Genomic DNA, 115,343 nt, shown 5'->3' on the forward strand with positions numbered 1-115,343 from the left:
CTGTACCAGAAACATCGTGGTGATCTCTTCCTAAAATCACTTCGCCGATTTCTCCATTTTTGATCGCATTATTAAAAGCTTCCGCAATTTTCATTCTGCCCTCTGCATCGGCGTAGAGAATTCTCGCCTGAGAACCAACTACCAAATTATTTTCTTGTGCGCCTTTTATCCAAGTAATATTATCTTGCATTTGTTGCTGAATTTCTGCTGGAGAATTTTTCATAATTTCCTCTAAAACTTTACATGCCAATTGATCCGTTTTTTCTAAATCTTCTGGTTTTCCGCTTGCACAAACCCAACGAAACGGACCGAAACCAAAATCAAAACACATCGGTCCCATAATATCTTGCACATAACTTGGGTATTTAAACTCTCTTCCCAAAGTGGGATTTTTTGCTAAAATATCCGCTCCCGCTCTACTCGCTTCTAATAAAAAAGCATTTCCATAATCGAAAAAATAAGTGCCTTTTGAAGTGTGTTTGTTGATTGCTTTTGCGTGTCTTCTCAAGCTTTCATAAACTTTTTCTTGAAAAAGTTCTGGGTTTTCAGCCATCATTTTATTAGAATCTTCGAAAGAAATTCCGACCGGATAATAACCACCGGCAAAAGGATTGTGAAGTGATGTTTGATCGGAACCAATATCAATTTTAATATTTTCCTTGTCAAATTTTTCCCAAACTTTCACTACATTTCCAAGATATGCGAGCGAAACAGTTTCCTGATTTTCCTGCGCTTTTTTTACTCTAGAAACCAATTGATCTAAATCTTCATGGATTTCATCCACCCATTTTTGTTCGTGACGAATCTTTGCGATTTTCGGATTGACTTCCGAAATCACTGTGATGCAACCTGCAATATTTCCTGCTTTTGGTTGTGCGCCGCTCATTCCGCCCAATCCGGATGTAACAAAAAGTCCAGCTTTTGGTGATTTCTTTATTTTTCTAAATGCGTTTAAAACCGTAATTGTTGTTCCGTGAACAATTCCTTGAGGACCGATGTACATATAACTTCCCGCCGTCATTTGTCCGTATTGCGAAACTCCAAGTGCATTAAATTTTTCCCAATCGTCTGGTTTGGAATAATTTGGAATAACCATTCCGTTCGTCACGACAACTCGCGGTGAATCTTTCGAGGACGGAAATAATCCCATCGGATGACCAGAATACATGGTTAAAGTTTGTTCATCCGTCATTTCAGACAAATATTTCATTGTCAAAAGATATTGCGCCCAATTTTGGAAAACCGCGCCATTTCCACCATAAGTAATAAGTTCGTGTGGATGTTGCGCAACTGCATAGTCCAAATTGTTTTGAATCATAAGCATAATTGCTTTTGCTTGTAAAGATTTTCCAGGATATTCAGAAATTGGTCTCGCTTTCATTTCATAATCTGGGCGAAAACGGTACATATAAATTCTACCAAAATCTTCTAATTCTTGTTGAAATTCAGGTAATAATTCTGTATGGAATTTGGGTTCAAAATAGCGCAAAGCATTTTTTAAGGCAAGTTTTTTTTCTTCTTTATCGAGAATATCTTTTCGCTTTGGTGCGTGGTTTATTTGAGTATTGTAAGGTTTTATTTTTGGTAATTCTGACGGAATTCCTTTTTTAATTTGTTCTTGGAAAGTCATTGTTGAAAATTTGAAATTCTTTTGGCTTAAAGATATTCAATTAAAAAAAGATTACCAAAAATTTCAATTTTTTCTGGCAGATTTTACAAATTGAACAAATTTTTTTAATCAACACTCTACCTCAATTTAATTTAATAGTAAACAAAACTCCATTTAATTCCATCAAAAAATAAAAAACCCGAGCTTTTTAGCCCGGATTGAAATGGAAATCCTGTTATTGCGAGCTGCGGTCAATTTCTAATCAACGGATTGCTTTTGTTTTGCTCGCAATGACAGATTGTAATGGAAAGCCGGAACAATTTCCAAGAAAACTGAAACCGATTTGCTTCAAATTTTAAGAAATTAAATCTTCATTAATTTCTTCATGGTTGTCATTATTATCGCTTGTACTATAATAATTATTTTCTTCATCTTCAGAACCCACTTCTTCTTGCGCATTATCCAATTCAGAACCAGGAACATCCAAATTTTCTTCCATATTATCGTTCAAATCTTCATTTTCTTCAAGCGTACCATTTGGATCAATGGAAGTATGTGTTTCTTGATTGAAGATATCTTCAGATTTCGGATAATTTATTTTTTTTAAATTTTCGTTTTGCTCTTTGAGATTATTTTCAGTATTCATAATATAATTTTTAAGATTTATAACAAATCTTTTGCCACAAATTATTCTCACAATTTGAGACAAATTCAAACAAATAAAGATTATAATTTCAAAAAAATAGCATTTATAAAATTTTTGTAGATTATAGTTAATCATTTTAAAATTTTATTTGATATTTGTAGTTAATTTTAAAATATGACAAAAACGAACGCTTACATAAAAGGAACGGGATCTTATTTACCACCAAAAATTTTAAAAAATGATTTTTTCGAAGCTGTAGGTTCTTCTGATGAATGGATTTTTAAAAATTTAGGAATTAAAGAAAGAAGAATTGCAGTAGGCGAAGTAACAAGTGATTTGGCTTATAAAGCAGGTTTAAAGGCTTTAGAAGGAACAAATGTGAAACCAGAAAATATTGATTTAATTATTGTCGCCACTTCTACTCCCGACAGACAAGCGCCTTCTACGGCGTGTTTTGTACAAGAAAAGATGGGTGCTTTTCAAGCAGTGGCTTTTGATATTTCGGCCGTTTGTTCTGGTGGACTTTATGGAATTGCAATTGCGTGCCAATTTGTACAAACTGGAATGTATAAAAATGTTTTGGTAATTGGAGCGGATACTTTTTCCACGATTACTGATTGGGAAAGAAAAGATTCTGTATTTTTCGGCGACGGAGCAGGTGCAATTTTAATCTCCGCAACTAGCGAAGATAAAGGTTTCTTTGATTTTAAATTACACGCAGATGGACGTGGAAAATTACATTTTAATATTCCTGCAGGTGGTTGCGAAATTCCTGCATCAGTAGAAACTTTAAAAAACAGACAGCATTTTTTCCAAATGAATGGAAAGGAAGTTTACAACACCGCGACAAAAGTTTTACCCGAGGTAATTACAGAAATTCTAGGAGCAAATCATTTAACTTCAGACAATGTTGATTGGGTAATTCCGCACCAACCAAGTATTAGAATTTTACAGGAAACTGCAAGAAAAGTTAATATTCCCTTCGAAAAAGTAATGACAAATATGGATAAATATGCAAATACTTCGGGCGGAACAATCCCAATTGTTTTAGATGAAACCTTCAAAAGCGGAAAAATAAAACCTGGAAATCTATTACTTTTTGCAGCCGTAGGTTCTGGTTGGACTTGGGGAACGGCGCTTTATAAAGCGTAAAGTTGTTCAGTTGTTCAGTTGTCCAGAAATTATTAAAAAAACTTTTTACTTTTTACTTTATATTTTTTACTTTTTACTTTAAAATTATGCTTTCAAATCAAACTTTTTTAATCACTGGAATTGCAGATGAAAATTCATTAGCTATGAAAATAGCAGAAAAAGTGCTGCAAAATAATGGAAACGTTGTTTGCACTGGACTTGGCGTCACACCATTTCACAAAAATTTATCTGAAAAAGCAAAGGATTTTTTAAATAAAAATTATGCAGATTTTGATAATGCAGTGAAAAAAGTTTTAGGAAATAATGTTTATACCACACCTTTAGATGTTACTTTGCCTAAAAGTTTACAGTTTTTAGCACATGATTTAAAAGAAAAAAATATTCCTATTAATGGTTTTTTACACGCCATTGCAATGGATAAAACAATCAGAAATAAATCTGTAAAACCAATGTTGGAAGTTACTGCAGAAGAATTTAATGACACTATGAATGTTTCTGCATTTTCATTGATTTCACTTTGCCACGCTTTATTGGATAATGGCGTTCTCCAAAACGGCGCTTCAATTGTGTCTTTAAGTTATATCGCTGCAGAAAAAGTTTCATTTTTTCCATATATTAATATGAGTATTGCAAAAGCAGCATTAGAAAGATTAACGATTGAAATGGCTTATGAATTGGGAAATAAATACGGAATCAGAGCAAATGCTTTGAGATTTTCACCTTATATGGGAAGTAAAGCAGGAAATGCGACGTTGAAAGACGAAGATGTTGCAAGAGCTCATCGATTAAGTCCGCTTGGAAATGCTTTGCCAGAAGATTTAGCGCATGAAGTGGTTCATCTTTTCCGTAAAGAAACTAGAATTACAGGTGAAATTCGGCATGTTGATGGAGGTTTTCATATTATGGGATAAAATCAAAATTTTAAATTCTAAATTTTAGATTTGAATTAAATTCCATCTTTAAAGATTTGTATCACCTAACATTGGTACGAATTTATAAATTCCAAATTCTTCTTTTTGAATTTTATTTTCTGAAATTTTTGTAAATCTGTATAAAATTTGCTCATCAGTTTTTCCTAAAGGAATGACCATTTTCCCGCCGATTTTTAGTTGATGTAATAATTCTTGTGGTAAATTTTCTGCACCACAAGTCACTAAAATTTTATCAAAAGGTGCAAAAGTTGGAAGTCCCAAGAAACCATCACCAAAACTTTGAAATTTCGGACGACAATTTAATTCCTTAAATTTCTTTTTAGAATAATCAAATAAATCTTTTTGTCTTTCAATAGTAAAAACCACAGCGTGCATTTTCATTAAAACCATTGTTTGATAACCGCAACCAGTTCCGATTTCCAAGACTTTTTCGTCTTTATTAATTTCTAAAAGTTCGGTTTGTTCGGCAACTGTTGATGGATGCGAAATTGTTTGTTGCGCAGCGATGGGAAATGCGCGGTCTTCATAGGCAAATTCTTCAAAGATACTTTGTATAAATAAATGTCGCGGCACATCATTCATTGCTTTTAAAACATTTTCATCTGAAATCCCGATTTTCTCCCGAAGATATTCTACTAAAAATTTTCGTTTGCCTTTATGTACAAAAGAATCCGTCATATTACAAAAATAGCAATTTTAGATGGAAGTTGGAAGATGGAAAATGGAAAATGAACTTGTAAAACTTCCAACTTCACTCTTCTTTCTTCCATCACTTTTATTATCTTTACAAAACTTAAAAAATTAAAATTTTATGTTGAAAGCAGGTTTAGTTGGTGCAGGACATTTGGGAAAAATTCATTTAAAACTTCTTAATCAATCTGAAAAATATAATTTAATTGGTTTTCACGATAAAGATGTGGAAAATGGTAAAAAATTAGAAGCAGAATTTGGCTATAAATATTTTGAAAATTTCGATGAATTATTATCACAAATTGAAATGCTTGATATTGTAACTCCGACTTTATACCATTACGATTTTGCAATGAAAGCAATAAAAAATAGAATTCCATTTTTTATCGAAAAACCTGTGACACAAAATTTAAAGGAAGCAGAGGAAATTCTTTTTAAATGTAGAGAATTTGGAATTAAAGCCCAGGTTGGACATGTTGAAAGATACAATCCCGCTTTCATTGGGTCAAAAGATTACATTAAAAACCCGATGTTTATTGAGATCCACCGCTTGGCTGAATTTAATCCGCGAGGAACTGATGTTTCTGTGGTTCTGGATTTAATGATTCACGATTTGGATATTTTATTGAGTTTGGTAAAATCTAAAGTAAAAGAAATTCATGCTTCAGGCGTTTCTGTGGTTTCAAAATCTCCGGATATTTGTAATGCGAGAATTGAGTTTGAAAATGGTTGCGTTGCAAATTTAACGACTTCCAGAATTTCTATGAAAGCGATGCGAAAATCTAGGTTTTTTCAGAAAGACGCTTATATTTCTGTTGATTTTCTTGAGAAAAAATCTGAAGTCATTCGTATGAAAGAAGCACCAGAAAATCCGTCTGATTTTGATATGATTATTGAAAATGCGGAAGGCGAAAAAAACCAGATTATTTTTGAATATCCGCCGATTACTCCGAACAATGCTATTTTAGATGAACTCGAAAGTTTTGCAGATTCTATCACAGAAAATAAAAATGTAGAAGTTTCTTTGGAAGATGGAACGGAGGCTTTGAAAGTGGCTTTGGAAATTGTGAAGATGATTAGTTAGAATTTCAAACAAATGAAAAAACGTTTTTCAAATTTAAATGTATTTTTAGTTATAATTCTAGCTTTACAACTTACCTTCTGTATTTTCAGATTGTATTATGAGTTTTTAAGCATTCAGATTTGGTTTAATCTTTCTAAAAATAATCCAGTAGAATTTCAAGAAATAAAGTTTTCATATTTAAGGATTATTTTAAATTTCATTTTTCCATTTATTTTATGTCTTTTTGGAATTTTTGGTTTTGTTCTAATTTTAAAACAAAAGAAATTTGGCTTTCTTTTGAGTTTCTTATTTTGGCTTTCTTTTTTAATATTTTCTTTAACTTTTTTAAATTCAGAAATGCATTTAAAAAATATTGAATATGTTTATCTTATATTTATTAACGTAGCAATTGCGAGTGCCACTATTTATTTAGGCAAGAAAACAAAACATCTATTTTTTAAAACTGATATATGAAAAACATTATTATCTTATTTCTCTTTTTTTTCTCCTCTTCATGCAAAGAAAAAAAATCAAATATTCAAAATAAATCCGATTTAAAAACCGAAATCCAAAATATTATTAAAGGTAAAAACGCAACAGTTGCCGTTTCTGTCTTAAGTTTTGAAAAAGCATTTTCTTTTGATATTAATGGTGATAAGCATTTACCGATGCAAAGTGTCTTCAAATTTCATATTGCTTTGGCAGTTTTAAATTTAGTTGATGAAGGAAAATTAAATTTAAAACAAAAAATATTCATTAAAAAAGCGGATCTTTTAGAAAATACCTGGAGCCCAATTCGCGAGAAATATCCAAGTGGAAATGTAGAATTAACTTTAGCGGAAATTATAAAATACACCGTTGCACAAAGCGATAATAATGGTTGCGATATTCTACTAAAATTAATTGGCGGCACAAAAACCGTTCAGGATTTTATGAATTCTAAAGGCGTAAAAGATTTTCAAATAAAATTTAATGAAGAAGAGATGCATCAAGATTGGAACGCACAATATGAAAATTATAGTTCTACGGATTCGATTGTAAAACTTTTAAAAGAATTTTACGACAATAAAATTATTTCCAAATCTTCTACGGATTTCCTGATGAAAATTATGATTGAAACAACAACCGGGAAAAATAAATTGAAAGGAAGTTTGCCTAAAAATACTCTGCTTGCACACAAAACTGGTTCTTCTGGCAAAAATGATTTGGGCTTAACTGGCGCAGAAAATGATATGGGAATTGTAACTTTGCCAAATGGAAATCATTACGCAATCTGTGTTTTTGTGAGTAATTCCACAGAAGATCAAAAAACAAACGAAGAAATAATTGCAGAAATTTCTAAACTAACTTTTGATTATTTAAATAAAAATTAAAAAAAATATAAATAAAATAATTATGATAAAGAACATCGTTGTAATCGGCGCTGGAACAATGGGAAACGGGATTGCACATACTTTTGCACAGAAAAATTTTAAAGTCACTTTGGTTGATGTAAAACCTGGAAACATTGAAAAAGGAATTGAAACCATTGCTAAAAATCTTGACAGAATGCTTGCAAAAGAAAAAATTTCTGAAGATGAAAAAAATCAAACTTTAGCAAATATTTCAAAATCAACAAACTTATCTGAAGTAGCAAAAAGTGCTGATTTAATTGTAGAAGCAGCGACAGAAAATCTAGATTTAAAACTGAAAATTTTCACACAGATGAATGAATTTGCTCCAGAAAATTGCATTCTGGCGACGAATACTTCTTCCATTTCTATTACAAAAATTGCAGCAGCAACTTCTCGTCCAGATAAAGTAATCGGAATGCACTTTATGAATCCAGTTCCAGTTATGAAATTAGTAGAGATCATCAAAGGTTATTCTACTTCCCAACAAACTTTTGAGTCTATTTTTGAAATGTCAAAAACTTTAGGAAAAGTTCCCGTTGAAGTGAATGATTATCCAGGTTTTGTGGCAAACAGAATTCTGATGCCTATGATAAACGAAGCCATAGAAACGCTTTATAACGGCGTTGCCGGTGTTGAAGAAATTGATACCGTGATGAAATTGGGAATGGCGCATCCAATGGGACCTTTGCAATTGGCAGATTTTATTGGACTTGATGTTTGTCTTGCAATTTTAAATGTTATGTATGACGGTTTTAAAAATCCAAAATATGCACCAAATCCACTTTTAGTAAATATGGTAATGGCGGGCAAAAAAGGCGTGAAATCTGGAGAAGGTTTTTATGATTATTCTGAAAGTAAAAAAGCAGAAAAAGTGGCGAAAATGTTTCTTAAATAAAATTCATGAAAGAATTTTTTAATAGAGAAAGAATTAGAAAAAGTAAAAAAAGTCAGTATATTATTTACTGTATTTTATTTTTAATACTTTTTATTCCCAATTTTTTCACGCTACTTTATGCGGGTGATTTGCATGGTAATCTTAAAATGAGTTTATCTTATTTAATATTATCTTTATTTGTTTGGTTATTACCACTTCTTTTCTTGAATGTGAAAAACTATTTTAGATTAGGACTATTTTTTTTCTTATTTGCGCCTCTCGAGATTGGATTTGTAAAAGTAACCGGCGTTCCTATAAATATTGGTTTAATGGAGTCTATTTTAAACACGAATTTTTTAGAAGCCAAAGAGCAAATATTCTCAAACTTACCTACTTTATATTTTTTAATTTTAATATTAATTTTCTATTGTTATTTATTAACTTTTGTAAATGAAAACAGTTTAAAAAGAAAATGGAAAATAGCACTATTCTCTATTTTTCTATTTCTAAATGTTACTTTATACTATAATATGTTTTCATTATTACCAAATTATCTTTCTTTTAGGGATAAATTAATAGATTCTTTTAATAACACCACAAAAAAATACGAAAAGGTTTTTCCAGCAAATGTTGTTTTAAATACAATTTACGCAATCAATTCAAATATAAAAAATAAAAATTTTGCTAAAGAAATTGAAAATTTTAGTTTCAATGCGAAACAGAAATCTATTAATTCCGAAAATGAAATTTATATTTTAGTGATTGGCGAAAGTGCAAGACGACATAACTTTCATCTCTATGGATATCCTAGAGAAACCACTCCAGAGTTAGAAAAAATAAAAAATCTAATTCCTTTTACAAACGTAAATAGTACTGCAACACTCACTTTATTGTCTGTTCCACAGATTATTACCAGAGCAAATCCTGAAAATTTTGATCTACAATTTAAAGAAAAAACTATTTTAGATATTTTTCATGAAGCCAATTATTATACCGCTTGGATTGGAACACAGTCCCTCTCAACACCAGTTATAAAAAGATTAGAGAGGGTTTGTAATTATAATTATGTGCTAAAAATGGACACAAGTTCCGGGAATTTTTATGATGGTGATATTTTAAAAAATATTCAAAAAGTGATTGATGAGAAAAGCAATAAAAAGAAATTTATAATCATTCATTCTTTAGGAAGCCATTTCCGATATTCAAATAGATATCCTTCAAATTTTGAAAAATTTAAACCAAATATTAGTAAGTCTGGTTACAGCAATATTGGCTTAGAATATAAAAAAGAACTTATTAATTCTTACGACAATTCTATATTTTACACAGATTATTTCTTGTCATCCATTATTAAAAAAGTTCAAAAAGCAAATGCAGTAAGTGGTTTAATTTATCTTTCAGATCACGGTGAAAATTTATATGATGATAATAAAAATTTCTCACACGGAAGTGAAAAACCACCAAAATTTGAATATAAAATACCTTATTTAGTTTGGTTTTCTGAAAAATATAAGGATTTGTATCCAAATAAAGTTGAAGCTTTAAAAAAAAATAAGGATAAAAAAGCTTCTTCTATTGCTACTTTTTATTCTTTATCAGATATGGCAAATATAAGTTATAAACATTCTGAAGAGGAAATAAATAAGAGTATTTTTAACTTAAATTATAAAGAACCCATAAAAAGAAAAATTTTAAATAGTAAAAAAGAAGTAATTACTGTAGAATAATAGTTCTAAAGAAAATCACCATTCATAAAGAATTTCTTATCTTTGAGCCGAAATTAAAATTTTAAAAAATGAAATTACCAAAGTTTTTATTAGCGGATAATTCCGATATGCCGGAAGATTTATTTGTGGTACACACAGAATATCCAAGATTTATTTTAAATGTTGAAGAAGAAGAGGTTGAATGGTTTGATGATTTGGAAGGCGACGACGAAGAAACAATGGCAGATGAAGCAACTAAAGTTGTAGAACAAGCCTTTAAATGGTGTGATGAAGAATTAGCAAAATATGACGAAGAAGACGAAGATTAATTTTTATTCTAAATAAAATTACAAAATAAAAGAACTCAGAAATGGGTTCTTTTTTTTGTTTAATATTTAAATAATTCATAAAAAGATTAAGAAAAAAGATTGAGCTCAAGAAAAAAATTATAATTTAGTGCAAAAATTAATTTACAATGAAAAAATACAGTTCGGTTTTTGTCCTCTTTATCTTCATTTTATCATTTTCACAAGGAGCAAAAACAGCAAAATCCAATTATGTACAAGAACATTACACTAAAAAAGAATTGTACATTACTATGCGAGACGGGGTGAAACTATTTACATCTATTTACACACCAAAAGATATTTCTAAAAATAAAAAATATCCAATTTTAATGCAGAGAACTTGTTACAGCGTTGCTCCTTACGGAGAAAATACCTTTAAAACTTCTTTAGGTCCAAATAAATATTTAATGAATGATGAATATATTTTTGTTTATCAAGATGTTCGTGGAAGGTATATGAGTGAAGGAACTTTCACCAATATGACACCACAAGTTGAACATAAAACCAAACAAAATGTGGATGAAAGTACCGATACTTATGATACTGTAGATTGGATGGTAAAAAACCTTCCAAATAACAATGGAAAAGTGGGACAATATGGAACTTCTTATCCAGGTTTTTACACTGCAGTTGGACTTTTAGCGCATCATCCAGCTTTGGTTGCGTCTTCTCCACAAGCTCCCATTTCTAATTTTTGGAATGATGATTTTCTTCATAACGGTAGATTTTTATTAGGATATTTTAGAACTTTTCCAGTATTTGGAATTCAAAAAACTGCTCCAACTCCAAACGCATGGTTTGCAGATTCTATGATTCCCAAATATTCTGATGATGGTTTAAAATTCTATCAAGATATGGGCGTTTTAAAAGATGGAGTTGATAAATATTATAAAAATAATTTCTTCATGCAAGAAATTATGGATCATCCAAACTATGATGATTACTGGCAAAAAAGAAATTTATTACCACATCTAAAAGATGTTAATCAAGCGGTTTTAGTTGTCGGTGGTTGGTTTGATGCAGAAGATTTATCGGGTCCGTTAAACATTTACAAAACCATCCAAAAAACTTCACCAAAAGCAAAAAGTACCATTGTAATGGGACCATTTTCTCATGGCGCATGGGGAAGAGAAACTGGAAAAGCGTATCACAATGATATTTATTTCGGAGACAGTATTGCAACTTATTATCAAAAAAATCTTGAAACTAAATTTTTCTCCCATTATTTAAAAGGAAATTCCAAAGAAGATTCTGGAATTCCAGAAGCGGTGATGTTTGATACAGGTGCAAAAAAATGGCGCGAATTTGCAGAATATCCTCCAAAAAATGCTGAGAAAAAAGATTTCTATTTTGTAGATAATAAAATCGAAATGCAACCTTCTCAAACTTTTACCGAATATTACAGTGATCCAAATAAACCTGTTGTTAGTTCAGAAAATTTAAAAGATTTCAATGGTTTTACACCAAGAAATTATATGAGTGAAGACCAAAGATTTGCAGACATGCGACCAGATGTTGCGACTTTTACTACCGATGTTTTAACAGAAGACATCACATTTGGTGGAGAATTATTAGCAAAATTAAATATTTCTTCCACTTCCACAGACGCCGATTTTATTGTGAAGTTAATAGATATTTATCCTGAAAATGAGCCAGAAAATCCGGACAAACCAAATGTAATTTTACAAAATTATCACCAAATGGTAAGAAGTGAAATTATGCCTGCAAGATTCAGAAATTCTATTGAAAAACCTGAAGCTTTAGTTCCAAACCAAAAAACAATCGTTAATGTAAAACTTCAAGATGTAATGCACACTTTCAAAAAAGGGCACAAAATACAAGTGCAAATTGAAAGCACTTGGTTTCCTTTGTTTGTGGTAAATCCACAGAAATTTATTCCAAATGTGAATTTAGCGACAAAGGCAGATTACACGAAAGCGTTTATTAAAATTTATGGCGATAGTAAATTGGAAGCGGACGTTTTGAAATAGTTGCCAATTGTCAATTGATAGTTCTCAATTGAAAAATTATAAAATAAAAAGTGCAGAAAGATCTTCTGCACTTTTTTATTAAACGTTTTAAAATCTTAAATTTAAACCTACATTTTATTAAATCTCAAAAGCAGTAAATCTCCTTTATACAATTCTAAAACATTATCTTTTACCACGTATTTTGTAGTTTCACTCAGTAATTTTAAATAATTGGTTTCAACTTCCATGTGTTGACACATTTTTCTGGTAGAACCAATGTTTTTTACACTGAAATTTCCTACAGTTGGATCTAAATTAACCTCATTAGAAAAATAATTATTGCAACCTGCATTTCCTGTAACATTTCCTGCTTTGATTAACAAAGTTGGTGTAATATCATTTATTGTTTCTGCTAATTTCCAGCTGGAATCATTTATTGAAGCTTGACTTGTACTCGATTTAGATTTTAAACCATTGATTGAAGAGCAAGATGCAAGCAAAAAAATGCCGCAAAAAGCGAGGATTATATTTTTCATAATTTTTATTTTTAGTATTTAAAATTAATTATCGAAGTTCCGCATTAAACTCAGATTTAAAAGATTTAATCAAAACATTCATCACTTCAGAAATGTCTTTTTCTTCCAAGGTTTTTTCTTCATTTAATAACTCGAAACTTAAAGCGTAAGATTTTTTTCCTTCTGGTAAATTTTGTCCTTCATAAACATCAAATAAATTTACGTTTTTTAAAAATTTTGATGGATTCTTTTTTGCCGATGCATAAAGCTCTGCATAAGTAATTTGTTTATCTAACAATAAAGCCAAATCACGACGGATTTTATTAAACTTTGGAATATCTATAAATTTAAAATTGTCTTTAATTCTTAATTGTTCGCAGTTTTCCAATTCTATTTCAGCATAAAAAACTTCTTGATCAACATCTGCATCTTTCAATAATTCAGGTGAAACTTTGCCCAATTTTGCTAAAGTTTTTCCATTAAATTTAAATTCTAAAGCTTCAGAAAATCGGGAATCTTCCAAAGGTAATTCTTCAAATTTAAGTTTCAATTTATCAAGTAAAAGAATAACGTAAGATTTTAAATAATAAAAATTAGTTGCGGATTTTGGCAACATCCAGTTTTCTGAGTGGTTTCTTCCTGTTACCAAAAACGCCAATTGTTTGCGTTCTTCGTATTTCTCTTTTTTGTGGTAAATTTTACCCAATTCAAAGAATTTTAAATCCGCATTTTTTCTATTAATATTATAAGCTGCATTTTCTAAAAGCCCTTCCAAAAGTGATTTCCGCATAAAAGCCAAATCGCTGCTTAAAGGATTTAGTAATTTTACAGCATCGGTTTCATCTTTCACAGAACGCAAAGAATTATTCATTACTTCATTAAAACCTTGACTTTGAAGCGTTCTTGCCCAAGAATTTTCCAGCGCATCTTGATCGTCTAAACTTAAAGTAACAGGTGAAAAAGAAAATTTTTCTGGAATATCAATTCTATTATAACCAAAAATCCGAAGAATTTCTTCTATCACATCTATTTCGCGAGTAACATCGGCTCTGTAAGGCGGAACAGACAATTCTAAACCATCATTTATTTCATTTAAAATTTCAATATCCAAATATTTTAAAATTTCTTTCACTTTTGCACGGTGAATTTTCATTCCTAAAATTTGGTCTAATTTAGAATATCTAAAAAGCAAATAATTATTTTCTATTTTCTCTGGATAAAATTCTAAAATCTCTCCTACTAATTTTCCGTGTGCTATTTCTTCAATCATTTTTATCGCAACCAACAAAGCTTTTCTTGCACTTTTACCATCAATTCCACGTTCAAATCTGAATGAAGCATCGGTATTTAATCCATGAAATTTTGCAGCTTTTCTTATTGCAACTGGATTAAAATAAGCACTTTCTAAAACAATTTTTGTGGTTTCTGCAGAAACGCCAGAATTTTCACCACCAAAAACACCTGCGATACACATTGGATTTTGCTTGCCATCTTTAATCATAATTTCTGCACCATTCAAAGTGCGTTCTACTCCATCTAAAGTTTTAAATTTCGTTCCTTTTGGAGAAGAACCAACTATGATTTTATTTCCTTTAATTTTTGCTGCATCAAATGCGTGCAAAGGTTGTCCAAGTCCGTGAAGAACGTAATTTGTAATATCTACAACGTTATTTATTGGATTTAAACCGATCGCTTTTAATCGGTCTTTTAACCAATTTGGAGATTCGGAAATTTTAATATTTTCAATAACTGCACCTAAATATCTAGGAACTAATTCTGAATTTTCTACTTCAATTTGAAAATTATGACTGCCAGAAATTTCAGGTTCTTCAACTTCTAACTTCTTGAAATCAGATTTCAACTGGTTGCTGGAAAGGAAAGCGTTTAAATCACGAGCAACGCCGTAATGTGACATTGCATCGGTTCTGTTTGGCGTTAAACCAATTTCATAAACTTCGTCCTGCGTGATCTCAAAATATTTTTTAAATAATTCGCCCGTTTTATAATCATTATCTAGAATCATAATTCCGCCATGATCATCGCTTAAGCCTAATTCATCTTCCGCACAGATCATGCCTTCCGAAACTTCACCGCGGATTTTTGCTTTTTTAATTTCAAAGGAATTTCCAGATTTGTCGTACAATTTTGTTCCAACTAAAGCAACTGGAACGGTTTGTCCGGCAGCAACATTTGGCGCTCCACAAACAATTTGCAGGATATTTTCTGCACCAACATCAACGGTGGTAATGTTCAATTTATCAGCATTTGGATGTTTTTCACAGGTCAAAACTTTACCCACAACAATTCCTTCAAGGCTGCCTTTTATATTTTCAAATTTTTCTACACCTTCCACTTCCAGACCAATATCCGTAAGATATTCGCTGATTTTATCTGTATTAAGCTCGGTGCTTATAAAATCTTTAAGCCAATTATTTGAAATTTTCATTTGTGTTTTAGATTTTAGATTTTAGATTTTAGATTTTAGACTAAAAACTAAAAAAAACTTTGTTATATTAAATAAGAAGAGATTTGAGAAAAGTCTCAAATCTCAAATCTATATTTCTCAAATCTTATAATTTCTACATCCCAATTACAGGCATAGAAAGCATTAAAATGTGTTCGTTATCTTCTAAACCATCGACTGGTTCTATAATTCCTGGTCGGTTTGGTTGTGACATTTTCATTGTAATATCGTCAGAATTTAAAACTGAAAGCATTTCCGTTAAAAATTTAGAACTGAAACCGATATTGATATCTTCTCCGTTATAATCACATGGAATTTGCATATCTGCTTTGTTTGCATATTCTGTATCTTCTGCGTGAAGATGTAAAATATTTCCAGATAATTTAAATCTAATTTGATTGGTAGATTTGTTACTCATAATAGATGCTCTTCTAATTGCACTCAACAAAAGATTTCTATTAATTGTCAAAACATTCGGGTTTTCTTTTGGAATTACTGCGGTATAATTTGGATATTTTCCATCGATTAATCTACAAATCCAAATATTATTTCCGAAAGTAAATTTCGCCATATTTTCATTAAAATCTATCGCAACATCTTCATTAGAATTGGCAAGAATATTTTTGAAAATAGACAATGGTTTTTTCGGCATAATGAATTCCATTGCTTCTGCATTTACTAAATCTTCTCTTTTGTAAACCACCAAACGGTGAGAATCTGTAGAAACAAAATTGGTTTCATCTTCTTTAAATTGAAACAAAACACCCGTCATTACTGGACGAAGTGAATCATTACTGGTTGCAAAAAGTGTATTTGCTAAAGCTTCAGATAAAATCCCAGAAGGAATTGTAATACTTTGTGAAGATTCAAATTCTGGAACATCTGGATAATCTTCTGCATTGTCTAAAGCAACAGCAAAATTATCTTTTTCATCTAAAATTTCTAGCAAACTTCCGTTTCCATCTTCTGATTCTTTCACAGAAAGCGTTAAAGGTTGTTCCCCGTAAGTTTTCACAAAATCCTGAAAAATTTTCGCAGGAACCGCAAATTTTCCTTCATCATCAGATTTTACTTCAATTGTAGTAATTAAAGTAGTTTCGCCATCAGAAGCAGTAAGCTTTAAAATATTTTCTTTTAAATCAAAAAGAAAATTTTCTAATATTGGTCTAGATTGGGAGGTTGAAATTACACCACTTACAATTTGTAAAGCTTTCTGTAATTCGCCACTTGCAACAATAAATTTCATTCAAAAATTTTTATATGACGACAAAGATAATGATTTGACTTTAAAAACTCAAAGCCAATTTTGGTTAAATATATTTAGAATGAAAAAGTTATCAACATTAATCATTAATATTTAAATTTTGAGTAGATTTTTCTTTTAAATTTTCTAAATTAATACTAAAAGCCAAATACAAAAAATGAAAATTTCTATTTGAAATCACACCAAATTCTCTTTGCCAAAGATAACCTGAAGAAAGACTTATTTCTTTATTGAATTGATAAGAAAGTCCTGCAAAAAAACGGTTTCTTGCAAAACTAGGTTTCATTGGAATTACAAAGAAAACCTCATCATAAATATTGGCTGAAATGGTTCCTTTTTCTACTTTTTTAGAATTTAAAGGTGCAGAAATATTTAAACGATAACGAAAGCGATTTCTTTTTGAATGTGCGCTTTTCTTCGGTTCATAAAACCAACTCTGCTCGGCGCGGAAACGATTTTCAAATTTGAAAATTCCTGAATTTAAATTAATTACATCTTGCAAAAAAATACGAAATTCTTCTTTAGACAAAGACTTTTCGGTATAATTTACATAACGTCCAATTCCAATTAAAGGTTTGTGATTTTTAGTCAAATTATAACCGATTCCACCTTTCAATTCATAATAATCTGGATAAGAAAAATCTTCAATTCCACGCAACTGAACTTCAGTAAACAGAAAATATTTAGAATTAAACTGATAATTTAAAGAAATAGCATTGTATGAAGAAAGATTTTCTTTTTGCGCTTTAAAAAGAATGAGGAAAAAGACTGCAAAAAAAATCAAAACCTTCCTCATTTTTAATTTTTATTAAAATCAATTTTATAATTCAGCCCGATATGAAACCATCTTCCAGGCATTGGTACAAGACTTGTTTCTGTGTATTTTGAATTGGTTAAATTATTAATTAAAACAAAAACTCCAAAATCTTTGAACTGGTAATTCAGTTTTTCATCTACCAAATTATAACTTCCCAAATTCACTCTTTCGTTGTAACGATAAGTCAGTTCATTGGTGAAATTTTTTAAAAATTTATTTTCTATTTTAAAAATTAATTGGTGTTTTAAATTTTCTAAATCGTACCGTGAAAGTCGAGAATCTGTATCTTTTCTTTCGTTATCCAAATAAGTGTAACCCAAAGTATAAGATTTTAAAAAACCGGAAAATTCCTGTTTCACTTCCACTTCTACTCCTTTCAAAGACACTTTCCCAATATTTCTTGCCGTCCATTTTGAAGTTGGTGAATCTTTTGCCCAATCTATCAAATTATCAGAATCTCTGGTGAAGAAACTTGTTTTGGCTTGGAAATTATTCATTTTAAATTGATAACCAACTTCTGTAGAAATTGCGCTTTCAGGTTTTAAATCTGTATTTCCTTGTTCCGTTCCGCTTGTGTAATATAAATCTGTGAAGGTTGGAACGCGGTGAACTTTTGAAACATTTCCATAGATTTTATGGTGTTCATTAAAAGTGAATCCTGCGTCTAAACCAGGATAAAAAAAGTTACCTTCATTAGAATAATTAGCCCAAGAAATGCCGGGAGAAAGAGCCAATTTATTATTAAATAATGAAAAATGATGTTCAAAGAAAAGCTGTGAAACAAAACGATTTCTATGACCTAAATTATTACTTACTAAAATTTCTTTTCGCAATTCTACACCCAAACCAGTTGTTCCTAAATTTGAATGGTAAGTTGTATTAAATTCTCCACCAATATTATTTCCGATGTGCAAATTTCTATAAACCGAAGGTTTATCTCGAATATAGACATACATATCTTGTCCTCGTCGCCAATAAATATTGGAATTAAAATCCCAATTATTAAAACTTTGATGGTGCGAAATACTTACAATTGAAGCTTGCATTTCTTCATATTGTTCCGTCGCTAAAGGCGATGAATAAAAACCATTTGCACCGAATTTTTTTTCAGAAAAACCCGCTTGTAAACTTAAAGCACCATTTTTTATTTTTAAATTATTTTGATAATAAAAATTATTGATTTTGTAATCGGTATTATGTCTGTAACCATCAGAAGCAGAAGTATGAATTTGGAATAAATTTGAAAATTTTTCTGTTCCAACATTTGCGTTCAAACCAAAATCATAAGTTTTAAAATCACCACCTTCTGCTGAAATTTTTACAGTTTTTCCAGCAATTGGTTTTGTAATAATATTGATTACTCCTGCGTAAGCATTATTTCCAAATCTACTTGCAGCAGGACCTTTAATAATTTCTATTTGTTGAACAGAATCCAAATCAAATGGAATATTTAAAGAATTATGACCGGTTTGACTGTCGTTTAATCTCACTCCATTTACTAAAATTAAAACCTGCTCAAAAGAACTTCCACGAATAGAAACATCCGATTGAACACCATTTGAACCTCTTCTTCGAATATCCAAACCTGTGTTTAATTGCAATAATTCATCAATGCTATTTGCAGGCGAATTTGCAATTTCAGCTTTTGTAATGATGGTAATATTTTCGTTTATTTTTTCTACCGGAAGATTTAAAAATTTTCCTTGCACGAAAACCTCTTTAATTGGTAATTCACTTTGTTGTGAGAAAGCATTTAAGCTAAATGCCATTAAGAAAAAGACACCGATTTTTTTATTCATTTTTTTATTTTAAAATCTTAAACATAATTTAAAACCTCTCCATTAAAGAAAAAAGCTTTATAAAATCGAGCACAAATATAATTAACATATTCTTAAAAAAAAGCGGATTTTTTAATAATTTTATTTTTATTTTTTTATGACTATGTATCATTTTTTTGAAATTGAAATACTAATTAAAATCCTTAATTTTGTAATCTTATGACAACAGAAGAAATTGACATTAAAAAATATATTTTCGTAAAAAATGCGCATCTAAATAATCTTAAACATATTGATGTTCTTTTACCAAAAAATAAACTTATCGTTATTACAGGCGTTTCAGGAAGTGGAAAATCTTCGCTTGCTTTTGACACCATTTACGCCGAAGGACAAAGACGTTACGTGGAAAGTCTCAGTTCTTATGCAAGACAATTTTTAGGAAAATTAGAAAAACCAAAAATTGACGATATTAAAGGTTTGGCGCCATCAATTGCAATTCAGCAGAAAGTGATTTCTTCCAATCCCAGATCTACAGTTGGAACTTCGACTGAAATTTATGACTATGTGAAACTGCTTTTCGCCAGAGTTGGAAGAACTTTTTCACCAAAATCTGGTACGGAAGTTAAAAAAGATTCTGTTTCTGATGTGATTGATTTTATAGAAAATGCTAAAAATAAACCCACTTTTACTTTAAGTTCGCCGTTAATTTTTGAAGTTGATAATTTTAAAGAGCAACTAAAAATATTAAAAATGGCAGGTTTCACGCGTTTGGAAGTTGCCGGAAATGTGGTGGGAATTGAAGATCTTGAAAGTTTCGGTTTTGTACCAGAAAAAGACGCTGTAATTAATTTGGTCATTGACAGATTTTCTTATGATGAAGATGAAAATTTTCTTCAAAGATTAGCAGACTCCATTCAAATGGCATTTTATGAAGGTCGTGGATATTGTTATTTAAAAAACGAAGATAGCGGAAGAACACAAGAATTTTCTAATAAATTTGAATTAGACGATATTGTTTTTAATGAACCAACTGTTCATTTTTTCAGTTTTAATAATCCTTTCGGCGCATGTCCAACTTGTGAAGGTTATGGAAAAGTAATTGGAATTGATGAAGATTTAGTAATTCCAAATAAAAATTTATCCATATTTGAAGACGCCGTTGCTTGTTGGCACGGAGATTCTATGAAAGAATGGAAATTATCTTTCATTAAAAAAAATAAAGATTTCCCTATACATAAACCTTATTTTCAACTTTCAAAAGAACAGAAAAAATTTCTTTGGAAAGGAACTGGCGATAAAAATGAACCTACGATTGATAATTTTTTTCAAATGTTGGAAGGAAATTTATATAAAATTCAATATCGCGTAATGCTTTCCAGATACCGTGGGAAAACACTTTGCCCGACTTGTGAAGGTTACAGATTGCGACCTGAAACGGAATGGGTGAAAATTGATGGACACAATATTCAAAGTTTTATAGAATTGCCTTTAGATGAACTTTTACCATTAGTAAAAAGTTTAAAATTGAATAAACACGATTCTGAAATTGCGAAAAGATTGTTGTACGAAATTACTTCTCGTTTGGAATTTTTGACGAAAGTTGGATTGGGTTATTTAACGATTAATAGAACTTCAAATACGCTTTCTGGTGGAGAATCTCAAAGAATTAATCTCGCAACTTCGCTCGGAAGTTCTTTGGTGGGAAGTATTTATATTTTAGATGAACCTTCAATCGGTTTGCATTCTAAAGACACAGAAAATTTAATTAAAGTTTTAAAAAACCTTCGCGATTTAGGAAATACCGTAATTGTAGTGGAACACGATGAAGACGTAATGAAAGCGGCGGATTATATTATTGATATTGGTCCAGAAGCGGGATATGTTGGTGGAGAATTGGTTTTTTCAGGTGATTACAAAGAAATTATAAAAGCCGATACTTTAACTTCGAAATATTTGACCGGCGAATTAGAAATAAAAGTTCCTGCAAAACGCCGAAAAAGCAAAGAATTTATTAAAATAAAAGGTGCACGCGAAAACAATTTAAAAAATATTAATGTTGATATTCCTTTAGAATGTTTGGTTGTAATTTCGGGTGTTTCGGGGAGTGGGAAATCTACTTTGATGAAGGAAGTTTTAACCAAAGGACTTCAACAACAACTCGGAATGGGCGGTAAAAAAACCGATTATGATTCTATAGAATTTCCACAAAAATTAATTAAAAATATCGAACTCATTGATCAAAATCCGATTGGAAAATCAAGCCGATCAAATCCTGTAACTTATTTAAAAGCTTACGATGATATTCGCGATTTATTTTCTAAACAGAAAATGGCAGCAATGATGAACTTGAAACCAAAACATTTTTCTTTTAATGTAGATGGCGGAAGATGCGATGAATGCAAAGGCGAAGGCGTAATCAACGTTTCGATGCAGTTTATGGCAGATATAGAATTGGAGTGTGAAGTTTGCCACGGCGCGAGATTTAAAAATGAAATTCTCGACATTAAATTTGACGAAAAAAATATCTCGGATATTTTACATTTAACAGTTGATGACGCAATTGATTTTTTCCAAGATAATGATCAGAAAAAAATTGTAACAAAATTAAAACCTTTGCAAGACGTTGGTTTGGGTTATTTGCAACTTGGGCAAAGTTCTTCTACACTTTCTGGCGGCGAAGCACAACGTGTGAAACTCGCCTCGTTTTTAGTGAAAGGAAATACGACCGAAAAAACCTTATTTATTTTTGATGAACCTTCTACTGGATTGCATTTCCATGACATAAATAAATTATTGACATCACTTCAAGCTTTGATAGAATTAGGTCATTCCGTGATTGTAATTGAACATCAACCGGATATCATAAAATCTGCAGATTACATAATAGACATTGGTCCTGGTGCAGGAAAATATGGTGGTGAAATTGTGTTTGCAGGAACGCCGGAAGATTTGGCGAAAGATAAAAATTCTGAAACTGCGCGGTTTGTAGCGGAAAAACTGTAATTTAATTATAAAGTATAAGTTATTAATTATGAATTGTGAATTCAACACTCATACTTTATAACTCCTAATTCTACTCAATTTCACTCGTCAAACTGCGCGATAATAATTTCTGATGCATCGGTTTTAAAATCTCCAAACTGCCAGTTTTTACTTTACATTTTCCTTTATAATGAATGAGTAAAGTGCATTGTTCTGCTTGTTCTAAAGTATGGCCGCAAATTTCTACGAGACAAGAAATGACGTAATCAAACGTGTTTACATCGTCATTATAAACTATTAATTTATTTTCAAAATCGGTTTCTTCCAAAACTGCGATATCTTCATTGTACTCACGTTTTGGATTTTCGTAATCTTTAATATTAAAAGGAGAAAAGTACATTAAATATTGTTATTAATATCTTCTAAAGAAATTTCTTCTTCAGCTTTTGGATCGTAAATTAGTTCAACTAGTTCTATAGATTTATTCTGCATTTTCAAGATTTTAAAATGATAATCATCAATGTCAAATTCTTGATTTTCTTCAGGAATATCACTTAAATGATTCATTATAAATCCTGCTAAAGTATTAAAATCACCTTCTTCATTAAGTTCTTTCGGTAAATATTCATTAATTTCTTCTAAAGGTTGCGTTGCTTGAACCCAATAAACATTGTCTCCAACTTGATCTACAATGGTTTCTTCATCATCTTCTTCATCTTGAATTTCACCAACCAATTCTTCCAAAATATCTTCTAAAGTGATAATTCCTTCTGTTCCACCAAATTCATCAATAATAATTGCTAAATGTTGTTTTTTCTGCTGGAAAATTTTAAGCAAATCTGATATTTTTTTACTTCCTACAACAAAAAATGCTTCTCGCATTAATTCTTTCAAATCATCGTGCGTAAGTTCTCCTTTTCGTTTTACAAATTCACGAATAATTTCTTTAGTATAAAAAATCCCAATAATATTATCTATGGAATGTTCAAAAACCGGAATTCTAGAATAGCCACTTGCCATAATAATTTCCATTATTTCTTCTAAAGAATCTTCAATATCAATACTTAAAATATTTTGCCTCGCCACCATTATTTGTTTTGCAGAATGGTCTGTAAAATCAAAAGCATTTTTAATAATTTCGTAATTTTCTTCCTCTATTTCTCCACCTGCAGCAGATTGTTTTACTAAAAGCTGAAGTTCTTCTGTAGAGTGTATTTCCTGCTCAGAAACGGGATGAATTTTAATTAATTTTAAAACTGAATTCGAAAGAAAATTCATTAACCAAATAAAAGGTCTGAAAATATTATAAAAAATACGAAGTGGCGCTGCAATAAAGAAGGTGGTAGATTCTGATTTTCTAATGGCAATAGATTTCGGAACCAATTCCCCGAAAACAATATGCATTATCGTAATAATCATAAAACTACAAATCACAGAAATGGTGGTGATTGTTGCTTCTGCTAATTCTATATCAAATGTGTGAAAAATATTTAGAAAAACCTGATGAAGTGCGCTTTCACCCACCCAACCTAAAGCTAAAGAAGCCAAAGTAATTCCCAATTGTGTCGCAGAAAGATAAGCGTCAAGGTTTTTAATAATCAACTCGGCTTGTTTTGCCATTTTATTTCCTTCAGCTGCTTTCAACTGAATTTGAGAATATCGAACTTTTACTATTGAGAATTCTGCTGCAACGAAAAAACCATTTAACAGAACTAAAAGAATGGCTATAAGAATTTTGACGAAACTGTCGGGGTCCATTTAAAAATTATAAATAATTAATTGCAAATATACTATTTTTTTTAAAATCAAATTTAAATAATCTTATCAGATTTTAAATTTATAAAGAAAATTAATTACTGATTATTAAGGTTTTATAAAATAAAATATTTAATATTAAACTGTAAATACTTTAATTTTTTCTGTAAATAAAATAAGAAATTAAAAGACAAATATTAACCAAAACCGCAAATGCATTAGATAAAATAATCGGCAATTCATCTTTTAAAAATCCGTACCAAACCCAAAGCGAAAGCCCACAGATTAAAGTAAGAATCATTACAAGAGATAAATCTTCTACATCTTTTTCTTTTAAAACTTTGATGAGTTGTAGCAACATTGCAATAGAAGTAATTCCGCCTGCAATTAAACCTAAAATGTTTTCGTTCATTTTAATTTTTTGGATAAACGAATTTAGGAATTAAGTTTCTATTAAATATAAAAACCTTCACCAAAGCGAAGGTTTTTATTTGTGGTCCCACCTGGGCTCGAACCAGGGACCACCTGATTATGAGTCAGGTGCTCTAACCAACTGAGCTATAGGACCTAAAACGTGAAACTAAATTGTTTCTGTTTTATTGGTGTGCAAATCTAATATTTTTTAGGAAATAATAAAAATTTTTTAGTTTTTTTCTTGGCAAATTTCCACTAATACGCCATTTGTTGATTTTGGATGAAGAAAAACGACGAGTTTATTATCTGCTCCTTCTTTTGGTTCCGTGGAAATAAATTGAAAACCTGCAGTTTGTAATCTTTTAATTTCTTCAAAAATATTTTCTACGCTAAATGCTAAATGATGAACTCCTTCCCTATTTTTATCTAAATATTTAGCAATTGTACTTTCAGAATTTGTAGCTTCTAAAAGCTCGAGTTTACTTTCGCCTACTTTATAAAAACTGGTTTTTACAGACTCACTTCCCACAGTTTCTTGTTTATAGTTTTCTTTTCCCAATAATTTCGAAAATAAATCATCAGAAACTTCTAAAGATTTTACAGCAATACCGATATGTTCTAATTTCACAATTGTTGAGTTTTTATTTGATGTTTTTTTGAAATGGTTTAAAAAGTTTTCTTCACTGCATTCACTTTTGCCTTTTTTACTTTTACTTTTTACTTCAAATTATCTCCACAAATTTAGTAAATTTGCAGCATTATGGAAAGCAACAGACAAAGAAAGATAGCGCAAATTTTACAAGAAGATTTCGCTGAATTGTTTAGAAAACAAGCTTCTGAAAGCAAACAAACACTTTTGGTAAGTGTTTCTGATGTTAAAATTTCTGCAGATTTGGGTGTAGCAAAAATATATATCAGTATTTTTCCCGCAGAAAATAGAAAAGCTGTGATGAAAGAAATTGAAGAAAACAAAGCCACTTATAGAAATTTTGTTGGTCAAAAAATGGGAAAACAGGTTCGCATTATTCCACAACTTTCTTTTTTCTTAGACACTTCAATGGATGATGTAGAAGCGATTGAGCGTGAACTGAAAGGTGAAGGCGACAATCCAATTTTATAAATTATTTTGAAAAACACTGCTTTTTACATAGCATCGAGATATTTGCTGTCGAAAAAAGGCAGTACTGCGGTAACTTTTATTACTTGGCTTTCCGCGTGCGCAATGATGGTTGCAGTAGCATCAATGTTTATTATTATTTCTGTTTTTTCTGGTCTAGAACTTTTAAATCAAGATTTAATTTCAAATCTTCACGCAGATCTTACAATAACAAGTAAAGTGGGGAAAACCTTACCTGATGTACCAAGTTTAACAAAAAAATTAAAAGCCAATCAAAACATTGCTCATTTCTCTAAAGTGATAGATGAAAAAGTCTATATCGATTTTAATGATGTCGGTGAAATTGGTTATTTACGCGGTGTAGATTCTGCATATACATTCGTAAATCCAATAAATAAAAGTATTTTCTACGGAACTTATCCAAGCTTTAAATACAGTAATGAAGTTTTAATGGAAAACGAACTGAATAATCGTTTAGGAATTCCCGTTGGTTCCAACAATAGTACTGCCACACTTTTAATGCCAAAACCTGGAGTGGGAATGATTAGCAAAGAAGCGGATATTTTTAATAAAAAAGATGTTTATGTTACTGGAATTTTTCCTGGGAATGATCAACTAAATAATTATATTATTTCTCCATTAGAATTAGCGCAACAACTTTTAAATTTGCCAAAAACCTCTGCCTATAGCATTGTGATTAAATTAAAAAATCCTGCAAATGCCGATTTAATCAAAAGTGAACTTCAAAATTCTTTGGGAAAAGATATTATTATTAAAACTCAAAAAGAAGAAAATGCTGCTTTTTGGAAAATGATTAATACTGAAAAATTTTTTATTTATTTAATATTTGCACTCGTCATTTTCATCACTACTTTCAATTTAGCAGGTGCAATTATTATTCTACAATTAGATAAAAAAGAACAAGCAAAATCATTAATTTCTTTAGGTTTTCCATTAAAAAGTTTACGAATGGTTTATTTTTATACAGGGTTTTTAATCGTTTTATTTGGAATAATTGCAGGTTTAATTCTGGGAACTTTGGTTTCTTATTTACAAATAGAAACTGGACTTTTTAAAGCCAGTGCAACTCTCCCTTTTCCGGTAAAAATAGTGGGTGAAAATTATTTTATCGTCACATTAATTGCAGCGTTCTTCGGTATTCTCGTTTCTTTTATTTTTTCAAAGATTAATAAAAAAAATATTAATAATACTTAAAAAAGTTGATTTTCATTTTCAATTATTTTTTCTTTTTCGAAGACAAAACTGCTCAAATGTTAAATGTTATAATTAAATAACTCCAATTCATATTTAATTTTTAACTTTATCGCCCAAAAAAAATATTCAATAAATGAAAAAATTATTTACTTTATTTTCTCTTACTATCTTATTAAGTTTTGTTACAGCACAAGTCCCAGCTGGCTATTATGATGGAACAACAGGATTAACAGGCGCTGCTCTTAAAACAAAATTAAGCCAAATTATTACTAACGGAGCGAAAGATAATGGTTACGGTGGGCTTTATAATGGTTATCCTACAACAGATGTTGATCATTATTATGAAAATGACGGTTCTGTTTTAGATATGTATTCTGAAAATCCCAAAGGATCTGATCCTTATAATTTTCAACACGGACAGAAAAAATGTGGAAATTACAGCCAAGAAGGAGACTGTTATAATAGAGAACACGTGGTGCCACAAAGTTTGTTTAATTCTGCTTCTCCTATGGTTTCAGATATAAATTTTATAAGACCAACTGACGGCAAAGTAAATGGAATGCGTAGTAATTATCCGTATGGTGCAGTAACAAACCCGTCCTTTACTTCAAAAAACGGAACTAAAGTTGGACCAAGTTCTTCTCCAAATTATACAGGAACAGTTTGTGAACCAATTGATGAATTTAAAGGAGATATTGCAAGAATGATTTTTTATTTCGTAACAAGATATGAATCTAAACTTTCAGGATTTTCTAGTGGAAATATGTTAGGAAATACAACTTATCCAGGTTTAACTTCGTGGGAGAAAGACGTTTTATTAAGTTGGGCAGCTCAAGACCCCGTTTCACCTAGTGAAATAGAAAGAAATAATGCAGCCTATGTTTTTCAAAAAAACAGAAACCCTTTTATTGATCATCCAGAATGGGTTCAACAAATCTGGGGAACACAAGTTGTGGATAATATTGCGCCTTCAACTCCTACAAATTTAGCAGTAACTTCCACAAATACAGCTTCTGTAAATTTAACTTGGACAGCGTCAACAGACAACATTGCAGTTTCTTATTATAAAATTTTCGCAAATGATGTATTCAAAAATAATTCATCTACAAACTCAGCTACAGTTTCAGGACTACATCAAGGAACAAATTATAATTTTTATGTCATAGCAGTAGATGCTGCAGGGAATCTTTCACCTCAAAGTAATGTAGCATCTACAACTACTTTAGTTGATAATGTTGCACCTTCTGCTCCAACCAATTTATCTGTTGTAAATGTTGGAACTAATAATATTTCTTTGCAATGGACTGCCTCAACAGACAATGTTGAAGTGACTTCTTATGATATTTATGCAAATGGAGTTTTGATGGGAACAACAAATACAACTTCAACCAATATCGCAAATTTAGACCCACAAACTTCTTATACTTTATATGTGGTTGCAAAAGATGCAGCTGAAAATGTTTCTTCCCAAAGTAATTCTGTGAATGCAACAACTTTAGCAATAGGAACTAATTGTGGAAACGAAAATTTTGAAACAATTCCTGCAAGTTCTTCCACTTATTCTACCTATAATTGGACAAGTAATGGTATTTCTTGGACTTCAGTAGATTCTAGAACAGATTTAAATATAAATGGAAGAGCAATAACTATACGAAATGGATCTTTAACGGCATTATCTGCACCAAATGGAATTGGTGACTTAACTGTTACAACACAGTTAAATTATTCTGGAACTGCAGGTACTTTAAAAATCTTTGTAAATGATAATGATACAGGATTAACAATTCCTTATAGTGCAAGTGTTACAACAACTCAAGTAAAAGGAATAAATATTTCTGGTCCTGTAGATATAAGTTTAGTTAACAGCAGTACATCAAACAGAGTTGCAATTGATGACATGATGTGGACTTGCTATACAACTGTTTCAACTAATGAAGTAGATAAAAACAAAAATAATCTAACAATTTATCCAAATCCTATTAAAAATAAAGAATTAAATGTAAGTGGTGAAAATTTATCAACAATTGAAAATGTCCAAATTTTCGATTTTACTGGAAAACTTGTTCAAACATTAACTAATCCTTTTAAAAATTCTAATAAAATAATTTTAAAAAACTTATCAAAAGGAGTTTACATTTTAAAAGCAGGAACAAAAACCACCAAATTTATTGTAGAATAAATTGAATTTTATCTAAAAAATTATAAAGACCGGTTCTATTATCGGTCTTTTTTTTATTTTTGAAGTATGAATGAAAAACAAGTTTTTGGTTTAATTGGAAAAAATATTTCCTACTCATTTTCTAAAAAATATTTTACAGATAAATTTAGCAAACTTCATTTATCTGAAAATAAATATGAAATTTTTGACCTAAACGAGATTAAAGAAGTTGAAAAATTATTTCAAAATCCAGAAGTAAAAGGTTTAAATGTAACCATTCCTTACAAAGAAAAAATTATAGATTTCTTAGATGAAATAAGTGAAGAAGCCAAAATAATTGGCGCTGTAAATTGTATTAAAATTAAAGACAATAAAAAAATTGGTTTTAACACCGATGCTTTCGGATTTGAAAAAACGCTTTTGCTCCACTTAAAAGATTTCCACAAAAACGCATTAATTTTAGGAAATGGAGGTGCTGCAAAAGCAGTAAAATATGTTTTGAACAAATTTAATATTCCATTTAAAATTATAGCTAGAAATTCTGATTTAAACTTTGAAAATTTATCTAAAGAAATTGTTGAAAATCATCAATTAATAATTCAATGTACACCGGTTGGAACTTTTCCCAATGAAGAAAAGTGTATTAAATTTCCTTTCGAAGGACTTTCAGAAAAGCATTTGGTAATTGATTTAATTTACAATCCAACCTACACAAAATTTTTAATAAATGCAGCTAATTTCAATGCAAAAACTTTAAACGGTTATTATATGTTAGAACAGCAAGCAGAAAAAGCATGGGAAATTTGGAAATCTAACTAGAATTCTTCTACTTTAATGGAAATATTTTAATAAATTTATTTTTTTTTATAAAAACGGTGTTATTTTAACCAAAAAGATTTGCTATGACAACAGAAAATAATATTTCTGACAACAACGAAAAGGATTTAAAACCTCTAAAAGAAAATGAGATTCTGGCTACAGAAAACGAAAATTCTACAACTGAAATTGAATCTTCAGAGAATAGTTCAAAAGTTTCTGAACCAGAATCATTAGTTTCTAAAGAAAACGAAACTGAAAAATTGGAAGCTGAAATTTCAGAAGAAACTGAAACTTTAGAATCGTCAGATTTAAAGAAAATTAGTGACGAAAAGCAGTTTCCAAAAGATGAAGAAATTAAATCTAAAGAAATCGTATCAAATGAAAATGAGAAAAACTCAACAGTTGAAGAAAATGATGAAGATGAAAAATCAAAAAAAGATGAAATAGTTTCTCTCCCAAAACTTTTAGATATGATGGAGAAAATAATCAATTCTAAAGACGGCGAAACACACTATAAAGAATTCAATCATTTAAAAGAAAAAGTTCATACACTTATAAATTCAGAATCTGAAGTTGCGAAAAGAGAATTACCTGAAGATGAGCAAGCAAATTATCATCATCCTATTTCTTCTAGATTTAACGGAATTCTCAATATTTATAGAGAACAACAAAACGAGTATCACAAAAAAATAGAACTTGAGCAAGCTGAAAATTTAAAAAACCGCCAATCCATTATTGATCGTTTAAAAAATTTATACACCAATTCTGAAGTCGGAACAAATCTTTTTAAATCTATTCGAGAAATTAAAGAAGATTGGGGAAATGCGGGACAAGTGGCGAAAAATGAGTTTAAATTATTAAATAATAATTACTTTTTCCATCTCACTCAGTTTTACGAAATGCTCGATATGAACAAAGAGTTTTTAGTGCAAGAATATGAGCATAATCTGGAAAAAAGACAAAATATTATTGCACGTGCGAAAGAACTTTTAGACGAGAAATCTGTACAAAAAGCGCTTAATGAACTTCAATATTTACACAAACTTTGGAAGGAAGAAGCCGTTCCGGTTGCAGAAGAATTCAGAGAAACAACTTGGTTAGAATTCAAGGAATTATCTAATAAAATACATGACAGAAAAACAGAACTTTTTTCACAAATTGATGCAGAACAAGCTGAAAATTTAATTAAAAAGAATGAAATTATTTCTAAAATGAAAGCGCTTGTCTCACCAGAAAAAGAAGGAAATCATAATTATTGGCAACAATCTATTAAGAAAATTGAGGATTTGCGCACAGAATTTTTAAAATTAGGAAGCGTTCCTAAAAAAGAATCAAATCACAATTGGAGTGAATTTAAAGAAATCCTTCGCCAATTTAATTCAAAAAAGAACGATTTCTACAAAGGTTTAAAAAATTCCCAACAAGATAATTTAGATAAAAAACTAAGTCTCATACAGACTGCAACTGATAATATGAATAGTGAAGATTGGGAAACGGCCGTTCCACTTTTTAAAAATTTGCAGAATGAGTGGAAAAAAATCGGGCATGTTCCTAGAAGTCAAGCTGATAAAATTTGGACAGAGTTTCGGGCTGCATGTAATACTTTTTTTGAGAATTTTCGTCAGAAAAATGATGTTGCATCAGACAATTGGAAAGAAAATCTGAAACAGAAAAATCAAATTTTAGCCGAATTAAAAACCATTTCGGATGAAAAAGGTAGTGTAGAAAAAATAGAGGAGTTAAAAAACAACTGGAATAAAGTTGGAAAAGTTCCACGTGAAAATCTAGGAATAAATACAGAATTCAATAAAATTTTAAAAGAAAAATTAAAATTAAATAAAATTAATGAGTTTGATTTAAAAGAAGAAGGTCTTACAGAATCTCAACTTTCTGATAAAGCCAGAAAAATTAAAAACCAAATTTCTGATACTGAATCTGAAATAGTAAAAATGGAAAACAATCTTGGTTTCTTCGCAGATTCTTCTCGAAATAACCCTTTATTAAAGGAAACCTATCTAAAAATTGATGAGAAAAAAGTGCAATTAGAAAGTCTAAAAGCAACTTTACATCAAATTATTAGTGGCGAATAAACTTGATAAAATGAATAAATTTTTAGCGTTTTTCTGTTTAATTATGGGATTGAGTTTAAGCGCTCAAACTGTAAAAGATTTCTTAAATATTCCAGGTCCTTTGGAAATCGATGGAACAGAATTTTTGCTAGATTGGAGCAAACAATCATCTGCAACACTTTATCTTCAACAATATTTACCTCGGGATGAAGAAATATCAAATTTCAATCAGCTCATAAATATTTCCTATTTTGATAAAGATATAGATTTAGATGAGGCAGTTCGGCAAAAAGTAGAAAGTTTCCAAAACCGTGAAAAAACTGATAAATATTCTAAAGTTCAAGTTACAGAAAGTCCAGACGGAACAGAATATATTGTAGATGGAATTTTAACTGAAACACCGAAAACAGGAAGTCCATACGCAGAATACGGAATTTACAGATTTAAAAAAATTACAAATGGCAACAAAAAATATTTTTTAATTTTCTCTTATATCAAAAGAAATTACAGTGATTTGCGTGGCGGTGTAAAATCATTAGAAAAGCAACGTAATAAATTAATGGAACTAATTATTGATTTTCAAATTCCTGCAATTTCACTTGGAGCAAATGCAGCAGAAAAGAAATAAATTCATTTAATATTAAAAAATTAAGAAAAGTTTTTTTGATTATCTATCACATAAAATCTCAAATGATTTTCTCGGACTTTAACTTTTGTTGAACTTTAATTAGTAATTATTCAAGCTTAAAATTCCCAAAATTTTATTTCTTTTCGGTTAAAAAAAATTATGTCAGACGAATTTTACATGCAACGTTGCATAGAATTAGCAAAAAAAGCATTAGGAAAAACTTATCCAAATCCTTTAGTAGGAGCAGTTATTGTTTATAATAAGAAAATTATTGGCGAAGGTTTTCATCATAAAGCAGGAGAAAATCATGCGGAAATTAATGCTATAAATTCTGTAAAAAACAAATCACTTCTCCCCGATTCTACCATTTATGTTTCTTTAGAACCTTGTTCTCATTTTGGAAAAACGCCACCTTGTGCTTTAAAATTAAAAGAAGTTGGTTTTAAAAAAGTCGTAATTGGTGCGATGGATTCTCATGAAAAAGTAAACGGAGAAGGAAAAAAAATTTTAGAAGATTCAGGAATTGAAGTTGTTTCAGGAGTTTTAGAAAAAGAATGTAAAGAATTAAATAAAAGATTCTTCACTTTCCACACCAAAAAAAGACCTTTTATTATTTTAAAATGGGCACAATCTGGCGATGGATTTTTAGATAAAGATTTCCGGCCAACTGCAATCGGAAACAGTTTGAGTAAACAACGCGTTCATCAATCAAGAGCAGATGAACACGCCATTTTAATCGGTACAAATACGGCTTTAAATGATAATCCAAGTTTAACAACCCGTGAAGTAAAAGGCAGAAATCCAATAAGAATTTTGCTTGATTTTAATTTGAAAGTTCCTTCAGATTTTAATATTTTTAATTCTGAAGCAGAAACCATAGTTTTCAATTCTATTAAAGAAGAAACTAATGGAAATATTAAATACATCAAAATTCAGAAAGAAAATTTTCTAAATTATTTGATGGCGAAATTGTATGAATTACAAATTCAATCGGTGATTGTAGAAGGTGGAAGTTTTACTTTACAACAATTTATAAATGAAAATCTTTGGGACGAATGCGTAATTATAAAAAATGAAAATCTCAGTTTAAATAATGGAACTTTAGCGCCAAAATTCTCTGAAATTCCTTTTAAAACAGAAAAGTTGAGAGATAATTTAGTTTTATTTTATCGGAATTTTTGAATTTAATTTCTAATTTAATTACTTTCAGATTTTTGTCATTCCGTAGGAATCTAAACTGTTGAGATTCCTACGGAATGACAAAATTATACTTATTTTTATGAATATTAAATCATTAATTTAATGAGTGTTTTCTCTTTTAAAACCATAAAAAAACCAATAAGTGAAATCCTTTTAAAAGAAAAAGGAAGCAAATTTATTGGCTTTGCAAGTCCAATTTCAAGTGAAGAAGATTTCAAAAATTATTTAGCAGAAATTAAAAAAACACATCCAAAAGCAACGCATCATTGTTACGCTTTTAGAATTGGAATTGACGGAGAAAATCACAGAGCAAATGACGATGGAGAACCAAATGGAAGTGCAGGTTTACCCATTTTCAACCAAATATTAGCAAAAGAATTAACCAATATTTGTGTAGTTGTCGTTCGATATTATGGCGGAACAAAATTGGGCGTTTCAGGTTTGGTAAAAGCCTATAAAAATTGTGCGCAAGAAACTTTAGACTTAGCTGAATTCATTACCAAAGATTTGACAATTTTAATAGAAATTAATTTTAAATTTTCTGTACAAAACAGTATTTTTTCTTTAATTAATAAATATGAAGGAAAAATTTTAGAATTTATAACAGCAGGAAACTGCACCATAAAAGCCGAAATAAAATCTGTGGATTTTGAAAAATTTATAGAGAACTTAGCAGAAATTCATGAAGTTAATTTTGAAATTTTGGAAGATTAAAATAGATTATTTACTTCGTACCGCTCTGAATGACAGCGAAATTGTCATTCTGAACGAAATGCAAAGTAGCGAAATGAATTGAAGAGTCTCTTTAATAAAAAAGACACAGATTCTTCGCTCCACTACGTTTCGCTCAGAATGACAGAAATTATAATTTGAACTTTAGGAATCGTTAATTTCAACTTTAAAAAAGCAAAACTTTTGTAACTTTTGTGGTTAAAAAATTAATTTCTCCTTCCACCATTTAACAGGGAAGCGAAATATAAAAGTTGTGCTAAAGAACCGATTGCTGCAACAACATAAGTTCTCGCCGCCCATTTTAAAGCATCTTTTGCGCCATCTTGTTCTTGTCTCGTTACAGTTCCAGATTTTTCCAGCCAAATTAAAGCACGATTACTCGCATCATATTCTACCGGCAAAGTTATAAATGCAAAAACTGTAGTGATTGCGAAAAGAATTACGCCAATTGTTAGAAGCGTTTTATTTCCACTCGAAGCCATTACTAAAATCCCTGCAATTAAAATAAAATTTAAAAGTTTCGAACTCACATTTACTAAAGGAACCATTGTTGAGCGGAGTTTCAAAGCGGCGTAACCAACTTTATGTTGTACAGCATGACCGCATTCATGAGCTGCAACTGCTGCAGAAGCAGCATTTCTTTGCATATAAACTTCTTCCGAAAGATTTACTGTTTTGTCTAAAGGATTGTAATGATCAGTCAATTGTCCAGGAACAGAAGTAACTTGAACGTCATTAATTCCATTGTCGTGCAACATTTTTTCTGCAATTTCTTTTCCCGACATTCCGTTCTGCAAATGCATTTGAGAATAGAATGCAAACTTAGATTTCAGGCGGTTTTGCACAATGAAACTAATTAAAAAAATCGCACCTAAAATCAAGTAATATCCACTCATTATCTTCTTTTTTTTCAAAATTCAATTTAATTAGAAGTAAAAAGTATGCCAAAACTTTTATTTAAAATATTTAATTTTATCTTTGTTTTTCTTAATAAAATTAAATGTCAATTCTAACTATAATTGAAGTAAACTCCGCAGATTTATTGAAAAAATTCGTAAAATTCCCGATGGAACTTTATATGAATAATTCATGTTTTGTGCCACCATTAATAAATGATGAACTTAAAGTTTGGGATCCAAAACACAACGCTGCTTTTGCTTATTGTGATTCTAAAAAATATTTAGCTTTAAAAGATGGAAGAATTGTAGGAAGAATTGCAGTTATATTTAATAAAAAAGAAGCGGAAGAACTAGGAATATCTAAAATCCGTTTCGGTTGGTTGGATTTCATTGATGACATTGAAGTTTCTAAAGCTTTAATAAATAAAGCGGTAGAATTCGCAAAAGAAAAAAATATTTCAAAAATTGAAGGTCCGATGGGATTTACAAACCTTGATAAATCGGGAATGTTAACAAAGGGTTTTGATAAATTAGCTACAATGATTGGATTGTATAACTTTTCATATTATCCAAAGCATTTGGAAAAATTAGGTTTAGTTAAAGAAAAAGAATGGGTAGAATTTGAAATGAGATTTCCCGAGATTTTATCTGAAAAGGTGGAAAAATTTAGCCGATTGATTAAACAGAAATATAAATTAAATGTTATTCAATTTAAAAGTAAAGAAGACATAAAACCTTTTATAGATCCAATGTTTAAGCTTTTAGATCAAACTTATAATTCTCTTTCAACCTACACGCCAATTACTAAAGAGCAAATTGCAACTTATAAAGAAAAATATTTTCCATTTATAGATAAAAATTATATCATTTGTGTAGAAGATGAAAATCATGATCTTGTGGCTTTCGCTGTCACAATGCCTTCTTACAGCAAAGCTTTACAAAAAGCCAACGGAAAATTGTTTCCTTTCGGATGGTATTATTTACTTCAAGCGAGCAAAAAAAATGATAGTGCCAATTTTTATTTAATTGGAATACAACCAGAATATCAAAGACGTGGTGTAACTGCAATTATTTTTAAAGAAATATATGAACGTTTTACAAAAATGGGAATTACTTATGCGGAAACAAACCCAGAATTAGAAGAAAACAAAAGCGTTCAAGTTTTGTGGCAAGATTATAATCCGGTTAATCATAAGCGCAGAAGAACCTATTCAAAAGAAATTTAAATGAAAAAACAGCTTATCATTTACGGTATTTTAATAATTATTTTTCTAGTTTATAATTTCTTTTTTAAAGTTGCAGATGAAAAAACAAATACCGCAATTAACATTTTAATTGCAAGTATTATTTTTGGGTATATTGCTTATTTGGCTTTTACGATTTTAAAAAAAATGAATCAAAACAAGTAATTTTTAATCATTATAAATTATTTTAATTGTGTTATTAAATTTAACATTTTAGCCTCCAATATTTCATCTTCTCTACTTTATTCATTAAATTTGCAAATTAAGAACCTTGCAAAATGAATTTACCAGAAAATTATATTCCTATTTTAATTCAAGCCGCTGTCGCAATTGGCTTCGTTGCAATCTCAATTCTTGGCGCACATTATTTGGGTCCAAATTTGAAGGGAAAAAATAAAGATAAAAATTTTGAGTGCGGTGTGGAAAATGAAGGCAATGCAAGAACACCATTTTCTGTAAAGTACTTTTTAACCGCTATTTTATTTGTGCTTTTTGACATTGAAATCGTATTTTTTTATCCTTATGCAGTAAATTTTAGAGAATTTGGTTTTGAAGGTTTCATTGCAGTTCTAATGTTTGTAGGTGTTTTCTTTTTGGGCTTTTTTTATGTTTTGAAAAGAGGCGCTTTAGATTGGGACAAATAATTAAAATAACAGAAAATGTCAGATAATAAACCTATTATAAGAACAGACGCGCCCGCTCCTCCAGGACATGCAGGCGAAGGTTTTTTCGCAACTAATTTAAGTAGTCTCGTGGGAATGGCTCGCGCAAATTCACTTTGGCCTCTACCTTTTGCAACATCTTGCTGTGGAATTGAATTTATGGCGATGATGATGCCTACTTATGATTTAGCACGTTTTGGTGGAGAAAGAATGTCTTTTTCTCCGAGACAAGCCGATGTACTTTTAGTTTGTGGAACCATTGCTAAAAAATTAGGCCCAATTTTAAAAGAAGTTTATACCCAAATGGCAGAACCGAAATGGGTAATTGCAGTTGGAGCTTGTGCAAGTTCAGGTGGTATTTTTGACACTTATTCTGTACTTCAAGGAATTGATAAAATAATTCCTGTAGATGTTTATGTTCCCGGTTGTCCACCAAGACCAGAGCAAATTTTAGAAGGATTTATGCAAGTTCAAGCTTTAGCAGAAAGTGAAAGTTCTAGAAGAAGAGATTCTGAAGAATACAAACATTTACTAGAATCTTACGATATAAATTAATGGATATGACGAATGAATTTGTGCTAGAAGCCATTACAAGAGAATTTCCAGAGTCTGTTTTAAACTCATCCGAACCTTATGGATTTTTAACGGTTGAAGTAAAAAAACAAGATATTAAAAAGATAGTTCATTATCTGCAAGAATCAACATTAGGAATTAACTTTCTTACTGATATTTGCGGAATTCATTATCCAGAATTTCAAGAAAAAGAATTAGGTGTGATTTATCATTTGCATAATATGCAAACTAATTTTAGAATTCGTCTTAAAGTATTTATGTCTCGTGAGAAAAACGAAGTCGATAGTTTAACAGAACTTTATTCTGGAGCAAATTGGATGGAACGGGAAACATTTGATTTTTATGGAATTAAATTTAAAGGACATCCAGATCTTAGAGTTATTTTAAATGATCCAGGTTTAGGTTATCATCCGATGTTGAAAGAATATAAATTAGAAGATGGAACCAGAACCGATAAAGATGATAAAATGTTCGGTAGATAAATTGCTTAAAGTTTAAAGCAAATCAAAATTATGAAAGACAACGAATTATCAAATATATTAAATCAGTACGAATCTAAAGAGCAGATTGACGGACAGTTATATACGCTCAATTTAGGTCCAACTCATCCTGCAACACACGGAATTTTTCAAAACATTCTTACAATGGATGGTGAAAGAATTTTGCACGATGAACAAACTGTAGGTTATATTCACCGTGCTTTTGAAAAAATTTCTGAAAGAAGAAATTTCACACAAATCACTACTCTTACAGATAGAATGAACTATTGTTCTGCGCCCATAAATAATATTGGATGGCACATGACAGTAGAAAAACTAATTGGTTGCAAAACGCCGAAACGCGTAGATTATATGAGAATCATAATGATGGAACTCGCAAGAATAACCGATCATTTGGTTTGTAATGGTGTTATTGGTGTAGATTCAGGAGCTTTAACAGGATTTACATACGTTTTCCAAGATCGTGAAAGAATCTATGAAATGTATGAAGAAATTTGTGGCGCGAGAATGACCACAAATATGGGGAGAATTGGTGGTTTTGAAAGAGATTTTAGTCCAAGATTTCACGAGTTAATTAAAGATTTTATTAAAACTTTTCCTAAAAGATTTGGTGAGTTTGTAACCTTAATGGAAAGAAATAGAATTTTTATGGACAGAACCATCGGAGCTGGAGCAATTTCTGCAGAACGTGCTTTAAATTATGGTTTTACAGGTCCCAATTTGCGCGCAACTGGAGTTGATTATGATGTAAGAGTTGCACAACCTTATTCTTCTTATGATGATTTTGATTTTACGATTCCCATCGGAACTGCAGGAGATACTTATGACCGTTTTATGGTTCGTCAACAAGAAGTTTGGGAAAGTTTAAAATTAATAAAAAACGCCTACGAAAATTTACCGGAAGGAAATTTTCATGCAGATGTTCCAAATTTTTATTTGCCAGAAAAAGCAGATGTTTACACTAAAATGGAAGCTTTAATTTACCACTTTAAAATCGTAATGGCAGAAACTGAAATACCGAAAGGTGAAGTTTACCATTGTGTAGAAGGAGGAAATGGAGAATTAGGTTTTTATTTGGTAAGTGATGGCGGAAGAACGCCTTATAGATTGCATTTTAGAAGACCGTGCTTTATTTATTATCAAGCTTATCCCGAAATGGTAACTGGCTCAATGATTTCTGATGCGGTGGTAACTTTAAGTTCGCTGAATGTAATTGCAGGTGAATTAGATGCATAATAAATTTTAATAAAAAAAATTGATAAGATTTTTAGAAAGTGATTTTCATCTAAAATCCAAAATCTAAAATCTAAAATCTTTAAATATGAGCGAAATAGTTTTTAAACCTGAAACTTTAGAGAAAGTTCAGACCATTATAAAAAGATATCCGGAAGGGAAAAGTAAATCTGCTTTAATCCCAGTTTTACATTTAGCACAAACTGAATTAGGAGGTTGGTTAAGCGTTCCTGTGATGGATTATGTTGCAGAAGTTTTAAATCTTCTTCCAATTGAAGTTTATGAAGTCGCAACATTTTACAGTATGTTTAATATGAAACCTGTAGGGAAATACGTGTTGGAAGTTTGCAGAACAGGACCTTGTATGTTAAATGGAAGTGAAAAAATATTAGATCACATTAGAACAACTTTAAATATAAAAGACGGTGAAACGAGTGCAGATGGTTTATTCACATTAAAACCTGCAGAATGTCTCGGTGCATGCGGGTACGCACCAATGATGCAATTAGGCAAATTTTACCATGAACATTTAACAATAGAAAAAGTAGATGAAATTCTCCAACTTTGTAGAGAAGGACAATTGGCTTTAGATTAATAAAATAAAAAATGAGTAAAAAACTTTTACTTAAAGATGCACATATAGAAGGTATTCGCTATTTTGAAACCTACCGAAAACACGGTGGTTATGAAGCAGTTGAAAAAGCGTTCAAAATGACGCCAGAAGAAATTGTGGAAGAAGTAAAAACTTCCGGACTTCGTGGTCGTGGTGGTGCAGGATTTCCTACAGGTTTAAAATGGAGTTTTCTAGCAAAACCAGACGGCATTCCCAGACATTTGGTTGTAAACGCAGATGAATCTGAACCTGGAACTTTCAAAGACCGTTATTTAATGGAATTTTTACCACATCTTTTAATTGAAGGAATGGTAATTTCCTCTTTTGCTTTAGGCGCAAATGATTCTTATATTTATATCCGTGGCGAATATGCTTGGATTACAGATATTTTAGAAGAAGCTATTGATGAGGCTAAAAAAGCAGGATTTTTAGGAAAAAATATTTTAAATTCTGGTTACGATTTAGAAATTTATGTTCATCGTGGAGCGGGAGCTTATATTTGTGGTGAAGAAACTGCACTTTTAGAATCTCTCGAAGGAAAACGTGGAAATCCCAGATTAAAACCACCATTTCCTGCAGTAAAAGGTGCGTGGGAAAGACCAACTGTGGTAAATAATGTTGAAACTATTGCAGCAGTTGTTCCAATTATTAATATTACTGGCGCAGAATATGCGAAAATTGGAGTAGGTAAATCAACTGGGACAAAATTAATTTCTGCTTGTGGAAATATTAATAAACCCGGCGTTTATGAAATTGATATGACCATTTCTGTAAAAGATTTTATTTATTCTGACGAATATTGTGGCGGAATTCCAAATGGAAAAAGATTGAAAGCTTGTATTCCGGGTGGAAGTTCAGTTCCAATTATACCAGCAAATTTATTATTAAAAACAATCAATGGTGAAGATAGAATAATGAATTATGAATCTTTATCAGACGGTGGTTTCGCTACAGGTTCGATGATGGGTTCTGGTGGATTTATAGTTTTAGACGAAGACCAATCTGTAGTAAAACACACGATGACTTTGGCGAGATTCTACAACCACGAAAGTTGCGGACAATGTACTCCATGTAGAGAAGGAACTGGTTGGATGTATCGAATTTTCAAAAAAATATTGAGCGGAGAAGGTGAAATGAAAGATATCGATTTATTGTGGGACGTTCAAAGAAAAATTGAAGGAAATACAATTTGTCCACTTGGTGATGCTGCAGCGTGGCCAGTTGCCGCGGCAATCAGACATTTTAGAGATGAGTTTGAATGGTGGATTGATAATCCCGAAGCAATGACGGGAAATTATGGTTTGGCAAATTATGCAGATCCAATTCCAACACCAGAAATTCAAAATATTAAATAAAGTTGAAAAGTAAAATATTATTTTTAGCAGTAATTTTATTTTCAATTTTAAGTTTGAAAGCACAAACTCAACCTTTTCAGAAAGGGAGTATGATTGTTTTCTTCGGTTGGAATAGAAGTGCATTTACCAATTCTGATATTCATTTTAAAGGAAATGGTTATGATTTTCAATTAAATAATGTAGTTGCACATGATAGACCTTCACCTTTTGGGTGGGATTATGTAAATCCAAAATGGTTTACTGTGGTGCAATATGATGTAAGAATTGGCTATTTTTTAAAAGATAATTTAGCCATAGTTTTAGGAATAGATCACATGAAATATGTAATGGATCAAGATCAAATTGTAGATTTTAATGGAAATATTTCTGATCCAAAATATGCCGCTTATGTACAAAATGGAAAAGTGAATTTAGCCGATGCAAATTTCCTTACTTTTGAGCATACAGATGGACTTAATTATGAAAATTTAGGTTTAGAAAAATATAAAAGTTTAATTAATAAAGAAAAAATAGATTTAGTTTGGTCTTATGGAGCCGGAATCGGCGTTATGTTTCCAAAAAGTAATGTGAAATTATTTGGAAATGAAAGAAGCGACCGTTTTCACGTTGCAGGAATGGGAATCGATTTAAGAAGTAGTCTAAATTTTATTTATAATAAACATTGGATGTTGAGATTAGAAGCAAAAGCGGGATATATAAATATGTGGGATATAAAAACCACATTAAATAATAAACCAGATTATGCGCAACAAGATTTTGTTTTCGGACAAATTCTAGCGGGAGTTGGATATACATTCAGAACGAAGAAAAATTTATAAATCATATTGCCAATTGGCAAAATAAAAAATATGAGCGAAGAAATTAAAAAATTTAAAGTAACCATTGATGGGCAAACTACAGAAGTTGCGCCCGGAACTACAATTATGAATGCCGCACGGCAAATCGGTGGTCGTTCAGTTCCACCTGCAATGTGTTATTATTCTTCTTTGGAAACAAGCGGTGGAAGATGCAGAACTTGTTTAGTAGAAGTGAGCAAAGGCTCTGATAAAGATTCAAGACCAATGCCAAAATTGGTTGCAAGTTGTAGAACTGAAGTGATGGACGGAATGGAAGTGAAAAACTTAACTTCTCCTAAAACACAAGAAGCAAGACACGCCGTTACAGAATTTTTATTAATAAATCACCCTTTAGATTGTCCAATATGTGACCAAGCCGGAGAATGTCATTTGCAAGATTTAAGTTACGAACACGGCGTAGAATCTACAAGAACAGATTTTGAACGCAGAACTTTTGAGCCAGAAGATATCGGTCCTTACATTAAATTAAATATGAACCGTTGCATTTTGTGTGCGCGTTGCGTTTTAGTGGCGAACCAATTAACAGAAGAAAGAGAACATGGCATTTTATTTAGAGGAGAACATGCAGAAATTTCTACTTATTTAAATAAAGCTTTGGAAAATGATTTTATCGGAAACGTAATTGATGTTTGTCCAGTTGGAGCTTTAACTGACAGAACTTCAAGATTTATGAGCCGCGTTTGGTTTACAAAACCGATGGATGCACATTGCGATTGCGATAAATGTTCTGGGAAAGCCGTAGTTTGGTTAAAAGGTGATGAAGTAATTAGAGTGACTGCAAGAAAAGACCAATATGATGAAATCACCAGAGAAGATTATATTTGTAACACTTGTAGATTTGGTAGAAAAAATGCAAAAGATTGGGTAATTGAAGGTCCACGTCACATCGATAGACATTCTGTGATTTCACTAAATCATTATCAAAAACCAACCAATGAATTGCGTTTATTAGACAATCCAGATGCAAAAGAAATAAGTAGAAAAGATGACGCAAAAGAATCTTATTTAATAGAAAATTCTGACGCGAAAGAAATTAGTAAAAAAGACGAAATATAAAAGATGGAGCAATTAACTTTTAAATTAATTCTGGTATTTTGCTTGTTTTTACTTGCATTAACTGTTGCAGCCTATTCCACTTGGGCTGAAAGAAAAGTTGCATCTATAATGCAAGATAGAATTGGACCAAACAGAGCCGGACCTTTCGGTTTATTACAACCAATTGCAGATGGTGGGAAATTTTTCTTTAAAGAAGATTTTACTCCAGCAAATGCTGAGAAATTTTTATTTATAATTGGTCCGTCTTTAGTGATGTTTATTTCATTAATTACAGGTGCAGTAATTCCTTGGGGAAAATCTTTAAATTTTGGTGGAGAAAGTTATTCACTTCAAGTGGCAAATATTGATGTCGGCGTTTTATATTTAATAGGAATGGTTTCCATCGGCGTTTACGGAATCATGATTGGAGGATGGGCTTCAAATAATAAATATTCTTTAATCGGTGCAATTCGTGCTTCTTCTCAGATGATTTCTTATGAACTCGCAATGGGTTTATCTTTACTTGCAATTATTATGATGTCTGGAAGTTTAGATTTAAAAGTAATAACTGAAACACAAGGAACGGGAAAACTTTGGGGCGTAATTCCTTGGGTTTCTGGTTTTAATTGGAATGTTTTTTATCAACCAGTCGCTTTTGTCATTTTTTTTGTTGCAGCAATGGCGGAATGTAACAGACATCCTTTTGATTTAGCAGAATGTGAATCTGAATTAATTAATGGCTATCACACAGAATATTCTTCAATGAAATTGGGACTTTACATGTTCGGAGAATATGTGAATATGTTTATTTCAAATGCATTACTTGTTACTTTATTTTTGGGTGGTTATAATTTCCCAGGAATTCATTGGGTTTCTGTACATTGGGGAGAAAACGCCGCTGGAATTTTATCAATCCTTGCATTTTTATTAAAAACTTTTACAGGAATTTTCATATTTATGTGGGTTCGATGGACTTTACCAAGATTTAGATATGATCAATTAATGCATCTTGGTTGGAAAAAATTTATACCAATTGCATTAGTAAATTTAGTTTTAACAGGTGCGGTAATTTTAGCTTTTGAATATTTTTTTAAATAATTAAAAAGAAAAATTTAAATTAATTTAATATTGGTAAATTGTTACTTCGGTAAAATGTTACACTAAATAAATAAAATGAAACTTACAAATAGGTCAAAAGTTGTCTCAAACAAAAAGATGACACTGCTCGAAAAGATGTATTTTCCGGAGATATTTAAAGGAATGGCGATTACTTTAAAACATGCGGGGAAAACAGTTTTCAGCGGTTCTCAAACCATTCAATATCCAGAGCAAGTGAAACCTCGCGCAAAAGTTTGGCGCGGACTTCACGTTTTAAAACTAGACGAAGAAGGAAGAGAACGTTGCACAGCTTGCGGTTTATGCGCAGTTGCGTGTCCTGCAGAAGCCATTACAATGACGGCCGGAGAAAGAACAAAAGAGCAAAAAGATCTTTACAGAGAAGAAAAATTTGCTGAAGTTTATGAAATCAATATGTTGCGTTGTATTTTCTGTGGGATGTGTGAAGAAGCTTGTCCAAAGTCTGCGATTTATTTAACTGATAGATTGGTAGATGTAGAAACCAACCGTGGTTCCTTTATTTACGGTAAAGATAAATTAGTAGAAACAATGGATGCAAGAATTGATGTTTCAGAGAGACAATCTGAAGAACAAAAAAAATTAGTTTAAAAAAATGGAGCAAATTCTTTTCTTTTTAGTTGCTTTCATCGCGTGTTTAAGCGCGATATATTTCGTGTTTGGTAAAAATCCGCTTTACAGTATTTTATCATTAATTGTTACTTTTTTCTCTATCGCAGGATTATATATATTGCTTAATGCACAGTTTTTAGGCATTGTTCAAATTATAGTTTACGCCGGAGCAATTATGGTTTTATTTCTTTATATTTTAATGATGCTAAATTTAAACGAAGGTGATGAAACTAAAAAACCAGGTTTAGGTAAATACATTGCTGTTTTTTCTGCTGGTATTTTATTCATCGGAATGCTCGGTGCGTACAAAGGAATGACAATGAATCATGTTGCAGGAAGTAATATAAATCCATCCGCAGGTTTAACAAAAGAATTAGGAAGATTATTATTTAACGAATATGTTTTGCCATTTGAACTCGCTTCAATACTCATTTTAGCAGGAATCGTGGGTGCAGTTTTAATTGGTAAAAAAGATATATAAATTATGGGAGAAACCAATACTTTTATACAAAGTGTGCCTTTAGAATATTTTATAATTCTCTGTACATTTTTGTTTTGTTTAGGCGTTTTAGGCGTTTTAGTTCGTAGAAATGCAATTATAATTTTGGGTTGTGTAGAATTAATGTTAAATTCTGTAAATCTTTTATTAGCTTCATTTTCCAGTTATAAAGGCGACGGAAATGGGCAAATTTTGGTATTTTTTATAATGGTAGTTGCAGCGGCGGAAGTTGCAGTTGGTTTAGCAATTATTGCAATGATGTATCGGAATTCCAAATCGGTGGATATTAGTATTTTTAATAAATTAAGAGGTTAAGAAAAGGATGGAAAATTTAGTTTACGCAATCATACTTTTACCTCTCGCAGGTTTTTTAATTAATGGTTTTTTTGGTAAAAAATTACCTAAATTATTCGTGGGGACTTTAGCAACTTTAGTAGTTTTTACTTCATTTGTAATCGCAGTTAAAATATTTTTAGGCTTCGATGAAAATTCGTCGCCCATTATTGTCAAAGCTTTTGAATGGTTTAAAGTGAATGGAATGCAAATTAATTTTGCTTTTCAAATTGACCAATTGTCTTTAATGATGATTATGATTATCACCGGGATTGGTTCTTTAATTCACCTCTACTCCATCGGATATATGAGTCACGATGCTGGTTTTGCAAGATTCTTTTCTTATTTAAATTTATTTATTTTCTCAATGTTACTTTTGGTAATGGGAAATAATTATTTAATTTTATTTATTGGTTGGGAAGGCGTCGGCGTTTGTTCATATTTACTAATTGGATTTTGGTATAAAAATGAAGATTTCGGCAAAGCTGCTCGCAAAGCTTTCATAATGAACAGAATTGGTGATTTGGCTTTATTAGTTGGAGTTTTCGTAATAGCGCAACAAATGAATGCAATTGATTATTTAACGGTTGCGCAAAATGCCAATAAATTCGAACTCAATTCTCCCGTCGTTATTTTCATCACTTTAAGTTTATTTATCGGCGCAATTGGAAAATCTGCACAAATTCCACTTTTCACTTGGCTTCCAGATGCAATGGCGGGTCCAACTCCAGTTTCCGCATTAATTCACGCGGCAACAATGGTTACAGCAGGAATTTATTTGGTAGTAAGAAGTAATTTTCTTTTTTCACTCGCACCATCAACTTTAGATATTATTTTATTTATTGGTTTAACAACTTCTTTAGTCGCAGCGTTTATTGGTTTGCGACAAAATGATATTAAAAAAGTTTTAGCATATTCTACAGTTTCACAACTTGGTTTTATGTTTATCGCTCTTGGAGCGGGAGCTTACACCGTTGCAATGTTTCATTTAATTACACACGCATTTTTCAAAGCACTTTTATTTTTAGGTGCAGGTTCTGTAATTCACGCGATGAGCGACGAACAAGATATGCGTTTTATGGGCGGTTTAAGAAAAAAAATTCCTTTAACTTATATTACATTTTTAATAGGAACTTTAGCAATTTCTGGAATTCCTTTCTTTTCTGGGATGATTTCTAAAGATGAAATTTTAGCTGCAACTTGGAATAAAAGCCCGATTATTTGGTTTTTAACTTTATTCAGCGCAGCTTTAACTGCAGTTTATATGTTTAGATTATTATTCTTAACATTTTTTGGAGAATTTAGAGGAACTGAAGAACAGAAAAAACACATCCACGAAAGTCCTTATTCTATGACAATTCCTTTAATGGTTTTAGCAATATTATCTTTATTTGGTGGACTTTTAAATTTACCACATTTTGTAGGTCATCAATTCTCAGGGAAATTAGATCATTGGTTAAGCCATATTTATTTATTTGATGTGCAACAAGCGGAAATCCCTTTATGGAAAGAATTGTCTTTAATGGCAGTGACTGTTTTGGTCGTTCTTATTATATTATTTATAGTTTACAGAATGTACGTTAAAAACGGAAAAGCAGCCTTGCCAGAAAAACAATACACAGGTTGGGAAAGACTTTCCACTAAAAAATTATTTATTGATGAAATTTATAACGCAACGGTTGTAAAACCTGTGGAAGGAATGGGACGCGCCGGTAAACTTTTTGATAAAGAAATTCTCACAAAACTTTCAGATTTTATTGGTTTTGGAGCAGAAGATACTGGAAAAGCGATGAAGCGTTTCCAAAATGGAAATGTAGAAAACTATGTGCTAATAATGTCTTTAGCTATAGGAATAATCTTAATTGTTAACTTTATATTACAATAAATGTCTGGAATTTTATTAGCATTATTGCTTTTACCTTTAGTTGGTTCACTTTTCGTTTTTTTCTGGAAGAATAATAAATTCAGTAATGATGTTGCACTCGGTTTTTCCCTTGCACAAATGCTTTTGGGTTTTTATGCTTTAGCTTATTTTAATTTTGGACCAACTGTAAATGGACCTTTGCAATTCGAAATAAACGTTCCGTTTTCTTATGCTTTAAGAAGTAATCTTCATTTCGGAATTGATGGATTAAGTATGGTAATGCTTATTTTAACCAATATTTTGGTGCCATTAATAATTTTGTCTTCTTTTAATGAAAAGCGTTGCTACAGCAATAAATTTTACGGTTTAATTTTATTAATGCAATTTGGTTTAATCGGTGTTTTCACCGCTTTAGATGGTTTGGTATTTTATGCTTTCTGGGAAATTACTTTAATTCCAATTTGGTTTATTGCTGGACTTTGGGGTCAAGAAGACCAAAGATTAAAATTCACAACCAAATTTTTTGTTTTCACATTCGTGGGTTCATTATTTATGTTAGCTGGATTAATTTTTGTTTATGTTCATTCCAATTCATTTGCTTTGATGGATTTGTACCACGCAAATTTAAATCTCACCGATGAAGTTTTAGTATTCTGGTTTATTTTCGTTGCATTTGCCGTGAAATTTCCAATATTTCCTTTTCACAATTGGCAAGCCGATACTTATACTTATTCACCAACACAAGGTTCGATGTTGCTTTCTGGATTGATGGCAAAAATGGCTATTTTCGGTTTATTAAGATATTTATTACCAATCACACCACACGCAATTGCTGGAACTTCCGGCGGTATTGTATTAATGTTGTGTGTTTTCACCGTAGTTTTTGGCGCTTTAATCGCATTAATTCAAAACGATTCAAAAAGAATTATCGCTTATTCTTCACTTTCACACATTGGATTAATTGTTGCGGGAATTTTCGCTTCTGCATTATTAACCTTAAATGGATCTTTCACAATTGAAGGCGGCGAAGGCGCAATGATACAATCTTTCGCACACGGGATTAATGTTGTTGGTTTATTTTATTGTGCAGATATTTTATTTAAAAAATTCAAAACCAGAGATATTCGTAAAATGGGCGGTTTGGCGAAAGTTGCTCCAAAATTTGCTGTACTTTTTATGGTGATTTTATTTGGTTCACTCGGCGTTCCTTTAACTAATGGTTTTATTGGCGAATTTATTTTAATTAAATCAGTTTACGATTACAATACCATTTTAGGAATTTTGTCTGGATTGACGATGATTTTAGCCGCAGGATATTTATTAAGATTTTACGGAAAAGCCATGTTTGGAACAGGCGACGAAAGTGTTTTATCTTCAGTAAAAGATATTTCGGGAATAGAATTTACCGTTTTAGCGAGTTTAACAATATTTGTAATCTTGCTCGGAGTTTTCCCGCAAATAATAATAGAAATGGTAAATTCTTCCTTAAAATTAATTTACGGTTCATTAATTTTTTAAAAATAAATTGATAAAAATTCAGGTAAAAATTAAAAAAAACCCGAACATAAAAATTTCAAAACTAAAGTATGAGTGTTATAATTATTATTTTCCTTACAGCCGTGATTGCTTTATTTTCTGGCGTTTTTGAACAAGGAAAATGGGCGAGATATATTGGAATTGCCGGTTTATTAGTGGCTTTTTACGTGAGCTTTTTACCGGAACATCAGTTTTTTGCAAAATATGAATCTATGTTTATATTTAGCCAAACCGCTGCGCTTTTCACAAAAGTTTCAATAGTTATTACTTTGCTTTTATATTTTCTGGGAGGATTTTCTTTCAGCGACCACAGAAGTCATCAATCAGAACTTTATTCTTTGATGTTATTTTCATTAATTGGCGGAATTGTTTTATTTTCTTACCAAAATTTAGTGACACTTTTCTTAGGAATTGAAATATTATCTATTCCACTTTATGTAATGGCAGGAAGCAGAAAAACAGATTTGCGTTCCACCGAAGCTTCTATTAAATATTTTTTAATGGGTGCATTTGCAACAGGATTCTTATTATTCGGAATTGCATTAATTTATGGAAGTGCAGGAAGTTTTGATCTTTACGCCGTCCACGAATTCGGTATTTCAAATCCGAAAAACCTAATGTTTACAATGGGTTGCGTTTTAATGTTGGCTGCTTTAGCTTTTAAAGTTTCACTTGCGCCATTTCACATGTGGGGTCCAGATGTTTACCAAGGTTCACCGTCGCTTATCACAACTTTTATGATGACCATTGTGAAAATTGCTGGTTTTGTGGCTTTGTTCCGTTTAATGACAATCGGTTTCTTTGGCGTTTTCGAAGAATGGATTAATATTTTAGCCGTTCTCGTAATTATCACTTTATTACTAGCAAATTTTATGGGATTAGCGCAAACAAACGCAAAACGAATGTTGGCTTATTCCGCTGTTTCTCACGCAGGTTATGTTGGTTTAATATTTTTTGGAATTAATCATTTATCCACTTACAATTTAGCATTTTATCTTTTCGCATATTCTTTAGCTTCAGTTGGTGTAATGATGTGTTTAATTTACGTTGAAAAAATAAAAAGAGAATCTTCATTTAAAGCATTTAACGGTTTAGCGAGAACCGAACCAATTTTGGCTGTTGTTGCTGCAATTTCTTTACTTTCAATGGCGGGAATTCCTTTAACTGCAGGTTTCGTAGGGAAATTTAGTTTATTTGCACAAGCAATGCAAGCTGCGCCAATTTTAGTAGTAATTGCTGTAATCGGTTCTGCAATTTCAATTGTCTATTATTTACGATTGATTATCGCTATGTTTTTCTATGAAGAAAGCAGTTTTAATACGACAGAAAAAGTAAGTTTAACTTACAATATTGTAGCGGTTTTCATTATTGTAGCAATTGTAACTTTAGGTGTTTATCCAGATTTATTTGCGTATCAGTTTGGATTGTAAATTTTTATTTAAAAGAAAATCCTTTTCTAATAAAAATCAATTGTTTTCTTATCTGGAAAATCCAAATAATCAACAATACCATAGTCTCCGTCGTCATATTCTAACAAATATAACGTGGTAATCTCCTGAGATAATAATTCTTAGAAATTTAAAATCAAATGAACTTCCCTTTCCACTTCGCTTTCAAAGTAAAAGATTTAGAATCCACTCGTAAATTTTACATCAAAATTCTAGGTTGTGAAGAAGGCCGTTCCACGGAAACTTGGATAGATTTTAATTTTTTTGGAAATCAACTTTCAGCGCACATTAGCAAAGATTTTCCAGTCTTGGATTTTTGCGGAAAAGTTGACGGAATCAACGTTCCGATCCCGCATTTTGGTTGCGTTTTAGATGAAAAAATTTTTACTGAAATTCAAAATAACCTTGAAAAAGAAAATATTGAATTTTTAATAAAACCTACAAAAAGATACGAAGGCAAATCTGGCGAACAAACCACAATGTTTGTTTTTGATTTCAGTGGAAATCCTTTGGAGTTTAAAATGCTGAAAGATGAAACGCAATTGTTTAAATAAAAACATTTTACAATTTAAGTCTAAATTCGTTTTACAAATTTTAGTAACTTTGAAAATACAAATAAAATGTAATGGCAACTATTGAGATTAAAGAAGATATAAGTCAAGATAAAATTAGGATGGTTGTAAATGTTCTGAAAGCATTAGGAATTACTGCCGTTTTTAAGGAGCAAAAAGACAATACAAAACTTTCTAAAAAAGAATTTACAGATAAAATCGAAAGAGCAAGAAAAAGCCCGAAAACTAAAGTTTCAGCTTCAGAACAAACAAAAATTTTGGGTTTGTGAGTTTTGAATTAGAATTTTCTGCAGAATTTTTAATTGATATTAAAAAACATCAAAAAGCAGGTAACAAAATTCTATTGAAGAAAATAGATTCATTCCTATCCGAAATTAGAGAAACTCCAACGGACGGAACTGGGAAACCAGAACAACTAAAATACTTTAAAGCAGCAATTTGGTCAAGAAGAATAAGTGATAAACATAGGCTTGTTTATGAATTAAAAGATAATGTTGTCGAAATTTTATCTGGTTTTGGACATTATGATGATAAATAATTTTACTAAAATTCACATTTTAAATGACTACTTCTTTCCAAAAATTAACAAACCCATCACCGCTTTTCATCCTGTAATTTTTCACTAGGTTCAGACTTTTTTCTATATTCCGTTTCTGTAATTGCAAAAGTTGGAAGCAGCGAAGCCAACTTTTGAAGACAAAGAAGATAGAAAAATAATATACAATTTTTAACTTTTCAATTTTAATTCTGCAAGTTTTGGCGGCATTTATTTTAGCGTATCTTACCAAATACTATTTTACAGGGAAACCAACAAAACAAATTTTTTAGGTAGAATTCTTATGTTTGTTTCTGCGGGAATTTCTTTTTTGCTGTATTTAAAAAAAGACGATAAATAAAAATTTTTTATTCCGTTCAAGTTTCTCCAATTAAAACTATAAAAATTTAAAAAAAATGAAAAAGATTATTTTATCAGCCTTACTGGGATTAACAATCGTAGTTTCTTGCGAGAAAAAACAAAAACATAAGGATCATCAAGAAAATACAACTATGGAAAACCATGGAATGTCTGAAAATCATGCAACAGAGGAAGAACATTCTGAAACCACAAAATTAGAATTAAACAACTGCACAAAATGGGCGATGAATGCGGAAATGAAACCTTTCATTAATCAAATGGAAAGTGAAATTAAGAGGTACAAACCAGAAATTGATGATTACAAAACTTTGGGAAAAACCATAGAAACAACCAACGAAAATTTAGTGAAAAGTTGCACTATGAAAGGAACACCACATGAAGTTTTACACGCTTGGTTACATCCGCACATGGAATTAATTGAAGATTTGAACAAAGCAGCTAACAAAGAAGAAGCGAATAAAATCGTAGGAAACTTAAAACATTCGATGGAAACTTATCACCAATATTTTGACTAAATAAAAATGAATAAATCTTCAGAAAATTCTTGAGGTTTATTCGTTTCTCTTCGCTTCTTCCCAAAGTTCATCCATTTTTTCTAAACTTAAATCCTGAAGTTTTAGATTTTTATCAGTCGCTAAATTTTCCATATTTTGAAATCTGGAAATTAATTTTTTATTTGTTTTTTCTAAAGCAGAATCGGCATTTAAACCATTCATTCGGGCGTAATTGATTAATGAGAAAAAGACATCGCCCAACTCCATTTCTTTTTTATCGAGTTCTATTTCTGAGTGAAATTCTTCCAACTCCTCTTCTATTTTTTTCCACGCATCTTCTGGATTTTGAAATTCAAAACCAATTCCTTTTACTTTATCCTGTATTCTGTGCGCTTTAATTAAAGCCGACAAACTTTTCGGAACGCCGCCCAAAACCGATTTATTTCCTTCTTTTAATTTTAATTTTTCCCAATTTTGCTTTACTTCTTCTTCATCTTTTACTTCTACATCGCCGTAAATATGCGGATGGCGGAAAATCAATTTTTCATTTAAAGACTTAATAACTTCTCCAATATCAAAAGTATTTTCTTCACTTCCAATTTTTGAATAAAAAACCAAATGCAATAAAACATCACCCAATTCTTTTTTAATTTCCTGTAAATCTTTAGAAATTATAGCATCAGAAAGTTCATAAGTTTCCTCAAGAGTTAATGGACGCAAAGTTTCCAAAGTTTGCTTTTTATCCCACGGACATTTTTCTCGCAACTCTTCCATTATGTCTAAGAGTTGATTAAAATGGTCGAGTTGTTCTTGTCTGGAAGTCATTGCTTTTAGGTTTTAAATTGTAGATTTTAGGTTGCAGATTTAATAAAAAAACTTCGGCAAAGAAACAAAACTTTGCCGAAGTATAATTATTTTAAACATTACTAATTGCAAATGTTTTATCCCATTTTTCTGTGCGTACTTTTCGGTGCTCCTTTTGCAGAAGAAGTAGAGATTTTCGCTTTAGAAGTTGTATTTTTCTCTTTTTTGGGTGCTGATTTTTTAGTTTCTTTTTTTTCTAACGAAGGTTTTTCAGATTCATTTTCTTCTGAAATTTCTTCTTTTATAAAACTCTCTGGTTTAATGTAACCTGCCTTTTGTAATAAGTTATACCATTGTGCTAATTTTTTAATATCAGAAACATAAACACGTTCTTTATCATAATTGGTCAAAACTTCTTCCATAAAAGCACGTAATTCTGCATCGCTAGATTTATGAGAAATCGTTTGTTTATAATCTTCTTTTTTAGCAACGTTTTCGAATACTTCAAACAAAGGCACTTCTTTATCAAAAGTAAACATGGCAATATTATCTAATAAACTCACCTGTGAAGAATTAGAAATACTGGCTTTTTTCTGAGTTGAAATATCTTCTACTATAAAACCATTTTTTAGTTGAGAAACCAATTTAAAAAGTCCAGGTTTTCCAGAAATGGAGATTATTTTTTCTAATTGCATATCTTTTATTTAATTAAATTTTTACTTAATATTTTTATTAAAACTTCCTATTTCGGAAATCTCATTTTATAATTTACGTGAATGTCACCTTGAGAGATTTTGGTTAATTTACCTTTTATCATTTTTTTCTTTAATGAACTCAAATGGTCGGTAAATAAAATTCCTTCAATATGATCGTATTCATGCTGAATAACGCGCGCTCTCATGTCAGAAAAAGTCTCGGTATGTTTTTTAAAATTTTCATCAAAATATTCTATGGTAATTGTTTCGTGTCTCGCTACATCTTCTCTAATTTCGGGGATGGAAAGACAGCCTTCATTAAATTTCCAAACTTCACCAGTTTCTTCTAGAATGGTTGGATTAATTAATACTTTTTTAAAGCTTTTTAATTCTTCCGCAATTTCCGCATAATCTTCATCTTCTGCTAAAGGCGATAAATCTACTACAAAAACACGAATATCTAAACCCACTTGCGGCGCCGCCAAACCAATGCCATTTGCATCTTCCATAGTTTCAAACATATTATTTATAAATGTTTTCAACTCTGGATAATCTTTAGAAATTTCTTTTCCTTTCTTTCTTAAAACCGGATCTCCAAATGCCCGAATTGGTAATATCATTTCTCTTTCTGTTCTAAAAAGTTTTGCAAAATTATAGTTGCACTTACTTTGTCTATTAAACCTTTTTCTTGTCTTTTCTTCTTGCTTTTCCCACTTTGACTTATAAAAAAACTTGCCATCTTTGATGTAAATCTTTCATCAAAACGGAAAACTTTTATCTTGGGAAATTCTATTTTAAATTTTTCTATAAACTTTAAAATTTCAGTTTCTATTTCTGAGATTTCTCCACGCAAATCTACCGGTTGTCCAATCACCACTTCATCTACTTTATTTTTTTTTAAATAATCTTTTAAAAATAGTATTAATTCAGCGGTCGGAACTGTTGTTAAACCACTTGCAATAATTTTCATATCGTCGGTTTCTGCAAGACCACATCTCACCTTACCAAAATCTATTGCAAGCGCTTTTCCCATCAAGATGCAAATTTACTAAAATTTAGTAAAAGGATGAATTTTAATAGTTTTCTTTATTTAAAATACTGAAGAATTTTTTATAAATTTAATTCTGCAAAAATTTTGATTTAATCTCTATTTTCTAACTTATGAAAACACTCCTACTTATTCGACACGCAAAAAGTGATTGGCCGGAAAACACTGAAGATTTAGAGCGTCCATTAGCAGAAATTGGTAAAAAAGATGCTACGGAAATGTCAAAATATCTGTTGGCAAATAATACTAAAATTGATTATTTTTTAGCAAGTCCTGCAAAAAGAACCGTAGAAACCTGTGAAATTTTCGCCAAACATTATCAAAAATCTTTTGAAACTGCAGAGAAATTATACAATCCTTCAGAGAAAAATTTTCATTCTGTTGTTTTTTCTTTAGATGACAAGCATAATTCTGCTTGTTTATTTTCTCATAACAATGGAATTTCAAATTTTGCAAATTCATTTTCGGAAAACATTATTCACTTTCCCACTTGTGGCGTTGCAATTTTTAATTTCGATTGTGAAAAATGGTCAGAATTTGAAATGGCGAATAAGAATTTAGTCGCGTTTTATAAACCTTAATAGTTGTAAAGTTGTAGGTCGTAAAGTTGTAAAGTTGTAAAGTTGTAAAGTAATTTAAATATAAATCAAGACTTTACATCTTCACCTAGTTGTATTTTACATCTTTACAACCTACAACTTTACAACTTCACTCTCTTCAAATCCAAATCTTCAAAATCAAAACTAAAATCCGTGACGCTGGAAATTGGTTTTATTTTAGCAGAAATGGCGTTGCCATTTTCATCAAAGTTGAAAGTGATAAATTCATCAGCGTCATAACTTGCATTGTCTAATTTTATGATAAAAGTATTTTCAGAATACGGCATCAATGTTCCACTTAATCTCGGAGAATTTTCTGCGTAAAAACGGTATTTATTATTTTCTTTTTTAATATCAACATTTCCAAACCAATCGTCTTTGTAAGTACCTAAAAACTGAGAATCTCTTGGAGCTAAGTTGGTTTTCGCAAACGCAGCAGATTTTGCAAAAACTTCTTCTTTTTCTTTCTCAATTTTAGAGTTATAATTTTGCATTCTATCGCCATAAGTTTTTAGCCAATTTCTATCTGCAATTCCCAAATAAGAATCTTTTACCGTATTTGTAATTGTGTTAAAAGCTGCGCCACTTTGTTGATTTGTAAGAACTACAATTCCCAATTTCAAATCAGGAAGTAAAGTGAATTGCGTCACCGTTCCAATTAATCCACCTGTATGTTGCACTTGAAATTGACCTTTTACATCGCTCAAAAACCAACCCATTCCGTAACCATAAAAATGGGTGTCGTAAGGATTTTTTAAAGCCACAGAAATCGGACGTTGAATTTCCCAAATTTGCTGAATTTGTTTATCCGAAACTAATTTTTTTCCATCTGCAGTTGTAAAACCGTTCATTAAAAAATTTGCCCAAGTTGTCATATCTTTTATGTTGCTCATAATTCCGCCGGCTGCGTTTGCGGTTTCATTCCAATCGTGTGGAACTTGAACGGCTTTTCCGTCAATTGGTGCGTGTGCGTCAATTTTATTGGTCACATTTTTTGCGCGATTATAACTTCCATAACTTGACGTCATTCCGACAGGTTTTAAAATTCTTTGTTCAATAAAATCTGCCCATTCCAAACTAGAAACTCGGTGAATAATTTCTCCCGCAACAATGAACATAATATTATTGTATTCCATTCCATCACGAAAAGAATAAGTTGGTTTCAAATATTTTACTTTATTGATAATATCATTCACGGTAAAAGGACCTCCTTCTGGAAAAAACATTAAATCTCCTGCTCCTAAACCTAAACCAGCGCGATGCGTCACCAAATCTTTAATCGTTACTTCTTGACTTGGATAAGCTTCGTTCATTTTAAATTCTGGAATATATTTAGAAACTTTATCGTCCCAATTTAGTTTTCCTTCATCAGCTAAAATCGCCAAAGCTGTAACTGTAAAACCTTTAGAATTAGAAGCAATTCCCACCAAAGTATTTTCATCCATTGGTTTTTTTGTAGTTAATGAAGCCACGCCAAAACCTTTTGCATAAATGAGTTTTCCATCTTTAATAATTCCAACCGACATTCCTGGAACATCAAAAGTTTTTAAAGTATTTTGAATTAAATCATCTAATTTTTTTTCCTCAACTTGAGCAAAAGAAAGCGTAGAAATCAATAAAAAAAGTAAAGGATAAAAGCGTTTCATAGTATTTTATTTTAAAAACGTTTCAAAGATAAGATTTTTAGGTAATATTTAATTTAGAAGATTTTGAAAATTGATTCGTTTAAAAAATATTGGAAAGAGTTTTTATTATATTTACACAATAATATTGAGAATGAAAGCAAAAAATCAAGAAGAAACAACGAAAGAAATTGTTGAATATTTCAAGACTTATATATTTGAAAATCATATTTTAGCATCGTTAAACAGAAATTCGAAACTTAAGAATTACAATATAAATCCGATAGTTGTAAAATATTTATCCAAAGTTCTAGAAAATGAATATTCTCCGATTGGTGTTGCAAAAGCTTTATTCTATCCACGAGTTTTAGGAACATCTATAAATACTACTTTTGGATCGAGGATTCAAAATATGTTTGTCGATTTAAAAATCGCGGAAGGTTCTTTAATAAAGGGAATGGATATAGAATTTATTGATAAAATTGAAAATCGTAGAAAATGGTGCCAATTGAAAGCTGGTCCAAATACCATTAATTCGGAAGATGTAAAACCTTTAATAAAGAAATTCACAGATACAATAAATCTTGCAAGAACAAATAAAGCATTTAAAAATATAAACAATACTGATTTTATTGTCGGAGTTCTTTATGGCGAAATTGATGATTTGAGTATGCATTATAAAGTTATTGACAAAAGTCATCCTGTAATTATTGGTAAAGATTTTTGGCATAGAATTACTGGATTTCCTAATTTTTATAAAGGTTTGGTTGAAAATCTTCAAATATTAATTGAAAATATTGATACCCAAAATTTAATTAATGAAGGTGTTGAAAAATTAGCGAAGGAAATCGAAATTTCTCAACTTTTTGATTTTGAAAAACCATAATAACTATTCAAAAATTTTACAATTGAAAAGCCAACTTCCTTTCCTAAATTAACAGGAACTGCATTTCCAATTTGTTTATATTGTTGTGCAACCGAACCTTCAAATTTCCAATCATCAGGAAATGTTTGAATTCTTGCATATTCACGAACTGTAAATGGACGGGTTTCTTCCGGATGACATCTTTCGGTTTGTTTTTGTGCAGGACTACAAGTTAAAGTTAGACAAGGTTCATCCCATCCAATTCTTCTTGCAATTCCAGTTTTTCCACCTCCAAGATGAAAACTTCCGCCCATAAATTCTTTCTGAATATTTAAAGGTAAATCTCTCCAATAACCCTTTGGAGGAACTAAATCTAAAACATCAATTTTACTTTGTGGGTATTTTGAACCTTCTGATTCTGGAACATCGCAATCAAATAATTCGCCTTTTTTTAATGCATCTTTTAAATTATAAACTTTTTTATAAGGTTTCGGATATTCATATTCTAAATTAATATCTTTTCTAATTCCAACTAAAATTAATCGTTCTCTTTTTTGTGGAACATTAAAATTAATTGCTTTTAAAACTTGAACTGGAACTACATTATATCCTATTTCATCCAAAATAGAAATCATTCCTTGAAGTGTTTTTCCATTTTCGTGACTTAATAAACCGCGAACATTTTCACCAATACAAATTGGTGGATTTACTTCTTTTACAACTCTTGCAAATTCATAAAACAAAGTTCCTCTCGCATCGGATAAACCTAATTTTTTTCCTGCGTAACTAAATGCTTGACAAGGAAATCCACCAGTTACAACATCAATATTATTTTTATATTTCTCAAAACTAAAATTTTTAATATCTCCCTCCAAAACATTCCAATTTGGTCTATTCTTTCTTAAAGTTTGACACGCCCATTTATCAATTTCATTTAAAACTACACATTTTAATCCAGCTTTTTCCATTCCAATTGCTAATCCACCTGCCCCTGCAAAAAGTTCTAAAACCGTATAATCATCATTTGGTTCAATATAATTAGAAATAGTTTCTTTAATATCTTCATCTAGAAAATCAGCAAATAAAGTATCAATGTCTGATTTTCTATAAACTCTATAATTACTTACTGGTTCACGAACAGCAACTAATATTCCTTCATTATCCCATCTTCTCAAAGTTTCTTTACTTTTACCAATGTATTCAGAAGTTTCTGAAAGTGTCATATATTCATTCATAACCAAATTGCTTAACCTTATACAATGGTTACAAATTTATAATATTTTTATTGAATTTACAAAGCAATTTTTTACTACATCTAAAAAATCTTAACTTTGCATTAAACCAAAAAGAATGAGCAATAAGGAGAATTTTTTATTAGAATGTTATCAATTAGGGATTATTAAATTTGGGAAATTTACTTTAAAAAGCGGCATAGAAAGTCCGTTTTATGTAGATTTAAGACCACTCGCTTCTGATCCTAAAATTTTAAAAAAATTATCCTTTTTTTTATTAGAATTAATTTCAATTAATGATTTTGATTTAATCTGCGGCGTTCCATACGCAGCTTTACCAATGGCAACTGCAATGTCTTTGGAAAGTGAATTACCATTAATTATCAAAAGAAAAGAAGCCAAAGCTTACGGAACAAAAAAATTAATTGAAGGAATTTTCAGCAAAGGGCAAAATTGTTTAATTGTTGAAGATGTGATTACTTCTGGGATTTCACTTTTAGAAACCATTCCAGAAATTGAAAAGGAAGATTTAAAAGTGACCGATATTATTGTTGTTTTAGACAGACAACAAGGCGGAAAAAAACTTTTGGAAGAAAGAGGTTTTAGAGTTCATTCACTTTTTAATATGACAGAAGTTTGTGAGATTTTGAGAAAAAATAATTTAATTTCTGACGAAGAAATTTCTAGAATTAATGATTTTCTGAAAGGAAATCAAGTGCAGTTTGCAGAAGAAAAACGTTTAACTTATGAACAAAAATTAGAAAATTCCACCAATTCATTTTCTAAAAAAATACTAGAAATTGCAATTGAAAAAAAATCAAATCTGATTGCTTCTGCAGATGTTTTAACCACAAAAGAACTTTTAGATTTTGCCGAAAAAGTAGGACCAAATATCGTGGCATTAAAAACACATATTGATATTTTAACCGATTTTGATTTCGATGAAACTATTCTTCCCCTAAAAGATTTGGCAAATAAATACAATTTCCTTTTAATGGAAGATCGGAAATTTGGCGACATCGGAAATACGCAAGAACTGCAATTTTCTAATGGAATTTACAAAATTTCTTCATGGGCAGATTTAGTAACTTCTCATGTTATTGGTGGTGAAAATTCTTTGGATTGTTTTCTAAATGTCGGTGTAATTGCCATTTTAGGAATGTCATCAAAAGGAACTTTAACCAATTCTGAATACCGAGAAGAAGCTTTGAAAATTGCGCTTTCTCATCCAAATGTAATTGGTGGCGTTTGTCAAAATAAAATTCCAGATGAATTACTACTTTTTACACCAGGTGTAAATATGGAAACAAAGGGCGATAATAAAGGACAACAATACAACACTTCAGAATTTGTTTTTAAAAATTTAAAAACGGATTTCATTATTGTTGGACGCGGAATCTACAAAGCGGAAGAAATTGAAAAAGCATCTTTAGATTACAAAATTGCAGGTTGGAATTCCTACATCGAAAATTTGTAAAACATCTTTTTTATAAATTAAAAAATACGGCAAATGCCGTATTTTTTTTGAAATAAAATTGAAATATTTTTATGATAAATAAAATCCAAATATTATGAAAAAAATAATTAAAATTAATTTAGCTTTAATGCTATTAATAATTACCACAAGTTTTATTAAATATGAAAATAATGCTCAGACTGCGGAATTTCCTCCAATTCAAAAATATCTGGATAACATAAAAGGAGAAAAATTTGTAACGGTAGGTGTCATAGAAAAAGATAAAATGATATCTCAAATTATTACTAAAGATTCTTTTACTTCTATCAACAAGGACAAAAATGACAAATTAAGTAAATATGTATATTCTAATATTAATTGGAAATCCTTTTACAAAGCAAATATTTACTCAGTAAGAGAAACTGAAAAAATCGTTATATGCCGATTAAAGTTTGATGAAACCTTCACTGTAAAATTGTATTCTAATGATGAAATTTATTATACTGGTGAAACTAATGATTTTGATTGTTATATATATGCAAGAGATGAAAAATCTGTCCTAAAGATTATAGAGGATTGGAATAAGAAAAGTAAATGAAACTCTTACAAAGAAGAAAAAAATAGGTGCAAAATTAAAAATCCTCCGCTCCTTTCAACGATAAATGTTTAACCTTAAATCATAAAAATAATGAAAAAATTATTTTCAATTTGCCTCTTAATAACGACGTTATTTGCTGTAAATGCACAGGAAACAAAAAAATATTTCATTGTGTTTGAGACTCAAAGTTCAACTGCAAGAAATTATATAAATAATCAAGATAATTGGAAATCTGATGTTCCCTATAAAAAATTTGTACGCATTATAATTAGTCCTTTTGATGCACCTTCTATAATGGATAATGGTTATACATCTGCATTGGGAAATCAACTTGCAGAATTTATTTACAAAAACCACTTAAAAGAATTTGAAAAACTAAAACTTCATTTGCGAGCATTTAATTATACGACAATACCTTATACGGAAAGAGATTATAAAATTAACACAGAAGATTGCACAAGTTGTAATTACCAACATGAGAAAATAATAATTAATGGTTTTAAATTCAAACCCGTAAAAGAATTTACCAGTTCTGAATACAGCAAAAAAATGTACACATTTATTACTGGGAAACCATGGGGAAAATGGTAGTTTGATTTAAAAATTAATAATATTAAAGTCTATTATTAAATATTAAAATTCAAATAAAAAGCTTTTTTTTAAAATGAAACTCTCCAAAGAAGAAAAAAAATGTTGGCAAAAGCATTTCCGTATTGAAAAATTACAGGATATTCCGACAGAAATGTCCGGATTTACTTCTATTGACGGAGATGCAGATGATGAATTGATGTATTATTTCGCCAAAAGAGTTGCGATTCCAGAACTCTATTTAAAATGCACTTGGGTTACAGATGAAGGCGTTGAACACATTTGCAAAATCAAAAAATTAAAAGAATTGTCTTTAATTGACCACAGAAAAATTACAAAAAAAAGTATTCCCTATTTCAATTTGATGGAGAATTTAGAAATTTTGAACATCACAAAAACGGAAATTAAATTGTCTGATTTGTGTGAAAATTTAAACAATCAAAATCTAAATACAATTTTTATTTCTTCAGAAGAAAATGAAACAAACCTAGACGAAAAAGCAATTATTTTAAAAGAGAAAATGCCGAACTGCAATATTTATTTAGACACTTATTTTAGCACAGATGAAAATGGAAATTCTATAAATCCAATTTTTTAAGGAAATTTGCTAATAATTCAAAACTTATAATTTCCCTTTAAATCGTTTAATAGCCGTTGGTTCAAAAATATATTTTGCTGTAATTGTTTGTTTAGAATTTACATCTAATTCATACCACGGCGAAATACTTTTATTTTGAAAATTTTTTAAAATATGAATATCTTGAGCGGGCATATAACTTTCTGCGAGTAAATATAATTTTTTTCCTAAATTATTTTTCGCAACACCCACAATTATTACAGAATGACCTGGACTTCCGGGTTTTATAATAAAATCTCCACTTTTTATATCTTCATTTCTGGTAATTAATTCACTTTCTTTATCCAAAGAAATGGTTCCCGCATAATTAAAAACCAAGTTTAAATAATTCCTGAAATTTTGATAGGAATCATCAAAATTTTCTGTTTTTATAAACTTTACACGGTCTTTTATTTCCTCCGTTCTCAAACCATTTTCGTAATCTTTCCAAGAAATAAATTGTCCGCTGGTAAAATGAAAACCAATTTCATCAAATCTTTTATTAGCGTACAAATATTCTGAATAAAGACGAATCCACGCATCTGCACATTGTTGCAAATCTTTATTTCCTACATCAATTTTTAAAATTGCAGCGTGATAAGACTGATTTTCCACAGGTATTTTTTGGTAATCTCGAACAGGAAAATTCTGCGGATAAAGTGGAAAATAATTTAAATATTCACCAAAAGATTTTGGCGCTTCAGAAACCCATTTGTAATTTTTTGGTGGTTGAAACCGAGTTCTAATCGTCTCTTTTGTTACGTCGATATTCAACAAGCGCGTATTTTCTTCAACTTGTGCTTTTACTTGAAATTTTACAAGCAGAAAAAAAAGAATAATTAATTTTAAAAATCTAAAATTCAAGGGAAAAACGTATTTAATTTTAAAGGTAGAAAATTTTTACGAAACACTCGTTTTTTGCTTTATAACAATTATATTTGAAAATCTAAATAGCAAATGAAACACTTCAGTTTTTTACTTTTTTTCTTTTTCGGTTATGCCACACTTTTGTCGCAGCAAGATTCTATTTCTGTAAACGCAGTTTTGAAACAGGATTTGCGAACTTTAAATGTAAAAGAAACTTTAATTTATCATAATAATTTAGGCGAAAATATTTCTAAAATAAAATTACTGAATTGGATTTCTTCCTATAAAAATCAGAAAACCCCACTTTCATACAGAAAATTAGAAGATCGGAAAAGCGATTTGTATTTTGCGAAAAAAGAAGATTTAGGAAGATTAGAAAATCTCGATATTTCTATAAATAATGAAAGAGAAAAGATCAAGAATTTAGATGATGAAAATATTTATTTAAATTTAAAAACACCGTTAGAATCAGGTAAATCTCTAAAAATTGAACTAAATTACGTTTTAAAACTTCCTCTAAATAAATTTACAGAATACGGTTCTTCAAGTGATAAAGTAATTTTAAAATACTTCTTTCTAGTTCCAGATACTTTTGAAGATTCAGCGCAATACCAAAGATATTTTGAAGACGTAGAAGAAACCCAAAACGCAGGAACTTTTTGGAATATTAAATTAGAATTTCCAGAGAATTTTGCGGCAGAAAGTAATTTAAATAAAATAGATCAAAATCATTTCTCCGGGACTTTATCCGTAGATCCAGAAGTGCAAATTAGCAAAAAAAACGATTTCAATAAATTTGTTTTTACTGTAAATAATCAACTAATTAATATTTATTTCGCGTATCCAATTTCTAATGTTGATCGGCAAAATTTAGAATTTTATCTTCCTTTGCAACTGAAATTTATTAAAGATAAAATTGGTTTTTTACCTTCAAAAATTTTCATTGATGAGAAATTTAAAGATAAAGAAAACTTTTTCGGAAATAATGATATTAAATTTTGGAAATTTAAATTCCAACTTTTTACAGATGCACAAAAAATTGATTTAGATTATTTTAGTATCATTTCAAAAGATATTCTGAACCAAAGTTTCATCACAGAGAAAATAAATGACCATTGGTTTAAAAACGGTTTAAAAACCTATTTAGAAATTGAATATTTAAATCAATATTATAAAGATACAAAACTTCTCGGACAATTACCAGATGAAGTGAAAATATTGGGTTTAAAACCTTTAAAATTATTTAACGCTTCAGATTTAAAACTCACCGAACGTTACGGTTTAGCTTACCATTATATTTTAAGTAAAAATTTAGATCAAAAAATTGCTTCGCCATATACTGTTTTCAGTAATTTTAATGATATGGCAATCAGCAATTTTGAGATGGGAAGCTTATTTAATTTTGTAGCTCAAAAAATGGGAACAGATAATTTCGATGATTTTCTGAAAACTTATTTTGCGAAAAATGCTAAACAAAAGATTGATACAAAAGATTTCTTAAACCAATTGGCTGTAAAATCTCAATACAGTTCTGCTTTTCTTGAAGCTTTTATGAAAGAGAAAAATCGGGATAATTTTAATCTTAAAAGTTTTAAAAAAGTGGACAATCAATTTAAAATTAAAATTAAAAAAAATACAGATTTAAGTTTGCCTTTTAAATTAGAAACTGAAACAAAATCTGGCGAAAAACAAACTTATTTCTACGATACACCCGCAAATAAAAGTGAATTGCATTATAATATTCCGCAAAAAAATGCCGATAAAATAATCATCAATGATGAATATATTTTCCCCGAAAAAAGTTATCGGGATAATTATATTTACACAAAAGGTTTGTTTGCAAATATGAAGAAAATTAAATTTAAAATTTTTCAAGATATTCCAAACCCAGAATATAACGAGATTTACATCAATCCAAAATTAACTTTTAATGCTTATGACAAAGTGCTTTTGGGAATTAATTTTAAAAATAAATCACTTTTTGATCAACCTTTTATTTATTCATTTACACCTTATTATAGCACAGGAACGCATCAAATTGCAGGTTCTGGTGGAATTTCTTACAGTTTTTTACCACCCGAAAGCTTTTATCAAAGTTTAACTTTAGGAGTTTCTGCATCCTATTTTCATTATGATTATAATTTGGCTTATAAGAAATTTTCAGCCGCAGCAAACATCAATTTCACGAAAAATCCACGAAGCACTATTGGTAGAAATCTAAATCTTTCTTACTCTAATTTTGATCGGGATTTGGATCCAAAAAAAATGAATTCTACCGATTATAATAAATACGATTTGTGGAGTTTAAGTTATAGTTACAGCGACAGTAAATTAATTCACGAAAAATACATTACAGGAAATATCCAAAGTATGAAGGATTTTCAGAAAATTTCAGGTGAATTCTTTTACAGATGGGAATATGCGCAGAATAAAAAAATTAGTTTTCGTTTCTTCGGTGGTTATTTTCTAAATAATTCTACCAAAAACAATTTATTTGATTTTGGTATTTCTAAAATTTCTAATTATTCTTTTTCCTATGGATTATTAGGACAAAGTGAAACTACAGGATTACTTTCTCAGCAATTTATTTTAGCTGAAGGCGGTTTTAAATCTAATATCGGGACTTCTGTAAACCAATGGATTACCAGTGGAAATATAGATTCTCATGTTTGGAAAATGTTTAATATTTATGCAGATGCCGGAATTTATAAAAACAAATATCATAGTGCGCAATTTATTTGGGACAGTGGAGTGAAAGTAAAAATTATCCCAGATTTCCTGGAAATTTATTTTCCGATTCAGTCTTCTTTAGGATTTGAACCTGCTTTTAAAGATTACGGAAAAAGAATTCGATTTACTTTAAATTTAAACTTCAGTGCGATTACCAATTATTTTAGACGCGGTTGGTATTAATTATGAGTATTGAGTATTGAGTATTCAGTATTCAGTATTCAGTATTGAGTAATAAAAAATAAAGTCTGAAATAAAATTTCAGACTTTTTATAAAACTCCTTTTGTCATTCAGAACGTAACAAAGTGAAGTGAAGAATCTCTTACTTTTTATTGAAAGTATTGCGTCGTTTCTTCAATTCTAATTCACTTTTATATCATCAATATCCAAATTATATTTCACCTCTTTTCCAACTTTTATAGCTAGAAAATTATTAGAACTGCTTTTATTAATATCTGTAAGTCCGCTGCAATCTAAAGTAACTTTTACATATTTTTCTCCTGTATCAATCATTCCATTGTAATTATTATTATCACTTTGTGATATTTTTGAATCTGCTTTCAAATCACCAATATTAAATTTATAAGAAGAGCCATCTGTTTTATACAGATTAATAGACAAAGATTTATCTGCTTTTCCTTTTACCATAAAAGTGATTTCTTTAATATTTGCTGGAAGCGTTTCCGTTGCATTACTTGTAAAAACATAATCATTTCCAGAAGGCGTTCCCTCAATTTTGAGTGCCGCAGAATTTCCCATTCCTTTTCCCGCGTCTTGCGTCGCGTAAGATTTCAAACCATAATGGTTTAAACTTTCTGTAAAATCTTTGAAGTTCTCAAAATCAGAACCTTTGAAAGCATTGGTTTGTGCAGTTGCAAATGAGAGCGTTCCCAAAGCTAAAACTACAAGTGTTTTTTTCATTTAAATATTTTTTTCAATATTACTAAATAAAATTCAAAAAAAAACTGTTTCTAAAAAAGAAACAGTTTTAATAGTTTAAAGAACTAATTTTTAATTCTTCATAATTTTCTGAGAAACTTTTTCACCATCTACAACACCTGTTACAATGTAAATTCCTTTTGATAAAGAAGAAACATTTAATGGTGTATTTTCATTTACTGACGCAGTTTTTACAACTTGTCCGTTCATATTTAAAATCTGTACATCAGTTTTTGCAGAAAACGAAATAGAGTTAGAAACGTTTGTATTTTTTACTAAAGTTTTGTTTACTTTAGAAATATCATTAACTCCTAAACTTGCGTTAGTAACAACGATATTGTCAATAGATGCATTACCAGTTGATGCTGATGAAGCCGATCCTTGTCTGAGGCAAATTGAGGCAATAGTTGTAGGAGCAGCGTTAGTTCCAGCTGCATTTGAAAGTAATGTTTGAGAATTAATTTTTAATGTTGCTGTATTTGTAAGCGCGTTGTAAGTAACCACAACATTCGATGGAGTACCATACGCGACTTCTGTACCGTAAGTTGGAGTTCCAGTTCCACCACTAGTATTCTGAATGCCCAAAGTATAACCTGTTGCACTTGCTTTTGCATATAATCTTGCAACAAGAACAGTAACAGAAGCACCCGATGTTGCACCAAGACACATAAAATAATCACCAAAAGTTGATAAACCTGTGTCATCTGTATAATTAACAGTCGCAGTATATTGTATAGTAACATCCGCTGGACTAACAGTAACCGCTGTAAAACCTTTATTCACATCTTCTGTATTACCATAAGCTAAATTCGCAACGCTGCCGTTCGCAGACAATTGACCACTTGTTCCGCTATGGGTAACCCAACCATGATCAGTTAAAAGTCCTGTGTAATTAAAATTATCCGAAGTTAACTGTGCGTTGGCTACAGACATTGCTGCTACAGCAACGAAAATTGTAAAAATTTTTTTCATTTTAAATATTTTTTTGTTTAATATAATGCTAAACTACAAAAAAAAAACTGTTTCCAAAAAGAAACAGTTTTTTTTGATCAAATTGAAGTCTAGTTTTTCAATATTTTTTGAGAAACTCTTTTGCCATCTACTGTTGCAGTTACAATATACATTCCTTTTCTAAGTGTAGAAACATCTAAAGCAGTTCCATTTTCTACATTTGCAGATTTTACAACTTGCCCATTTGCGTTTACAATTTGAACATTTGCTTTTGCTCCAAAAGTAATAGTATTATTTACAGAAGTATTTTTTACCAAACTTACTTTTGTAGAATTTAAATCTCCTACTGCTAGTGTCAAATCTACTGCTTTTCCTAATACAGTTAGAGTTTTGGAAGTTCCTTTTGAATTAATGTACCAAGTTCCACCCGTTGCTGACGCTCCAAAAACAAGAATTCTAAAAGTAACTACAGTTCCCGCTGCAAGATTTTGTAAAGCACTTATAGCATTTAAGTCGATTGCAGCTTGCTCATTACCAGAACTGTTCGTTCCTGAACCCCAAGTAATAGCCGAACCTATATTAACAAAAGAGCCGGCACCAATTTGATATTGCCATTGTCCTGAAGTGGGTCCTGTACCGGAACGTCTAATATTATATTTACTAATAGTTGCAAGAGAAACTTTATAGTCTGTTTTTACAGTAATCGTAAATGTTGCAAATTCATTTGAAGTAATTGCTGATGCAGCATCGGTACTTGTAAAGTCATTACCTCCCCACGCAGCTGCAGCACCAGATCCTGTAGTACCGATACCAGATCCTCTTGTTAAGCCACCAACTGTTAGACTAGGATCAGTTGTTGTTGCAGTTAAAGGACTAGTTCCATAATCATTAGTACCACCCGCTAAACTTGCAAAGGTATATTCTGCGAGGGTCGTCGTTTGTGCAATTGCTGCTACTGAAAACATTGCAATTGCTAGTAAAGAATAAAGTTTTTTCATAATAAAATAATTTTTTTAAAGATTAATATTGTTACAAATATAGTAGAAAAAATTTAATTCTAGTATTAACTTTGAGTTAATAAATTATAATTTCTTGTTAGATTTATTTTTCACAAAAAACTTAATCTTTAAAATGGTTGTTTCTCATTAAATATTATTTAAATAAAATATAAAGTCTTAGGAAACGTTAAACATTTATTTAAAATAGCATTTAGAAATATAAATTAAAAACCCATCTTATATTCTTGAATTTGATATTTTTACAAACTTTAAAAAATTAATATTTGGTAAAAAAAATTCTTTTATTTTGTTTTCTTATTTTAGAATTTTCTCTGGGATTTTCTCAGATTTTCACGTGGAAAAACCCCAATCTTAAAAATGATTCTATTTCTAAAGACAGTTTAATTTCAAAAAAAATAGAAAGAGATTATTTTACAAAAGACACTTTAGATTTTATAAAAACCAAAAATAAAATTATTGTAGATGAAGCCATTTTGGTAAAAAATCCAAAAAATTCAGCTTTTGGAAATATTAAATCAAATGGTTCTATAATCCGTGGAATTACGTTTGGAAATAACCAAGGTCAATCTGTACAATCTTCTTTAGATCTTCAAATTTCTGGGCGACTTTCTAAAGATGTTACAGTTTTAGCGAGTATTTCAGATCATAATTTGCCAATACAAGCCGATGGATACACGCAAACTTTGGAAGAGTTTGATAAAATTTATATCCAACTCAATATTAAAAAAAATTCCATTTTACGGGCAGGACACATCGATTTAATCGACGATAAAACCTATTTCAGTCGCTACCAAAGGAAAAGTTTGGGTTTACAATTTCAAACTATCTTGGGCGAAAAAAATAAAACCTATTTAGATTTCTCCGCAGGAATTGCACGCAGTGAATTTTACAGAATTCGTTTCCAAGGTGTAGAAGGGAACCAAGGTCCTTACAGATTAACTGGGAAAAATGGCGAACAATTTATTACCATTCTTTCTGGTTCTGAACAAGTTTTTATTGATGGAATTTTAATGAAACGCGGTGAAAGCCAAGATTACGTCATTAATTATAATACTGGAGAACTCACTTTCACAAGTTACCGTCCGATTTTTAAACAAAATTATATTACCATTTCTTATAATTACACCAACAGAAATTACACAAGATTTTTAGTTACTGGAAGTGTACAACACGAAAGAGAAAAATTAAAATTAGGCTTCAATTGGTTTCTGGAAAATGATAATAAAAACGCGCCACTTTCTTTAAATTTAAGCAAGGAAGATGAGCAGATTTTAGTGAACGCAGGAAATAATCCAGATTTAATGTTTGCGCCATCTGGTGTTGTAACAGAATATGATGCGAATAAAATTTTATATCAATTAATAAACAGTGCTGCTGGAAATTATTACCAATTTTCTACAGATAAAACGCAGACACTTTACCAAGTTTCTTTCACATACTTCGGTGCAAATTTGGGCGATTATAATATCAAACAAACTACAAATAATGGACGTGTTTTTGAATATGTTGGACAAAATTTAGGAAGTTATCGCGCCGTGAGAAAATTACCTGCTCCAGTAAAATCCCAAGTTTTTAGCGGAAATGCAGAATATAAAATTGGTGAAGGAAAAATTGGAGCAGATTTTTCTTTAAGTAATTATGATGTCAATTTATTTTCATCCAAAGATAATTCTCAAAATATTGGTTACGCCACACGAATTTTCGGTTATAAAACTTTTAGAAAAAACTCTTGGAAAGGAACGCCGAGTTTAGAATTTCAACACATAGATTATCGTTTTCATATTTTAGACAGAATTAATGATGTAGAATTTTCTCGTGATTTTAATTTAGAACAAGAGTTTAATCAAACCACGCAAAATAGGTTAATTTTCAGTTTTTTAAACCAATTTGGAACGCATTCTTTTTTGAATTATAAACTGAATTATTTAGACGAAAAAAATACGTACACTGGAATTAAAAACGAAGCAGATTTTGGTTTTAAAACAGGAAAAATTTTAACGACAGGTTCCGTTTCTTACCTTGATACAAAAGCAATTGATCAAAACTCCAATTTTTATCGCGGCAAAATTATTTCAGAATATTTAACGCCAAAAGGAAGTTGGGCAATTGGCGGAAGTTTTGAACACAATTTGAAAAATTTTAATACTACAAATCTTTTAGATGTTACGAGTTACAGTTGGAAAGAAGCGTTTTTGCAGAAAAAAATCGGCGATTCTACACGAACAAAATTATTGGCGAAAGTTTATTTCAGAGATAATGATTCTGTGCGAGATAACAGATTGCAAAACACCAATCAAATTTTAGGTTTAATGCTTGAAAGTGAATTGATTAAAACATCAAATACGACTTTAACGACACTCATTCATTATCGAAAATTTTTCTATCAAAATAATCCAATTAAACCCAATCAAAATCAAGATTTTGTAATCGGAAATTTATTGTACAATCAGAAATTATTCAATAACGGAATGCGTTTGCAAGCTTTTTATGAACTTGGAAACGGACAAGAAGCGCAGCGAGAATTTCAATATTTAAAAGTAACAGACGGACAAGGAATCTATAAATGGACAGATTATAACGGCGATGGAATTCAGCAATTGGATGAATTTGAAGTCGCAGAATATTCTGATCTGGCGCAATATATAAGAGTTTATACGAATACAGTCACATATTTACCGAGCAATAAAAATAAATTACAACTCGCTTTGTTTGTTAATCCTTCTGCAGTTTTAAACTCGGAAAACAAGTTTTTTAAACGTTGGAATTTCAATATTTCTTTACTTTCAGAAAATTCTTTTTACAAAGAAAATAAAGTTTTTGTATTAAATCCATTTGAAAAAAATTCCCGACAAATTTTAAAAAATCAAAACTTTTTAGGTTCAGTTCTGTTTAATCCAACGGATAAATCTGGTTGGAATGGAAGTTACCGTTTTATTAAAAATGACAATTTAATTAACGCTAATTTTAGCAATGAAGAACGCAATCAAAGTTCACATTTCTTGAATATTGGTTATTTATTTAATAAAGATTTCCGCATTGATTGGGAAAATAATACCACCCAAATTCAAAATTCTTCGGAACTTTTTGCTTCTCGAGATTACCAATTGCAAAATTTTGAAACCAAACCAAAAGCCACTTATAAATTTACAGATGCTTTGCAAACCGAGTTCTACACATCGTTCCGAGAAAAGCGCAGAATTGATGGCGCAGAAAATCTGAAAACTTTAGATTTAACCGGAACTTTGCAATGGCAATGGCGGAAAACTTCGCTTCGTGCTAATTTTTCTTTCATTAATAATAATTTTACGGGAAACAGTTTTAGTATTGTTGGAAATCAAATGCTTGATGGTTTGAAGCCCGGAAAAAACCAAGTGTGGTCTTTATTTTTACAACAGCCAATCAATTCTTTTATTAATTTGGAACTGAATTACGAAGGCAGAAATTCTGGTGAAAGAACGATTCATATTGGAAGTGTGCAAGTGAAAGCGAGTTTTTAGTAGCGAATAGTTTTTTTCACGCAAAGACGCAAAGAGAACTCACGCGAAGAGTTCAAAGGTAAATATTCAAAAAAAATACATTTTATTGACGTTTGACGTAAATATATGCCACTAATGCACGAATATTTTTAAAAATTGAAAAATAGAAAGTTTGCGCTCTTAGCGAAAATCTTTGCGCCTTTGCGTGAAATTTTGTTGTAGTGAAGTTGTAAAAATTAATTACATTTATTCTTATGAAAAAATATATTATTCTATTAATTATTTTCTGTTTTGCAAGTTTAAAAGCGCAAGAATTAAAAGCCTTTCAGTTTTATAATCAAAATGGAAGGGAAATTAAAACTGAAAAATTAATCAAAAAACTCGCTGATTTTGATGTGGTTTTATTTGGTGAATATCACAATAATTCTATGATTCATTGGTTGGAATTTAAAATCGCAGAAGAACTTTACAAGCAAAAAGAAGGAAAACTGATTTTGGGTGCAGAAATGTTTGAAAGAGATAATCAAACGCAATTAAATCAATATTTAAACGGTAAAATTTTAGCCAAAAATTTAAAAGATTCCGTGCGACTTTGGAATAATTATGAAACCGATTATCGTCCGATTGTAGATTTTGCAAAAGAAAAAAACCTCGAATTTATTGCTTCAAATATCCCCAGAAAATATGCTTCATTAGTTGCAAAAAATGGTTTAGAATCTTTGAATTCTCTTTCAGAAAATGAGAAAAAATGGATTGCAAAACTTCCGATTTCTGTCTCACTAGAAACGCCAGGTTACGAAGGAATGAAAAAAATGATGGCGGAGCATTCGGGAGACAAAGCCATGAATTTTGTTTCTGCACAAGCCACGAAAGATGCAACTATGGCGGAATCGATTTTTAATAATTTAAAAACTGATTATACTTTTCTGCATTTTAATGGCGATTATCACAGCAAAGAATTCGGCGGCATTTACTGGTATTTAAGACAAAAATATCCGAATTTAAAAATTGCTGTAATTTCTATTTTTGAAAGTGAAAATCCAGAATTATTGCTTCCAACTAAAGATTTTAAACTGACAGATTTTAATTTGGTAATTCCTAGTGATATGACGAAAACGTATTAAAAGGCGTAAAGTCGTGAAGTTGTGAAGTTGTGAAGTTGTGAAGTTGTGAAAATCTAAAAATAAAAATAGGATGTATCAATATTATTTTGAAAAATTGGAAGTTTGGCAAAATGCAAGAATTTTGGTTTTGGATATTTATAAAATTTCTAAAAAATTTCCAAAAGAGGAACAGTTTGGGATTACCAATCAATTGAGACGTGCGGCAACTTCCATTACTGCAAATATCGCAGAAGGAACTTCCAGAAAAACAAATAAAGACAAAGCAAAATTTATTAATATTTCTTACAGCACAAGTTTGGAAGTTATCAATTTTCTAATTCTGTGTTTAGATTTAGAATTTTTGTCAAATGAAGAATATCTAGAATTACGAGAGAAAGCAGAAAAAATTACCAACCAACTAAACGCCTTTTATAATTCTCTACAATAATAAAAAAACAATTTACCTTTTTCACAACTTCACAACTTTACGTCTTTACAACCTACAACTTTACGCCTTTACAACTTTACATTTTTTACGTAATTTTGCCCCATGATAAAAATCGGAAATATAGAACTCCCCGACTTTCCTTTGCTTTTGGCTCCGATGGAAGATGTTTCAGATCCGCCATTTCGCAGATTGTGTAAAATGCACGGTGCAGATTTAATGTATTCTGAATTTATTTCTTCAGAAGGCTTGATTCGCGACGCCATGAAAAGCCGACAAAAGTTGGATATTTTCGATTATGAACGTCCTGTTGGAATTCAAATTTTTGGCGGCGATGAAGAAGCAATGGCACTTTCAGCAAAAATCGTGGAAACGGTTGAACCCGATTTAGTAGATATTAATTTTGGTTGCCCCGTAAAAAAAGTCGTTTGCAAAGGAGCAGGAGCCGGCGTCTTAAAAGATATAGATTTAATGATTCGTCTTACTAAAGCCGTTGTAAATTCTACACATTTGCCTGTAACTGTGAAAACTAGACTTGGTTGGGACACGGAAACAATTAATATTATGGAAGTGGCGGAAAGACTTCAAGAAACTGGAATTAAAGCCTTAACAATTCACGCCAGAACGCGCTCCCAAATGTATAAAGGTGAAGCCGATTGGAATTATATCTCAAAAGTGAAAAATAATCCAAATATTGAAATCCCGATTTTCGGAAACGGCGATGTTAATTCACCAGAAAAAGCTTTGGAATATCGAAAAAAATACGATTGTGACGGAATTATGATTGGTCGTGGTGCGATTGGTTATCCGTGGATTTTTAATGAAGTAAAACATTTTTTTGAAACTGGAGAAAATTTGCCAAAACCCACAATTGCACAACGGTTAGAAGCCGTTCGCCAACACGCAGAATGGAGCACAGAATGGAAAGGCGAAAAATTAGGTTTGATAGAAATGCGACAACATTATGGCAATTATTTCCGTGGAATTCCTCATTTTAAAGAATTCCGCGTGAAGTTTTTAGAAGTTTTAAATATGGAAGAAATGGCTGAAGTGATTGCTGAAACTGAAGAGTTTTATGAGGAGTTTAGTTTCTAACCTTATTTCTAAATATATGGAAATTTAATTTTCTAATGAAAGCTTTTAGAAAACATTGGTTTGATATTGGCGGATTTTTATCAATACTCTGCATCGGATTTATTATTTTAAATTTTAAAAATTTCAGCGATTATCAATTGATTTTATGGTGCAGTTTGGTTTCACTTTTCTGGCATCAACTAGAAGAATATAGATTTGCAGGTACTTTTCCTGGAATGATAAATACAGTAATGTTCAAAAGTAATTTGCCCGATAGATTTCCGCTGAATACGAATACTGCAATGTTAATCAATGTTTTTCTGGGATGGTTGGTTTATTTTTTAGCAGCAATTTTTGCAGAAAAAGCAATTTGGTTGGGAATTGCAGCCATTCTTATTTCCTCTGGAAATATTATTGCGCATACTTTTTTATTTAACATTAAAGGAAAAACTTTTTATAATGCGGGTTTAGCAAGTTGTTGGCTTTTGTTTGTACCAATTATCTATTATTTTTTTAAAATAATTTTTAGAGAAAATCTAGCATCAAATCAAGATTGGCTTATTGGGATTATTTTAGGATTGATTTTAAATTATTTTGGTATTTTAAAAATGATTGTTTGGCTTTCTAATAAAAAGACAACTTATATTTTTGAGCAAAGAAATCTTTTGCCAAAAGATAGAAAGTCGAAATAAAAATCCTATTGTCACAAGAGCAAAATTTCACTTCTTTCCGTAACTTTGTTTATCATTTTTATACTAATTAATAAAAATTAATAATGCTGAAAGCGGAACACGTTACCAAAACTTATAATGCCGGAAAAAAACTGGCGCTGGAAGATTTCTCAATTGATGTTCCAGAAGCGTCCATTTACGGACTTCTCGGTCCAAATGGCGCAGGAAAAACAACTTTTATAAGAATCATCAACCAAATTACTCAAGCCGATTCGGGGAAAGTTTTTATTAATGGTGAACTTCTAAATCCATCTCACATCAGACAAATTGGTTACATGCCGGAAGAACGTGGTTTGTACAAAAATATGACCGTGGGAGATCAACTTTTATATTTTGGTGAACTGAAAGGAATGACCAAAAATGATGCTTTAAACCAAGCAAAATATTGGTTTGAGCAATTGCAAATTGACCAATGGTGGAAGAAAAAACTGAGTGAACTTTCTAAAGGAATGGCACAAAAAATTCAGTTTGTGGTTACGGTTTTGCACCGACCAAAATTATTAATTTTTGATGAACCTTTTTCTGGTTTTGATCCGGTAAATGCAAATTTAATTAAAGATCAAATTTTAAAATTAAAAGAAGATGGCGCAACTATTATTCTGTCAACTCACAGAATGGAAAGTGTGCAAGAAATGTGTGATAGCGTCGCTTTGATTGATAATGCAAGAAAAATTATTGACGGAAAAGTTTTTGATGTAAGAGAAAAATTTAAGAAAAATATTTTCTCAGTTACACTTTCGGATATTCAAAATGAAACTTTTGAGCAGTTTAAAAGTAAATACGATATTAAAAACATCAAGCAGGATAATCATTTAATTTCTTTTGATTTAAAAAGTGAAATCGAGCAGAAAATAATTTTACAAGATTTGCTTTCAAGTGGAAATATCAGAACCTATGACGAGAAAATACCAAGTATGAACGAAGTTTTTATTAATGCTGTAAGCGCACCAACTTTTTAAAATGAAAAATATAATACTCATTACCAAACGCGAATTTCTAACGCAGGTAAAAAAGAAATCTTTCGTCATTCTTACACTTTTAGCGCCACTTTTATTTATTGCTTTTGGTGCAATAATCGCAGTGATGTTTAAAGCAAACGAAACAAAAAGTACTTTTAATGTAGTTGATAAAAGCGGTGTTTTTGCAGAACATCTGAAATCTACAGAAAATATAAAATACGTTTATGTCCCAGAAAGTGCGGAAAAATCCATCGTTTCTAGTTTAAAAGATATGAAAGGAACGGACGGAATTTTGATTTTGCCAGAATTAAAAAATAATGATTTCACTACTTTTGAAAAGGAAACAAAATTACTTTTAAATACTAAAATTGGTTTTGATACAAAACAGAAAATCGCTTCGGATATTTCTGGCTTGGTGAAAAAAGTAAAGATTAAAAATTTAGGAATTACGGAAAATCAATTAAGCGATTTGGATAGAAGTTTTAATCTGAGTACTAAAAATGTTGTAGATAATAAAAAAGCAGATTCTGATTTAAGCTTTGGTGTAAAATCTGGTTTAAGTATGGTTTTGATGTATGCTGTTTTTATGTTCATCATTATTTATGGCGTTCGTGTTATGCGTAGTGTTTTGGAGGAAAAAAACAATCGTGTGGTAGAAATTATTATTTCTTCAGTAAAACCATTTGAACTAATGATGGGAAAAATTTTAGGTGTTACTTTTGTAGCACTCACACAGTTTTTTGTTTGGATTACAATGGCTGTAATTGGCGCTTTTCTATTAAACAAAACTTCAACATCGGGTGAAAATATTTTAGGGAAATTTGATATTTTAGAAATTTTAAAACAAATTTCTCATACATTATTGGATTTAAATTATGGTTTAATAATTACTGTTTTTCTTATTTTCTTTTTTCTGGGTTATATTTTTTACAGCTCAATGTACGCTGCAATTGGTTCTGCTGTTGATAATGAAACTGAAACGCAACAATTCACACTTTTTGCTATAATTCCTTTAATGCTCGGAATGTATGGAAGTTTTTCTATAATGAATAATCCAGAAGGACCGATGGGATTTTGGCTTTCGATGATTCCTTTTACTTCGCCAGTTGCGATGATTGCGAGAATACCTTTTGGCGTTCCAATTTGGCAAATTATATTATCTGTTGTGATTTTATTAGCAACCACTCTGTTGATGGTTTATATTGCGGCAAAAGTTTATAGAGTTGGAATTTTGATGTATGGCAATAAAGCAAGCGCAAAAGAACTTTGGAAATGGATTAGAAGTTAATTGTGAAGTTGTAAAGTTGTGAAGTTGTTTAGATGTGAAGTTGCTTGTAATTAGTAAACAAAAAAAATTCAACCATTATTTATGGTTGAATTTTTTTTAAATCTAAATTAAAATTTCTGAAATCTACTTTTTCTCAAAAACTTCTTTGCTAAAGGTTCCATCTTTATTTGGTATTTCAATCAAATAATTTCCGTTTTCAAGATAACCTAAAGTCATAGATCCATTTTCTAAAACGACGTGGAAAATATCTTTTTTAGATGTTTCTGTAAATGTTGCAAAAGGAATGGAACTGTTTGGCGATAGTAAAATAAATTTTCCGTTTCCAATAATAATTTTTTGATATTTTAAATTTCCGTTCGTGTAATTATTGGAAGTATTTTTAGAATTCTCTTCATTAGTTTTAGGTTTTATTTCTTCCTTTTTAACTTCCTCACTTTTTTGAACTTTATCTACATAAGTATTTTCAACTTTATCAATTTTAATCTGTAAAGGTTGTTTCACTGGTGAAGAATTTGGAATATTTTTTAAAATATTCTGAAGTGATTCATTATAACCTAATTCAAAATCTTTTTCGTTTGAAACGCCTTGTTGTGACAAAATAACTTTATCATTGCAATCTTTAGCTTCTAAAGTTAATTTAGTTTTAAACATATTACCAGATTTCACTACATTAACTAACGCGACTTCACAAGGATTTTGTTTTAATTCTTCTGGCCAATTATCTCTATCTTTTTGAATTACTTCATAACCTTTTGAATGTAGTTTTTTTACTAAATTAGAATTCAAATCAAATTGATTATCATGAAATTCCTTGAAATCTTGAGGAACGTAAATGTATTTATAATCCGATAGTTTTTGCGCATTCAAGACATTACAGCACAAAAACAAAACAATATAAAAGATAGTTTTCATTTTTAAAATAATTTAGATAAAGATATTGATTTCTAATTTAAAATGTATAAATATTTTATTGAATTAATTTAATTAGTAAAATAAAAATAAAAAAACCTAAATCATAAGATTTAGGTTTTTAGTATTTTTTGAAGTGTTTATCTTTTTGTTCTTCCTTTAGTATTGGATTTTGCATCTTGCGCAACACGGAAACCTATCCAACCAAAAGCTCTTGTTTCATCTTTAAATCTTCTTTGTCCTGGATCTAACCAATAAGCTGTATCTAACCAAGAACCACCTTTTACAACACGAACCTCATCAGAAACTTTTGTAGTTCTTTGTTTAGTGTCTTTTTGTAAAATTACACGACCTTTAGAATCTACAATAAATTTTTTCTTGCTGGAATTATACATTGTGAAAGCTGCGGTTGTACTATCTTGTTCTCTTCCATAACCTGCATCTAAAGAAGATTGAAAATCACCATCTCTAAAGTTTCTGTTATCTGCTGTTTCTTCTCTAGCGTATTGTCCAGGTAATCCTTTATAAACTAATCTACCATCAGAAAGTGTGTCAAATTTTACAGTATTATCTTCAATTTTCTTGAAAGTTCCATCTGGATTTTTTTCAACTTTTCTCGTTATATTTCCACGGAAATAATTAAAATCATTTGCTTCTTCATCTATTATTGGTCTATAAACATCTGCAGTCCATTCTGCCACATTTCCAAACATTCCATAAATACCTAAATCATTAGATGGATATTGTTTTACATCAGAAGTTATTGGCGAACCATCATTTTTCCAACCTGCAACACCGGAATAATCTCCTTGTCCCATTTTGAAATTTTCTAAATACATTCCTCGGTTTCTTCCTTTTTTGCCTTTTAACTTATCAATTTCTGGTTCTTTACCTTTATATAAATTATATTCTCTATCTTTTTGCATACCAAGTGCGGCAAATTCCCATTCAACTTCTGTGGGTAAGCGGAATTTTTCAACTAATCCCGACATTGCATTTCGATTTGCAGCGGCAATTCTGGCATTTGTAGTTTTAATGCCGGTTGCTTTTTGCAATTTACTTTTGTTTAGTAGAGCATCAAGTTCTGCATCACTCGCTTTATATTTATCTAAATTAAAAGCATTTGCACCTTGATTATTCGCTTCATTAATATAATAATCTTTTGATAAAATTCCTTTATCCATTAATGCTTTTTCGTTTGCACGATTCGTTAACCAATCACAATATCTTGATGCTTGTAACCATGTCACTCCTACTACTGGATAATAATCATATTCTGGAGCGCGAAAATAACTTTCAGCAAAATCATTTCTAGAAAGTTTATTATTCCAAACTAAAGTATCTGGTAAAGCTCCTGTGTAAATTTCCTTAAAATTAGGATCAGATGGTGGAAATACATACTTTAACCAAGTTACGTATTCTCTATATTCATAATTTGTAATTTCAGTTTCACCAATAAAAAATGAACTTACTTGCATTCTTCGTGGTGTATTATTCCAATCGTGCATTACATCATCTTTTACCAATCCCATTGTAAAAGTACCACCTTCAACATAAACCATTCCTGGCCAACCTTTTTGTTTTTGTTGTTTTCCGGTAAAAAACCAACCTTTTTTATCATTTGGTTTCCAACCCGTTTTACTCGTAAAACGTTTTGTACCGCCACCTTTTTTGGAGTTACCTCCGCCACAACTTGTGAGTATAAAAGCAGCGCATAATGTTATTAAATAAAACAACTTTAGTTTGTTCATACTATCTTAAATATTTTCAGGATACAAAGAAAAAATAAATAATCCAATTAATCAAATAATGATTTGGGTTTTTAGCAAAACGTTAACAAATATATTTTATTGTTATTATAAGAATATTTTAATTTTTTCGTTTAATTTGTAGCCGATTACTATTATATGAAACGCAATTTACTATTTATTATTTTCTTTAGCATTTTTTCAATGTTAAGTGCCCAAAACATAACTCTTAATTGGGATGGTTCCACAAAAATAAATTTTGGTTCTGAAATTAAAACTTTGCCATATTTTTCCAATGAAGGTTTCTATTTTGAAGATGGAAATATCATTATTCGTATAAATGAAAAAACAAAAGATCTTTTAAAAGTAGAAAATATACAATGGGCAAAGGTTTTAGAAAAAGATTTATTTGATATTTCTAAATACGATTTGCAATCTAATAATGATGTAAGTGTAAGTTCCTACCAAAAAGATGGTGAAAATTATGCTTCTATAAGAGTTGCCGCTTTTAAAATGGAGAATGGACAAATATTTAGATTAGTGAGTTTTTCATTAAATAAAGATAATAAACCGCAAAGAAGTTTTATAAATAGATTTGGAACTACAGATAATCCTTTAAAACAAGGTACTTTTTATAAAATAAAAGTTGATAAATCTGGAATTTTTAAAATTACTACTCAATTCTTGCGTGCAAATGGAATTAATCCTGCAGATATAAATCCGAAAAACTTTAGAATTTATGGCAATGGTGGTCTTATGTTACCTGAATATAACCAAGATAATTATTATAAAACATTACAAGAAGATGCAATTGAAGTTATTGGAGAATCTGACGGTGTTTGGAATGATAGTGATTACGCATTATTTTACGCACAAGGTCCCGATGGATTTAATATTTACAAAGGACAATTAGGAGATCCAACCAATCGGCTAACAGAAACTAGAACAGATAAAAGTTTTCATGTAAAAAATATTTATGAAAATTATTCTTATTATTTTATAAATTTTGATATTGGTGAAGGAAAAAGAGTCCAAACCGTAGATAGTAATCTTCCTTCAGATCTTATTACTAGATATGATGACTACCAAGTTTTAGATGAAGACAAAATAAATTTATTAAAAATCGGTCGTATTTTCTTAGGCGATTATTTTAATAGTGATAAAAGCATTTCATTTACCACCAAAACACCCATAAAAGCAGATGATAATATTATATATAAAACACAAGTTGCACCTTATCAATTTCAAGGAAATTCTTTAAAAATAAACATTAATGACAAAAATGAAAATAATTTTTCTTATTCTACAAGTGGACAAGATTATGTTTTTACCGATTACCGAGGCGTTGTAAATGGAATTACTGGAAACCAAATTACTTTTAACTATAAGCCAACTATAGGTTCTAATCCAAATGGTTTAGTTTATCTAAATTATGCCGAAGTTTCCTATAAACAAGATTTAGTTTTTAATGGTTCTCAGATGAATTTTCGCAGTTATGATATTGCTGAAAATAGCAATACACTTTATGGATTTTCTCTTTCTGGAGCCACGGGAATTGATGAAATTTGGGATGTTTCTGATGTTACAAATTCTAAAAAGAAAGTAAATAAAACTTCTGGTGACACTTTTAATTTTGGATATCTTTCAGACAATCAATATTTTAGTAATGAATTTGTTGCTTTTAAAAATTCTTCAGCTTACGAACCTACTTTTGTAAATAAAATTGGAAATCAAGATTTATCTTCACTAGCAAATATTGATTATTTAATTATTACAACGCCAGAAATGTTGAGTCAAGCGCAACGTTTGGCGGATTATCATAAAAATACTGAAAATTATAACACTGCAGTTGTAGATGTTAATAAAATTTATAATGAATTTTCTAGTGGAAGCAAAGATATTACAGCAATTCGAAACCTAGTAACAAGATTAAAAACTACAAATGGCAATATAAAATATCTTATGATTTTAGGAGATACTTCTTTTGATTATAAAGGAGTTCAGTTTCCTTCATCAGATATAATTCCAAGTTATGAAAGTGAATACAGCCAAAGTTTCAGTTCATCATTTGTTACAGACGATTATTTCGTGATGACGGCAAATCAAACTTCAAATAATATCCAAACTTTGCTTCCAAATTTACCAGTTGGAAGATTACCTGCTGCAAATGTTTCTGAAGCAAAATTAATGATTGATAAAACTTTAGCTTATTATAATGCATTACCAAATCAATCTACACCTTTTGGAGAATGGCGTATGAAATTGGATTTTGTAGTAGATGATGATTTAAAAAATGATACAAGTGGAATTGCTTTTCATACTGTAACTAACAATGCAATCGCAGTTAACTTTGAAGGAGCAAATACAGATAAACCAGAGTATAATGTTCGCAAATTATATTTAGATTCTTTCCCTGCCGTAAATACGGCAGGTGGACAAAGATTTCCTCAAGTAAACCAAGCCATAAGCAATGATATAAGTAATAGTTTATTTTTATTTTATTTTGGACATGGTGGAATTAATGGTTGGGCGCAAGAAAGAGTTTTAACATCTACAGAAGTTCAAAATTTTAATAATTTTAATGCTGTTTATAGTAGATTTCCTTTAGTCTCAACAATTACTTGTGAATTTACACTTTGGGATGACCCTTCAACAAATTCTACTGGAGAACAAGTTATAAAATCTAAAACCGGTGGTGCAGCAACAATGATTACTTCTAGTCGCGCAATTGGAATTGATTACGGAATAGATTTCACTACAATTTTAATTGATGAGTTATTTAAATTAGAAAACGATGATTTCAAAAGTTTAGGAGACGCTTATTTAAACGCAAGAATTATAAAAGGTCCAAATTCTAACCATTTAAAAGTAAATTTTTTGGGAGATCCTGCGATGAAACTTAGTCGTCCAAAAAAATTAATAACAATAAATAATATAGTTTCTCCAATTCCCGGTCAATTGCGGGCTTTAGATTTTGTAACCATAAATGGAGAAGTTAAAAAACCCGATGGAACCTTAGATGAAACTTTCTCAGGAAGAATTTCTATTAATATTTTCGATAAAATATTAAATAAAAAAACTTTAAATAATGATGGTTATGTTTTACCAATATTAAATTATACCGAAGAAGGAAGTCCTATTGTAAAAACTTCAGGAGAAGTTAAGGACGGTAAATTCTCTATAAAATTCTACGTTCCGAAAGACATTAATTATACAATAGGAACAGGAAGGATTTTAGCTTATGCAGATAACAAAAAATTTGATGTTTTCATTAATCAACCCTACCAAATCGGAGATATTAATCCAAACGGTTTAAATGACAATACACCTCCTGTTGTTCATCTTTTTATGAATAATACCAATTTTGCAGATGGCGGAATTACAGATCAAAATCCTACTTTTTTAGCTTGTGTAAGTGATGACACGGGAATAAATTCTACCGGATCAGGAATTGGTCACGATATTACTGTGATTTTAGATGGCAAAGTTATTAATACTACAGTTTTAAATGATTTCTATTTTTCTGGTGAAGGAAATGGTTGTGTTAACCCTACTTTAGAAGATTATCAAAAAGGAAACGTTTCATATCCATTCCGAAATTTAACACCTGGAGCGCATCAATTGGTTTTTAAAGTTTGGGATATTAATAATAATTCTACTACGGAAACGTTAAACTTTATAGTAAAAGATGAAAGTGATCAAAAATTAATTGTTAAAAAATTACTAAATTGGCCGAATCCTTTTACAGATAAAACCTACATTCAATTTGAACATAATTGTGCAGATATTTTAGATGTAAATGCGCAGATTTACACTATTACAGGAAAATTAGTAAAAACAATTTCTACACAGGTTACAGCAGAGCCCTTTTTCCAAGGTTTTAGAACACCCAGAACTGCAATAGAATGGGATGGTAAAGATGATTTTGGAGATACTGTTGCAAAAGGCGTTTATATTTTTAAAATATTTGCACGTAGCCAAAACCAAGATAAATGTAAAGGAAGCGCAACTGCAGTAGAAAAAATGGTATTATTAAAATAAAAAAGATTAAAAAAATTACCTATGATTTTAAATAGAAAACTCTTATTGACTGTAACTTTGGGATTAAGTATTACAGCTTTTTCACAAAATTTAAACGACATAAGACCTGTTCTCACAGGCGCTCCATTTCTTAGAATTTCTCCAGACGCACGCGCAGGTGGAATGGGAGATCAAGGTGTTGCAACCTCATCAGATGCCTTTTCTGAGTTTTGGAATGCTGCAAAATACCCTTTCAGTCGTTCTACATCTTCAGTCGGAGTAAATTACACACATATGAGTAAATTAACAAATGATGTTTTTTTACTTTACGGCGCTTATCACCAGTTTTTGGGAGATGAAGAGCGTTCTACAATTTCTGCAAGTATTTATTACTTCAATATGGGTTCTGTAGATTTAACTAAATTAGTAGGAACAGAAGTGGTTTCAGAAGGAACCGCAAAACCAAATGAATTTTCAATTGATGTTGCGTATGGATTAAAATTAACGGATAATTATTCCATGGCGGTAACTGGAAGATACATTAGATCAGATTTATCTGGCGGATTTAATTCTGATAATACTTTAAAACCGGCAAATTCTTTCGCAGTAGATGTTTCTGGTTATTTTTTAAGTCCAAAACATCAAAGTTTCGGTGATTACGAAGGTCAAGCAAGAGCTGGTTTTGCAATACAGAATTTAGGTCCACGTTTAGATTATACGGGAAATGACGATTCCAAATCTTATCTTCCAACTACAGCAAGAATTGGAGCAGGTTATGATTTATATATTGATGATCTAAATAAAGTGGGCGTAAGTCTGGAAGCATCAAAATTATTAGTTCCTGGTCCAGAAATTACTGGAACGGATGTCAATGGAAATCCAGTTTATGATGTTCCAAATGTTGGTGTAATTGAAGGAATTAGTAAATCTTTTAGTAACAAAAAAAGTACAATGTTAAGTGGCGCTTTAGAATATACTTATGACAATGCTTTTTCTTTAAGAACTGGTTATTTCCACGAAAGTGACGAACAAGGCGGAAGACAATATGCAACTGTCGGAATTGGTTTGAAATATCAATCTTTCGGTTTAGATATGTCTTATTTAGTAAATACTTCCAAAATAAATTCAGCCTTAGATAATACTTTAAGATTTGGACTTACTTGGACGATTGGTGATGAGACTTCAAACGCTCAGGATTATTAAAATAATTTTAAAAAATTTCAAAAAGAGTCTCCTTTGCGAGACTCTTTTTAGTTTTAGAAGTTTAAATTTGTTAAAAGTTTTTTTTTAAATGTCTTATACTTCAGAATTTAAACGTTTCGTAACCAGCCAATACATTTATGCAGCGGTAAGAGTTACTTTGGCGGTAGTTCTTCCAAGTATTATTTTGGCGTATTTTGGTGTATTAAAAGAATTATTTTTATTTCCACTTGCAACCAGTTTTATTGGTCTTACAGATCAACCAGGACCAGTTATTCGTAGGAGAAATTCTATGCTCCTTGCGGTTTTATGCTTTTTTATTGCAGCTGCAGTTGCAGGTTTAGCAAAAGGAAATCCCATTTTTATTTTTATTGAACTTTTAGTTTTTGGTTTCTTTTTCAGTATGATCGGGATTTACGGACAACGTTTATCTGCAGTCGGTTCGTTAACTTTAATTGTTCTTGCAATTTTTATAGATGGTCATCTCACAGGAAATAATGCCTTAAAAAGTTTAAGTATATTTCTTGCCGGAAGTCTTTGGTTTGTTTTAATCTTTTTAATTATTACCCGTTTGCAACCTTACAAATTAGCCAGTCAACAAATTGGTGAAAATTACATTTTGCTCGGAGAATATTTGAAAATTAGAGCGCAACTTTATCTTCCAAATCCCAAATATGATATAATTTTTGATGAAATAATTACTCATCAAATTAAAATAAAAAATCTTCAAGAAGACACTCGAGAAACTGTGTTTAGAACACGGCAAATTATTAAAGAATCTACAACTACAAGTCGTTTGTTAATGTTGATGTTTTTAAATTCTATTGATTTACACGAAAAATTAATGACTTCAGAAAGTGATTATAAAACTTTACATCAAGATTTAAAAAACCAAGAAGTGCTCTCTGCAATGAATGTTTTTCTTTTAAATTTAGCAGCAGAAATTACGAATATTGGTATTGATTTGCAATCTGGTATAAAATCTAAACCTTTAGCAAATGTTGATGATGAGCTTGATAAGCTTTATACCACTTATTACGATTATAGAAATAAAGAATTATCTGCGGAGAATTTAGAAAATTTTATGATACTTCGTCAGATTTTACTGCGGATTACCGAGCTCAGCTCAGAAATAAAAAATATTTACAAAGTATTTTCACAAGATATAAAATTGGCAAAAAGTCTTTCCTCTGGTTTAGATTTACGACAATTTTTAAGTAAAGAAGAAAAATTAAATTTCAAAGTTTTTAGAAATAATTTAAGTTTAAATTCCAAACAATTTCGCCATGCAATTCGCGTCACTTTAGCTTTATTAATTGGTTATGGAATTACAAGAATTTCTTTTTTTCCGGTTGGTCACGCTTATTGGGTTTTGATTACGATTGTGGCAATAATTCGCCCAAATTATAGTATTACAAAACATCGAAATTATGTGAGATTACTCGGTACACTTTGCGGTGCACTTCTCTCCTATTATCTTCTTTGGCAATTTTCTAATAACGGGATTTTACTCTTTTTTCTTTTAACAAGTATGATTTTGGCATTCAGTTTCTTAAAAGGAAAGTATTTTTGGGCGGTATTCTTTATTACTATTTATGTTTTCTTAGCCTTTAATTTCTTAAAACCAGGAAATATTAATGTGATTTTTAAAGACAGAATTTTTGACACATTTGTGGGTGGAATTGTAGTTTATTTAGTTTCTTATTTTGTTTTACCCGTTTGGGAACACACTCAAAATTTAGATTTAATGAAAGCCGCCACTCAAGATAATATTAAATATTTCAAATCTGTAATGCAGAATTTTGAAGTTGAAAAAACAGAAGAAAATGTTCAAGAATTCAAAATCAATAGAAAAGCAGCTTTGGTTTCTTTAGCCAATCTTTCCGATAATTTTCAGCGTATGCTTTCTGACCCCAAAAACCAACAAAAAAAACTAGAAAAAGTACACCAATTTGTTACCACATCCCATTTATTTACAGCTTATACTGCATCATTATCTCAATATTTTAGTGGTACGAATTTAAAAAAATATCCGGAAATAGATGCCCAGAAATGGACAGAAAAAATAAGTTCTGAACTTCAAAATTCTTTAAATATTTTAAATAATGTTTCTTCAGAATTTCATCAAAAAGAATTAGAAATCCCAGAAAATGAAATAGAATTTTTATTAAACAAAAGAAAACAAGAATTAGAACTAAATGAAATAACTGACCGGCGAGATCCAACGAAAATTTCACATTTAGCCGAACTCAATAATATTACCGAACTTTTAGAATTAATGTCTGATGTGGCCCGCGAACAAAGAAAAGCTTTAAAAGATTTCCAACCTTTTATTGCGGTTTAAAAACAAAAATATTTCACAAAAAATACAGTTATTTTCAAACTATTTTAACGAAGTCAAAAAAACTGACGAATATTTATAATCTTTAATACAACCTATTTGTTAAAAAAACTTTGTGACTTTGTGGTTTAAATTAATCCACAATTGTAAAACAAAAATCTTCAAAAAACCTAACACGTGCCGTAAATTGATCACAATTTTCATCATCATAAACTCTGCATTTAATTGTATCTAAATTTTTCAAATCAAATGCTTCCACTTTATAATTCCTTTTTAAAGACCAATAATTAGAATGATGGATTTTATAAAGACTTTCTTTTACTGACCAAATCACAGTTAAATATTCTACCTTTTCCTCTTCCAGAAAAAATTTCGCTTCATCTGGATAAAGAAATTTATGCTCAATTCTTAAAATTTTCGGATTAAATTGTTCCATATCAATTCCAATTTTTTCTTTAGAAATAGCAATGGCTGCGAAAGGAAAAGAATGTGTAATAGAAATATGAAAATCATTCGGATCCAAATATGGTTCTCTCTCTTTGTATAAAATTTTGTGATTCGGCAAAACACTTTTTAAAGCTTTCCGTACTAAAAGTGCTTCTTTAATTTTGGTAGGATGATAATTTTTTACTTTCTCTAAATTTTCAACTTCTAATAAAATTTCAAAATTCAAATCTTCTCCTTCACTAAACTTCCAAATAAGAATGGTGGCTTTGTCATCTGAGAAATCTTTAAAAAGAGGCATTATTAAAAAATTGATTCGAGACACAAAAATACTTAATAATATTATCATTAAAAATTATAGATAAATCATTTTTTATGAAAATTCATGATGGTTCCTGTGCAACATTAAAAGCTAACGAATCGAAATTAACAATAAATTTTATTAAGTATAAAAAAGATTAATTATTTACGAAAATAGCTTAAAAAAAACCTGCTATTTTTAAATTAATAGTAGGGTTTTTTATTATTTAATTTGAAATTTTGGCTGAGAAATTATTAGTTCGTAAATTTGCACAGATTATTAATAAATAAAATAAAATTTTTAATGGATACGCAAACAAAATATGTTCCTTATAAAGTAAAAGATATCAATTTAGCAGATTGGGGAAGAAAAGAAATTACTTTAGCTGAAGCAGAAATGCCTGGTTTAATGGCAATCAGAAAAGAATATGGTCCTTCTCAACCTTTAAAAGGAGCAAGAATTGCAGGATGTCTTCACATGACAATTCAAACTGCGGTTTTAATTGAAACTTTAGTTGCTTTAGGAGCAGAAGTTACATGGAGTTCTTGTAATATTTTCTCTACACAAGACCACGCTGCAGCTGCAATTGCTGCCGCAGGAATTCCAGTTTACGCATGGAAAGGTTTAACTGAAGAAGAATTTAATTGGTGTATAGAACAAACAATTTTCTTTGGTGAAGATAGAAGACCATTAAATATGATTTTAGATGATGGTGGAGATTTAACAAATATGGTTTTTGACCAATTCCCAGAATTAACAAAAGATATTAAAGGACTTTCTGAAGAAACTACAACAGGAGTCCATAGATTGTACGAAAGAATGGCAAATGGAACTTTGGTAATGCCTGCAATTAACGTAAATGATTCTGTTACCAAATCAAAATTTGACAATAAATATGGTTGTAGAGAATCTGCAGTTGACGCAATTAGACGAGCAACAGATTTAATGTTAGCTGGAAAAAGAGTTGTTGTTTGCGGTTATGGCGACGTTGGTAAAGGAACTGCGGCTTCATTTAAAGGAGCAGGTTCAATTGTTACAGTTACAGAGATTGATCCAATTTGTGCACTTCAAGCTGCAATGGACGGTTACGAAGTAAAAAAATTAGATTCTGTAGTTGCAAACGCAGATATTATAATTACTACAACTGGAAATTACAACATTGTTCAAGGAAAACATTTTGAAAAAATGAAAGATAAAACCGTTGTTTGTAACATCGGGCATTTTGATAATGAATTGGATATGGCTTGGTTAAATAAAAATTTCGGTGACACAAAAACTGAAATTAAACCACAAGTTGATCTCTATAATATTAATGGTAATGATATTATTATTCTTGCAGAAGGAAGATTGGTAAATCTTGGTTGTGCAACAGGTCATCCAAGTTTTGTAATGAGTAACTCATTCACAAACCAAACTTTAGCTCAAATCGAACTTTGGACTAATTCTGAAGCTTATGGAAATGAAGTTTATATGTTGCCTAAACATTTAGATGAAAAAGTGGCTGAACTTCACCTTGCAAAATTAGGTGTAGAACTAGAAACTTTAACGCCAGAACAAGCAAAATACATTGGTGTAGAAGTTGAAGGGCCTTTTAAACCAGAATATTACAGATATTAATTTTTAGAAGAACGTTGTTTTTTCTCTCTTCAATTAATTTACAAATCCGTCTCTCCAAAAGAGACGGATTTTTTTGTATAATATTTCAAAAAAAGTTGTAATTTCAATTAATGAAAATTCGGCTTCTCTTTTTTGCATTTTTATTTCTGCATTTTTTTTCTGCACAAGAATCTGGTTTTCAAGTGAATTCTGGGAGAAAAACAGTAATTCATTTTCAATTAATTAATAATTTAATTTTTATTCCCCTAAATGTAAATGGTGTAAATCTTACTTTCCTTTTAGATTCAGGCGTTGCAGAAACTATTCTTTTTAGCTTAGAAGATAAAGAAGTCAGTTTTAAAAATACTGAAAAAGTAAAATTTTCTGGTCTGGGTGATAATAAAGAAATTTCTGGTTTAAAATCTGTGAAAAATGATGTAAAAATTGGAAAAGATTTTGAAGATAATTCTCACACTATTTATTTAATTTTAAATGAAGAATTTAATTTTTCTTCCCACGTAGGAATTCCGGTGAATGGAATAATTGGTTATCATTTCTTTAAAAATCATCCCATACAAATTGATTACGTTTCAAAAAAAATTACCGTTTTTAATGATGATAATTATTACAACAGAAAAAAAAGAAAATTTGATGGTTTTGAAATTTCTGTAGAAGATAAAAAACCTTATATGACTGCTTCTGTAAAAATGACCAATGAAGCAAAACCCTCAAAACTTCTTATAGATTTAGGAAATAGTGATGCCATGTGGCTTTTTCCAAAACTTATAAAAGATTTTGTGTACAATAGACCCAATATTGATGATTATCTTGGAAGGGGTTTTAATGGTGATATTTATGGTAAAAGAAGTAGAATTAAGGAATTATCCATCGGGAATTTTAATTTAGAAAAACCACTTACCGCAATGCCCGATGAATATTCCATTCAACATTTAAATTTAGCTAAAGATAGAAAAGGTTCCATAGGAAACGAAGTGATGCGCCGTTTTACTGTTATTTTCGATTATCCAAACTCAAAGATTTATCTTAAAAAAAACAGGAATTTTCATGAACCATTTCTCTTTAACATGAGTGGTTTAGACATTAAACACGATGGAATGGAATGGGATAAAGATTTGGTAAAAGTAAATACGGAAAATAAAACCGATATGAGAGGTGCGAAAGAAGCTTACAATTCTAGCAGTTCTTTTCAATACAAATTTACTTTAAAACCAATTTATTCCGTTGCAGCTTGTAGAAAAGATTCACCTGCATTTTTAGCAGGAATTAGAAAAGACGATTTACTTTTGAAAATAAACAATAAAAAAGCCGCAGATTTTACACTCCAAGATATTTTTGAATTATTAAAATCCACCGAAGGCAGAAAAATAAATTTAGAAGTTAAGCGTAAGTTTGAAATTTTAAAATTTAGTTTTACATTAGAAGATCCAATTCCTTACGAAGACCAATAATGGAACAAACTACTTTTGATCAAATCCGTTCTCGGCCGAGATTTAAAATTTTCACCGAGACAACAAAAGAAAAATATGCTTTACATTTAAAAGAATTTTTAAATAGTAATGAATCACGTTTTTCTGGAAACATCAACAGTGAAACCGCAACAATTAGTGTAAAAACAAAAGAAAACCCATATTGGAAACCATTTCTTTCTTTAAGAACAGAGTTTGATTCGGAAAAAAATATTACAATAATTTGCGGCGTTTTCGGACCAAGTTCTTCAGTATGGACTTTTTTTATGTTTCTTTATTTCATTTTCGGTATATCTTGGATGGTTTGTTTCACGCTTTTTTATGTTGCAAAACAAATAAAACAAGATGGTTATTCTTGGTCTTTTCCCGCTTCAATACTATTTTTATTTTTTATTTTTATTACTTATTTCATTGGAAGAATTGGTCGCAAAAAAGGAAAACAAGAAATGAAGGAACTCCGGAATTTCGCAGTAGAATCTAGCTTACATTTAGAAACAAAAAAATAATTATTGCATTTCAGAGAGCACTTTTTCTCTATTCTTTTGTTCCGCTAAAATTTTCTCAATAAATGGATGAATATTTTTTGCTAACTCTTTTTCAGAAATTTGATTACCCGTAGAATTATTTAATAATTTTAACCAAGGTCTTTCTCCGCCCCAATTATAATCGCCATTAACAATTACAGGGATTCCATTTGCTTTTACAGTATTTCCGTTATCGGTTAAAACCCATTGTTCTGCAAAACTATACATCCATTCTGCATCATTTTTTAACAATCTCAAACAAGAATGTGACGCTGGAAATCCGGGCAAATCATATTCATGCCATCCAATTCCTAATCGATTTGCAATATTCACATTATAAGGTAATTTCCAATCAGAATCAACTGTACTAATTGCTAATTTCTTTTTCCAATTGGTGAAATGTAATCCAGTCGCAGTTTTCGCCGATTTTTTTCCCAAACTTGTGGGTCCCCATTTTTTTAAATCGCCATTTTCATAAACTGCAAAAGCTTGAATGGGATAAGAAAAATAAACAAATTTCTTTACCTTTTTAAGCAAATCAACTTGCGCTGGAAAAGGAGAATATTTTAAAAAATTGTCATAAAATTTATTTGGAATTATCAAAGTATCTGCTCTCCAACTGTTTTTTTCATCTAATCTATTTAAAGCTAAAATAGTATAACGTTCTTGTTCAGAATATTTTTCTTTAAAAACCGACATGGCGGAATCTCTTTTTTTCTTTGGGAAAATAAAAGCAGAAAATTTTATATGAGCTTTTTCAATAGAATCTTTTCTAATGGAATCCTGTTTTGCAGAATCTACTTTCTCTTCTTTTGTAGGAGTTTCTTCCGTTGTGGGTTTTTTCTCTTTTTTACATTGAATTATAAAAAGAAATAAAAAAGACAGCACAAAAATAATTGAAGATTTATTTAAATTAAATTTCATTAATTAGTTTTTTCATAAGTTTCAAAAAGAGTACCAAAAAACTTATTATTAAAGGAAAAATTTAAAAATAAAGCTCAAATTTAGATTTTCTTTAACTAAGAAAAAACTTAATACTTTGTATCTTTGGGAAAAGAAATAAGAATATGGATATTACTCAACTTGAACCCAAAGTAATTTGGAAAAATTTCGCAGCCTTAAACAGTGTTCCCCGACCTTCTAAAAAAGAAGAACGTGTGATTGCATTTATGAAAAAATTTGGCGAAAATTTAGGTTTAGAAACCCGAGTAGATGAAACTGGAAATGTCATCATTAAAAAACCAGCCACATCTGGAATGGAAAATCGTAAACCAATCGTAATGCAAGGACATTTGGATATGGTTTGTCAAAAAAATAACGATATCAATTTTGATTTTGAAACGCAAGGAATTCAAATGGAAATTCAAGACGATTGGGTAAAAGCAAAAGGCACCACATTAGGCGCGGACAATGGTTTGGGAGTTGCCGCGATTATGTCTGTTTTAGAAAGTAAAGATTTAGCGCATCCTTCTTTGGAAGCACTTTTCACCATAGATGAAGAAACAGGAATGACAGGAGCAATTGGTTTAAAACCCAATCAACTTCATGGTGAAATTTTATTAAATCTCGATACTGAAGAAGATGATGAAATTGATATTGGTTGTGCAGGAGGAGTTGATGTAACAGCGTCTCAAAATTATAATTTGGAAGATTCTCACGGACAAATTGTAAAAATTGTAGTGAAAGGATTACAAGGCGGTCATTCTGGAATGGACATTATCAAAGGATTTGGAAATGCAAATGTCATTTTAGGAAGATTACTATTTTCGGCTTTAGAAAAAGAAAATATTCAATTAATTTCAATTGATGGCGGTGGATTAAGAAACGCCATTCCGAGAGAAGCAAATGCTGTTTTTTCCGTAAGAAATTCTGTAGAGTTTATTGAAAAAGCACTTCAATTAAAAGCAGATATTTTAGAAGAATTTGCTTCAATTGAAAAAGATTTACAAATCAATATTGAAAACGCAACTTCTCCTGACAAAGCTATTTCTGAAGGAGATTCAAGAAAAATAATTTTAGCTCTCAATGCAGCTCATAATGGCGTTTACAGAATGTCACCGGATGTAAAAGATTTGGTAGAAACTTCTAATAATATTGCAAGAGTTGAACTGAAAAATGGTGATTTGAAAATTATGAATTTATCCCGATCATCTGTAGAATCAAATAAATTAGCTGTTGCCAATCAATTAAAATCTGTCTTTGAATTGGCGGGAATGAATGTTGATTTTGCTGGTTCTTATCCAGGTTGGAAACCAAAACCTGGCGCGGAAATTATAAAAATAATGACTGAAATTTATAAAAAACAATTTGGAGAAACACCTTCTGTTGTAGCTTGTCACGCAGGTTTAGAATGCGGAATTATTGGTGCAAATTACCCGGAAATGGAAATGGTTTCTTTCGGACCAACCATTCGTGGCGCGCATTCACCAGACGAACGCGCGAGTATTTCTTCCACCCAAAAATTCTGGAAATTTTTAAAAGAAATTTTAGCGAATATTCCGGAGAAGAATTGAGATTTTAGATTTTACAAAAACTACGTTTTAAATAAAAATTCAGCAAATTAATTTGCTGAATTTTTTTGTTTTTAATTGAATTTTTTTCCTCATCAAAATAAATTAATTTTCTAATTTCGGAATGTCATTCTGAATGTAACGAAGTAAAATGAAGAATCTTTTAAATGGTGAGATTCTTCCTTCGTCAGAACGTCAAAATCCTGTTTAATTTTTTGAACTTTAAAATGTATTAAGTAAAACGTTTTAACACAGAAAACTTTTGTGACTTTTTTGGTTTAAAAGTATTTAAATTTTCGTCAATTTCGCAAATTTCAAAATTAAATTTTTCTCGCCTTCATGCTGAAAAACCACTTTTGCTTTAATATTTTGCGGATCTGTTCCATCTAAAAACTGAACTTCTCCCACTCCAAAACGGTCGTGACGAACTTTATCTCCCACTTCAATATCTTGCGAAGAACTTCCACTTGGATTAATGATTTTTGCCGTAGAAACTGGTTTTAGATTTTTTGAAATAATTGCAGGTTCGTCTCTGTTTAGAGATTTTTTTGGCTCTTTCTTTTTGAAAAAACGGTTTTCAGTTGGTGCATCATCAAAAATATTAGAACGCAAACCGGAGTGATTCACAAATCTACTTTCAATTGCAGGATTTATGAGTTCTAAATATTCAGAATCTACTTCACTCAAAAATCTTGAAGGTTCTGCTTCTGTAATTTTTCCCCATTGAAATCTGGAAATTGCATAACTAAAAAACGCTCTTTTTTCCGCACGAGTCAAAGCTACATAAAATAATCTTCGCTCTTCTTCCAATTCTTCGCGCGTAGAACTGCTCATAAAACTTGGGAAAAGATTTTCTTCTAAACCAACCAAATGCACAACTGGAAATTCTAAACCTTTAGAAAGATGAATCGTCATTAATGAAACTTTCGGCGAATCATCATCTTTTTTATCCTTTTGTGTATCTGCAGAAAGTGCGATGTTTTCTAAAAAATTGGACAAACTTGGATCTCCATCTTCTATTTGAATTTGTTCATCAATAAAACCTTGCATAGAATTCATCAATTCCTGAATATTTTCTAGCCGCGAAATTCCTTCCGGTGTTTGGTCGTCTTTTAAAGTTTTAATTAATCCACTTCTTTTCGCCACTTCCATCGCAACGGTGTAAGCATTTTCATCTTTCAACATCACTTGGAAGGCTTTTATCATCGCCCAAAAATCTGAAAGTTTGGTAATAATGCCGTTGTTTAATTGTAAAGTTGGCGCAAATTTTCCGAGATTATTTAAAACTTCAGACACAGAAATATTTTGAGAATCGGCAAAAACAATTAATTTATTCTGAGTGGATTCTCCAATTCCGCGCGTGGGTAAATTAATTATTCTAAACAAAGCTTCAGAGTCATTCGGATTGACTAAAAGTCTCAAATAAGCCACCAAATCTTTCACTTCTTTTCTTTGATAAAAACTTAATCCCCCATAAACTCGATACGGAATATTTTTTTTTCTTAAACTATCTTCGAACGCACGAGTTTGCGAATTGGTTCGATAAAGAATGGCAAAATCATCAAAACCCATTTGCTCAGAATTGTGAAGTTCCCAAATATTTGACGCTACAAAAGAGGCTTCATCTGCATCTGATAAACTCCTGTAAACTTTTATTTTTTCACCCACTTCATTTTGACTGAAAACATTTTTTTTAAACTGCTGTAAATTTTTAGAAATTACCACATTTGCTGCATTTACAATGTTTTGTGTGGAACGATAATTTTGTTCTAAAGCAACTGTAACTGCGTCTGGATAATCTTTTTTAAAATTTAAAATATTATAAATATTTGCACCTCGGAAAGAATAAATGGATTGTGCATCATCTCCTACCACGCAAATATTTTCAAATTTGGAAGCCAATGCTTTCACGATTAAATATTGAGAATGATTTGTATCTTGATATTCATCAACCAAAATATAACGAAAACGGTCTTGGTATTTTGCTAAAACTTCTGGAAATCTTGTCAATAATTCGTTGGTTCGTAAAAGCAAATCATCAAAATCCATCGCTCCATTTTTGAAACAAGTTTCTACATATTTTTGATAAATTATTCCAATGTGTTTTTGATTAGCGCGCTCATCATTTTCTAATAATTCTGGGTCATTGAAATAAGCTTTTACAGTAATTAAATTATTTTTATACTGCGAAATTCTTGATAAAACTTTTTTGGCTTTATATAAATCTGAATCGATGTTTAATTCTTTAATTACTTTTTTTAAAACATTTAAAGAATCTTGAGAATCATAGATTGTAAAATTTGAGGGAAAACCAATATAATGCGCTTCACTTCTTAAAATTCTGGCAAAAACTGAATGAAAAGTTCCCATCCACAAACTTCTTGCTTCGCTTTGTCCGACCACTTTTGCAACGCGCTCTTTCATTTCTTTCGCGGCTTTATTGGTAAAAGTTAAAGCTAAAATATTAAACGGATCTACAAGATTGGTAATGAGATGCGCAATTCTCATAGTGAGAACGCGTGTTTTGCCAGAACCCGCTCCTGCAAGAACCATTAATGGACCTTGCAAAGTAGTTACAGCTTCAAGTTGTGGCTCATTTAATCCTTTTAGATAATCCATTTAATTTTTTGAAATTTTATGTTACAAAAATAAGGATTAAATATTGGAATTTTGGATTTTGAGATAGTAATACGCAATTTGGAAAGCGTGAAATTTCATAGAAAATTTACTATTTAATGTTTATTTAATTTTTGCTTTCAGTGCGTTTTTGTTTGTGAAATATTTTTTAATTTATAAAAAATACGGCAATTGCCTTATAGTTTTCAATTTGAAATTTACTGAATTTTACCATATCAAAAAAACAAGTTAAATATAATTACTAAAATCAATATTATGAAAACAATTCTTAAAACAAAAATCTCATTTATTCTTTTAATTTTCATTGCGCAATTAAGCTTTGCACAAGTTTTTAATTTTAATTATGACAATGGAATTACAAAAGAAAAGGCAATAGAAAATGCAAAATATTATGAACAGGATCTTCTAAAATATGATTATCAATTTGCAAGATCAAATGTAAAAAGTTCTGATAATTATGATATTATTTTTAACAAAAAAAGTAAAACTGGCGATGGTGTTTTAACTACAAAAATATCTTATTTCTTTTCCGATAAAAGTGTGAAAGTTGAAATTGTAAATTCTTTTTATAACTCACAAGGAAGCTCTTATGAAATAAAGCCAAATGCAACAAATCAAGTTTATAAAAATCTGTATGACGCTAATAAAAATTTGTATGTGGATGTTTTTATGCAATATGTTAATTTAAAATAATAAAGCAAAACGCGCTATTTACTGTTGCTAAAACGCCCTCGTTTTTATAAACATATTAGTTTTTTCTCACTTATAATTTAAGACAATGAAATCCCATTTTAAAACAAAAATCAATTTAATTCTTTTATTATTCATCGCACAATTTAGCTTTGCACAAGTTTTTACGCAGAATTATGATGCAGGAATTACCAAAGAATTAGTATTAGAAAACGTGAAATTATTTGAAAATGAAATCGGAAAATATGATTATAGTTTTACCAAATCTAATATAAAATCTCCTTATGAATATGAAGCAACGTGGAAGAAAAATGATGAAATAACTGGATTACAAACGGTAAAAATGAAATATAAATTTTCTGAAAAAAGTGCGAAAGTAGAAATAGTAAAAATATCTCATTTTTTCAATAATAGTGATCACGCCGTAACACCAGAGGAAAACACAGAACTTTATAATAGCAATAAAAATGTATTCGTCAATATGTTTTTTAAAATTATGAATTTCAAAGAATAAAAAAATAAATTACCAAATCGTACACTAACTTAAACCCTAAAATTTCAAAATTATGAATGCAAATTTTAAAACCAAAATCAGTTTAATTCTGTTAATTCTTATCGCACAGTTTAGCTTCGCTCAAGTCTTTACGCAAAATTATGCAACGGGTGTTAACAAAACAAAAGCTTTAGAAAACGCTAAGTTTTTTGAAGATGACATCGCTAAATACGATTATTCTTTAAGCAAAACTTACATTAACCAACCTTCTGAATATGATGTTACGTGGAGTAAAAAGGATAAAACAGATGGTGTTTTAAAAGTAAAAATGAACTATAAATTTTCTGATAGCGGTGTGAGAGTTGAAATAGTAAATGCAAATTATTATGCAAATAATAAAGAAATAGCCATTATACAAAATAGTTCACTAGCTGCTGTTAAAAATGTTTATGACGCTAATAAAAGTTTGTTTGTAGATGTATTTCTACAATATCTAAATCTTACAGAATAAATTAAAAAAGATAAAATTCTTCATAAAATTTTATATTTTAAAGCAATATGTTGTTTATTATTTTGTTTTTTTTAACCATTATAATTTCTTTTGCTGTAGTGTTCGAAATTCTAAAACCCAAAAAAGAATTTCCTGCACTGCAGTTTTTTTTACAAAATGAAGAAGCAAAACAAAAAAAATTAATAGTTCAGAATCAATCTTTTGATTTGTACAAAAATCTTCTCACAGAGCGACTTTCCATATTAAATGAAAATCTTGAAAGCGAAGTTAAAAGTGCAGATTTAAAAGAATTTTATCTAAATACCGAAGATTTAAATAAATCCATTATTGCAATAATGAGAAATAGAGCAATTTAATTATTTATAGTGATTTTAAACTAATAGCAATTTATATATTTCATCAAATATTTATGTTATCTTTAACATTACAAATGTTAAAATGAAGTAATGGTGAAAAAAAATCTACTTTCTATCTTATTTATTGTTCTTTGTCTTTTCACAATTAAAGCCCAGATTTCAAAAAAAGAAACCGATAGTTTAAATAAATTATTCGAAAATAAAACGAATGCTCAAAAATTAATTTTACTTAAAACGGCCTTTAAAATTGGAAAACCTAAAACTGTAGATCTTTCTTATTATCTCAGTAAAATGGGTTATAAACTGGCTTTACAAAAAAACGATCTTCAAAATTCTGCCTTTTTCGCAGAATATTTGGCGATTTCTTTTCATAAAAAATCGCAGATGGATTCTGCAATGTTCTATCATCTTTCTGCTTTGGAAACGTACCAAAAATTAGGTGACAAAAAATCTGAAGCAAATATTTATAATGAAATCGCAAAACTAAATCGGAAATTGCAAAATAATGAACGCGCTTTAAAATATTATGAAAAAGCCTTAGATTTATTTAATGAACTTAATGATTTAGAAGGAAAAGCAACTATTTTAAATGAAAGCGGCGTTGTTTACGAACAAATGAATCAAAATACCGAAGCTTTAAAAAGATATGAAAGTTCCTTAGAAATACAACGAAAACGAAAAGATAGTGTTGGAATTGGATATTCTTTAGAATTTATCGGCTACAATCACATGCTACAAAAAAACTTTAAAAAAAGTGAAGACTATTTGCAGCAAGCTTTAGAAATAAGAGAAAAACTTAAAGATGATTTTGCACTTTGTCTTAATTATTTTGCAATGGGCGAACTCTATTCTAAAATGGGGAAAGTTGCAGAATCTAATAAATACATCAAAAAAACCTTTGAACTTTCGGATAAATTAAAATATCCTGGAATCAAAAAAGAAGCTTTTGAAATTTTAATTGCGAATGAAGTAAAACAAAATAATTATAAAAAAGCTTATGAGCTACAAAATAGATTAAGGAAATTTAATGATAGTTTATTTACTGTAGAGAAAGAAAAAAATGTAGAACAACTGACGCAAAAATATGAAACCGTAGAAAAAGAAAATCAGATTCTTGCTCAGAAAGACATGTTAAATACAAGAAAATTGTGGCTTATTCTCGTTGTTGCAATTACTATAATTACGGCGCTTTTAGGTTTACTTTTTTACTTTAAACAACGTAATAAAATACGTAGCCAAAGAAAAGAAAATGAACTCCATTTAGCTCTTTCAGAAATAAAAACTCAAAATAAACTTAAAGAGCAAAGGCTTTCTATATCTAGAGATTTGCACGATAATATTGGTTCTCAGCTCACATTTATTATTTCTTCTGTAGATACAATTAAACATTTTATTGGAACAGAAAATACTAAAATAACTGAAAAATTATCCAAAATAAGTAGCTTTACAAAAGAAACTATTTCTGAACTTCGAGACACAGTTTGGGCGATGAATAAGCCAGAAATTTCTACAGAAGATTTAGCAAATAGACTTTCAGATTATATAAGTAAAGCCAATGAAAGTTTAGATAGAATTAAATTTAATCTAAATGTGAATAATGCAGCAGATAAAAATTATGATTCTAAAACGGGAATGTTTATTTATAGAATGGTGCAAGAAGCGGTTAATAATGCTATAAAACATTCTAAAGCAAATGAAATTTCGGTTAAAATTGAAGCAGAAAAAAGTGAAAATAATTTTTTAATTTCAGACAATGGAAAAGGTTTTAATACCGAAAATCTTGAAAGTCATAATTTACGAAGCATGCGTTCTCGAGCTCAAGAATTAGGAATTCATTTTGAAGTAAAAAGTGATAAAAACGGGACTAAAATTTCCTTTAAAATTTAAATTTATGACTCCATTTATAAATATTGCATTGGTTGATGACAATCATTTTTTAATAAAAGCAGCAGAAGAAAAATTGTCTTTTTTTGATGATATTAAAATTAAATTAACCGCTTATAATGGTGCAGAAATTATAGAAAAAGTTGAAGATTTTATTCCCCATTTAATATTAATGGATATTGAAATGCCGGTAAAAAACGGAATTGAAGCCACCATTGAAATCAAGAAAAAATTCCCACAAATTAAAATTTTGATGCTTACAGTTTTTGATAATGATGAAAACATTTTCAAAGCCATAAAAGCCGGTGCCGATGGTTACTTATTAAAAGATATAGAACCGCAAAAATTATACAATTCTATTTTGGAAACTATGAATGGCGGTGCTGCAATGAGCCCTTCCATTGCGATGAAGACTTTAAAATTATTAAAAAATCCAGTAGAATTTTCTGACGAGTCTGAAGTTGAAAAAATTAAATTAGGAAAAAGAGAAATAGAAGTTTTAGAGCAATTAAGCAATGGATTAAGTTATATGGCGATTTCGGAAAATTTATTTATTTCGCCTTCCACAGTGAGAAAACATATTGAAAATATTTATGAAAAACTGAATGTTCATTCTAAATTAGAAGCGGTACAAAAAGCGCAGAAGAATAATTTGATTTAGAAATATCTTAAAGAATTTATTTTTTAATAATTAGAATCTTCTCAATTTATTGAAATAGATTATCTAATTTTGAGTCAATAAAAAATATATAATGTCTAAAAATAAAAACTTTTTTGAGAAATTTTCCAATGCTGCAACCACATTTACGGGAAGTAGTTATGCATTTTTAGGCGCAACTGCAATTGTAATAATTTGGGCGGCTTCTGGGCCGATTTTTAATTATTCTGAAACTTGGCAATTGGTAATTAATACGGGAACAACTATTATTACTTTTTTAATGGTTTTCTTAATTCAGAAAACACAAAATAAAGATTCTAAAGCCATTCAAATAAAATTAAATGAGCTCATTGCAGCGAGTAAAAGCGCGAGTAACAGAATTGTGGATATTGAAGATTTAACGGAAGATGAACTCGACCAATTACATAAATATTATGAAAAATTATCCAAAGAGGCAAAAGAAGATATTGATATTCACAAATCTCATTCTATAGACATTGCTACTAAAAACCAAAGTGAGAAATATAAATTTCGACAAAGTCGTTTTTTAGAAAAAACAGAAGAAAATTAATTTTTAAATATTGAAAAGCAAAAACCCTTCAGAAAAGAGGGGTTTTTATTTTTAGTGCATGGCTTCGCTTAAATCTATTTTTGTTTTCATTTTTCGCTCTTTCACAAATAAAATAAAAGGAATACAAATAAGAAATAATAATCCTAAATAAAGAAAAACATCCATATAAGATAAAACTGCAGCTTGCTTTGTAACAGAATATTGCAAAGATTGATAAGCAGATTGTAAAGCAACATTTGGTGGCATTCCTTTAATCATAAAAGCAGATTTCAAACCTTGTAATCTTTGCTGAACCATCAAACTATTCACATCTAATTTCGACGCTAAATCTGCGGCATAACTTCCACTTCGGTTTGCCATAAAAGTGGTAATCGCAGCAATTCCAAAAGAACCTCCTAATTGTCGCATCATTCCGGTAAAAGCTGCACCTTGTCCAATTTCTTGTCCTTTTAAAGTACTTAAAGCTAAAGAAGTAATCGGAATAAATAACATTCCTAATCCCATTCCTCGAACAATTAACATCCAAAAGAATGCAGGTTTTCCCGTATCTGGAGTTAAAATATTAAATCCCCAGAAACTATAGATAAAAAATAATAATAACCCGATAGAAACTAAAACTTGTTGTTTTACACCATTAGTTAAAAGCCGCCCAATAATCGGCATCATAAATGCTGTTGTAAGCGCAGAAGGAATCATTAAAGCGCCAGATTCTAAAGCAGTCCAACCTAAAATTGTTTGTGTATAAAGAGGAACAATAAATGTGGAACCATACAAACCAAAACCGAGTACAAAAGACATAATTGTACCAATTCTTAAATTCCCGTTTTTTAAAACCCTTAATTCTACAATTGGATATCGAAAAGTAAGTTCTCTCCAGAGAAATAAAATTAATCCAAAAATGGAAGTGATTGTTAAAAAAATAATAGTATTACTATCAAACCAATCATCTTCATGACCTCTTTCTAAAATAAATTGTAAAGAACCAACTGTGACTGCGAGAAGTGCAATTCCTAACCAATCTACATCAGAAGCTTTTCTTTTATCTGCAAATTTTGGGCTTTTCACAAACTGAATTGTCATAATTGTCGCAATAATCCCGATTGGTAAATTAATATAAAAAATAAAAGGCCAACTAAAATTATCAACAATATAACCGCCTAAAGGTGGACCTAAAGTTGGGCCGATAATTACACCTAAACCATAAATGGCTTGCGCCATACTTCTTTTTGCAAGAGGGTAAGATTCTGTAATAATGGTTTGTGAAGTTACTAAAAGTGCGCCACCTCCAATTCCTTGTAGAAATCTAAAACCTACTAATTCCCAAATATTCGTTGCATTTCCGCATAAAAAGGAGAAAACAGTGAAGATCATTATGGAAGCTGCAAAATAATTTCTGCGACCAAACTGTTGAGAAAGCCAACTCGTCATTGGAACAATAATGACATTCCCAATTGCATAAGCTGTAATAACCCAACCTACTTCTGAGAGTGTTGTACCAAGGTTTCCTTTCATTTCTGGTAAAGCAACATTTACAATTGTAGTATCTACAATCTCCAAAAGCGCACACAAAATAGCAGTAATTGTTATAATTACTCTTCTCACGCCATATTCTACTAAAGAATCATCTTGCATTTTTCTTTAAATTTTAATTTTAGATAATGAATTTGAAATTACAAATTTTGTTAATCTAATCTAATGCGACGGTCACATTTACGTTCATTCCTGCACGTAATTTATCAGATATTTTTTTATCTAAATTTGTGAAATTTATTTTTACAGGTAATCTTTGTACCACTTTTACAAAATTTCCACTTGCATTATCTGGAGGTAAAATAGAAAATACTGAACCTGTCGCAGGTGAAAAAGAACTTACAACCCCTTCAAAATGTTTGTTTGGATAAGCGTCAATTTTAATATCCACTTTTTGACCTTCTACCATTTTTGTAAGTTGTGTTTCTTTAAAATTTGCAATTACCCATTTGGTATTATCTAAAACCAAACTAAATAATTGTGCTCCAGCTTGTAAAAATTGTCCTTTTTGAATTGGAACTTTTGAAACATAACCATCTTCTGGCGCTGTAATGATGGTGTATGATAAATTTAATTTTGCATTTTCTACATCTACTTCTCTTTGTTTTGCCATTGAAGAAGCTATACCGATTTGCTCCGAACTTGCGGCGGTTTGAGAAGTTACAACACCTTGTTGTTGCGCAATTTGATTTCTTTGATCCACCAAAACTTGTAATTGTCTATCTGCAGATTGTTTTGCCGCTAAAGCTGCATCATATTGCTGTTGCGTAATACTGTGATCTTTTACAAGATTTGAATATCTTTTCAAATCTTGTGAAGTTTTCCAAACGTTAACTTTTGCCGCTTCAATCTGTGAATTTGCAGTTGTAACTGCAGCTCTAGAAGTATTAATATTTTCTCCTGTTGCTGCAGATGAAGCTTTTGCACTTGCAATATTACTTTTTGCAGTTCCAAGAGCAGCTTCCGCTTGTTCTAACATTAATTTTTGGTCTTTATTTTCCAAAATAATTAAAGTATCTCCTTTTTTTACAAACTGGTTATCTTTCACTTTTACTTCTGCAACATAGCCAGAAATTTTAGAAATAACGGGACTTAAATTTGCACCAATTTGTGCATCATCTGTTTCCTCATGTGTTTGATTAAATTTATAAAATCGGTAACCAAAAAAACCGCCTACCAAAATTAGAACTGTTAAAATTATAGGGAAAATGAGGCTTTTTTTCTTTTTTGGTTTTGGGAATAATTCTTCTTGTTCGTTATTATTTTCCATTATTATTTCTTTTTATTATTTATTTATTAAGATTCCGCTGGTTTGCAATAATTTTCTATAAGCTAAAGCTGCGTCAGCTTTTGCATTTACAACATTTACATCTGTAGAAATTTTGGCAGCATTCGCATCTAAAAGTTCTGTAATAGTTGCTAAACCATTATCATATTTATTTTTTGTAATTCTATAATTTTCCTCGGCTTGTTCTTGCGCTTTTTTATAAACTTCAATTTTTTGATTTGAAAAATTTAAATTTTGATAATCTCTGTTAACTTCTAATTTAATTTGGTCATTCAGCAACTCATTATTTGCAGCTAATTCTTCTTCTATTGCTTGAGATTTGATGTAAGAAGAATTTTTCTTCCAAAGATTCGCAAGGTTATAATTAATTCCAACACCTACATTTATCGCATTATAAACGGTTAAAATTTTTGGAACATCTGCTGCAATATAACCTCCAGTTAAAGCGATTGTAGGTAAATTTTCTGCTTTTGCAGATTTTGTTCCTAATTCTGCCGCTCTTCTTTGGAGAGTTAAAGCTTGTAAATCTTTTCTATTTTGTTGCGCCGCAGTTAAATAATAATCTACAAAATTGAGATCTTTTTGTTCTGAAATATAATTTTCATCAACCTCTAAAACTGTATTTGTAGATAATCCCAAAAGCAAATTCATATTTATGGAAGCGATGGAATAATTATTTTTTGCTTCTAATAATTGTAATTCTATATTGGAAGTTTGGAGATTGGCTTTCAACCGATCATTTCGGGCGAGAAGTCCATTGTTTTCAAGTTTCATAAAAGTTTCATCACGTTTTTGAGACGCTGTTAAATTTTCTTTTAAAACTTTTATCGCTTGGTTGGCTTTAAATAAATTATTATAAGCTTGCGCAATATTGTAAGAAACCGCTTGTTGATTATTTTCATTTTTTAATTTCGAAGCTTCAACTAAGTATTCTGCAGATTGAATTCCGTATTTTATTCTTCCTCCAGAATAAAGCGGCAAAGATAAATTGGCTTGTGCAATTAATGCAGAAGTCGGAGAAGGCGTTCCGTTTCCTGAACCTGGCTGTAAAAATTTCAAATTTACATTTGCATTTCCCAATCTTAAATAAGACCCAGAAAGTTTGAAATCTGGTAACTGACGATTTTTAGCTTCTAATAAATCTGCTGTTGCTTCAGAGATTTTTGCTTCGTCAATTTTTAAATTTTTACTATTTTTAATACCCATTTCAATTGCTTCATTTAGCGTGAGTATTTTTGTTTCTTGCGCATTCATAAAAGAAATACCCAGAAATAAGCTAAAAGCAAAGATGCTTTTTTTAATTTTCTTCATAGCCTAAAAGATTTTTTAGAACTTGTTTAATATGTAAGTTTAATTCTTCAAAATAATGATCATCAAAATCTGAATTGTCTTTTGAAACATTGAAATATTCTTTATACATCGGCAAACCATTCATTGCGTAAAACATCATTCCGTTTAAAGTGGCGTGTAAAAGTGCGATGTTTGGTAATTTTTTAAATATTTTCTTTTCGAAACCTTCTCTACACAATTCATCATAAACTTTTAAATATCCCAGTTTGGAATTTTTCAGAAAAGTAATAATGCGTTCATTTTTATTGGTAAGTTGTTCAGTTTGCAGAATATTATAAAACACTTTCATTTGCCGAACTCTTTTTGTGTAACGATCCACAATTAATGAAATTTTCTCCCAAACGTTGAGTTTCTCATTGGCAATAATTTCCTGAATGTAACTTTGACTTTCCACCATTCTCATCTCAAAAAGCTTTTCCAAAAGTTTTTCTTTGGAACCAAAATAATAGGAAATCATAGAAATATTAACATTTGCAGCACGAGAAATCTCTCTTGTAGAAGTCTTCTCAAAACCTTTTTCAGAAAACAATTTTTCCGCTGCAAATAATATATTTTCTTCTTTAGAAATCATTTCTTTATTTTTTGACGATGCAAAGATAAATAAAATTTAAATAAATCAAACGATTGATTGATTTTATTTTTTACTTTTTTTAGTAAATTAATATTTAAGTTATTAGGTTATTAGATAGATTATTCAAAAATATATTTAATTTTAGACAGTTTAAAATTTAAATTTATGTGGCTAAAAAAAATAACAATATTATTTTCAATTTTAATTTCTACAATAATTATAGCCCAAGATGAAAGATCGCAGTTACCTGATTTTTTACAAATGGCATATTTTGAATTAAATATTGGTTCCATTAATTATAATTTCACAAAAGAACAATTTACTACTTCACCTGGATATGATTTTCAGTCTGTTGAAGTTCCTCATACCGCAGTTAGATTAGTTTTATTTGGCTATATATTTAACAAGAATTTATCAGCTCAAATTACTTATATGCGACCAGTTTATTGGGTTAAATATAAATATGCAAGTAATAATATTCCGAAAAAAGCTTCTGTTTGGATGAATATTGTTGGACTTACAGGAAAGGCACAATTACCTCTCACAGAAAAAATTTCAGTTTTTGGTGAAGCCGGATTAGGAATTATTACAAGGCTCGGAGGAATTGGTTCGGAGGGAGTTGAAATTGTAAAAAAGGCAAATTACAGCACTGTACTTTTAGGCGGTGGTTTGAAATATAAATTAAATCCAAAAATTGATTTACTTTTAAGTTCTGTTTATTCGCCAGAAAATAAAAAAGTAAAACAACCTGCAACTTCATTTATTTCTGCAGGATTTGCGTATAATTTAAATCCGGTTTCAGATGAAAAAATAAAAGCAGCAGAAATAACAAATTATATTCATCCAAAACATTTATTTCAAGTAGGTTATTCCAGTTTAATTTTGGGATATAACATTAACAATTCATTATCTAAAAGTGCATTATTTTGGGGTGGAAGTGCGGAAGTAAATCACGGAATAACAATTGATTACCGCCAAAATGTTTTCCATACCGCTAAATATTTTTCTTTAGATTGGGGAATCGGAGCTGGTTTCTATACTACTAATATCAACAAAGAAAGTTTTTTCACAATTTCCGCTTATCCTATTTTTAGATTTAATTTTTTACACACAAAACCTATTGATGCCTATTTATATTATTCCGTTGCAGGACCTAGTTTTATTTCTAAAACATTAATTGATGGGTTTGATGGCGGTGGCAAATTTACTTTTCAAGATAACATGGGACTTGGTTTTTATCTAGGTAATGAGCGCCACTATAATTTAGAATTTAAAATTGGTCATTATTCTAATGGAAATATATTTACAAATAATGCCGGAGTTAAAATTCCTTTATCTATTAACCTTGGTTACACATTTTAGAAAATAAATATTAAAAAAAGCATATAAGTATTTAAAATTTTTACTGAAATAAATCGCAATTGTTATTTTTTTAAAGTTTTAACAAATTTTTAATTTTTCAATCATAAATTTAGTTAAATTTGAGTCATTAATTAATATTTAAAAACGAAACTATGAAAAAAACAATTTTACTCATTGCAATTTATTTTCAATTTCAATCTTTTCTCAAACTTGTGGATTTGATGCTTTTCAAAATAAATTAGAACATAAGTTCCCAGAAGTTAAGAAAAATCGTTTAGAAACAGAAGCTAAACTTCAAAAAATGGATATACATTCCTATTTAGGTTATGGACAAGCTGAAGATTATTCAGTAAAAATTACAAGCACTTTAGCGGTTACAGATTTACCACAAGTAAAAGGAGCGGTTGTTTATTCAAAATCTGAAAATAAATTAACAATAGTAAATTCTTCCAACAATAAAGGTTTTGGAGATTATGAAGTTTATGATATTTCTGGTAAAACGGTTCAAAAAGGAAATGCAAAAGATAATGTTATTTTGAAAAGAAGTCTTCCAAAAGGAACATATATTATAAAATACCAACACACTTCACAGAAATTTATTAATCAATAAAATAATGAGAGCCGTTTTAAAACACGGCTCTTTTTTTGTTACAAAATTTAATATGAAAAAGATTTTACTTTTAATAATACTTAATTTCTTCTGTTCACAATGTATTTCACAAGAAAAAGAAAAAAATAAAATGCCAAAATTGGAAACTATTTCTAGTCAAACATTAGATGAAAATTATTTTGTAGGGAATTGGCAAAACAGCAAAACTTATTTTACAAGTGAAAATAAAAAGGAATTACAAGCTTCGCAAGAATGTGATAAAAATTCGTATTGGAAATTTATAAAAGAAAATGGAATTCTAAAACAATCGAAGTTTACAGCAAAAGGTGAAAATTGCAGACAATTTATTTCTACAACTTATGGAAGAGTAAAAATAGAAAATAATATGATGACTTATTTTGTGGATGATGTAAATTACACAGTAAAAATTAAAATTATTTCTACAACAGAATTTGTAGTAATGACAAGTGATTATATTGGAGGAAAGATGGTTTCAATTGAAAAAACTTTTACTAAGATATAATTTTTATTAAAAGATATTTACGCTGCTCTGTGAATAAACCGCGTCAATTTAATTCCTAAATCCGCCCAAACAATTTTAGAATTTGCATTTCTGGCTAAATGATAATCTGCTTCAGAAATTTCTTCTAAAATAGATTCTATATTTTTACCATGAATGAAATTAGAGAAACTTTCCCATTTAAAATTACCTTGCGCCAATTTCTTATAAACTAAGTTTTCCGCACCATAATTTTGCATCAAAGCCAAACGAAACATTTCTGCACAATAATCTAAAAATTGTTTTTGTTTTTCCTTATTCCAACTCGCAATACTTCTACTCCACTTTATAATTTCCTTTAAAGTTTGCGGTTGTTTTTTTGCTTGAAAAGCATAACGCACCCAATTCACAAAAAGCTCTTCAAACTCTGAAACAGACTCATTTATATTTATTAAACTTTGTGCTACATTCCAATCTCCTTCTGCTGCGAAAATTATTTCATTTATTTTCTCTGGAGAAATTCCTTTTTCAGACAAAGCTTCAGAAATATCTTTATCCGAAATTCTTGGTACTTCTACCAATTGACATCTGGAAAAAATTGTCGGTAAAAAATCATCCGCTGATTCTGCAATTAGAAAAATAAGCGTATTTTCTGGCGGTTCTTCTAAAAATTTTAAAAATTTATTGGCAGCTTTTTCATTCATCTTATCTGCTTGCCAAACTATTAAAATTTTTGTTCCACCTTCAAAACTTTTTATAGAGAAATTTGCATTTTTTTCTTCTACTTCATCGACGGAAATAAAAAGTTGTTTGTTTTGAGAATCTAAAATATCTTTCCACTCATTAAAATCAGAATAAGGATTTTCTAAAATCATCTGTCGAAATTCAGGAAACCATTTTTTACTAAAAGATTTTTTATCTTCAGTAAAAACAGGAAAACTAAAATGTAAATCCAAATGGTTTAAATGATCTATTTTTATTGAATTTGTTTCTTTTTCAGATTTTAAAATCTCTTTCGCATAAGCCAAAACCAAAGGTAAAACGCCATATCCAGCTTTACCAATAAACATTTGAGCGTGACTTAAACGTTTTTCTTCCACACTTTTTTTTAAAGTATTTTTTAAGTTTTCTTGCCCAATAATTAAATCCCAATCCATTTTTCAAAGATAATTATAAGTTTTGAGTTTTTAATTATGAGTTAAAAGTTAACATCGAAAAAAAATAAATTTTGAATAATTTAATCAATGCATACTATTAAAAATAAAATTATCCTTAACAAACTTTAACGGCGCTAAATTTTCACAATTCATTATTAATTAAGATATTTGCGCATTATTTTTAAAAATAAATATGAACAAAATTTTTGTCTTATCTTTCCTTGCTGCAGGTTATTTTTTACAAGCACAAAGTATTGGAAATTCGCCTTACGCCTCATTTGGAATTGGCGATGTAAAATACGATAATACTGTGGATGTGAGCGCAATGGGAGGAATTTCTACTGCTTATATTTCAGATTTAAACAACTCTTTCAATTTTGCCAATCCAGCTGCAAACTTAAATTTGGAGCTTACTTCTATAAAAGTGGAAGGTACTAATGAAAATAATTTTTATACAACCGATGTTAATAACATGAAAGTTACAAAGCATTCTACGTATCTTTCTAATATTTCCATCGCATTTCCAATTTCTAAAAATGTAAAATTTGGCTTAGGTTTTCAACCCTATAGTAGTAAAAATTATAATTTTATTAATTCTACAACTAATGGAAACGTTACTACCGTAAATCGTTTTATTGGTTCTGGAACGGTAAGTACAGTACAAGCTGGACTTTCTTATTCAATTAAACCTGGTTTCGCAGTGGGATTAAGAAGTAATTTTTACTTTGGTAATTTATACAATACTGAAGAAATTACTAATTCTCAAGCAACTTTAGTAAATGGTTACCAAACAAAAAACAGAATTAAAAGTTTTGATTTTACATTGGGTTCCGTCTATCAAAAGAAACTTAAAAATGATCATAAATTTACTTTGGGTGCAACTTATACTTTTGGAGCAACTGGAGACACAGAAACTTATTATAAAAACAGCACTTATTTTTTTGGTAGAAACGGAAGTTTAGTAGATGAACTTATTATAGAAGATAATCTGAAAACCGAAAATAATCTTTTCCCAATGGCTGCTTCTTTTGGCGCCGGTTACGGAAAAGATATGAAGTGGTTTTTGAGTGGACAAATTGATTATAAACAAGGTCAAAACGTTTTATTCTTAGGAAAAGATTTTCAGTATAAAGATTCTTACAAAGCCTCTATTGGTGGATGGTTTTTACCAGATTTAAATAATTTCCGTAGTTATTTTCAGCGTGTAATTTACAGATATGGTGCTTATTACCAAAAAGGCAATCTTTTTCTAAATGGAAAAAACATTAATGAATTTGCACTTACAGGCGGCGTAACTTTACCATTTAATGGAAAAGTAAATGCAGCAAGTTCTTTAGACTTAGGAATTGAAATTGGAAAACGTGGCACCACTCAAAATAATCTTATTAATCAAAATTTTATTAATCTAAAAATAGGTATTAATTTTGCAGATAAGTGGTTCACTAAACGTTACTACGATTAAAAATGTCATTTTTTTTGAAATATTTAAAAAATAAAAATATAGCGGCTTTTCTAAGTTTCGCTATATTTTTTTCTTTACTCTCTTGTGAAGAAGATTTAGCTAAATCTGCAGGTAAAAAAAAGTTGGATTTTCCTTCCCAAATTATTAATGGTGCAAATATTATTCAGCGTGATTCTGGTTTTGTTAAAATACGAGCAACGGCAGCTTTGATAGAAAAATATGAATTAATTGATACACCTTACATTGAAGCCAGAAAAGGAATTTACATTCAATTTTTTGATAAGAAAAACCCCACAAAACCTGGAACAATTAAAGCAAAATACGCTAAAATAATCGAAAAAAAACAATTTTACGAAGCTAAAGGAAACGTAAGAATTGTAACCAATGAAGGACAGATTTTCGCTACACAATCTGTTTTTTGGGACAAAAAAAATAGAAAAATGTACACTAATGATACAGTTTTTGTAACAGACAAAGATGGTTCTACTTTAGTTGGTGCAAATGGAATGACTGCAAAAGATGATTTTTCCGAGTACGTTTTCAATAATAATTCTGGCGACATCAACGCTAAAAAAATTCCAGAAAATAAACGTTAATCGTTTTCTAAAACCAACATTATGACTACATATTTTGCTTTAGGTTTAATGTCTGGAACTAGTCTTGATGGTTTAGACATTTGCTACGCAAAATTTTGTTTCCAAAATAAATCTTGGTCGTTTGAGATTTTAAAAACAAAAACAATTGCTTATTCTAAAAGTTGGACAGAAAAATTAGCAAATGCAATTCAACTTTCCTCAATAGATTTATTAGAACTAAATTCGGAATATGGATTTTATTTAGGTGAAAAAGTGGAAGATTTTCTTTCATTAAATAATATTACAAACTTAGATTTAATCGCTTCTCACGGACATACAGTTCACCATCAACCAAAGAAAAAATTCACTTACCAAATTGGTGATGGAAGAGCTATAAAAATTAAAAATAATTTTCCCATTGTTTATGATTTTCGTAGTCAAGATGTTTTATTGGGTGGAAATGGCGCACCTTTAGTTCCGATTGGTGATGAAAATTTATTTTCTGAATATGAAGCTTGTCTAAATTTAGGTGGATTTTCTAATATTTCTTTCAAAGAAAATGGTAAAAGATTGGCTTTTGATATTTGTCCTTTAAATATTGTTTTGAATTATTTTGCCGAAAAATTAGGAAAGAAATTTGATGAAAATGGTGAAATTGCAAAAAGCGGAAGCGTAAATGAAAAAATTTTAAAACAATTAAATCAATTAGAATTTTATAAAAATAGAGAAGCAAAATCCTTAGGTTTTGAATTCGTTCAAAAACAAATATTCCCTTTAATGAAAGGTGATTCGGTAGAAAATCTAATTACTACATTTACAAAACACGCTGCAGAAAAAATGGTAGACATCTTAAATGAAAATAAAATAAAAAAAGTTTTAGTAACCGGCGGTGGAACTTATAATGGATTTTTAATAGATAAAATAAAAGCAAAAACCGAAGGAAAAATCGTATTTCCATCAAGAGAAATTATTGAGTTTAAAGAAGCTTTAATTTTTGCTTTTATGGGTGTTCTAAAACTTCGTAGTGAAAATAATATTTTATCTTCTGCAACGGGAAGTTCACATGATCATTGCAGCGGAATTCTTATTTAAAGTTTTTCTAAATTATCCGTCAAAGCATTAATAAAATTTTGAAGCGGTTTTTCTACCATCATTTTTATAAATGGATTAAATTTTCCTTCAAATAAAAGTTGAACTTCAGTTTTATTATCTTCCGCTTTTTCCATATTTCCGGTTAAGGAAAAATCTAAACTTGAACTTGCTGATTTTAAAACCACTTGATTTTCAGATACATTTTCAATTTTTAAAGCAATTTCTGGCATTCCTTTCAGTCCAAATTTAAAACCATCTTCTCGCGCTTCAAAATTTTGAAGTGAATCGGGCATCAAATGTCTGTAATCTTCAGGGTTTTTTAACATTTCTACCAAATCTGCACGCGATTTATTTACCAATATTTTCCTTCCTTCTAAATTCATTTTTTATATTTTTGTATTAAATTTTAAAGCTCTACAAATGTATAAAGTTTTTGTGAATGAAAAAAGATTAAGTTTAACACAAACGCCGGAACTAAACGTAAAGCATATTAAATTTGACGGCTCTCACAGTTTAGAAATGGCAATTGAGTTTTTAGAAAATACAGCATTAAATGCTGCAAATATTTATGG

At 30.2% G+C, this 115,343-nt stretch carries 107 protein-coding genes and 1 tRNA gene (2 of these 108 running past the window's edge); 73 read left to right on the forward strand and 35 right to left on the reverse strand.

What is annotated here, in order from left to right; genetic code table 11:
- Together ACN0WB_RS05110 and ACN0WB_RS05115 are read right to left on the reverse strand one after the other, a co-directional pair.
- Window positions 1-1,630, reverse strand: partial view of a urocanate hydratase gene (locus tag ACN0WB_RS05110; protein ID WP_417429497.1) — the 5' portion only. The gene continues 356 nt to the left of window position 1, outside the view; the window shows 1,630 of its 1,986 coding nt (coding positions 1-1,630); it begins with the start codon at window positions 1,628-1,630; the stop codon falls past the left edge of the window.
- A 334-nt stretch (window positions 1,631-1,964) separates the two neighbouring features.
- The gene (locus ACN0WB_RS05115) at window positions 1,965-2,255 is read right to left on the reverse strand and encodes a hypothetical protein (RefSeq protein WP_417429499.1); all 291 of its coding nucleotides are present in this window, start codon (window positions 2,253-2,255) and stop codon (window positions 1,965-1,967) included.
- A gap of 174 nt (window positions 2,256-2,429) precedes the next feature.
- Between ACN0WB_RS05115 and ACN0WB_RS05120 the strand changes: the two genes are divergently transcribed.
- Both ACN0WB_RS05120 and ACN0WB_RS05125 read left to right on the forward strand, forming a co-directional pair.
- Complete coding sequence (locus ACN0WB_RS05120; RefSeq protein WP_417429501.1) at window positions 2,430-3,407, forward strand: beta-ketoacyl-ACP synthase III; 978 nt, start codon at window positions 2,430-2,432, stop codon at window positions 3,405-3,407.
- A gap of 86 nt (window positions 3,408-3,493) precedes the next feature.
- Window positions 3,494-4,318: an SDR family oxidoreductase gene (locus tag ACN0WB_RS05125; protein WP_417429503.1), complete on the forward strand. Its 825-nt coding sequence runs from the start codon at window positions 3,494-3,496 to the stop codon at window positions 4,316-4,318.
- 48 nt (window positions 4,319-4,366) lie between these two features.
- Here ACN0WB_RS05125 and ACN0WB_RS05130 read toward each other — a convergent pair whose 3' ends face one another.
- Window positions 4,367-5,017 (reverse strand): protein-L-isoaspartate(D-aspartate) O-methyltransferase, encoded by a 651-nt coding sequence (locus ACN0WB_RS05130; protein ID WP_417429505.1) that lies wholly within the window; start codon window positions 5,015-5,017, stop codon window positions 4,367-4,369.
- A gap of 133 nt (window positions 5,018-5,150) precedes the next feature.
- On the opposite strand from ACN0WB_RS05130, the gene ACN0WB_RS05135 reads away from it, so the two are divergent.
- The 6 genes from ACN0WB_RS05135 (at window position 5,151) to ACN0WB_RS05160 (ending at window position 12,404) form a co-directional block, all read left to right on the forward strand.
- Complete coding sequence (locus tag ACN0WB_RS05135; RefSeq protein ID WP_417429507.1) at window positions 5,151-6,113, forward strand: Gfo/Idh/MocA family protein; 963 nt, start codon at window positions 5,151-5,153, stop codon at window positions 6,111-6,113.
- A gap of 449 nt (window positions 6,114-6,562) precedes the next feature.
- On the forward strand, window positions 6,563-7,465 hold the full coding sequence (bla, locus tag ACN0WB_RS05140) for a class A beta-lactamase, subclass A2 (RefSeq protein WP_417429509.1): 903 nt from the start codon (window positions 6,563-6,565) through the stop codon (window positions 7,463-7,465).
- A 25-nt stretch (window positions 7,466-7,490) separates the two neighbouring features.
- Complete coding sequence (locus ACN0WB_RS05145) at window positions 7,491-8,381, forward strand: 3-hydroxyacyl-CoA dehydrogenase family protein (RefSeq protein ID WP_417429743.1); 891 nt, start codon at window positions 7,491-7,493, stop codon at window positions 8,379-8,381.
- Window positions 8,382-8,386: 5 nt separating this feature from the next.
- On the forward strand, window positions 8,387-10,087 hold the full coding sequence (locus ACN0WB_RS05150; RefSeq protein ID WP_417429511.1) for a phosphoethanolamine transferase: 1,701 nt from the start codon (window positions 8,387-8,389) through the stop codon (window positions 10,085-10,087).
- 68 nt (window positions 10,088-10,155) lie between these two features.
- Window positions 10,156-10,395 (forward strand): hypothetical protein, encoded by a 240-nt coding sequence (locus tag ACN0WB_RS05155; RefSeq protein ID WP_417429513.1) that lies wholly within the window; start codon window positions 10,156-10,158, stop codon window positions 10,393-10,395.
- Between the two features lie 146 nt (window positions 10,396-10,541).
- Window positions 10,542-12,404 carry a CocE/NonD family hydrolase gene (locus tag ACN0WB_RS05160; RefSeq protein ID WP_417429515.1) on the forward strand — a complete coding sequence of 621 codons (1,863 nt, stop codon included), beginning with the start codon at window positions 10,542-10,544 and terminating at the stop codon, window positions 12,402-12,404.
- Window positions 12,405-12,511: 107 nt separating this feature from the next.
- Here the strand turns inward: ACN0WB_RS05160 and ACN0WB_RS05165 are convergent, their stop codons facing one another.
- The 5 genes from ACN0WB_RS05165 to ACN0WB_RS05185 all read right to left on the reverse strand — a co-directional run bounded on the left by ACN0WB_RS05165 (window position 12,512) and on the right by ACN0WB_RS05185 (window position 19,242).
- Entirely contained in the window at window positions 12,512-12,919 is a 408-nt protein-coding gene (locus ACN0WB_RS05165; protein ID WP_417429517.1) for an META domain-containing protein, read from the reverse strand.
- Window positions 12,920-12,947: 28 nt separating this feature from the next.
- The gene (pheT, locus tag ACN0WB_RS05170) at window positions 12,948-15,344 is read right to left on the reverse strand and encodes a phenylalanine--tRNA ligase subunit beta (protein WP_417429519.1); all 2,397 of its coding nucleotides are present in this window, start codon (window positions 15,342-15,344) and stop codon (window positions 12,948-12,950) included.
- 133 nt (window positions 15,345-15,477) lie between these two features.
- On the reverse strand, window positions 15,478-16,608 hold the full coding sequence (gene dnaN, locus ACN0WB_RS05175; RefSeq protein WP_417429521.1) for a DNA polymerase III subunit beta: 1,131 nt from the start codon (window positions 16,606-16,608) through the stop codon (window positions 15,478-15,480).
- A 97-nt stretch (window positions 16,609-16,705) separates the two neighbouring features.
- Window positions 16,706-17,422 (reverse strand): DUF2490 domain-containing protein, encoded by a 717-nt coding sequence (locus ACN0WB_RS05180; RefSeq protein ID WP_417429523.1) that lies wholly within the window; start codon window positions 17,420-17,422, stop codon window positions 16,706-16,708.
- A 2-nt stretch (window positions 17,423-17,424) separates the two neighbouring features.
- Window positions 17,425-19,242 (reverse strand): TonB-dependent receptor, encoded by a 1,818-nt coding sequence (locus tag ACN0WB_RS05185; RefSeq protein ID WP_417429525.1) that lies wholly within the window; start codon window positions 19,240-19,242, stop codon window positions 17,425-17,427.
- A gap of 198 nt (window positions 19,243-19,440) precedes the next feature.
- On the opposite strand from ACN0WB_RS05185, the gene uvrA reads away from it, so the two are divergent.
- Window positions 19,441-22,224 carry an excinuclease ABC subunit UvrA gene (uvrA, locus tag ACN0WB_RS05190; RefSeq protein WP_417429527.1) on the forward strand — a complete coding sequence of 928 codons (2,784 nt, stop codon included), beginning with the start codon at window positions 19,441-19,443 and terminating at the stop codon, window positions 22,222-22,224.
- Window positions 22,225-22,294: 70 nt separating this feature from the next.
- Here uvrA and ACN0WB_RS05195 read toward each other — a convergent pair whose 3' ends face one another.
- The 5 genes from ACN0WB_RS05195 to mce form a co-directional block, all read right to left on the reverse strand.
- Entirely contained in the window at window positions 22,295-22,603 is a 309-nt protein-coding gene (locus tag ACN0WB_RS05195) for an ATP-dependent Clp protease adaptor ClpS (RefSeq protein ID WP_417429529.1), read from the reverse strand.
- A complete protein-coding gene (locus tag ACN0WB_RS05200) occupies window positions 22,603-23,961 on the reverse strand; it encodes a hemolysin family protein (RefSeq protein ID WP_417429531.1) in 1,359 nt (452 codons plus the stop codon). Before ACN0WB_RS05200 ends, ACN0WB_RS05195 begins: the two co-directional genes overlap by 1 nt.
- A gap of 151 nt (window positions 23,962-24,112) precedes the next feature.
- Window positions 24,113-24,370: a SemiSWEET transporter gene (locus ACN0WB_RS05205; protein ID WP_417429533.1), complete on the reverse strand. Its 258-nt coding sequence runs from the start codon at window positions 24,368-24,370 to the stop codon at window positions 24,113-24,115.
- Window positions 24,371-24,452: 82 nt separating this feature from the next.
- Window positions 24,453-24,526, reverse strand: a tRNA-Ile gene (locus ACN0WB_RS05210).
- 75 nt (window positions 24,527-24,601) lie between these two features.
- Window positions 24,602-25,000, reverse strand: coding sequence for a methylmalonyl-CoA epimerase (gene mce, locus ACN0WB_RS05215; protein WP_417429535.1), 399 nt, complete (start codon window positions 24,998-25,000; stop codon window positions 24,602-24,604).
- A gap of 132 nt (window positions 25,001-25,132) precedes the next feature.
- Between mce and rbfA the strand changes: the two genes are divergently transcribed.
- From rbfA to ACN0WB_RS05255, 8 genes are all read left to right on the forward strand, one after another.
- Window positions 25,133-25,492 (forward strand): 30S ribosome-binding factor RbfA, encoded by a 360-nt coding sequence (gene rbfA / locus ACN0WB_RS05220; protein WP_417429537.1) that lies wholly within the window; start codon window positions 25,133-25,135, stop codon window positions 25,490-25,492.
- Between the two features lie 6 nt (window positions 25,493-25,498).
- A complete protein-coding gene (locus ACN0WB_RS05225; RefSeq protein WP_417429539.1) occupies window positions 25,499-26,704 on the forward strand; it encodes an ABC transporter permease in 1,206 nt (401 codons plus the stop codon).
- 133 nt (window positions 26,705-26,837) lie between these two features.
- Window positions 26,838-28,883 carry an endonuclease gene (locus ACN0WB_RS05230; protein WP_417429541.1) on the forward strand — a complete coding sequence of 682 codons (2,046 nt, stop codon included), beginning with the start codon at window positions 26,838-26,840 and terminating at the stop codon, window positions 28,881-28,883.
- A gap of 66 nt (window positions 28,884-28,949) precedes the next feature.
- Window positions 28,950-29,681, forward strand: coding sequence for a shikimate dehydrogenase family protein (locus ACN0WB_RS05235; protein ID WP_417429546.1), 732 nt, complete (start codon window positions 28,950-28,952; stop codon window positions 29,679-29,681).
- Window positions 29,682-29,764: 83 nt separating this feature from the next.
- Window positions 29,765-31,771 carry a DUF349 domain-containing protein gene (locus ACN0WB_RS05240; protein WP_417429548.1) on the forward strand — a complete coding sequence of 669 codons (2,007 nt, stop codon included), beginning with the start codon at window positions 29,765-29,767 and terminating at the stop codon, window positions 31,769-31,771.
- A 10-nt stretch (window positions 31,772-31,781) separates the two neighbouring features.
- The gene (locus ACN0WB_RS05245) at window positions 31,782-32,378 is read left to right on the forward strand and encodes a hypothetical protein (protein WP_417429550.1); all 597 of its coding nucleotides are present in this window, start codon (window positions 31,782-31,784) and stop codon (window positions 32,376-32,378) included.
- 159 nt (window positions 32,379-32,537) lie between these two features.
- Complete coding sequence (ribD, locus tag ACN0WB_RS05250) at window positions 32,538-33,560, forward strand: bifunctional diaminohydroxyphosphoribosylaminopyrimidine deaminase/5-amino-6-(5-phosphoribosylamino)uracil reductase RibD (RefSeq protein ID WP_417429552.1); 1,023 nt, start codon at window positions 32,538-32,540, stop codon at window positions 33,558-33,560.
- A 120-nt stretch (window positions 33,561-33,680) separates the two neighbouring features.
- Complete coding sequence (locus ACN0WB_RS05255; RefSeq protein ID WP_417429554.1) at window positions 33,681-34,292, forward strand: IMPACT family protein; 612 nt, start codon at window positions 33,681-33,683, stop codon at window positions 34,290-34,292.
- Window positions 34,293-34,516: 224 nt separating this feature from the next.
- Here the strand turns inward: ACN0WB_RS05255 and ACN0WB_RS05260 are convergent, their stop codons facing one another.
- Window positions 34,517-35,206, reverse strand: a complete 690-nt coding sequence (locus ACN0WB_RS05260; RefSeq protein ID WP_417429556.1) for a zinc metallopeptidase — start codon at window positions 35,204-35,206, stop codon at window positions 34,517-34,519.
- A 104-nt stretch (window positions 35,207-35,310) separates the two neighbouring features.
- On the opposite strand from ACN0WB_RS05260, the gene ACN0WB_RS05265 reads away from it, so the two are divergent.
- From ACN0WB_RS05265 to ACN0WB_RS05365, 21 genes are all read left to right on the forward strand, one after another.
- A complete protein-coding gene (locus tag ACN0WB_RS05265; RefSeq protein ID WP_417429558.1) occupies window positions 35,311-36,435 on the forward strand; it encodes a GTP cyclohydrolase in 1,125 nt (374 codons plus the stop codon).
- The gene (locus tag ACN0WB_RS05270; RefSeq protein WP_417429560.1) at window positions 36,436-36,618 is read left to right on the forward strand and encodes a hypothetical protein; all 183 of its coding nucleotides are present in this window, start codon (window positions 36,436-36,438) and stop codon (window positions 36,616-36,618) included. It begins immediately after the preceding gene.
- A gap of 113 nt (window positions 36,619-36,731) precedes the next feature.
- On the forward strand, window positions 36,732-37,097 hold the full coding sequence (locus tag ACN0WB_RS05275; protein WP_417429562.1) for an NADH-quinone oxidoreductase subunit A: 366 nt from the start codon (window positions 36,732-36,734) through the stop codon (window positions 37,095-37,097).
- A 15-nt stretch (window positions 37,098-37,112) separates the two neighbouring features.
- Window positions 37,113-37,670 (forward strand): NADH-quinone oxidoreductase subunit B, encoded by a 558-nt coding sequence (locus ACN0WB_RS05280; protein ID WP_417429564.1) that lies wholly within the window; start codon window positions 37,113-37,115, stop codon window positions 37,668-37,670.
- A 5-nt stretch (window positions 37,671-37,675) separates the two neighbouring features.
- Window positions 37,676-38,170 carry an NADH-quinone oxidoreductase subunit C gene (locus ACN0WB_RS05285; RefSeq protein ID WP_417429566.1) on the forward strand — a complete coding sequence of 165 codons (495 nt, stop codon included), beginning with the start codon at window positions 37,676-37,678 and terminating at the stop codon, window positions 38,168-38,170.
- Window positions 38,171-38,200: 30 nt separating this feature from the next.
- A complete protein-coding gene (locus ACN0WB_RS05290; RefSeq protein WP_417429568.1) occupies window positions 38,201-39,424 on the forward strand; it encodes an NADH-quinone oxidoreductase subunit D in 1,224 nt (407 codons plus the stop codon).
- Window positions 39,425-39,509: 85 nt separating this feature from the next.
- Window positions 39,510-40,016: an NADH-quinone oxidoreductase subunit NuoE gene (gene nuoE, locus ACN0WB_RS05295; RefSeq protein ID WP_417429570.1), complete on the forward strand. Its 507-nt coding sequence runs from the start codon at window positions 39,510-39,512 to the stop codon at window positions 40,014-40,016.
- A gap of 11 nt (window positions 40,017-40,027) precedes the next feature.
- The gene (gene nuoF / locus ACN0WB_RS05300) at window positions 40,028-41,389 is read left to right on the forward strand and encodes an NADH-quinone oxidoreductase subunit NuoF (RefSeq protein ID WP_417429572.1); all 1,362 of its coding nucleotides are present in this window, start codon (window positions 40,028-40,030) and stop codon (window positions 41,387-41,389) included.
- 2 nt (window positions 41,390-41,391) lie between these two features.
- Complete coding sequence (locus ACN0WB_RS05305) at window positions 41,392-42,207, forward strand: hypothetical protein (protein ID WP_417429574.1); 816 nt, start codon at window positions 41,392-41,394, stop codon at window positions 42,205-42,207.
- A gap of 30 nt (window positions 42,208-42,237) precedes the next feature.
- Window positions 42,238-43,302: a 2Fe-2S iron-sulfur cluster-binding protein gene (locus ACN0WB_RS05310; protein WP_417429576.1), complete on the forward strand. Its 1,065-nt coding sequence runs from the start codon at window positions 42,238-42,240 to the stop codon at window positions 43,300-43,302.
- Between the two features lie 3 nt (window positions 43,303-43,305).
- Window positions 43,306-44,379 (forward strand): NADH-quinone oxidoreductase subunit NuoH, encoded by a 1,074-nt coding sequence (nuoH, locus tag ACN0WB_RS05315; RefSeq protein ID WP_417429578.1) that lies wholly within the window; start codon window positions 43,306-43,308, stop codon window positions 44,377-44,379.
- Between the two features lie 75 nt (window positions 44,380-44,454).
- On the forward strand, window positions 44,455-45,006 hold the full coding sequence (locus ACN0WB_RS05320; RefSeq protein ID WP_417429580.1) for a NuoI/complex I 23 kDa subunit family protein: 552 nt from the start codon (window positions 44,455-44,457) through the stop codon (window positions 45,004-45,006).
- Window positions 45,007-45,010: 4 nt separating this feature from the next.
- Window positions 45,011-45,508: an NADH-quinone oxidoreductase subunit J gene (locus tag ACN0WB_RS05325; protein ID WP_417429582.1), complete on the forward strand. Its 498-nt coding sequence runs from the start codon at window positions 45,011-45,013 to the stop codon at window positions 45,506-45,508.
- Window positions 45,509-45,511: 3 nt separating this feature from the next.
- A complete protein-coding gene (nuoK, locus tag ACN0WB_RS05330; RefSeq protein ID WP_417429584.1) occupies window positions 45,512-45,841 on the forward strand; it encodes an NADH-quinone oxidoreductase subunit NuoK in 330 nt (109 codons plus the stop codon).
- A gap of 7 nt (window positions 45,842-45,848) precedes the next feature.
- Window positions 45,849-47,744: an NADH-quinone oxidoreductase subunit L gene (nuoL, locus tag ACN0WB_RS05335; RefSeq protein WP_417429586.1), complete on the forward strand. Its 1,896-nt coding sequence runs from the start codon at window positions 45,849-45,851 to the stop codon at window positions 47,742-47,744.
- Window positions 47,745-49,241 (forward strand): complex I subunit 4 family protein, encoded by a 1,497-nt coding sequence (locus tag ACN0WB_RS05340; RefSeq protein ID WP_417429588.1) that lies wholly within the window; start codon window positions 47,745-47,747, stop codon window positions 49,239-49,241.
- 68 nt (window positions 49,242-49,309) lie between these two features.
- Complete coding sequence (locus ACN0WB_RS05345) at window positions 49,310-50,689, forward strand: NADH-quinone oxidoreductase subunit N (RefSeq protein ID WP_417429590.1); 1,380 nt, start codon at window positions 49,310-49,312, stop codon at window positions 50,687-50,689.
- Window positions 50,690-50,847: 158 nt separating this feature from the next.
- Entirely contained in the window at window positions 50,848-51,261 is a 414-nt protein-coding gene (locus ACN0WB_RS05350; RefSeq protein ID WP_417429591.1) for a VOC family protein, read from the forward strand.
- Between the two features lie 71 nt (window positions 51,262-51,332).
- Window positions 51,333-51,548 carry a hypothetical protein gene (locus tag ACN0WB_RS05355; RefSeq protein ID WP_417429593.1) on the forward strand — a complete coding sequence of 72 codons (216 nt, stop codon included), beginning with the start codon at window positions 51,333-51,335 and terminating at the stop codon, window positions 51,546-51,548.
- The gene (locus ACN0WB_RS05360) at window positions 51,545-51,817 is read left to right on the forward strand and encodes a Txe/YoeB family addiction module toxin (RefSeq protein ID WP_417429595.1); all 273 of its coding nucleotides are present in this window, start codon (window positions 51,545-51,547) and stop codon (window positions 51,815-51,817) included. Before ACN0WB_RS05355 ends, ACN0WB_RS05360 begins: the two co-directional genes overlap by 4 nt.
- Before the next feature lie 413 nt (window positions 51,818-52,230).
- Complete coding sequence (locus ACN0WB_RS05365; protein WP_417429597.1) at window positions 52,231-52,710, forward strand: hypothetical protein; 480 nt, start codon at window positions 52,231-52,233, stop codon at window positions 52,708-52,710.
- A gap of 36 nt (window positions 52,711-52,746) precedes the next feature.
- On the opposite strand, the gene mazG is transcribed toward ACN0WB_RS05365, so the two are convergent.
- From mazG to ruvX, 4 genes are all read right to left on the reverse strand, one after another.
- Window positions 52,747-53,514 (reverse strand): nucleoside triphosphate pyrophosphohydrolase, encoded by a 768-nt coding sequence (gene mazG, locus ACN0WB_RS05370; protein WP_417429599.1) that lies wholly within the window; start codon window positions 53,512-53,514, stop codon window positions 52,747-52,749.
- Window positions 53,515-53,630: 116 nt separating this feature from the next.
- A complete protein-coding gene (locus ACN0WB_RS05375) occupies window positions 53,631-54,188 on the reverse strand; it encodes a DUF5606 domain-containing protein (RefSeq protein WP_417429601.1) in 558 nt (185 codons plus the stop codon).
- A 47-nt stretch (window positions 54,189-54,235) separates the two neighbouring features.
- On the reverse strand, window positions 54,236-54,808 hold the full coding sequence (gene def / locus ACN0WB_RS05380) for a peptide deformylase (protein WP_417429603.1): 573 nt from the start codon (window positions 54,806-54,808) through the stop codon (window positions 54,236-54,238).
- Window positions 54,805-55,221: a Holliday junction resolvase RuvX gene (ruvX, locus tag ACN0WB_RS05385; protein WP_417429605.1), complete on the reverse strand. Its 417-nt coding sequence runs from the start codon at window positions 55,219-55,221 to the stop codon at window positions 54,805-54,807. Before ruvX ends, def begins: the two co-directional genes overlap by 4 nt.
- 128 nt (window positions 55,222-55,349) lie before the next feature.
- Here ruvX and ACN0WB_RS05390 point away from each other — a divergent pair, with 128 nt between their 5' ends.
- On the forward strand, window positions 55,350-55,817 hold the full coding sequence (locus ACN0WB_RS05390; RefSeq protein ID WP_417429607.1) for a SixA phosphatase family protein: 468 nt from the start codon (window positions 55,350-55,352) through the stop codon (window positions 55,815-55,817).
- 119 nt (window positions 55,818-55,936) lie between these two features.
- On the opposite strand, the gene ACN0WB_RS05395 is transcribed toward ACN0WB_RS05390, so the two are convergent.
- The gene (locus ACN0WB_RS05395) at window positions 55,937-57,481 is read right to left on the reverse strand and encodes a serine hydrolase (protein ID WP_417429609.1); all 1,545 of its coding nucleotides are present in this window, start codon (window positions 57,479-57,481) and stop codon (window positions 55,937-55,939) included.
- A gap of 130 nt (window positions 57,482-57,611) precedes the next feature.
- On the opposite strand from ACN0WB_RS05395, the gene ACN0WB_RS05400 reads away from it, so the two are divergent.
- Window positions 57,612-58,343, forward strand: coding sequence for a PmeII family type II restriction endonuclease (locus ACN0WB_RS05400; protein ID WP_417429610.1), 732 nt, complete (start codon window positions 57,612-57,614; stop codon window positions 58,341-58,343).
- Here ACN0WB_RS05400 and dcm read toward each other — a convergent pair.
- The gene (dcm, locus tag ACN0WB_RS05405; RefSeq protein ID WP_417429612.1) at window positions 58,316-59,557 is read right to left on the reverse strand and encodes a DNA (cytosine-5-)-methyltransferase; all 1,242 of its coding nucleotides are present in this window, start codon (window positions 59,555-59,557) and stop codon (window positions 58,316-58,318) included. The genes ACN0WB_RS05400 and dcm overlap by 28 nt on opposite strands.
- A 115-nt stretch (window positions 59,558-59,672) precedes the next feature.
- On the opposite strand from dcm, the gene pyrF reads away from it, so the two are divergent.
- The 4 genes from pyrF to ACN0WB_RS05425 all read left to right on the forward strand — a co-directional run bounded on the left by pyrF (window position 59,673) and on the right by ACN0WB_RS05425 (window position 62,794).
- Window positions 59,673-61,031, forward strand: coding sequence for an orotidine-5'-phosphate decarboxylase (pyrF, locus tag ACN0WB_RS05410; RefSeq protein ID WP_417429614.1), 1,359 nt, complete (start codon window positions 59,673-59,675; stop codon window positions 61,029-61,031).
- Between the two features lie 94 nt (window positions 61,032-61,125).
- Window positions 61,126-61,608, forward strand: a complete 483-nt coding sequence (locus tag ACN0WB_RS05415) for a hypothetical protein (protein ID WP_417429616.1) — start codon at window positions 61,126-61,128, stop codon at window positions 61,606-61,608.
- A 90-nt stretch (window positions 61,609-61,698) separates the two neighbouring features.
- Window positions 61,699-62,199 carry a hypothetical protein gene (locus ACN0WB_RS05420; RefSeq protein WP_417429618.1) on the forward strand — a complete coding sequence of 167 codons (501 nt, stop codon included), beginning with the start codon at window positions 61,699-61,701 and terminating at the stop codon, window positions 62,197-62,199.
- A 73-nt stretch (window positions 62,200-62,272) separates the two neighbouring features.
- Window positions 62,273-62,794 carry a hypothetical protein gene (locus ACN0WB_RS05425; RefSeq protein WP_417429620.1) on the forward strand — a complete coding sequence of 174 codons (522 nt, stop codon included), beginning with the start codon at window positions 62,273-62,275 and terminating at the stop codon, window positions 62,792-62,794.
- 24 nt (window positions 62,795-62,818) lie between these two features.
- Here the strand turns inward: ACN0WB_RS05425 and ACN0WB_RS05430 are convergent, their stop codons facing one another.
- On the reverse strand, window positions 62,819-63,676 hold the full coding sequence (locus tag ACN0WB_RS05430) for a DUF4846 domain-containing protein (RefSeq protein WP_417429622.1): 858 nt from the start codon (window positions 63,674-63,676) through the stop codon (window positions 62,819-62,821).
- A gap of 93 nt (window positions 63,677-63,769) precedes the next feature.
- Here ACN0WB_RS05430 and ACN0WB_RS05435 point away from each other — a divergent pair, with 93 nt between their 5' ends.
- The gene (locus ACN0WB_RS05435; protein ID WP_417429624.1) at window positions 63,770-66,592 is read left to right on the forward strand and encodes an aminopeptidase; all 2,823 of its coding nucleotides are present in this window, start codon (window positions 63,770-63,772) and stop codon (window positions 66,590-66,592) included.
- 178 nt (window positions 66,593-66,770) lie between these two features.
- On the opposite strand, the gene ACN0WB_RS05440 is transcribed toward ACN0WB_RS05435, so the two are convergent.
- From ACN0WB_RS05440 to ACN0WB_RS05450, 3 genes are all read right to left on the reverse strand, one after another.
- Window positions 66,771-67,331 carry a hypothetical protein gene (locus ACN0WB_RS05440; protein WP_417429626.1) on the reverse strand — a complete coding sequence of 187 codons (561 nt, stop codon included), beginning with the start codon at window positions 67,329-67,331 and terminating at the stop codon, window positions 66,771-66,773.
- Window positions 67,332-67,421: 90 nt separating this feature from the next.
- Entirely contained in the window at window positions 67,422-68,321 is a 900-nt protein-coding gene (locus ACN0WB_RS05445; protein WP_417429627.1) for a T9SS type A sorting domain-containing protein, read from the reverse strand.
- Window positions 68,322-68,410: 89 nt separating this feature from the next.
- Window positions 68,411-69,298, reverse strand: coding sequence for a T9SS type A sorting domain-containing protein (locus tag ACN0WB_RS05450; protein ID WP_417429629.1), 888 nt, complete (start codon window positions 69,296-69,298; stop codon window positions 68,411-68,413).
- A 332-nt stretch (window positions 69,299-69,630) separates the two neighbouring features.
- Between ACN0WB_RS05450 and ACN0WB_RS05455 the strand changes: the two genes are divergently transcribed.
- The 7 genes from ACN0WB_RS05455 (at window position 69,631) to ACN0WB_RS05485 (ending at window position 78,395) form a co-directional block, all read left to right on the forward strand.
- Window positions 69,631-72,816, forward strand: coding sequence for a hypothetical protein (locus ACN0WB_RS05455; protein WP_417429745.1), 3,186 nt, complete (start codon window positions 69,631-69,633; stop codon window positions 72,814-72,816).
- 233 nt (window positions 72,817-73,049) lie between these two features.
- A complete protein-coding gene (locus ACN0WB_RS05460) occupies window positions 73,050-73,919 on the forward strand; it encodes a ChaN family lipoprotein (protein WP_417429631.1) in 870 nt (289 codons plus the stop codon).
- Between the two features lie 70 nt (window positions 73,920-73,989).
- Entirely contained in the window at window positions 73,990-74,346 is a 357-nt protein-coding gene (locus tag ACN0WB_RS05465; protein ID WP_417429633.1) for a four helix bundle protein, read from the forward strand.
- Window positions 74,347-74,448: 102 nt separating this feature from the next.
- Complete coding sequence (dusB, locus tag ACN0WB_RS05470; protein ID WP_417429635.1) at window positions 74,449-75,438, forward strand: tRNA dihydrouridine synthase DusB; 990 nt, start codon at window positions 74,449-74,451, stop codon at window positions 75,436-75,438.
- A 35-nt stretch (window positions 75,439-75,473) separates the two neighbouring features.
- Window positions 75,474-76,109 carry an HXXEE domain-containing protein gene (locus ACN0WB_RS05475; RefSeq protein ID WP_417429637.1) on the forward strand — a complete coding sequence of 212 codons (636 nt, stop codon included), beginning with the start codon at window positions 75,474-75,476 and terminating at the stop codon, window positions 76,107-76,109.
- A gap of 83 nt (window positions 76,110-76,192) precedes the next feature.
- Entirely contained in the window at window positions 76,193-77,107 is a 915-nt protein-coding gene (locus ACN0WB_RS05480; RefSeq protein ID WP_417429638.1) for an ABC transporter ATP-binding protein, read from the forward strand.
- A gap of 1 nt (window position 77,108) precedes the next feature.
- A complete protein-coding gene (locus ACN0WB_RS05485; protein WP_417429640.1) occupies window positions 77,109-78,395 on the forward strand; it encodes an ABC transporter permease in 1,287 nt (428 codons plus the stop codon).
- Window positions 78,396-78,518: 123 nt separating this feature from the next.
- Here the strand turns inward: ACN0WB_RS05485 and ACN0WB_RS05490 are convergent, their stop codons facing one another.
- Together ACN0WB_RS05490 and gldJ are read right to left on the reverse strand one after the other, a co-directional pair.
- Window positions 78,519-79,307 (reverse strand): hypothetical protein, encoded by a 789-nt coding sequence (locus tag ACN0WB_RS05490; protein WP_417429642.1) that lies wholly within the window; start codon window positions 79,305-79,307, stop codon window positions 78,519-78,521.
- A gap of 137 nt (window positions 79,308-79,444) precedes the next feature.
- Window positions 79,445-81,055, reverse strand: coding sequence for a gliding motility lipoprotein GldJ (gene gldJ, locus ACN0WB_RS05495; protein WP_417429644.1), 1,611 nt, complete (start codon window positions 81,053-81,055; stop codon window positions 79,445-79,447).
- A 201-nt stretch (window positions 81,056-81,256) separates the two neighbouring features.
- Here gldJ and porU point away from each other — a divergent pair, with 201 nt between their 5' ends.
- The 3 genes from porU to ACN0WB_RS05510 all read left to right on the forward strand — a co-directional run bounded on the left by porU (window position 81,257) and on the right by ACN0WB_RS05510 (window position 88,616).
- Window positions 81,257-85,093 (forward strand): type IX secretion system sortase PorU, encoded by a 3,837-nt coding sequence (gene porU, locus ACN0WB_RS05500; protein WP_417429646.1) that lies wholly within the window; start codon window positions 81,257-81,259, stop codon window positions 85,091-85,093.
- A gap of 21 nt (window positions 85,094-85,114) precedes the next feature.
- Entirely contained in the window at window positions 85,115-86,275 is a 1,161-nt protein-coding gene (porV, locus tag ACN0WB_RS05505; RefSeq protein WP_417429648.1) for a type IX secretion system outer membrane channel protein PorV, read from the forward strand.
- An 88-nt stretch (window positions 86,276-86,363) separates the two neighbouring features.
- Entirely contained in the window at window positions 86,364-88,616 is a 2,253-nt protein-coding gene (locus tag ACN0WB_RS05510) for an FUSC family membrane protein (RefSeq protein WP_417429650.1), read from the forward strand.
- A gap of 130 nt (window positions 88,617-88,746) precedes the next feature.
- Here the strand turns inward: ACN0WB_RS05510 and ACN0WB_RS05515 are convergent, their stop codons facing one another.
- A complete protein-coding gene (locus ACN0WB_RS05515; RefSeq protein WP_417429652.1) occupies window positions 88,747-89,358 on the reverse strand; it encodes a 4'-phosphopantetheinyl transferase superfamily protein in 612 nt (203 codons plus the stop codon).
- Between the two features lie 303 nt (window positions 89,359-89,661).
- On the opposite strand from ACN0WB_RS05515, the gene ahcY reads away from it, so the two are divergent.
- The 3 genes from ahcY to ACN0WB_RS05530 all read left to right on the forward strand — a co-directional run bounded on the left by ahcY (window position 89,662) and on the right by ACN0WB_RS05530 (window position 92,947).
- Window positions 89,662-90,975, forward strand: a complete 1,314-nt coding sequence (gene ahcY, locus ACN0WB_RS05520; protein ID WP_417429654.1) for an adenosylhomocysteinase — start codon at window positions 89,662-89,664, stop codon at window positions 90,973-90,975.
- 110 nt (window positions 90,976-91,085) lie between these two features.
- Entirely contained in the window at window positions 91,086-92,423 is a 1,338-nt protein-coding gene (locus ACN0WB_RS05525) for a PDZ domain-containing protein (RefSeq protein ID WP_417429655.1), read from the forward strand.
- On the forward strand, window positions 92,423-92,947 hold the full coding sequence (locus ACN0WB_RS05530) for a hypothetical protein (protein ID WP_417429657.1): 525 nt from the start codon (window positions 92,423-92,425) through the stop codon (window positions 92,945-92,947). The genes ACN0WB_RS05525 and ACN0WB_RS05530 overlap by 1 nt, the downstream gene beginning before the upstream one ends.
- On the opposite strand, the gene ACN0WB_RS05535 is transcribed toward ACN0WB_RS05530, so the two are convergent.
- On the reverse strand, window positions 92,948-93,889 hold the full coding sequence (locus tag ACN0WB_RS05535; protein WP_417429659.1) for a L,D-transpeptidase: 942 nt from the start codon (window positions 93,887-93,889) through the stop codon (window positions 92,948-92,950).
- A gap of 143 nt (window positions 93,890-94,032) precedes the next feature.
- On the opposite strand from ACN0WB_RS05535, the gene ACN0WB_RS05540 reads away from it, so the two are divergent.
- Complete coding sequence (locus tag ACN0WB_RS05540; protein WP_417429661.1) at window positions 94,033-95,478, forward strand: aminoacyl-histidine dipeptidase; 1,446 nt, start codon at window positions 94,033-94,035, stop codon at window positions 95,476-95,478.
- A 285-nt stretch (window positions 95,479-95,763) separates the two neighbouring features.
- Here the strand turns inward: ACN0WB_RS05540 and ACN0WB_RS05545 are convergent, their stop codons facing one another.
- A complete protein-coding gene (locus ACN0WB_RS05545) occupies window positions 95,764-98,094 on the reverse strand; it encodes an ATP-dependent helicase (RefSeq protein WP_417429663.1) in 2,331 nt (776 codons plus the stop codon).
- Window positions 98,095-98,367: 273 nt separating this feature from the next.
- On the opposite strand from ACN0WB_RS05545, the gene ACN0WB_RS05550 reads away from it, so the two are divergent.
- The 7 genes from ACN0WB_RS05550 (at window position 98,368) to ACN0WB_RS05580 (ending at window position 103,275) form a co-directional block, all read left to right on the forward strand.
- Entirely contained in the window at window positions 98,368-98,805 is a 438-nt protein-coding gene (locus ACN0WB_RS05550; protein WP_417429664.1) for a hypothetical protein, read from the forward strand.
- 85 nt (window positions 98,806-98,890) lie between these two features.
- Complete coding sequence (locus ACN0WB_RS05555) at window positions 98,891-99,316, forward strand: hypothetical protein (protein ID WP_417429665.1); 426 nt, start codon at window positions 98,891-98,893, stop codon at window positions 99,314-99,316.
- Between the two features lie 52 nt (window positions 99,317-99,368).
- Complete coding sequence (locus ACN0WB_RS05560; protein WP_417429666.1) at window positions 99,369-99,806, forward strand: hypothetical protein; 438 nt, start codon at window positions 99,369-99,371, stop codon at window positions 99,804-99,806.
- Between the two features lie 98 nt (window positions 99,807-99,904).
- Complete coding sequence (locus ACN0WB_RS05565; protein ID WP_417429668.1) at window positions 99,905-100,162, forward strand: hypothetical protein; 258 nt, start codon at window positions 99,905-99,907, stop codon at window positions 100,160-100,162.
- Between the two features lie 90 nt (window positions 100,163-100,252).
- Window positions 100,253-102,049: a tetratricopeptide repeat-containing sensor histidine kinase gene (locus ACN0WB_RS05570; protein ID WP_417429670.1), complete on the forward strand. Its 1,797-nt coding sequence runs from the start codon at window positions 100,253-100,255 to the stop codon at window positions 102,047-102,049.
- Between the two features lie 4 nt (window positions 102,050-102,053).
- A complete protein-coding gene (locus ACN0WB_RS05575; RefSeq protein ID WP_417429672.1) occupies window positions 102,054-102,707 on the forward strand; it encodes a response regulator in 654 nt (217 codons plus the stop codon).
- A gap of 91 nt (window positions 102,708-102,798) precedes the next feature.
- Window positions 102,799-103,275, forward strand: coding sequence for a low affinity iron permease family protein (locus ACN0WB_RS05580; protein WP_417429674.1), 477 nt, complete (start codon window positions 102,799-102,801; stop codon window positions 103,273-103,275).
- Window positions 103,276-103,326: 51 nt separating this feature from the next.
- Here the strand turns inward: ACN0WB_RS05580 and ACN0WB_RS05585 are convergent, their stop codons facing one another.
- From ACN0WB_RS05585 to ACN0WB_RS05600, 4 genes are read right to left on the reverse strand one after another with little or no spacing between them, the layout of a single operon-like run.
- Window positions 103,327-104,907 (reverse strand): DHA2 family efflux MFS transporter permease subunit, encoded by a 1,581-nt coding sequence (locus tag ACN0WB_RS05585; protein ID WP_417429676.1) that lies wholly within the window; start codon window positions 104,905-104,907, stop codon window positions 103,327-103,329.
- Window positions 104,908-104,962: 55 nt separating this feature from the next.
- Window positions 104,963-106,075, reverse strand: coding sequence for an HlyD family secretion protein (locus ACN0WB_RS05590; RefSeq protein WP_417429678.1), 1,113 nt, complete (start codon window positions 106,073-106,075; stop codon window positions 104,963-104,965).
- A gap of 15 nt (window positions 106,076-106,090) precedes the next feature.
- A complete protein-coding gene (locus ACN0WB_RS05595) occupies window positions 106,091-107,404 on the reverse strand; it encodes a TolC family protein (protein WP_417429680.1) in 1,314 nt (437 codons plus the stop codon).
- The gene (locus ACN0WB_RS05600; protein WP_417429682.1) at window positions 107,391-108,014 is read right to left on the reverse strand and encodes a TetR/AcrR family transcriptional regulator; all 624 of its coding nucleotides are present in this window, start codon (window positions 108,012-108,014) and stop codon (window positions 107,391-107,393) included. The genes ACN0WB_RS05595 and ACN0WB_RS05600 overlap by 14 nt, the downstream gene beginning before the upstream one ends.
- Window positions 108,015-108,275: 261 nt before the next feature.
- On the opposite strand from ACN0WB_RS05600, the gene ACN0WB_RS05605 reads away from it, so the two are divergent.
- The 3 genes from ACN0WB_RS05605 to ACN0WB_RS05615 all read left to right on the forward strand — a co-directional run bounded on the left by ACN0WB_RS05605 (window position 108,276) and on the right by ACN0WB_RS05615 (window position 110,509).
- Entirely contained in the window at window positions 108,276-109,376 is a 1,101-nt protein-coding gene (locus ACN0WB_RS05605; RefSeq protein ID WP_417429684.1) for an acyloxyacyl hydrolase, read from the forward strand.
- Between the two features lie 301 nt (window positions 109,377-109,677).
- Window positions 109,678-109,986, forward strand: coding sequence for a T9SS type A sorting domain-containing protein (locus ACN0WB_RS05610; protein ID WP_417429686.1), 309 nt, complete (start codon window positions 109,678-109,680; stop codon window positions 109,984-109,986).
- A gap of 52 nt (window positions 109,987-110,038) precedes the next feature.
- Window positions 110,039-110,509, forward strand: a complete 471-nt coding sequence (locus ACN0WB_RS05615) for a hypothetical protein (protein ID WP_417429688.1) — start codon at window positions 110,039-110,041, stop codon at window positions 110,507-110,509.
- A gap of 17 nt (window positions 110,510-110,526) precedes the next feature.
- Here ACN0WB_RS05615 and ACN0WB_RS05620 read toward each other — a convergent pair whose 3' ends face one another.
- Window positions 110,527-111,642: an ATP-binding protein gene (locus tag ACN0WB_RS05620; protein WP_417429690.1), complete on the reverse strand. Its 1,116-nt coding sequence runs from the start codon at window positions 111,640-111,642 to the stop codon at window positions 110,527-110,529.
- A gap of 193 nt (window positions 111,643-111,835) precedes the next feature.
- On the opposite strand from ACN0WB_RS05620, the gene ACN0WB_RS05625 reads away from it, so the two are divergent.
- Genes ACN0WB_RS05625 through ACN0WB_RS05635 form a run of 3 tightly spaced genes read left to right on the forward strand, consistent with a single transcriptional unit; the run spans window position 111,836 to window position 114,771 of the window.
- Window positions 111,836-113,104, forward strand: coding sequence for a hypothetical protein (locus tag ACN0WB_RS05625; RefSeq protein ID WP_417429692.1), 1,269 nt, complete (start codon window positions 111,836-111,838; stop codon window positions 113,102-113,104).
- Window positions 113,105-113,106: 2 nt separating this feature from the next.
- Window positions 113,107-113,700, forward strand: coding sequence for an LPS export ABC transporter periplasmic protein LptC (gene lptC, locus ACN0WB_RS05630; RefSeq protein ID WP_417429694.1), 594 nt, complete (start codon window positions 113,107-113,109; stop codon window positions 113,698-113,700).
- 21 nt (window positions 113,701-113,721) lie between these two features.
- Window positions 113,722-114,771: an anhydro-N-acetylmuramic acid kinase gene (locus ACN0WB_RS05635; RefSeq protein WP_417429696.1), complete on the forward strand. Its 1,050-nt coding sequence runs from the start codon at window positions 113,722-113,724 to the stop codon at window positions 114,769-114,771.
- Here the strand turns inward: ACN0WB_RS05635 and ACN0WB_RS05640 are convergent.
- Window positions 114,768-115,154: an SRPBCC family protein gene (locus ACN0WB_RS05640; RefSeq protein WP_417429698.1), complete on the reverse strand. Its 387-nt coding sequence runs from the start codon at window positions 115,152-115,154 to the stop codon at window positions 114,768-114,770. The two genes, ACN0WB_RS05635 and ACN0WB_RS05640, sit on opposite strands and share 4 nt — an antisense overlap.
- Window positions 115,155-115,191: 37 nt before the next feature.
- Here ACN0WB_RS05640 and ACN0WB_RS05645 point away from each other — a divergent pair, with 37 nt between their 5' ends.
- Window positions 115,192-115,343, forward strand: partial view of an NUDIX hydrolase gene (locus tag ACN0WB_RS05645; protein ID WP_417429700.1) — the 5' end (the start) only. It continues 460 nt past the right edge of the window; 152 of the gene's 612 nt are visible here — the first part of the coding sequence; the start codon lies at window positions 115,192-115,194; its stop codon lies off the right edge, out of view.

Source organism: Halpernia sp., from assembly GCF_048269545.1.
In the GTDB taxonomy this organism is placed as follows: domain Bacteria; phylum Bacteroidota; class Bacteroidia; order Flavobacteriales; family Weeksellaceae; genus Halpernia.

Bases quoted from the DNA above. Each gene is read 5' to 3' on its own strand.
- ACN0WB_RS05160 (WP_417429515.1), top strand. From the start codon at position 10,542: ATGAAAAAATACAGTTCGGTTTTTGTCCTCTTTATCTTCATTTTATCA.
- nuoK (WP_417429584.1), top strand. From the start codon at position 45,512: ATGGGAGAAACCAATACTTTTATACAAAGTGTGCCTTTAGAATATTTT.
- ACN0WB_RS05120 (WP_417429501.1), top strand. From the start codon at position 2,430: ATGACAAAAACGAACGCTTACATAAAAGGAACGGGATCTTATTTACCA.
- ACN0WB_RS05255 (WP_417429554.1), top strand. From the start codon at position 33,681: ATGAGTGTTTTCTCTTTTAAAACCATAAAAAAACCAATAAGTGAAATC.
- ACN0WB_RS05130 (WP_417429505.1), bottom strand. From the start codon at position 5,017: ATGACGGATTCTTTTGTACATAAAGGCAAACGAAAATTTTTAGTAGAA.
- rbfA (WP_417429537.1), top strand. From the start codon at position 25,133: ATGGAAAGCAACAGACAAAGAAAGATAGCGCAAATTTTACAAGAAGAT.
- ACN0WB_RS05125 (WP_417429503.1), top strand. From the start codon at position 3,494: ATGCTTTCAAATCAAACTTTTTTAATCACTGGAATTGCAGATGAAAAT.
- ACN0WB_RS05540 (WP_417429661.1), top strand. From the start codon at position 94,033: ATGGATATTACTCAACTTGAACCCAAAGTAATTTGGAAAAATTTCGCA.
- bla (WP_417429509.1), top strand. From the start codon at position 6,563: ATGAAAAACATTATTATCTTATTTCTCTTTTTTTTCTCCTCTTCATGC.
- pyrF (WP_417429614.1), top strand. From the start codon at position 59,673: ATGAGCAATAAGGAGAATTTTTTATTAGAATGTTATCAATTAGGGATT.
- ACN0WB_RS05595 (WP_417429680.1), bottom strand. From the start codon at position 107,404: ATGAAGAAAATTAAAAAAAGCATCTTTGCTTTTAGCTTATTTCTGGGT.
- ACN0WB_RS05545 (WP_417429663.1), bottom strand. From the start codon at position 98,094: ATGGATTATCTAAAAGGATTAAATGAGCCACAACTTGAAGCTGTAACT.
- ACN0WB_RS05625 (WP_417429692.1), top strand. From the start codon at position 111,836: ATGAACAAAATTTTTGTCTTATCTTTCCTTGCTGCAGGTTATTTTTTA.
- ahcY (WP_417429654.1), top strand. From the start codon at position 89,662: ATGGATACGCAAACAAAATATGTTCCTTATAAAGTAAAAGATATCAAT.
- ACN0WB_RS05615 (WP_417429688.1), top strand. From the start codon at position 110,039: ATGAAAAAGATTTTACTTTTAATAATACTTAATTTCTTCTGTTCACAA.
- porV (WP_417429648.1), top strand. From the start codon at position 85,115: ATGATTTTAAATAGAAAACTCTTATTGACTGTAACTTTGGGATTAAGT.
- ACN0WB_RS05320 (WP_417429580.1), top strand. From the start codon at position 44,455: ATGAAACTTACAAATAGGTCAAAAGTTGTCTCAAACAAAAAGATGACA.
- ACN0WB_RS05340 (WP_417429588.1), top strand. From the start codon at position 47,745: ATGTCTGGAATTTTATTAGCATTATTGCTTTTACCTTTAGTTGGTTCA.
- ACN0WB_RS05195 (WP_417429529.1), bottom strand. From the start codon at position 22,603: ATGTACTTTTCTCCTTTTAATATTAAAGATTACGAAAATCCAAAACGT.
- ACN0WB_RS05285 (WP_417429566.1), top strand. From the start codon at position 37,676: ATGACGAATGAATTTGTGCTAGAAGCCATTACAAGAGAATTTCCAGAG.
- ACN0WB_RS05585 (WP_417429676.1), bottom strand. From the start codon at position 104,907: ATGCAAGATGATTCTTTAGTAGAATATGGCGTGAGAAGAGTAATTATA.
- ACN0WB_RS05465 (WP_417429633.1), top strand. From the start codon at position 73,990: ATGTATCAATATTATTTTGAAAAATTGGAAGTTTGGCAAAATGCAAGA.
- ACN0WB_RS05515 (WP_417429652.1), bottom strand. From the start codon at position 89,358: ATGCCTCTTTTTAAAGATTTCTCAGATGACAAAGCCACCATTCTTATT.
- ACN0WB_RS05180 (WP_417429523.1), bottom strand. From the start codon at position 17,422: ATGAGGAAGGTTTTGATTTTTTTTGCAGTCTTTTTCCTCATTCTTTTT.
- ribD (WP_417429552.1), top strand. From the start codon at position 32,538: ATGTCAGACGAATTTTACATGCAACGTTGCATAGAATTAGCAAAAAAA.
- ACN0WB_RS05605 (WP_417429684.1), top strand. From the start codon at position 108,276: ATGGCATATTTTGAATTAAATATTGGTTCCATTAATTATAATTTCACA.
- ACN0WB_RS05580 (WP_417429674.1), top strand. From the start codon at position 102,799: ATGTCTAAAAATAAAAACTTTTTTGAGAAATTTTCCAATGCTGCAACC.
- ACN0WB_RS05280 (WP_417429564.1), top strand. From the start codon at position 37,113: ATGTCAGATAATAAACCTATTATAAGAACAGACGCGCCCGCTCCTCCA.
- ACN0WB_RS05205 (WP_417429533.1), bottom strand. From the start codon at position 24,370: ATGAACGAAAACATTTTAGGTTTAATTGCAGGCGGAATTACTTCTATT.
- ACN0WB_RS05390 (WP_417429607.1), top strand. From the start codon at position 55,350: ATGAAAACACTCCTACTTATTCGACACGCAAAAAGTGATTGGCCGGAA.
- ACN0WB_RS05400 (WP_417429610.1), top strand. From the start codon at position 57,612: ATGAAAGCAAAAAATCAAGAAGAAACAACGAAAGAAATTGTTGAATAT.
- porU (WP_417429646.1), top strand. From the start codon at position 81,257: ATGTTAAGTGCCCAAAACATAACTCTTAATTGGGATGGTTCCACAAAA.
- dusB (WP_417429635.1), top strand. From the start codon at position 74,449: ATGATAAAAATCGGAAATATAGAACTCCCCGACTTTCCTTTGCTTTTG.
- ACN0WB_RS05415 (WP_417429616.1), top strand. From the start codon at position 61,126: ATGAAAAAAATAATTAAAATTAATTTAGCTTTAATGCTATTAATAATT.
- ACN0WB_RS05425 (WP_417429620.1), top strand. From the start codon at position 62,273: ATGAAACTCTCCAAAGAAGAAAAAAAATGTTGGCAAAAGCATTTCCGT.
- ACN0WB_RS05115 (WP_417429499.1), bottom strand. From the start codon at position 2,255: ATGAATACTGAAAATAATCTCAAAGAGCAAAACGAAAATTTAAAAAAA.
- ruvX (WP_417429605.1), bottom strand. From the start codon at position 55,221: ATGGGAAAAGCGCTTGCAATAGATTTTGGTAAGGTGAGATGTGGTCTT.
- ACN0WB_RS05355 (WP_417429593.1), top strand. From the start codon at position 51,333: ATGGCAACTATTGAGATTAAAGAAGATATAAGTCAAGATAAAATTAGG.
- nuoF (WP_417429572.1), top strand. From the start codon at position 40,028: ATGAGTAAAAAACTTTTACTTAAAGATGCACATATAGAAGGTATTCGC.
- ACN0WB_RS05610 (WP_417429686.1), top strand. From the start codon at position 109,678: ATGGATATACATTCCTATTTAGGTTATGGACAAGCTGAAGATTATTCA.
- ACN0WB_RS05230 (WP_417429541.1), top strand. From the start codon at position 26,838: ATGAAAAAATTATTTACTTTATTTTCTCTTACTATCTTATTAAGTTTT.
- ACN0WB_RS05445 (WP_417429627.1), bottom strand. From the start codon at position 68,321: ATGAAAAAAATTTTTACAATTTTCGTTGCTGTAGCAGCAATGTCTGTA.
- ACN0WB_RS05600 (WP_417429682.1), bottom strand. From the start codon at position 108,014: ATGATTTCTAAAGAAGAAAATATATTATTTGCAGCGGAAAAATTGTTT.
- ACN0WB_RS05310 (WP_417429576.1), top strand. From the start codon at position 42,238: ATGAGCGAAGAAATTAAAAAATTTAAAGTAACCATTGATGGGCAAACT.
- ACN0WB_RS05555 (WP_417429665.1), top strand. From the start codon at position 98,891: ATGAAATCCCATTTTAAAACAAAAATCAATTTAATTCTTTTATTATTC.
- ACN0WB_RS05435 (WP_417429624.1), top strand. From the start codon at position 63,770: ATGAAACACTTCAGTTTTTTACTTTTTTTCTTTTTCGGTTATGCCACA.
- nuoL (WP_417429586.1), top strand. From the start codon at position 45,849: ATGGAAAATTTAGTTTACGCAATCATACTTTTACCTCTCGCAGGTTTT.
- ACN0WB_RS05150 (WP_417429511.1), top strand. From the start codon at position 8,387: ATGAAAGAATTTTTTAATAGAGAAAGAATTAGAAAAAGTAAAAAAAGT.
- ACN0WB_RS05200 (WP_417429531.1), bottom strand. From the start codon at position 23,961: ATGGACCCCGACAGTTTCGTCAAAATTCTTATAGCCATTCTTTTAGTT.
- ACN0WB_RS05345 (WP_417429590.1), top strand. From the start codon at position 49,310: ATGAGTGTTATAATTATTATTTTCCTTACAGCCGTGATTGCTTTATTT.
- ACN0WB_RS05535 (WP_417429659.1), bottom strand. From the start codon at position 93,889: ATGAAATTTAATTTAAATAAATCTTCAATTATTTTTGTGCTGTCTTTT.
- ACN0WB_RS05275 (WP_417429562.1), top strand. From the start codon at position 36,732: ATGAATTTACCAGAAAATTATATTCCTATTTTAATTCAAGCCGCTGTC.
- ACN0WB_RS05475 (WP_417429637.1), top strand. From the start codon at position 75,474: ATGAAAGCTTTTAGAAAACATTGGTTTGATATTGGCGGATTTTTATCA.
- ACN0WB_RS05245 (WP_417429550.1), top strand. From the start codon at position 31,782: ATGAATAAATTTTTAGCGTTTTTCTGTTTAATTATGGGATTGAGTTTA.
- ACN0WB_RS05135 (WP_417429507.1), top strand. From the start codon at position 5,151: ATGTTGAAAGCAGGTTTAGTTGGTGCAGGACATTTGGGAAAAATTCAT.
- ACN0WB_RS05165 (WP_417429517.1), bottom strand. From the start codon at position 12,919: ATGAAAAATATAATCCTCGCTTTTTGCGGCATTTTTTTGCTTGCATCT.
- ACN0WB_RS05510 (WP_417429650.1), top strand. From the start codon at position 86,364: ATGTCTTATACTTCAGAATTTAAACGTTTCGTAACCAGCCAATACATT.
- ACN0WB_RS05450 (WP_417429629.1), bottom strand. From the start codon at position 69,298: ATGAAAAAACTTTATTCTTTACTAGCAATTGCAATGTTTTCAGTAGCA.
- ACN0WB_RS05270 (WP_417429560.1), top strand. From the start codon at position 36,436: ATGAAAAAACAGCTTATCATTTACGGTATTTTAATAATTATTTTTCTA.
- ACN0WB_RS05350 (WP_417429591.1), top strand. From the start codon at position 50,848: ATGAACTTCCCTTTCCACTTCGCTTTCAAAGTAAAAGATTTAGAATCC.
- nuoE (WP_417429570.1), top strand. From the start codon at position 39,510: ATGAGCGAAATAGTTTTTAAACCTGAAACTTTAGAGAAAGTTCAGACC.
- ACN0WB_RS05375 (WP_417429601.1), bottom strand. From the start codon at position 54,188: ATGCAATTAGAAAAAATAATCTCCATTTCTGGAAAACCTGGACTTTTT.
- ACN0WB_RS05260 (WP_417429556.1), bottom strand. From the start codon at position 35,206: ATGAGTGGATATTACTTGATTTTAGGTGCGATTTTTTTAATTAGTTTC.
- ACN0WB_RS05620 (WP_417429690.1), bottom strand. From the start codon at position 111,642: ATGGATTGGGATTTAATTATTGGGCAAGAAAACTTAAAAAATACTTTA.
- nuoH (WP_417429578.1), top strand. From the start codon at position 43,306: ATGGAGCAATTAACTTTTAAATTAATTCTGGTATTTTGCTTGTTTTTA.
- lptC (WP_417429694.1), top strand. From the start codon at position 113,107: ATGTCATTTTTTTTGAAATATTTAAAAAATAAAAATATAGCGGCTTTT.
- ACN0WB_RS05325 (WP_417429582.1), top strand. From the start codon at position 45,011: ATGGAGCAAATTCTTTTCTTTTTAGTTGCTTTCATCGCGTGTTTAAGC.
- ACN0WB_RS05635 (WP_417429696.1), top strand. From the start codon at position 113,722: ATGACTACATATTTTGCTTTAGGTTTAATGTCTGGAACTAGTCTTGAT.
- ACN0WB_RS05365 (WP_417429597.1), top strand. From the start codon at position 52,231: ATGAAAAAGATTATTTTATCAGCCTTACTGGGATTAACAATCGTAGTT.
- ACN0WB_RS05440 (WP_417429626.1), bottom strand. From the start codon at position 67,331: ATGAAAAAAACACTTGTAGTTTTAGCTTTGGGAACGCTCTCATTTGCA.
- ACN0WB_RS05525 (WP_417429655.1), top strand. From the start codon at position 91,086: ATGAAAATTCGGCTTCTCTTTTTTGCATTTTTATTTCTGCATTTTTTT.
- ACN0WB_RS05480 (WP_417429638.1), top strand. From the start codon at position 76,193: ATGCTGAAAGCGGAACACGTTACCAAAACTTATAATGCCGGAAAAAAA.
- ACN0WB_RS05155 (WP_417429513.1), top strand. From the start codon at position 10,156: ATGAAATTACCAAAGTTTTTATTAGCGGATAATTCCGATATGCCGGAA.
- ACN0WB_RS05240 (WP_417429548.1), top strand. From the start codon at position 29,765: ATGACAACAGAAAATAATATTTCTGACAACAACGAAAAGGATTTAAAA.
- ACN0WB_RS05570 (WP_417429670.1), top strand. From the start codon at position 100,253: ATGGTGAAAAAAAATCTACTTTCTATCTTATTTATTGTTCTTTGTCTT.
- ACN0WB_RS05420 (WP_417429618.1), top strand. From the start codon at position 61,699: ATGAAAAAATTATTTTCAATTTGCCTCTTAATAACGACGTTATTTGCT.
- ACN0WB_RS05575 (WP_417429672.1), top strand. From the start codon at position 102,054: ATGACTCCATTTATAAATATTGCATTGGTTGATGACAATCATTTTTTA.
- dnaN (WP_417429521.1), bottom strand. From the start codon at position 16,608: ATGAAATTTATTGTTGCAAGTGGCGAATTACAGAAAGCTTTACAAATT.
- ACN0WB_RS05460 (WP_417429631.1), top strand. From the start codon at position 73,050: ATGAAAAAATATATTATTCTATTAATTATTTTCTGTTTTGCAAGTTTA.
- ACN0WB_RS05640 (WP_417429698.1), bottom strand. From the start codon at position 115,154: ATGAATTTAGAAGGAAGGAAAATATTGGTAAATAAATCGCGTGCAGAT.
- mazG (WP_417429599.1), bottom strand. From the start codon at position 53,514: ATGACTTCCAGACAAGAACAACTCGACCATTTTAATCAACTCTTAGAC.
- ACN0WB_RS05530 (WP_417429657.1), top strand. From the start codon at position 92,423: ATGGAACAAACTACTTTTGATCAAATCCGTTCTCGGCCGAGATTTAAA.
- ACN0WB_RS05395 (WP_417429609.1), bottom strand. From the start codon at position 57,481: ATGAAACGCTTTTATCCTTTACTTTTTTTATTGATTTCTACGCTTTCT.
- gldJ (WP_417429644.1), bottom strand. From the start codon at position 81,055: ATGAACAAACTAAAGTTGTTTTATTTAATAACATTATGCGCTGCTTTT.
- uvrA (WP_417429527.1), top strand. From the start codon at position 19,441: ATGACAACAGAAGAAATTGACATTAAAAAATATATTTTCGTAAAAAAT.
- def (WP_417429603.1), bottom strand. From the start codon at position 54,808: ATGATATTACCAATTCGGGCATTTGGAGATCCGGTTTTAAGAAAGAAA.
- pheT (WP_417429519.1), bottom strand. From the start codon at position 15,344: ATGAAAATTTCAAATAATTGGCTTAAAGATTTTATAAGCACCGAGCTT.
- ACN0WB_RS05485 (WP_417429640.1), top strand. From the start codon at position 77,109: ATGAAAAATATAATACTCATTACCAAACGCGAATTTCTAACGCAGGTA.
- ACN0WB_RS05590 (WP_417429678.1), bottom strand. From the start codon at position 106,075: ATGGAAAATAATAACGAACAAGAAGAATTATTCCCAAAACCAAAAAAG.
- ACN0WB_RS05550 (WP_417429664.1), top strand. From the start codon at position 98,368: ATGAAAACAATTCTTAAAACAAAAATCTCATTTATTCTTTTAATTTTC.
- ACN0WB_RS05490 (WP_417429642.1), bottom strand. From the start codon at position 79,307: ATGAAAACTATCTTTTATATTGTTTTGTTTTTGTGCTGTAATGTCTTG.
- ACN0WB_RS05265 (WP_417429558.1), top strand. From the start codon at position 35,311: ATGTCAATTCTAACTATAATTGAAGTAAACTCCGCAGATTTATTGAAA.
- ACN0WB_RS05235 (WP_417429546.1), top strand. From the start codon at position 28,950: ATGAATGAAAAACAAGTTTTTGGTTTAATTGGAAAAAATATTTCCTAC.
- ACN0WB_RS05185 (WP_417429525.1), bottom strand. From the start codon at position 19,242: ATGAATAAAAAAATCGGTGTCTTTTTCTTAATGGCATTTAGCTTAAAT.
- ACN0WB_RS05560 (WP_417429666.1), top strand. From the start codon at position 99,369: ATGAATGCAAATTTTAAAACCAAAATCAGTTTAATTCTGTTAATTCTT.
- ACN0WB_RS05290 (WP_417429568.1), top strand. From the start codon at position 38,201: ATGAAAGACAACGAATTATCAAATATATTAAATCAGTACGAATCTAAA.
- dcm (WP_417429612.1), bottom strand. From the start codon at position 59,557: ATGAATGAATATATGACACTTTCAGAAACTTCTGAATACATTGGTAAA.